Source organism: Clostridium sp. FS41, from assembly GCF_000954015.1.
Taxonomy (GTDB): domain Bacteria; phylum Bacillota; class Clostridia; order Lachnospirales; family Lachnospiraceae; genus Enterocloster; species Enterocloster citroniae.
The window spans coordinates 230,494-345,836 of record NZ_JYHN01000067.1 but is presented as its reverse complement, the minus strand read 5'-3'; the positions used below and the strand labels follow the sequence as shown (position 1 = coordinate 345,836).

Sequence of the window (115,343 nt, the reverse complement as noted above, 5' to 3'; positions counted from 1 at the left end):
ACCCATGTATTTTTCCCCGCCGTGTCCCTGTGTTCCTTTATCGCATTCTGCTATCCCACAGGAGGGCTTTCCATATGGGGGCCGGAGTGGAGCTTTACCGCGATCTGCATTGCTTTAGCCAGCTGTTTTATCCTCACCGTGTTTTACCGGTGGGTTTCAGGCCATCAGAGACTATACACCGTGGGCGTGGCGTACCATTTTAATGCTTCCATGCAGAGCCTGCTCCCCGCCGTGGCCACCATTGGGATCAGCGGCATCACGGGACTGCTCCTGTACCTGGTATTTGAGGATACCAATATTATGAACTTCGGCTCCTACCTTTTTATGCGGCTGTTTGAACATATGGGAAACAGTCTTTTTTCCATGCTCCTCTATATCCTCATATCCCATGTGCTGTGGTTTTTCGGGATTCACGGCACCAACACGCTGGAGGCGGTATCCCGCCGGCTGTTTGAATCCGAGGTGGCCGTTAACCAGGGGATGGTGGCCCAGGGGCTGGTGCCAACCCACATTTTCAGTAAGACATTTCTGGACACCTTTGTATTCCTGGGAGGAAGCGGCTGTGCTTTGTGCCTGGTACTGGCCCTGTTTCTGTCAGCCAGGAAAAAGAACAACCAGCGCCTGGCAAAGCTGTCCCTGCCCGCGGTCATCTTTAATATCAATGAACTGGTACTGTTTGGTTTCCCTATCATATTCAGCGCGGACATGATCCTGCCCTTTATCCTGACCCCCATGATGCTCTCTGTGATCAGCGGACTGGTCATGTCCCTTCATCTGGTGCCGGTGGCATCCAGGAGCGTGGAATGGACCGTACCTGTCCTGTTCAGCGGGTACATGGCCACCGGGTCTGTGAGGGGGAGCCTGCTGCAGCTGTTTAACCTTGTGGTGGGGACACTGATATACGTTCCCTTTGTACGCCACAGCGAGGTGATACAGGAGGGGGAATTCCTGGCAAAGATCAAGGACCTGGAAGCCGCCATGAGCCGGGATGAACACTCGGTCTGGGTACGGGATTTCCACTGGAAGACCTATGAGAACCGGCAGACGGCAAAGCTGCTCACATCCGACCTGCAGTATGCCCTGACAAAAGGGGAGCTGAAGCTGTTTTATCAGCCCCAGATGTACTATGATAAAACACTGTACGGGTGTGAGGCGCTGCTGCGCTGGAATTATATGGGAAATACATACATTTATCCCCCTTTGATCATTGCACTGGCTACCCAGAGCGGCTTTATCGATTCCCTGGGTCTGACCATTGTGTCCATGGCCTGCGCTGATATGAAGAAAGCGGAGCGGGAGCTTGGATACCCCATCCCCTTTTCCGTGAACATCCTGCCCCTTCAGCTGGAGGACCCCGGCTTTGCGGGGAATGTGAACCGGATCCTGAAGGAGATGGATGTGGATGGGAAATACATGACCATTGAGCTGACGGAACAGGTTGCCCTGAATCCGGGTCCCAATCTGGAAGAGCAGTTAAGGCAGCTGAAACAGTCCGGCATCCGTATCAGTATGGACGACTTCGGCATGGGACACGGCTCGCTGAATTATCTGAACTCGGCTGACTATGATGAGGTAAAGATCGATGGGTCCCTGATCAAGCGCCTTCCGGGCCATGCCCAGACCTGTGAGTTGGTGGGAAATATTGTAAATATGTCCCGCATTCTGAAGGTAAAAACAGTGGCTGAATGTGTGGAGACCGAAGACCAGGTCACGGTGCTGGAACAGCTGGGATGCGGAATCTATCAGGGGTATTATTACAGCAGGCCCATTCCCTTGGAGGACTTGATCGAATATGTGAAGCACATCTGATTCCCGGCTTTTTGGTTGACATATGTCTACCTGCATGATAATATTTAAGTAGACGTATGTATACCTTGCCGAACAGGCAAAAGACCGGAGGTGTTTGGAATGACAGGAAAGGAAAAGGTCAATCTGTCCGATGGCGAATGGAAGATCATGAACCTGCTGTGGGAGGAACCGCCCCAGACGATCATGAATCTCACCAGGGCCCTTAAGGGCGATAAAGGATGGAGTAAGAATACGGTGATCACCATGCTGAACCGCATGGAGGCAAAGGGCGCCGTGCGCCATGAGGAGGGGGAACGGGCGAAACTGTTTTATCCTGCCATTGACAGGACGGACGCGGCTTTGCAGGAAACCAGGGGATTTTTAGAGAGGGTCTATGAGGGAAGCGTGAGCTTGATGGTGGATGCCATGGCTTCCTCCAAGGCCCTTTCCAAACAGGAGATTGAGGAGCTTTACGAGATCCTCAGAAAAGCAGAGGAGGGAGCGCCATGACAGAGGTCCTGATTTCTTCTTCCGCACTGATCCTGGCTGTCTGCCTCCTGCGCTTTTTACTGCAAAACAGGATCAGCATGAAGATCCGCTATGGCCTTTGGGGACTGGCCGCCCTCCGGCTCATACTGCCCATGTTCTATCCCCTGCAGAAGCTGACGGATGTGTTCCGGTCCAGGTTCAGCGTGATGAATGCGGCCCAGACCGTGAGACAGAACATGATTGCCCAGACAGATCTTAAGTATCTGGCTGACAATGTTGCCACGGGCCATGTTTACCACTTTGATGCTGCGGACGGGGCTGTCACCCTGGCCCAAAGGGCAGCGGGCATTGACTGGCAGCTTTGGATCATGGTGGTATGGGTTGTGGGAGCGCTGGTCCTGGGGGCATGGATGACGGTTGTAAACATCCGGTTTTACAGGATGCTGGTGAGCAAAAGGAAGATATTCCATGGGAAGACACCGGGCTTTGTGACAGAACGCATCTATACTGTGGAGGGGATGGTATCCCCCTGCTATTTTGGCCTGGGAACGGATGAGGCCATCTACCTTCCCCGGTCCATTGAAGGTGATGAGGAGAAGCTGCGCCATGCCCTGGCTCATGAGACCTGCCATGCTGCCCACGGGGACCGCTTTTGGGGCATTCTCAGATGTGTCCTGCTGTGTTACTATTGGGTGAATCCGCTGGTATGGGCAGCAGCCATTTTGTCAAAGAGAGATTGTGAGCTGGCATGCGATGAGGCGGCTGTAAGGCTGTTGGGGGAAGAGGAGCGGTATGCATACGGAAGAACCCTGGTAAGCCTGATCGCCCAAAACGGTGATAGGAAAAGCCTGTTTTCAGCCGCTACTACCATGACAGGAGGGAAACACACTGTCAGGGAGAGGATCCATGTGCTGGCCAGGCATCCAAGAACCACCAGGCTCATGGCGGGCGTGGTGGTGCTGATGGTGGCAGTGCTTGGAGCATGTACATTTACTGGAAACCTGGAGGAGACATCCTCAGGTGAAAACCAGGATGCAGTGGCAGGCAGTCTTTTGGAACAGCCGGGGGATGAAGCCGCCGGCGAAAGCCGGCCCCCTGTGGACAGCGAAAGCCGTCTTTTAGAGGAGACTGCCGGGGAAATACCCCGGGTCCCTGTGGGGGAAGGCGATATGCTGGCTCTTATTAAGACGGAGCTGTGGGGGAATTACTACCAGCTGACAATGGAACGCAGGGATGCCGGGACCGGTGAAGTTCTGCCCATCTCCTATGACAACGGGGGCACGGTTCAGGTGACGGCCTATGAGGATAGGGAGGGAACAAAGCTGTCCGGGGACGGGAAACCTGACCAGGGATACGGATATGCTCAGAGCGGGACCGAAGTATTTGTCATCAGTTTCTGGAACACGGAACAGGCCGGTTCCATCCGGATATCCATTACCCAGGATGGAAAGAGCGTGGATTATCTGTTTGTGACAAAGGACAGGGAGCTGCTGAAGGCATATACATCCAGCCAGGTGATCCATGGCCCTGACGACACACAGGCATCCCTGGCATCGGCACAGCTGTATCCTAATGCGGTCTGGCTGCGTCTTTTAGGATCTGATGAGCAGGAAGCGGCGGATCTTGGCGATAATCAAAGGATCCTGCTGACCCTGGACCGGGCCGAAGATAAGGAAAACATGATTGATCCCCAGGTGCAGAGCAGGTCGGGAAGGGTGATCGATGTACTGTATTGTTTTGATGAGGATTTGTTCCCGGAAGCGGCGGTGGAGGATATTGCGGTGATGGAGGAGTCCGGGGCCCGCGGGGTTGCCACAAGGCTGGATGACAGCCAGACCTCCCTTGCCGTGTATGAAACTGCAAGAAAGTTCTGTGAGGCTTATATGGCGGGTGACAGAAAAAACGCGGCAAGGTACAGTTCTTTTCCTGAAAGGGAACTTTCAGATTCAGTTCCCATGGATGATTCAAAACCCGCGGACCTGACGATCCGCTGGGATCCGCAGCTGAAGGAGGTATACGCAGAGGCGGTATACCGGTTTTATGCAAAGGGCGAGGAGGACAGCTATACCTATCTGAACCTGGAACTGAAAAAGGCCTATGGGGAATGGAAGGTTACGTGGAAGGGCTTTGAAAAATAGGCTGGGGCCTGATGTCTATGATCACCAGTTCCGGAGGATTGTAAATGCGCGGAATATGGTTCAGGCACAGGCCGCGGCTGACGATCATGGAAGTGCTGCCCAGCTGGTATTGGCCGCCGGCAAAGGGGGGAAAGAAGCCCTGATGAGGGGCCAAAAGTCCATTGACCAGGCCCGGAATGCGTACCTGTCCTCCGTGGGCATGGCCGGATACAACAAGGTCAAAGCCGCTGTCTCTGTAGTATTTGGTCAATTCAGGCCGGTGGGACAGCAAGATGGAATAGATGTGGTCATCTGTGTGGGAACAGCAGTGCCAGAACTGTTCCTTCCAGCGTCTGTCAAGCCGTACCGCATGATGGGAATTGGTGTAGGCGTGAGGGTCATCCACCCCGCCGATCAACAGCGCCTGGTTTCCCAGGGTGAGCCGGGCAGTGGTTCCGGACAGGACAGTCACGCCATGTTCCGTGAACATTTTACACAGGGCTGGCATTTCACCGGTCCACTGTTCGTGGTTGCCTGAGACATAAAAACAGGGATATCCCGCTTTCAGGCCTTCCAGTAATAAAAGGGTCCCGTCAATGGGCACTTTGTGGTCCGCAATATCCCCGGCCATCAGGATCAGGTCGGGACACTGGCGGCGGATGGCTTCCAGCAGTATCTCCTGGCAAGGACCGTATGTTGTACTGTGAAGGTCTGTGATCAGGGCGGCCCGCAGTGGCCTGGTGATTTTATGGGTATGTTCTGTATAACTGCGGACCGTCAGTCCGCAGTAAAATGGATTCGTTATTCTGGTTCTTTTTTTCATATTAAACCCCGGATGTTAAATAGTAAAAAGGCAGGCCGCATGCATATTCAACAGTCTATGAACCGATTGGGCGGCATATGAGTGGATTATATCACGGAACGAAAAACGGGTAAAGGAAATCATTTCCTTCTGCTTCTGAAGGACCGGATTGCCTGATGCCTTCCGTGTACAGCGGCCTAAATTCCCAAAATCGAAACATAACAAATACATCCATATAGAAGAAGGTCATTGCCTGCGGGATACGCAGAATCGGGCAATGGCTTTCTTTGGCTTGTAAAATGTAAACCGGTGCTATATAATTGATACCAAACAAATCCGGATAAAATGATGAACCGGCATTGAGCCCCGGATAAAATGGTGAACCGGCATTGAGTCCCGGATGGAAAGATGACACGGCATTGACCCGTAGGCATATCCTGCCGGGGTGCCAAAGAATGTGATGGAGTGAGGATTTTGTGAATATGATTAGAAAACACATAATATTTTCCGGACGCGTGCAGGGAGTAGGCTTTCGTTACACCTCCTGTTATTTTGCCCAGTCCCTTGGCCTGACCGGCTGGGTAAAGAATCTGTGGGACGGGGATGTGGAGATGGAGGTACAGGGGGATCCAAAGTCCGTTGCCCGTCTGGTGGAACGTCTGCATGAGGGGCGGTTTATCCGGATCGAACACATGGAGACAGAGGAGATCCCCGTGATTAAAGAGGGCAGTTTCCGGGAAATATATTAGGGCGTGGATGGATTTTCGCACACGCCCCAGGATCAGAGGAGAGTTTATGTTAGGTTTAATTGTGGCTGTGAAACGGATATACGATAAATACGCAGAGGATGAGATGACTGTGTATGCGGCTCAGGTTTCATTTTTTATTATTCTGTCCGTGGTGCCGTTTATCATGCTGCTGCTGACAGCCGTCCAGATGATACCCAGCGTCAGCAATGCACAGTTTATGGAATTGATCGTGGGACTGGTGCCCGTGGATTACAAATCCCTGGCCTTCCGTGTGGTAAACGACCTGTCCCTTAAGTCGCCGGCCACCATGATCAGTGTTACCGCCATCACGGCCTTGTGGTCTGCGGGCAGGGGAATGTTCAGTGTGGCCAGGGGACTGAACCGGGTCCATGGGCATGGGGAGAAACGGTGGTATGTGGTGAACCGTCTGATCTGTTCCGGTTATACCATTGTGTTTATACTGGTATGTATTCTTTCCCTTGGCCTTCTGGTGTTCGGTAATATGATCCAGGCCTTTCTGGTAAGCCGCTTTCCTATTGTTGCGGATGTGGTCACACACATTATCAATTTCAGGGCGCTGTGGGCCCTGATGATCCTGGTGGTCTTTTTCCTGGGAATCTACACCTTTGTGCCGGATAAAAAACTGAAGTTCAGGGAACAGATTCCGGGAGCATTGTTTTCCACCGTGGGATGGATGGGTTTTTCATTTGCATTTTCCCTGTATTTTAACCATATCGGGGGAAGAAATTATTCCTATATGTACGGAAGCCTGACCGCCATCGTGCTCCTGCTTTTATGGCTGTATTTCTGTATGTGCATCCTGTTTTTCGGGGCTGAGCTTAACTATTACTGGAAGGAACTGTTTCCAGGGGACGGTATGAGTCCCAGCCGCCGCTGAAATATGTGATGAAGTCCCGGCAGATAGCTGACATGGTCCCGTGTTTTCTGCGGATCAATGTGATATGGGAGGAAAAGCCGGGGGTTGTGATGGGTTTCAAAAGCATGCCCGGGCGGGTGCACCGGGCAATAGAAGCCGGGGTAATGGCAATTCCGATGCCCGTATCAGCCCAAGAAAGGCTGGTGCGGGCATCGTCATTGACGCACAGATAGTCCTGACGGTTATGGGGCAGCATGTGGTTCAGCACATTTTCCCAGCGCCGGTATATGATCAGGGGACAGGCGGCAAGCTGTCCCAGGCTGATGCTGTCGGCATGGGGATCGGGGAAATGTTTTGCCATTCCAACTGCCATCATGGGTTCCTCGGCCAGATAGAGGCAGTCATAGGACTCCTCTGGAAAGGGAGTTCTCACAATGGCAGCTTCGATCAGCCCCGTGTTCAGCTTGTCCATCAGCTGATAGGTATTTCCCTCATAGATACAGAAATTCACTCCGGGATGCTGGGTGCGGAACGCGGTGATCCGGTTTATAATGGCTTCTGTCTCCACTGAGGATATCATTCCAAGCCTTAAGGCGCCGTGGAGCCCGCGGCCCATCTGTTCCAGCTCCTGGCGGGCGGCCCCGGTCATGTCCAGTATGCCCTGGGCCCTGTCATAGAAAAGTTTTCCCGCCTCGGTGAGGATAATGGAACGGGAGCCGCGCTGAAACAGTGTGACGCCCAGTTCCTCCTCCAGCAGTTTCATCTGGGTGCTCAGCGGGGGCTGGGATATGTGAAGGGATTTGGCAGCAGCTGAAATGCTTCCTTCATTTACAATGGTAATAAAATATTCCATTTGCTTTAGATTCATGTCACCGCCTCCTATATGAAAAAGATATATTACATATATTAAAACAATATTTTTAATATGGTTATTCCTATGATATAATACCAGACAGTGCAAAAAATGGCAATATGCAAAAAAGCAATGTATGAAACATGACAATGGCCGCAGGAACCAGGAAGATACAGCGCAGATATGCGGCAGAATGGAGTTTGAGTATGAAACGATTGTTGGGTTATATGGGGGAATATAAAAAGGAGAGTATCCTGGGTCCCCTGTTTAAGATGCTGGAGGCCAGCTTTGAGCTGTTTGTGCCTCTTGTGGTCGCCAGTATGGTGGATGTGGGGATCAAGAACCATGATAATGCCTATATTCTTAAGATGGGCGGACTCCTTCTTTTGCTGGCTCTGATTGGGCTGGCCTGTTCCCTGACCGCCCAGTATTTTGCCGCAAAAGCCGCCACCGGCATGGCCACAGCCCTGAGGAACGACCTGTTTGCCCATATAGGCGGTTTGTCCTATGGGGAGATCGATTCCGTGGGCACCTCCACCATGATCACCAGGATGACCAGCGATATCAATCAGGTACAGAACGGAGTCAATATGACCCTGCGCCTGCTGCTGCGTTCCCCCTTTGTGGTGTTTGGGGCAATGGTCATGGCTTTCACAGTAGATGTCCGGTCCGCCATGGTCTTTGTGGTGACGATCCCGGTGCTCTGCGTGGTGGTATTTGGGATCATGCTGGTGAGTATGCCCCTTTACCGGTCCGTACAAAGACAGCTGGACAAGGTACTGCTCACCACAAGGGAAAACCTGATGGGGGTCAGGGTCATCCGTGCCTTTAACCGCCAGAGAAGTGAGACTGAGAAGTTTGAGGGGGAAAATGACCAGCTGGTAAAGATGCAGGTTTTTGTGGGAAAAATATCCGCCCTATTAAATCCCGTTACCTATGTGATCATCAATGTGGCTGTGGTGGCCGTCATCTGGGTAGGAGCGCAGCAGGTGGAGGGCGGCATCATTACCCAGGGCAAGGTCATTGCCCTGGTCAATTACATGTCGCAGATCCTGGTGGAACTGATCAAGATGGCGAACCTGATCATTTTGATCTCCAAGGCAATTGCCTGTATGAACCGGGTGGATGGGATCTTCCAGGTAAAGACCAGTATCCGGGAAAAGGAAAATGCTGTGAATATGGGAAATGCCGGAACCCCCAAGGTGGAATTCAAAAACATGAGTTTTCGATACGGCAAGGCCAACGCGGAGGCCCTGTCCCATATTTCCTTTCAGGCCATGGGCGGACAGACCATAGGAGTGATCGGCGGAACCGGCGCGGGAAAGACCACGCTGGTAAACCTGATCCCCAGGTTCTATGATGCCTCAGACGGGCAGGTATTGGTGGACGGCGTGGATGTAAGGGATTACTCCCTGGCCGCACTGCGCTCAAAGATCGGCATGGTGCCCCAGCGCTCCGTTCTGTTTAAGGGAACCCTGAGGGACAATATGAAATGGGGCAGGCTGGATGCCTCTGACCAGGAGATATTCAGGGCGCTGGATGTGGCCCAGGCCAGGGAGTTTGTGGAGGAAAAGGAACAGGGGCTGGATCTGCATATTGACCAGGAGGGCAGGAACCTGTCCGGCGGACAGCGGCAGCGCCTTACCATTGCAAGGGCACTGGTCCGCGAACCTGAGATACTGATCATGGACGACAGCGCATCCGCCCTGGATTTTGCGACAGATGCCAGGCTGAGAAAGGCCATCAGGGAGGGGACAAAGGACATGACCGTGTTTATTGTATCCCAGCGTGCCACCACCATAAAACAGGCGGACCTGATCCTGGTGCTGGATGACGGGCATCTGGCTGGAATAGGAAGCCACAGGGAATTGTTGAGATCATGTGAGGTGTACAGGGAGATCTGCCTGTCACAGCTTTCAAAGGAGGAGGTGGAACGGGATGAGCAGTAAGACAAAAGCATTGGATAAAAGCAGGAGCATGGACACCCTGAAACGCATCCTTTCCTGCATTGCACAATACAAATGGGGCGTTATGCTGTCACTGTTCCTGGCACTGATAACCGTTGCCCTCACCCTGTACGTCCCCATACTCACAGGGCGGGCGGTAGACCAGATCGTGAGCACAGGCCATGTGAACTTCTCAGGGCTTACAACTATCCTGTGGAAAATCCTGGGAGCCGTAGGCCTGACCGCTGTGGCGCAGTGGATGATGAACCATATCAACAATACCATCACTTACAAGGTGGTGAAGGATATCCGAACCAGGGCCTTCAACCATTTGGAGATCCTTCCTCTCAGCTATATTGATTCCCATCCGTCAGGAGATATCATCAGCCGGATCATTGCGGACATTGACCAGTTCTCGGAAGGTCTGCTCATGGGATTTACCCAGCTGTTCACAGGCGTGCTCACCATTGTGGGAACCTTGTTATTTATGCTCTCCATTCACCCGGCCATTACCCTGGTGGTGGTCCTTCTGACCCCTATCTCCCTATTTGTGGCCAGCTTTATAGCAAAGAGGACCTTTGTTATGTTCAGGCATCAGTCCGTGACCAGGGGAGAACTTACGGCATTGACAGACGAGATGCTTGGAAATATGAAGGTGGTTCAGGCATTTGGTTATCAGAAGGAGGCCCAGCGTAAATTCGAGGAGATCAATAACCGCCTGGCCGGGTACAGCCTGCGGGCCACCTTTTTCTCCTCCATCACCAATCCGGCCACCCGGTTTGTCAACAGTACGGTGTACGCCGCAGTGGGGATCACAGGGGCGTATGCCGCGATCCGGGGATTCATGACAGTGGGGCAGCTGACCAGTTTTCTAAGTTACGCAAACCAGTATACAAAGCCGTTTAATGAGATATCCGGCGTGGTGACGGAACTTCAGAACGCTTTGGCTTCCGCTGCCCGTGTCTTTGAGCTGATCGATGAAAAAGCGATCCTGGCAGATAAGCCGGATGCAGTGGAACTGGAACAGGTGGACGGAAGGGTGGAGCTGGAGCATGTGGATTTTTCCTATACCCCTGACAGGAAGCTGATAGAGGACTTTAACCTTCTGGTAGAGCCGGGCCGGCGGGTTGCCATCGTAGGCCCCACGGGCTGCGGTAAGACCACGATCATCAATCTTTTGATGCGTTTTTATGATGTAAACAGCGGCGTCATCCGGGTGGAGGGAGAGGATATCCGGGATGTGACCAGGAAAAGCCTGAGGACCAATTACGGCATGGTGCTTCAGGAAACCTGGCTGAAATCCGGCACCATCCGTGAGAATATAGCATACGGGAGGCCGGATGCCACAGAGGATGAAGTCATCCAGGCAGCAAAGGAAGCCCACGCCCATGGATTCATCACCAGAATGCCGGAGGGATATGACACGGTCATAAGGGAGGACGGAGGAAATCTGTCCCAGGGCCAGAAACAGCTGCTCTGCATTGCCAGAGTCATGCTTTGCCTGCCGCCCATGCTGATACTGGATGAAGCCACCTCCTCCATTGATACCAGAACAGAGATCAGGGTACAGAAAGCATTTGCCAGAATGATGGAAGGGCGCACCAGCTTTATCGTAGCCCACCGCTTATCCACCATCAGGGAAGCGGACGTGATCCTGGTCATGCGTGACGGCCATATTGTGGAAAAGGGCAGGCATGAAGAACTGCTGGAGAAAAATGGTTTTTATGCAGAGATATACAACAGCCAATTTGCCCGTGCATAGCCCGATATCAGGAGCAAGGAAGCGGCCGGCCGCGGGTTTGGGCGCCGGCCTCTTGTCTTTAGCCGGTTACCGGCGCCTTAGACCTGACGGCCCCGCGGCCGTATCCGCCGCCCCATCCCCATTCCCTTCACGAACGGATACGCCATCCCCATCCCCTGCATATCCTTTTAACTCCCAATTCCAATCTTAATACAATCTTTAGCTGACAATTCACACATTTTTATGTATAATACCCTATGAAACCACTAAAAATATGAAAAAACGGAGGAATGAATTATTATGGAATCGGACCCGGAAGCGGCCAATATTATATTCCAAATCACAATCTTAGTTATCTTAACTCTTATCAATGCATTCTTTGCAGGCTCAGAGATGGCAGTTGTCTCAGTCAACAAGAACAAGATCCGCCGTCTTGCAGAGCAGGGCAACAAAAACGCAGCGCTGATCGAACGGCTGATGGAGGATTCCACAGTCTTTCTGTCCACGATCCAGGTAGCCATAACACTGGCAGGCTTTTTCTCCAGTGCATCTGCTGCAACCGGTATCGCCCAGGTACTGGCAGTGAAGATGGAAGCGTGGAACATGCCTTACAGCCAGACTCTGGCAGGCGTTGTGGTGACGCTGATCCTGGCATATTTTAACCTGGTGTTCGGCGAATTGGTGCCCAAGCGCATCGCCTTACAGAAGGCCCAGGGTTTCAGCCTTTTCTGTGTGCGCCCCATATACTACATTTCCCGAATCATGAATCCATTTATCAGACTGCTGTCCCTTTCCACCAGCGGCTTTCTTAAGTTGATCGGAATGCACAGTGAAAGCCTTGAGACCGATGTGTCTGAGGAGGAGATCAAGTCCATGCTGGAAACCGGCAGTGAGACCGGGGTGTTCAACGACATTGAGAAGGAGATGATCACATCCATCTTTTCCTTTGATGACAAGCGGGCCAAAGAAGTGATGATACCGCGCCAGGATATGGTGGCAATTGATATCAATGACCCTATGGAAGAATATATTGATGAAGTGCTGCAGTCCATGCATTCCAAGATACCTGTCTATGAAGGGGATATAGACAATATTATCGGTGTCCTTTCCATTAAAGCCCTGACCATTGAAGCCAGGAGAAAATCCTTTGACGGTCTGGATATCCGCTCCCTTCTCATGCCGCCTTGTTTTGTGCCTGAGAACCGGAGGACGGACGCCCTGTTCAGGGAAATGCAGAAGAATAAGACAAAGCTGGCGATTCTGATCGATGAATACGGCGGCGTGGCCGGTATGGTCACACTGGAGGATCTGATTGAGGAGATTGTGGGCGAGATCCACGAAGAATATGAGGAAGTGGAACCGGAGATCCTGGAGCTGGAACCGCACAGGACCTACCGGATATCAGGCAGCATTTCCCTGTTTGACCTAAAGGAGGAGATGCATCTTCACATGGACAGTTCCTGTGATACACTGTCCGGCTATCTTATGGAACAGCTGGGCTACATACCCAGCCAGGCCGAACTTCCCATCACCGTGGTTACCGGGGAGGCGGATTATGAGATAGAGGGAATGGATGAACGTGTGATCAGTTACGTGAAGATGACACTAAAGGAAGTGAAAAAAGAGGAAGAAACAGAGGAAGAATAGGAACAAAAAGCGTAGGAGGATATGAAAATGAGTTTTCTGTTAGATGGAGTCATGGCAGTTACATGGCAGCAGCTGATCATGTACGGAGTGGGGATCTGTCTGATCTGGCTGGCTGTAAAAAAGGGATATGAGCCATCCCTGCTGCTGCCCCTTGGGTTTGGTGCAATTCTTGTAAACCTTCCCTATTCAGGTGTGATCGACCAGATGGTACAGGGAAAGGTGCCCGCGGCAGGCATCATAGAATGGCTGTTTAAAACAGGAATTGAGGCATCGGAGGCAATGCCTATCCTGCTGTTTATAGGAATCGGAGCAATGATCGACTTCGGTCCGCTTTTAAGCCAGCCGGTGCTGTTTCTCTTTGGAGCCGCAGCCCAGTTTGGTATCTTTGCTGCAATCCTGATCGCCTGTATGATGGGATTTGACTTAAAGGACGCTGCATCCATTGGAATCATCGGCGCTGCAGATGGACCTACTTCCATTCTGGTGTCGCAGGTGCTGGGCTCCAGCTACATGGGTCCCATTGCAGTGGCGGCTTACTCGTACATGGCGCTGGTGCCCATTATCCAGCCCTTTGCCATCCGTCTTGTGACCACCCACAAGGAGCGCTGCATTCATATGGAGTATAATCCAAAGAGTGTGAACAAGACACTGCGTATTGCATTCCCCATTGCTGTTACCATCATTGTAGGTCTGATTTCACCCCAGTCAGTGGCTCTGGTAGGCTTTCTCATGTTCGGCAACCTGCTGAGGGAGTGCAGCGTGCTCAACAGCCTGAGTCAGGCGGCACAGAATGAGCTGGCAAACCTGATCACCCTGCTTTTGGGAATCACCATATCCTTCAGTATGCAGGCTGAGAAGTTTGTAAATGCAGCAACTCTGATGATCATGGCCCTCGGACTGGTGGCCTTTGTATTTGACACCATTGGAGGCGTGCTGTTTGCAAAGCTGGTGAACGTGTTCCTGAAGATGGCGGGCAAAAAGCCTGTAAACCCCATGATCGGCGGATGTGGGATCTCAGCATTTCCCATGTCCTCCAGAGTGGTCCAGAGAATGGCGGCTCAGGAGGAACCGGGCAATATTATCCTGATGCAGGCAGCGGGCACCAATGTATCGGGCCAGGTTGCATCGGTTATTGCAGGCGGACTTGTGATCAGTATTGTAACCCAGTATCTGTAGAACCACCGGATTTCAGGTGACTGCGACAAGGAGGAATGAAAAATGAATATGGCAAATATTGAGATTGCCCTGGAAATCATGGGGAAGGGCATGGGCGGTATCTTTGCGGCGATCATTGTCATCATGCTGGCGGTTATGGTGCTGGGAAAAGTGACAGGGAAAAAGGACAAAGAGGAATAGATAGAAGACAAAAGATAGAAGATAGAGAAGCGGAAAGCAGAAAGTAGAAAGCAGAAAAAGGGCATGAGTTCCGGCAGTTTTGCCGGGAATCATGCCCTTTTAAGCTGAAGCGACCCGCTGCAGGCGGAGAATCCTGCTCGCAGAATGCTTTATTCTATAGGACTACACATTCTAATCCTCCAACAGCGGAATGGGTGTTTCATCCTTTTCATCCAGGTGCTTCAGATAATACTTTGTGTCCTTCACGATCACATTGGATAAAAGGAGTACGGCAATGAGGTTTGGAATAGCCATCAAGGCATTCAGGGTGTCGGCAATGCTCCACACCAGCTCCAGCTGGATGATTGGCGCCGCCACCAGTACTATGGCCCAGGCCAGGCGGTAGGGGATCACGCCCCGTTTTCCCATCAGGTATTCCAGGCACCGCTCCCCGTAGTAGGACCATCCCAGAATCGTGGAGTAAGCAAAGGTGATGATACCTACGATCAGGATGGGCTGGCCGATATAAGGGATGAGACTGAATGCCGCATTGGTCAGCTCGCCGCCGGACAGGTTGGTAACGCTGATGGAATCATGGCCTATAATGCTGCTGACAAGCACCAGCCCGGTCATGAGACAGACCACCACAGTGTCCCAGAAGGTTCCGGTGGCAGATACTAGTGCCTGGCGCACCGGGTTGCGGGTCTGGGCAGCCGCTGCCACAATGGGAGCGGACCCCATACCGGATTCATTGGAGAAAAGGCCTCTGGCAATACCGTACCGGGCGGACATCATGATGCCTGAACCCACCAGACCGCCTGCAATGGACCGTACCTCAGTAAAGGCGCTGCGGAATATGACGGAAAATGTTTCCCCCAGAAATGCCCGGTTGATAAAAAGGATGATCAGGCACCCGATCACATAGAAAAAAGCCATGAAAGGCACCAGCTTTTCACATACCCGGGCAATGGACTTGACGCCCCCAAAGATGACCAGGCAGGTGATGGCACTTGTAATAAGGCCCACTGCCAGGCTTATGAGCCAGGGATATGTATCCAGCATGTTTTTCAGGCCTCCGCCGGTGATCAGTGGTTTCACATTACTGTTTACAATGCTGGAAATGGCATTGACCTGGACGCCGCACCCGATACCAAAGGAGGTAAGTGTCCCAAGGACTGCAAAGGTGATGCCCAGCCACTTCATGTTCAGCCCGCGCTCCAGGGCGTACATGGCTCCTCCCAGCATGGTGCCGTCCTTTGTGCGGACCCTGTATTTAACTGCGATCAGGGATTCGCCATATTTGGTGGCAATGCCGAATACACCGGTGAGCCAGCACCACAGGACCGCTCCCGGGCCCCCCAGGGCAATGGCTGTCCCCACTCCTATAATATTTCCCGTGCCGATGGTGGAGGCCAGGGCGGTGGTAAGTGCTGCAAACTGGCTGATATCCCCGCTGGAATCCGGATCCCTTGTCACGGAAAGCCTGATGCCTGTAAAGGTCTTCCTTTGAATGAACCCTGTACGGATCGTGAGATAGAGATGTGTTCCAAATAGAAGAGCAATCATGGGAATTCCCCAAAGGTATGCATTGACGGTCTCCACAATGGTGCTGAACAATTCCATGTTAAAATCCCCCGTTTCCTGAAACAATAATACTACTAATTTAGCACAGCAATATATAAAAAGCAAGATAATAAGGTTTTTGGATGTAAAAGGGATATGAAACAGAAAATAATATGGTAAAATTCAATAAAACCAAAAAAATAGTATATGGCCAGGCGGCTGATCGGAAAAGCAGGGTAGGTGCGTCAAAAAAAGGAGGGGGGTTGATTCGCGCTGTGATATTAGGTACAATAGGAAGGAAACCTGACTTTTTGTAAGATTTTATATGTTATGTATTGTGATCACCAGCATTGCAGATGATAGTCAGAAAGGAGAGAAAAAGACAAAAAGTTTTGCAACTTGTTTTGAATTAAAGAATAATAGTGAAATATGCACAAGTAAGAGATTGATAATTTTTGCATAAGCAACAAAAACACAATAATCTTACAAAAAGTCTTTACGGCAGACAAAAAGTATGCTAATATACAATCAGAAAAGGAAACAGAGATATGAAAGAGTTGAAAGATGAAAAAAAGTTTTTAACACAGCTAATGGACATGCTGGAGCAGCAGCTGGGTCCATATACGGAGGTGGTCCTGCATGATCTGAAAAAGGACTATGCCAATACCATAGTGGATATACGAAACGGCCATATAACCGGCCGCCAGGTAGGCGGCACGGGGAGCAACCTGGGCCTGGAAGTCCTGCAGGGCACTGTGAAGGACGGAAATCGTTTCAATTATATCACCCAGTTAAAGGACAACCGGATATTGAGATCCTCCTCGCTGTACATCAAAGATGAGGAGGAGAACCTGATCGGATGCCTTTGCGTAAATACGGATATTACGGAAAGCGTCAAGCTGGAAAGCTATCTGAAAGACATGAACCACTATGATATCAATGCAACTGACAAACAGGAAGTATTTGTAACGGAAGTAAATCAGTTATTGGAATATCTTCTTCAGGAAGGCCAGAAGCTGGTGGGTAAGCCTGCAGGCGTTATGAATAGGGAAGAAAAGCTCCAGTTCCTGAAATATCTGAACGATAAGGGAGCATTTCTCATAACAAAATCAGGAGAGCGTATACAGACATTTCTGGGAATATCCAAATACACCATGTACGCCTATCTGGATATGATCAAAAAGGAAGAAGCAGGAACAAAAACTGAATAAGTGGGCAGCTCGTTAACTGGTAGCACAATAAAATACACCGGAGTGGATTCTTTTTCAGGGATTTGAAGAAGGTGTATTTTTTGTACCCTGAATTAGGGGAAATTTATAAAAAAGATCCATACATATTAAAAATCAGGAGGAAAACATGAAAAAACTGGAGGGAAAAATTACTGTTATGACGGGAGCCGGCTGCGGATACGGGATGAGCAGCGGTTTCCCTGCTATATTTGCAAAGGAGGGCTCAAACCTTGTACTGAACCATTTTAAGCAGGACCCGGAGGGAATGAAAAAGTTTAAGGAAAGCCTGGAAGCCTGTGGGGTCAGGGTGGTGCTGGTGGAAGGAGATATTTCGGAAGAAGAGGTGGCCAAAAGGCTGATCGACACCGCAGTGGCGGAATTTGGACGTATTGATGTGCTGATCAACTGCGCCGGCATATCCAATCCCAAACTTCTCACAGAGATTACAACACAGGAGTGGAACCGCATGCTGGCAGTGGATCTCACAAGCAATTATTTTACATGCAAATATGCGGTGCCGGTTATGATCAAACAGAACTTTGGAAGGATCATCAATCTGGCATCCCAGGTAGGACAGAAGGGAAGCGTGGAGCACTGTCATTACGCTGCTGCAAAGGCAGGTGTGATCGGTTTTACCAAATCCCTTGCACGGGAAGTGGGGAAATACAATATTACGGCAAATTGTATTGCGCCTGGGCCCATAGAGACGCAGCTAATGGGTGTGGTCAGCGATGAGTGGAGAAAGAACAAGGAGGCGGAGCTGGTGCTGCCAAGGTTTGGTGAGTTGGAAGAAATCCTGCCAACCGCAGTGTTCCTGGCAGCAGAGCCGGATGGCAACCTCTATACAGGGCAGACCCTGGGGCCGAATCTGGGGGATGTAATGTATTAAACAGATGACAGGAGAATGTAAATGGGAGAGTATTTACTGGAAACACAGGGGATTTCTAAATCATTCAGTACAGTTAAGGTGTTGGAGGATATCAATCTTAAAATAAGGAAAGGGGAGATCCATGCGCTGTTAGGTGAAAACGGCGCAGGAAAATCAACCCTAATGAAGATCCTCACAGGTGTGTTGGAGGCTGACAAAGGCACGATTCTTTACAGGGGAAAGCCGTTAAAGATTGTCCATCCAAGGGAAATCCATGGGTATGGAATTGGTATTGTTTATCAGGAGTTTAATCTTCTTCCGGACCTGACGGTTGCTGAAAACATTTTCATAGGGCGTGAACCACAGATGTCCTTAAAAGGATTTATCAATGACTCTAAGTTAAATAAGGAGGCTGCCCAGCTTTTGGAAAGGCTGAACTGTTCTTCCATTTCCCCCACTCGCAAGGTGGGGACCCTAAGCGTGGCGGAACAGCAGATGGTTGAGATCGCAAAGGCCTTATCCTCCAACTGTGAACTGCTTATCATGGATGAACCCACGGCAGCGCTGACTGATTCAGAGATTGATATACTGTTTGATATTGTAAGAAAATTGAAACATGAGGGGGTTGCCATTATTTACATATCCCACAGGATGAGCGACCTGGATGCCATTGTGGACAGGGTGACGGTGCTGCGGGACGGAAAGCTGATATCGGAGCATGAATATGACAGCTCCATTAAGGATCTCCTGATCCAGGAAATGGTGGGACGTGAACTGACCCAGAAGTTCCCTCCAAGGCCGGATTACAAAAGAGGAAAGAAAACACTGGAGGTACAGGGCCTGAATATTGCAAATACCCTGTACGACATTAACTTTGATGCATACGAGGGGGAAATCCTTGGCATCGCGGGCCTGATGGGGGCTGGACGGACAGAACTTGCCAGGGCAATCTTTGGGGCCGACAAAATCGATTCAGGAGAAATCAGGATCAATGGAACTGTGAAACACATTACATCACCGTATAAGGCGATCTCTGAGGGCGTGGGATATATAACAGAGGACCGAAAAAAAGACGGACTTATGCTGGAGCAGACCCTGCGCGGCAATATATCCATTGCCAGCCTTGATAAGTTTTGTAAGGGCGGTTTTGTCAAGGATGGCCTGGTGGATGAGGCAGTGGAACAGTATATCCGCAAAATGAGAATCAAGACCAGAGGGATGGACCAGCTGGTAAAAACATTGTCAGGGGGAAACCAGCAAAAGGTGGTTGTGGCAAAATGGCTTTGCAGGGAGTCGGAGATCCTGATCCTGGACGAGCCCACAAGAGGGATCGATGTCAATGCCAAATATGAGATTTACGAGCTTATGTACCAGCTGGTTCTGCAAGGGGTGACAATCATCATGATATCCTCGGAACTTCCTGAAGTTATTGGGATGAGCGACCGGGTTCTGGTTATGTGTGAGGGAAGAATGACCGGAGAGCTGGGCAGGGAGGAACTGGAGCAGGACAGGATACTGAAGTATGCGATGGCTCATTAAATGGCTGATTCTATGGCTCATTAAATGAAAATAAAGGATTGAGGTAGGCTATATGGGTGAGAAACGTCAAAAGAAGAATATAAATACACAGATAATTTTTACAATGATGGGGCTTTTGATATTGTGTATATTTTTTTCAGTCACAACAAAAAGTTTCCTGACGCAGAGAAACCTGCTTAACATTGCCACACAGACATCAGTAGCGGTCATTGTTGCCATTGCAGAAACATACATCATTGCCAGCGGCTGTATTGACCTGTCGGTTGGCTCAGGGGTGGCTTTTTCCGGTCTTGTGGTGGCGTCTGCCATGAAAGCCGGAATACCGGTTCCCATTGCCATGATCCTGGCCCTTGGCATGGGTATGGCATTGGGCGCATTTAACGCGTTTGTCATCACCGTGCTTGGGATCGTCCCCTTTATAGCCACCTTGGGGACTAACAGCATTTTCCGCGGTATTGTCCTTGTGATCATGGACGGTGTTCCCATGTCGGGCCTGAAATCAGAGTTTACCTGGATTGGTTCGGGGAAATTATGGGGATGGCTGCCGTGGGCGGTTATATTCATGGCGGTCATCGCGGTGGTCATGGCCATCTTGCTTAAGAAAAGTAAGTTTGGCCGTTATGTGTACGCAATTGGAAGCAACGAACAGGCGGCTTATCTTTCCGGTATACCGGTAAATAAGATTAAAGTGATGAATTATGTGATCAGCGGCGCCTTGGTGGCATTTGCGGGAATGCTTCTGGCGGCAAGGGTTTCCTCGGCAGCTCCCACGGCAGGGGACCTGTACGAAACCAATGCCATCGCCGCCTCGGTTATAGGCGGGGCAACCTTATCCGGAGGAAAGGGAAGCATAGCCGGGACGATTGTAGGAGCGTTTATCATTGGCGTGCTCAGCAATGGGCTGAACCTGATCGGGCTGAATTATTTCTGGCAGCAGGTGGCCATTGGCGTGGTTATCATATCGGCAGTGTTCCTGGAAGTGGTGCGGGAGCGTTTGAAAAAGTAGGAGTTGCTGTATCAACGCAGCAAAAATATAGATGCAAAGGAGAAGGAATATGAAGAAAAGATTAGCAGTAGCATTGGCGGCAGTAATGGTAGCGGGGAGTCTGGCAGGATGTGCGGGCAGCGGCACTACAGCCGCTCCGGAAACAAAGGCAGAGACGCAGGCAAAGGCCGGGGAATCTGAGACAGAGAAAAAGGCTGAAGAAAAGACAGAAGAAAAGACAGAGGAAAAAGCAGGGGGTCAGGCAGCTGATACTGAAAAGACAATGGTGATCGGGGTGATACCAAAATCCACGCTGTTTGACTTTTACAAGATGGTACGCCAGGGGGCGGAAGATGCAGCGGCGGAGCATGGGTATACCATCAATTACCAGGGCACCAACTCTTCCACGGACACAGCCACACAGCAGAACATTGTGGAGGACATGATGATGTCAGGAATAGACGCCCTTGTCATCTCATCCATTGATGCAAAGGCCATTAACGACACCATGGCTTCCCTGGATGTACCGGTGATCACATTTGATGACGAGATGGATCCCTCCGTATGTCTCACCACTGTATCGGTGAACCATGAGGCCGCCGCTGCTGCAGGAGCTGCCTATATTGCTGAGAAGCTGCCCGAGGGAGGAAAGGTTGCCGTTGTGTCATCAGAGGCTGGTTCCGATGTAATACAGCAGAGGGACAGAGGATTTGAAAACGAGCTGAAAAAGCATGACCAGTTTGAACTGGTAGGCATCTATCACACGGAGGGCGACAGGGAGAAGGCCGCTAATATTATGCAGGATCTGTTATCAGAACACCCTGATCTGGTTGCGGTATTCTGCTGTAACGAAGGTGCATCAGCCGGTGCCAGTAAAATGTTAAAGGATGAGGGCCGCACCGATATCCTGGCAGTGGGATATGACTCTTCAGAAGAGCTGATCAATAATATATACGATGGAAGCCTGGACGCGCTGATCTCCCAAAATCCCTATGGTTTGGGCTACAATTCCGTAAAGGCGGCCATTGAGGCCATTGACGGAAAAAATGATTTCCCGGATGTGACGGAAAGTCCATACTGGCTCATCGATGCAGACAATATCCATGACTCTGAGGTGATCAAGATCCTGGATCCCCTTGGAACCCTTAATTTAAAATAATGTAGATTGCGGGGCGGAGCACTGCGGACGGAATCCATAAACTTCAGCCTGCAGTACTCCCCATCAGATGAGGAAAAGTCCATGGAACGATTGTTTCTTACAGGCGGTTCCGGTTTTATTGGAATCAATGTTATGGAATGCTTTTTAAAAGCAGGTATTCAGGTTTACAACTATGACTGCTGTAACGTGGCGGACTGTGTGGAAGCGTATTTTGGACAGCTTGGCGGTGATTACCATTTTATTCAGGGCGATATACTGGATGGGGAAAGACTGCGGCTGTCACTGGGGGAAAGCGGTGCCGACACGGTTATCCACATGGCTGTGATCACTGTGACGGAGGACAGGGAGAAAAATGACACCCGGCATATCTTTGACGTGAACTGCAAAGGCACTTTGAATATGCTGGATGCCTCTGTTGCGGCAGGCATCAGGCGCTTCCTGTATGTAAGCTCCATAGCGGCTTATGGAACCACGGCATATAAGGCAGACATCCTGACAGAGGAGATGGAGAATCTAAATCCTGAAAACCTGTATCAGATTTCTAAATTCACTTCTGAAAAACTAGCTCTCCGGTATCAGTATCTTCATCATATGGATATAACCTGTGCAAGGCTGGGGGATGTGTTTGGACCATGGGAGAGGCCTACCAGGTTCAGAGATAAAATGAGTGCTCCGTGCATCACCCTTAAGTATGCCATGGATGGAATCCAGGCGGTTTTAAAAAGGCCCAACCGAACCAGCTGGGTGTACAGCAGGGATATTGCCGGTGCGCTTTTTTGGCTGGCCGGGAGGAGCCCTGAATGGGATGTGTATAATTTGAGTTCCGGCAGTATATGGTCCATTGCGGACTGGTGCCAGGCATTATGTTCCTATTATCCGGGATTTAAGTGGAGACTGGCCGGACGGGAGGAGGAATCTAATGTGTTTTACCACGGTATCAGGGATAATGCCCCCATGTCTGTTTCAAGGCTCTGTGAATCCGGTTATACGCCGCAGTATGACATGGAAAAAGCCATGAAGGATTATATTGCATGGGCGGAAGAATACCCGCAGATGTTTGGGAAGGTTAAGTGAAAGCCATGGGATTTGACAAGATAATAGATAATGGGACTCTGGTGCTGGAGGACGGCTGTCTGAATGCATCATTGGCAATAAAGGATGGAAAGATAGCTGCCATTTTACAGGATGGCTGTGGAGCAGATGGGAAGGAGAGGATCGATGCAGGAGGGCGGTACATATTTCCGGGGGGAATTGACACCCACACCCATTTCTTTGATCCGGGGGCGGAGTACAGGGAGGACTGGGAATGCGGCACAAAGGCTGCTGCCTCAGGCGGTTATACTCTTGTGATGGAAATGCCCAACAGCAGCCCGCCTGTTATAGATAAGGACACGTTCCGTACCAAATATGAACGTGCTTCCCAGCATGCGGTGGTGGATTTTGCCCTGTGGGGCGGAGCTATCGCAGGAGGGAACAGCCATATAGGGGAGCTGTGCGGCTTAGGGTGCATTGCCTTTAAAGGATTTACCCTGGACGCAGGACCGGAATTTAAGTGGCTGGACCACCAGCAGCAAAAGGACGCCATGGATGAGGTGAAAAAGCATGGGCGGATACTGGGGTTCCACGCCGAGGATGAGAATATTATAAGTGAATTAAAGGAGCGGTTTCAGGATGGTCCATGGAACCTTCGCCTTCACGACATGGCAAGGCCCTGGTATGCGGAGATGATTGCGGTACAGAATGCGGTAATCCTGGCAAAAGCATCCGGCTGCCCTCTTCATATCTGCCATTTATCCATACCGGAGGGAGCTGAACTTATTAAGAAGGCAAAAGCGGATGGGGTGGATGTATCGGCAGAAAGCTGTGCCCACTATTTTCTTCTGAATCATGAGGATAATTTTGGCGCAGGAACCTACGGTCTGATCCAGCCGCCTTTGAGGGACAGGAAACGGATGGAACAGATGTGGGAGTATCTTCTGGATGGGACCATTGATTACCTGGGCACGGATCATGCGCCTTATACAAAGGAGGACAAGGAACCGGAGGATGGAAATGGGTGGAATGTAATGGGGGGCGCGCCCTCCATTGACATTGCCTATCCCCTTATGATATCCGAGGCAGTCATAAAACGGGGGATGAAAGCCTCCCGGCTGGCGGATCTGTGCGCGACCAATGCGGCAAAACGTTTTGGTTTGTACCCCCGCAAGGGAGCGGTCAGGGTGGGAGCAGACGCGGATCTGGCCCTGGTGGATATGGACTGCCGGTGGAATTACAGCAGGAAAAACAGCTTGTCCAAGACAAAATGCACCAGTTTTCCTTATGAGGGAAAGGAGGTTCTCTGCCGTGTGACGGAAACCCTTGTGAGGGGAAGGACTGTTTACAGGGATGGCGCTATATGGGCTGTTCCGGGCAGTGGAATATTCATTAAACCATAGAAAGGGGTAATAGAAATGCTTGGGATCAACAAGGAACGTTTATGGGAACGTCTTCAGTACGTAGGAGGGATCGGAGCAGATCCCAGAGGAGGGATCAGCCGGTTTGCATGGACACCTGCCTACAGGGAAGCGTGCGAAGTCCTTATGGGGTGGATGCGGGAAGCAGGGCTGACCGTGCGGATGGATACAGTGGGAAATATCTATGGAAAACTGGAGGGGCAGGAGGAACTTCCCCCCATTCTCACAGGCTCTCATTTTGATACAGTACCCATGGGAGGGAAATTTGACGGACTGGCAGGCGTTATGGCAGCCCTTGAGGTGCTTACCACCCTGTCCGAGAACGGGATCAAGCCAAGGCGTCCCATTGAGATGATCGCATTTGTCAACGAGGAAGCCAGCCAGTTCCTGGGAGGACATTTTGGCAGCAAGGCGATCTGCGGTATGCTTCCGGAAGATTATGCAGCCACCTCCACGGACAGGGCAACAGGGATCACTATGAGGCAGGCAATGCTGGATTTTGACATGGGACTGGAGCCGGACAATTTCCCGGGAAGCTATATTAAAGCGGGGGACTATTATGCATTTATAGAACTTCATATTGAACAGGGATGTTACCTCCTTCATGAGGACCTGCCCATGGCTGTTGTGACGGATATCGCCGGGATCAAACAGTTCTATATAACGCTACACGGTGTGTCCGCCCACGCAGGGGGTATGGCAATGGAGGACAGGCATGATGCCATGGCGGCGGCAGCGGCAATTGCATGTGAGGTGGAGCGCCTGGCCCTGGAATCAGGCTCCACCACCCGGGGAACAGTTGGTTATATAGAAGCCCTTCCCGCAGAACACAATATTGTGGCAAACCAGGCTATTGTGCCTGTGGATTTCAGGGAAAAAGAAGATGACCTGTGGCAGAAACTATATGATGACCTGATGGCATTTGTGGAAAAGCAGTGCAGGGACAGGGGACTTACCTATTCAGTCAGGAGTACGATCAACACAGAGCCTGTTCACTGCGATAAACGTCTTGTGGAATTGATCGAGCAATGCACCAGGAAGGAGGAGATACCCCATAAATATATGGTAAGCTATCCCGCCCATGATGCAATGCAGATGGGACGTCTGTATCCCATGGGAATGATCTTCCTGAGAAGCTCAAATGAAGGGGTCAGCCATTGCCCGGATGAATACACCACGCCGGAGGATATGGCTGACGGCACCGCAGTTCTGTTGAGAACCGTGGAACGTCTGGCCCAGGAGGACTTGCTTGGATAAAAACAATGAGATGAAAGGAAGACGGGAATATGGATGTAATTAAGATTTCTACAGATAAATGCCCAAAGCCGGGCGGCTGGTATTCACAGGCTTTCAGAACAGGCGATCTGATCTTTACAGCGGGGGTAACGGCTAATGATCCTGTTACCCAGGAGTTGGTAGGGCCGGGAGATATTGTGAAGCAGACAGAGCAGATTTTAAAGAACATGGACAATCTTTTGCGGGAGGCCGGCTCAGACCTGGATCACGTGATAAAGACCCTTGTATTTGTCTCCAACATAGATGACTTTGAGATATTTAATGAGACTTATAAAAAATATTTTCCCCATAATCCCCCTGCCAGGAGTACCATGCAGATCGGGAAGTTTAATCATGGCATGGTGATCGAGATAGAAGCAGTTGCAGTTGCGGCTGACTGAGAGCAGAAAAGAGTACCGGTTCAGACTGTTCCGGTATTCTTTTCTATTTCATGGATAATGTCAAGCAGATGGCTTTTTATCAAATGTGCTGCAAGCTGGGGATCATGCTGCCTTACAGCGTTAAGGATCTCCTCATGTATGGCGGCATACGTGGTGGAATATTCCAGAATCCCCTCTGCCTGCGCATTCCATTCAATGCAGCGCTGCTGATAGATCAGGAGGTTCAGAGCAGTGTACATGGCCTGGTTTTGGGAGGCTTTAGCCAGAACCAAATGAAAATCCAGTCCCGTGCCGGCCGAACTGTTTCCAAGGGAAATGGAGCGTTTGTGCTGGTTCAGTGACCACTGCAGTTCCTCCAGGTCCCCGGGACCGGCATTGAGGGCCGCCAGGCGGGCTGCCTCGTATTCAATGGCGATCCGGGCATACAGGATATCTGCCAGGGTCTTCATATCAGTGCTCTTGGTAAGGGCCATCAGGTCCCTGCTGAACTCCTGTTCAGCGGCCTGGGCGCGAAGATGGGAGGCTTTTTCCAGTCCCAGGTCTGTAAGGACCCTTCCCTTGTTGGCCACCTGTACGGTGTAACCATGACTATCCATCATCTTAAGGTTTCTTCCTATGGTCGCAGTACCCACCGTTAGTCCTGCCTGCTCAAACATTTCCTTAAAGGTCCAGGAACCGGTAGGTTCGTTTTTCTGCAAAAGGAATGTAAGAATCAGGTAATCAATTAAATCGGACTGGATGGGAAAAAGCTCCTTTAGTTCTTCCAGGGAAAGGTTCAAAGATTCATTGGGCATGAAAAAGCCTCCTTAATGTATCGTATATATCAGTTTCAATCAGAGTGCTGTTATGCTGCGGGTCTCACAAGGTTATGATACCGTGGGGCAGAAGAGCATGGGCCCCCCTCACGCCGTTGACCAGCTGTGTGATGCGCATGTCAACCGCTACACTTGCCATGGCCAGCGCTTCCTTGCTGCTAAATCCATATAGGCGCTCCATCAGACGGCACATTTCCATTAAAGCATAATAAGCAGCTTCTGTCAAATCACTGTGAAAACCAAATGTGATCCAGCCCTTGGGAGAGTTGCACACAGGGCTGGCCAGAGGTTCATCGATCAGGTCAAAGGTCAGGCTTACGCATTCCATGGGGCATTCAATAGCGGTACAGCCGGATTCTCCATCACCCTGCCTGGCATGGCCGTCTCCTGTGGAAAACAGAGCGCCTTCTGCATAGACCGGCAGGTAAAGAACACTTCCGGCTGTTATGTCCTTGCAGTCCATATTGGCTCCGTAAAGACCGGGGATGTGAGTCCTCACATAGTCATCCGTGTCAGGGGCAACAGCCATGACGCCCATGAAGGGGGAAAGAGGGACGCTGTGTCCCAGATGGCTTGTACAGGTGCCTTTCTTCCTGTCAATCTCCCATGTCAGGAAGTACTCTCCGCCCTTAAAATGAATATGCTCCAGATGGCCGGGGTCCCCGCCTCCCACACGGCTCCATCCCCATGTGCCGGTCAGGATCTGGTTAACACGAACGGAAAGAGTCATACCGGGATGGGCGCCCCGGATGTGGATGGGGCCGCAAAGGGCGTGTCCCTGGTCAAGGGGCATGGAGCGCTCCATAAAGGTCCCGCTTAAGGAGGAGGGGGAGTCCGGAGGTGAGATCCGCCAGTCCGCCTCCAGTGTGGTGAAATCCACGGTATCCCCAGGGTCGATGGTGAGTACCGGAGGAATTGTTTTTGACAGGCTTCCGTGAAGGGTGTCCCTGGCAGGTAACAGTTGATAGTGTGCCATATGGATCCCTCCCCTCCTATTCTTCAATCACGGCAAAGGCCCTGACAGGAGAGCCGCTTCCGTTCCTGAGCTTTAAGGGAATCCCGTAAAACAAGAATTCACCCTTGCCGATAAGCTGGTCCAGGTTTACCAGCCACTCATAGTGTGACAATCCCAGATCTCTGCAGGCCCGGTGGCTGGGGAACAGCTGGGTGTCCATGATGTCTGTGGACGGTCCTTCCACACCGTGCATCCTGGAACCACGGGAAGCCAGCCACGCAACTGTCTCAGGAGCGATGTCAGGATTCATACAAAGGACATCTTTTGATGGGAAATACCGTTCATGGACTCCTGTGGCAAAGAGGACGATGTGGCCCTGGATGATGACCCCGGCCTCCTTTTCAGCTTTCTCCACATCACTAACAGTGATGCTTCCCCTGGCAGGTATATGGCGCATATCCAAACACACGGCTTTGCCAAAGAAAAGGTCAAGGGGCATCTGGTCAATGGGAAGGCCCTTGGGACTCATATGGTAAAATGCATCCACATGGGTGCCGGTATGTTCAACCATGCCCAGATAATTCCAGGTGGAAGTGAAGGGATCCTCGGGGGTTCCGGTGTTAAATGATTTTGACTCTTCGTGGGATACCATAGGAACATAGATATTGCTCTGAAAGGCATCCTGTACCAGCATTTTGTTGGTGATTTCAAGGGTGAGGTCAATGATCCGCTGCATAAAAATCCTCCTTTTAGATTAGATTCGTGTACTCCGGAGCCTTCCTGGCATCTATCTTTGCGGCTGGCAAAAACATCTCACTAACCTGAATGGTGATTCCGAAAGCACACATGAAAATAAGATGAAAACACTGCTCATCTTTGATGAGTGATATTTATATTATACATCAACAGGAAAAAAGATCAAGACCTGTACCAAACCAAAAGCCGGTTCCTGAGGAGAGAGGATCCGGACAGAGCACTTTTAAACACGCTCTGAGACTGGACCGCCTTTTCAGGGAACCGGCTTATCTTATTCGTTTATAAATTATACATTAAAACGGAACAGGACCACATCCCCGTCCCTCATCACATATTCCTTGCCTTCGGAGCGGACCAGGCCTTTTTCCTTGGCAGCGTTCATGCTGCCGCAGTTCATCAGGTCATCATAGTTCACAACCTCGGCGCGGATAAAGCCCCTCTCAAAGTCGCTGTGGATCTTGCCTGCTGCCTGGGGCGCTTTGGTGCCGATCTTGATGGTCCACGCGCGGCTTTCCTGGGGACCTGCGGTCAGGTAGCTCATAAGGCCCAGGATACGGTAGCTGGCGGCAATCAGCTTCTCCAGGCCGGATTCAGTAAGGCCAAGGTCATCTAAGAACATCTTCTTCTCATCATCATCCAGTTCCGCAATCTCCTGTTCAATCTCAGCACAGATGACAAATACTTCGCATCCGTTTTCAGCGGCAAAGCCGCGGACAGACTGTACATAGGCGTTGTCAGCGCCGTCATTTGCCAGGTCGCTTTCCGCAACATTGGCAGCGAATATAACAGGCTTCCAAGTGAGCAGGTTTAAGGTGCCGATAAACTCACGCTCATCCTCATCCTCTGTGTCATAGCCCCGGGCCAGTTTGCCTTCTTCAAGATGGGCTTTCATAGCCTTTAACAGTTCCACTTCCTTGGCCAGATCCTTATTGTTGAAAGAACCCTTGGACTGCTTTGCAATGCGGCGCTCCAGGATCTCTATATCAGAAAAGATAAGTTCCAGGTTAATGGTCTCGATATCTCTCAGCGGATCAACACTTCCATCCACATGGATGACATTGGGGTCGTCAAAACAGCGGACCACGTGTACAATGGCATCCACCTCACGGATATTGGAGAGGAACTGGTTGCCCAGTCCTTCGCCTTTGGATGCGCCCTTTACAAGTCCCGCAATGTCCACGAACTCGATCACGGCAGGGGTGGTTTTTTCAGAGTTATACATTTCAGTCAGCTTGTCCAGCCTTACGTCCGGAACAGGCACTACGCCTACATTGGGGTCAATGGTGCAGAATGGGTAGTTGGCTGATTCCGCACCGGCTTTGGTCAGGGAATTAAACAGGGTGCTCTTTCCTACATTGGGGAGTCCTACAATACCTAATTTCATTTGATTACCTTCCTATTAATATGTGATATATGGTGCTGGGACATGGCGCCCCAACTTTTGCAGTATGGTGCTAAAGTCCATGTACAAGCATTCATCGCGCCCAAAGGCCATTTCCAGATCCTTTTGGCCTGTCAGGAACGTTCTGATTCTATTACAGCCTTATTATCATATCATAAAACAGGGGGAAATTAAAGCAGAAAATGTTTAACCGCAATAGGTATATAAAAATCTACAGGATGGGGAGAATAGAAAGGAAAGACATTAAGCATGGATCCATAGAAAGGAAGATATGAACATGGGAGAGACGATTGTTGTGATCGGCGCCAATCATGCCGGCACGGCGGCCATTAATACAATACTGGACCAGTTCCCGGAAAACAGGGTGATCGCATTTGACGGTAATTCCAATATCAGTTTTCTGGGATGCGGAATGGCGCTCTGGATCGGGAAGCAGATATCCGGTCCGGAGGGACTGTTTTATTCGAGCAGGGAGGCATTTGAGGAAAAGGGCGCCGTGGTCCATATGGAAACAGAGATATCCAGGATAGACTATGACAAAAAGATGGTATATGGCCGGGAAAAGGATGGAACAATCCATGAACAGCCCTATGACAAGCTGATACTGGCAACAGGTTCCCTGCCCATCCGGCCTGAACTACAGGGCATGGACCTGGAAAATGTCCAGTTTGTAAAGCTGTACCAGAATGCCCGGGATGTGATCCAAAAGCTGAAGGACCCGTCCATCAGGAGGATCGCCGTGGTGGGGGCAGGATATATCGGGGTGGAGCTGGCGGAAGCGTTTGTGAGAAACGGCAGGGAAGTGGTGCTGATCGATTGTGCGGACACATGCCTGGCCGGGTATTATGACAGTGAATTTTCCTATATAATGGGGAAGAATCTGGAAAGCCACGGAGTGGAACTGGCATTGGGGGAAACCGTAGTCAAACTGGAGGGCCGGAAAAGGGTACAGACCGTGGTAACGGATCAGGCAAGGTATCAGGCTGACATGGTGGTATTCGGCATTGGCTTTAAGCCCAATACAGGTCTGGGACAGGGGAGGCTCAAACTGTTTAAGAATGGGGCATACCTGGTGGACCGCAGGCAGGAGACCAGCATTGCGGGAGTCTATGCCATCGGCGATTGCGCCACGGTTTATAATAATGCCATCCAGGCCACGGATTACATTGCCCTGGCAACCAATGCGGTCCGTTCCGGCATCATCGCCGCCCACAATGCCTGCGGAAGAACGCTTGAATCCGTGGGAGTACAGGGGTCCAACGGGATCAGCATATGGGGGCTTCATATGCTCTGCACAGGTATCAGTCTGAAACGGGCGCAGAAGATGGGATATGCGGCAGCTTCCTCAGATTATGAGGACTGGCAGAAGGCGGAATTCATGGAAAATGGCAACAACAAGGTGAAGATCCGTATTGTGTATGATAAGGAAACCAGGATCATCCTGGGAGCGCAGATGTGTTCGGACTACGATATCTCCATGGGCATACACCTGTTTTCCATGGCTATAGAGGAACAGGTGACCATTGATAAGCTGAAGCTCTTTGACCTGTTTTTCCTTCCGCATTTTAACAAGCCCTACAATTATATCACAATGGCTGCCCTGGCCGCCCGGTAATCTCCGTCCCGTCTGCATCAATGTCGGCATCAATGCCTGTATCAATGCTGGCACAAATGCCGGAATAAATCACTCCTTGCAATTTATAGTACTTCGGGGTAAAATGGGAAAGTATATGAAACAGGAAGGAGATTGATCTATGGAAGCAGCAGGAGCAGATTTGAGTTTTGTGAATCTGGGAATAACCATACAGAACCTGCCAAACAGCATCACGGTGTTTGGCTTTCGGATCGCATTTTACGGAATTATCATAGGATTGGGAATGCTGGCCGGTATGGCCGTGGCATTTTCCGATGCCAGGCGCAGAGGGCAGGATCCCGACATTTACCTGGACTTTGCGCTGTACGGTATTATATTTTCCATCATAGGGGCCAGGGCCTATTATGTTATTTTTGACTGGGACAACTATAAGGATAACCTGCTTCAGATTTTTAACCTGCGTGGGGGCGGCCTGGCCATATATGGCGGTGTCATCGGCGCGGTCATCACCCTCACTGTGTTTACCAGGATGAGGAAGATGTCGTTTTTTTCCATGGCAGACAGCGGCGTGCTGGGGCTGATCACTGGCCAGATCATTGGAAGGTGGGGGAATTTCTTCAACTGTGAGGCATTTGGCGGCTTTACCAATAACCTGTTTGCCATGCGCATCAAAAAAAGTCTGGTGAATCCATCCATGATCTCCCAGCAGCTGATAGACAATGAGATCGTGGAAAATGGAATCGCTTATATCCAGGTGCACCCCACATTCCTGTATGAATCCGTGTGGAACCTGTGTGTCCTTGGATTCATGCTCTGGTACAGAAAACACAAGAAATTTGAAGGGGAAATGCTGTGGGTGTATTTCCTGGGATACGGTCTGGGACGTGTATGGATCGAGGGCCTTAGGACAGACCAGTTGAAGCTTCCCGGCTCGGGGCTTGCGGTTTCACAGCTCCTCTCAGCCGCGTTGGTCCTGATATCTGCGGGCATCATTGTTTATAAGCACCACGGCCTGAAAAAGGGGGAGAAAGTGGGGGGAGATTTCCCTTCTGATTAACATAAAATCTATATTTAGTGCTGAAAAAAGGGGTCATCCCATATGTAGAGGCAGTTGCGAAAAACCACGCAACTGCTTTATTTTTTTGCCTTAATTTTATAAGAAATTCGTAAAAACTTCTTGCCATTTCCCAATTTCTGTACTATGATGGACATACAAGTGGTAGAAAGTGGTGCAAAGTGGTAGAGGATGGTTGTTTTGTGGATGAAGTGGGGGTTTCGGATCCCCCGCAGCTGTCCACAGTACCGCACTGACGTACGGCAGGTGATAAGTTATGTTCATGGGTGAGTACAATCATACAGTTGATGCGAAGGGACGTCTGATCGTACCTTCCAAGTTCAGAGAGCAGTTAGGTGACGAATTCGTTGTAACGAAGGGCCTTGATAACTGCCTTTTTGTGTATGAGAATTCTGAATGGGCCGCTCTTGAAGAAAAACTTCGCACACTGCCTCTTACCAACACTGCCGGACGTAAGTTTTCACGTTTCCTTCTGGCAGGAGCTACCACCTGTGAAGTGGACAAACAGGGAAGAATTCTTCTTCCGGCGGTTTTAAGGGAATTTGCCGGAATTGAGAAGGACGCAGTACTGGTAGGTGTGGGAAGCCGTATTGAAATCTGGAGCAAGGATAAGTGGCTGGAGGCTAACACCTTTGATGATATGGAAGAGATTGCAGAACATATGGAAGGTTTGGGAATTTAATGGAGGAACAAGCATTTGTACACAAGTCCGTACTTTTATATGAGACAGTGGGAAGCCTGAATATCAAGCCCGGAGGCATTTATGTGGATGGAACGCTGGGCGGGGGAGGACATGCCTACGAGGTGTGCAAACGCCTGGGAAGCGGACGTCTCATTGGCATTGACCAGGATGCGGACGCCATAGCGGCCGCGGGAAAGCGGCTGGAACACTTTAAGGATAAAGTAACCATAGTAAGAAGCAATTATGAGAATATCAAAACAGTGCTGGAGGATCTGGAACTCAGCAAAGTGGACGGTATCTACCTGGATCTGGGAGTTTCCTCCTATCAGCTGGACAAGGCTTCCAGGGGATTTACCTACAGGGAGGATGCGCCTCTGGACATGAGGATGGATCAGAGGAATACCACCACGGCGGCTGACATTGTCAATACTTACGGAGAAATGGAACTGTACAGGATCATCCGGGACTATGGTGAGGATAATTTTGCGAAGAATATAGCAAAGCATATTGTAAGAGAGCGGGAGGAGCATCCCATTGAGACCACGGGACAGTTGGCGGAGATCATAAAGAACGCGATCCCGGCCAGAGTACGGGCCACGGGCGGACACCCGGCCAAGCGTACCTTCCAGGCCATACGGATCGAGTGCAACCATGAACTGGATGTTCTGGAGCACTCCATTGACACTATGATCGGCCTTTTAAACCCGGGAGGCCGCCTGAGTATCATTACGTTCCATTCACTGGAAGACCGGATCGTAAAGAACCGGTTCAGAACCAATGAGAACCCCTGTATCTGCCCCCATGAGTTTCCTGTCTGCGTGTGCGGCAGGAAGAGCAAAGGAAAGGTGATATCAAGGAAACCCGTATTGCCCTCAGAGAAAGAACTGGAAGAAAACAGCCGTTCAAAGAGCGCCAAGCTGCGCGTGTTTGAACGGGGATAAATACAGATGATGTAACGCCGCACAAAGGATTTTCGTACAAAGGATGACCATATCAAGACAGAAGGGAGGATAAGGTTATGACTGCAAGAACGCAGGCGTCATCAGGACGCACCAACAGACAGACAAACCGCAGGGCTGCACATACAGATCCCTATATGTACGGCACCGCGGCACCACAGCTTAAGCCGCAGGCCGCTCCACGGCCGGAGCGCAGGCCGGGGAAACCGGCAGGCAGCCAGTCCGTCCGGCACAATCACCGGATCCGCCGCAATCAGGAACGCGCATTGTATATGGATCTTCCGTATGTAATCATGCTTACCATTGCGTCAGTGTTTACCTTATACCTCTGCATCAACTACCTCCATGTACAGTCATCCATTACAGCAAGAATGCATAACATCGAGAAGATGGAGGCACAGTTAGAACAGCTTAAGGCGGAAAACGATGCCCTGGAGACCAGCATCAATACCAGCATTGACTTAAACAAGATCTATGAGATCGCCACTAAGGAGCTGGGAATGGTCTATGCCAAGAAGGACCAGGTGTTATTGTATGACAAGACAGAAAGCGAGTATGTAAGACAGTATGAAGACATCCCGGAACACTAATGGAGGCGGCCGCCCCGGTGGTAATGGAAAAGGGAACGGCCGGGAGCAGCACAATACAAAAGGAAAATACTTTTATCCAAAGTATTTGCAGGAAAAGCTGGCAATCACCGTATTGGTGATTACGCTGGCTTTATTTGCATTAATAATGGTCCTTTACAGAATCATCAGGGACAACAATGAACAGTACAACAAGATCGTACTGACCCAGCGCCAGCAGGAGTATGAAAGCCGTACCATTCCCTACCGAAGAGGGGATATTGTGGACAGGAACGGCACCTACCTGGCTACCAGCGAAAAGGTATACAACCTGATCATCGACCCCAAACAGATCATGTCCAAACCGGAGCGTTATCTGGAACCCACCATAGAGGCGCTGGTGACCAGCTTTGGCTTTGACGGCGGGGAGGTGCGGGGCCTGATCGAGGAGAGGGCGGACAGCGCCTATCTCAGATATAATAAGGGGCGCCAGCTCACCTATGACCAGAAGACTGCCTTTGAGCAGCTGGCAAAGGATATGAACAAAGCTTATTATGAGAACAAGGACGAGGTGGAGGGAAAAAAGCGGGTCAAGGGGATCTGGTTTGAAGATGAATATAAAAGGATCTATCCCTATAATTCCCTGGCCTGCAATGTGATCGGATTTACCAGCAGTGACGGCAGCGTGGGAACAGGAGGGATTGAGCAGTATTATAACAGCAGCCTTATTGGGGTGAACGGACGGGAGTACGGATACCTGGACGAGAACTCCAACCTGGAGGGCGTGGTGAAGCCGGCAGAGGGCGGCAAGACCATTGTTTCCACCATTGATGTGAATATCCAGAATATTGTACAGAAATACATCAATGAATGGCAGACCACCACGGGCAGCAAGGTTACGGCAGCCATTGTCATGAATCCCAACAACGGTGAGATCCTGGCCATGGGCACAAGCAATGTTTTTGACCTGAACAATCCCAGGGATGTAAGCGGATTTACCCAGGAGGATCTGTTTGTTCTTGGAAAAAAAGAAGCAGCCGCTGTATACAGAAGGGAAAACGAAGGGAAGACTATTACAGAGGACCAGGTGCTGGATCATTTCAGCCGGGAGGATGTGATCTCCTACGGGCAGCAGGTGGCCTGGAACCAGATCTGGAGGAATTTCTGTGTCAGTGACACATATGAGCCGGGTTCACCTTCCAAGATCTTTACAGTGGCGGCCGGCATGGAGGAGGGACTTATAAAACCCAGTGACAGCTTTGAGTGTGCCGGTATCCTCCATGTGGGAGATCATGATATCAAGTGTACGGCGTGGCGCAGGGGCGGCCACGGGTGGCTGAACGTACAGGAATCGCTGATGCAGTCCTGCAACGTGGCCATGATGCGTATGGGCGCCATTATAGGCCGGGACCGCTTTACCAAGTACCAGTCCATCTTTGGATTTGGTGACAAAACAGGGATCGACCTGCCGGGTGAGGCGGATACCAGCAGCCTTGTATACAATGCGGACAACATGCGGCCCACGGATCTGGCAACCAATGCCTTTGGCCAGAACTACAACTGCACCATGGTCCAGATGGCTGCGGCATTCTGCTCCGTGCTCAACGGCGGATCTTATTATGAACCCCATGTGGTAAAGCAGATCCTCAATGAACAGGGCTCCGTGGTGGAGAAAAAGGAACCTGTACTGGTGCGGGAAACCGTATCCCAGTCCACAGCTGATTTCCTGAAGGAGGCCATGTTCCAGACGGTTGAGACCGGTACCGGAAAGGCAGCCCAGGTCATTGGATATGATGTGGGAGGCAAGACCGGAACAGCGGAAAAACAGCCCCGTTCAGCCAAAAACTATCTGGTCAGCTTTGCGGGCTTTGCGCCCATAGAGGATCCCCAGGTGTTTGTCTATGTAGTGATCGACACCCCAAACTATCCGCCGGGTGAGCAGCAGGCCCACAGCTCCTACGCAAGCGCGGTATTTTCAAAGATCATGACGGAGACCCTTCCTTATATGAATATATTTCCCACCAAGGATCTGCCGGAAGATGAGGCCATACAGGAAAGCCTTCCTTCCTCCGAGGGGATCAATGAGGTGGAGACAAGCCTGGAGGAGGGGGAAGGCCAGGAGGAGACCCCGGCCGAGACGCAGCAGCAGTATGATACGGATGAAGTGGTTCCGGATGATGGCGGGGGAAGCGGGGTGCCGGATTCAGTTCCCCGGGATCCATCAGCCCCTGAGGGGCCTGGGACCGATACCGGACCCACAACTGAGGCCGATCCCTCCAAGGAGGAGACGGCCGATCCCCAGACCGCGGGGAGTAATCCCTGACGGCCGTACCTGGAGCAGTACCGGATACTCCTTTCCGGATAAAGATTCATAAAATGAGACCGGCCCCAATATATTATTAACAATGATGGACGCCGGAGACGCTCATGAATTCAAACCTTACAAAGCACAGAAAGAATATAGCCGTCCTTGCACTGCTCATTGCCATTGTCATGGTGAGCCTCTCGGGGCGGCTTGCTTATCTTATGCTGTTCTGTTCCGAACACTACAGCGCAATGGCGGAGGACCTGCACCAGAGGGAACGTACCATCAAGGCAGCCAGAGGCCGGATCATCGATGCCAACGGCGTGGTCATAGCAGATAACAGGACCGTGTGCACCATTTCCGTTATCTACAACCAGGTGACGGACCGGGAGCGCGTAATACAAGTGCTCTGCAGTGAACTGGGGCTGGATGAGGAGCCGGTCCGAAAACGGGTTGAGAAGCGCAGCTCCAGGGAGATCATAAAGACCAATGTGGATAAGGAACTGGGGGATAAGATCCGCTCATACCGGCTGGACGGGGTAAAAGTGGACGAAGATTACAAGCGTTATTATCCCTATGACAGCCTGGCGTCCAAGGTGCTTGGATTTACAGGAGGCGACAACCAGGGAATCATAGGGCTGGAGGTAAAATACGAAAAGTACTTAAAAGGCATGAATGGGAAAATACTTACCATGTCGGATGCCAAAGGGGTGGAGATTGAAAATGCCGCCGAGGACCGGATCGAACCCATACCGGGAAATGACCTGCACATCAGCCTGGATGTGAATATCCAGAAATATGCGGAGCAGCTGGCCTATCAGGTTCTGGAAAAAAAGAATGCCAAAAAGGTCTCCATCATAGTCATGAATCCCCAGAACGGGGAGCTGCTGGCCATGGTCAATGTGCCGGAGTTCAATCTCAACGATCCCTTTACCCTGGACCAGAATCTGCGCAGCCAGAGCCTTCAGGAGATCGCTGCCCAGAACGCCTCCCTGCCCGCGTCCAAAAAGCAGGAGCAGCTGAACCAGATGTGGAGGAATACCTGTATCAACGATACCTATGAACCGGGTTCCACCTTTAAGATCATTACGGCGGCAGCCGGATTGGAGTCCGGTGCGGTGAAGCTGACAGACCAGTTTTCCTGCCCGGGATTTAGGATCGTGGAGGACCGGAAAATACGCTGCCACAAGGTGGGCGGACACGGCTCCGAGACATTTTTACAGGGTGCCATGAACTCCTGCAATCCGGTGTTTATCGATGTGGGGCAGAGGCTGGGCGTGGATGGGTATTATAAATATTTTACCCAGTTCGGCCTTAAGGGAAAGACAGGGATCGACCTGCCCGGAGAAGCTGCCACCATTATGCACAAAAAGGAAAATATGGGACTTGTGGAACTGGCCACAGTGTCTTTCGGCCAGTCGTTCCAGATCACGCCCATCCAGCTGATCACAACAGCTGCCTCCATTGTCAATGGAGGAAACCGTGTAACGCCCCATTTTGGGGTAGCGGCAGTGAGCACGGACCAGACTTCGGTCCGCGCCTTCAAATATCCCTCCAAGGGACGCATCCTTTCTGAGGAGACCAGCGCCACCATGCGCTACGTGCTGGAACAGGTAGTGTCGGAGGGAAGCGGCAAAAAGGCAAAGCTGGAAGGCTACAAGATCGGCGGCAAGACGGCCACGTCAGAGAAGCTTCCCAGAAGCCTGAAAAAATATATTTCATCTTTTATCGGCTTTGCTCCGGCGGACGATCCGCAGGTCATGGCGCTTATTACAATCGATGAACCGGAGGGGATTTATTACGGCGGAACCATTGCCGCTCCGGTGGTTGGAGATCTGTTTAAGAATATACTTCCTTATCTGGGAATTCAGGCAACGGAGGAAGAAACTGCTGTGCACGTTTCCAATCCATAGTTGATTATTCCCGGAAAAAGACGTATACTAATTACCAAATAAGACATACATATGAGATTGAGGTGCCCTTATGATTCATGAAACCATACTAGCTATCATTATTGCATTTGCCATCAGCGCACTGCTTTGCCCCATTATCATCCCTTTTCTGCACAAGCTTAAATTTGGTCAGCAGGTAAGGGAGGACGGACCGCAGGCCCATTTGAAAAAGCAGGGAACGCCCACCATGGGCGGGCTGATCATACTTTGCAGTATTATCATTACATCCATCTTTTATATTCCCAGCTATCCCAAGATCATTCCCATCCTTTTTGTGACGGTAGGGTTCGGCATTATCGGATTCCTGGACGACTATATCAAGATCGTGATGAAGCGCTCGGAAGGCCTGAAGCCGATGCAGAAGTTAGTTGGACAATTTATTATCACAGGTATTTTTGCCTGGTATCTGTTAAACAGCGGGGAAGTGGGGACCAATATGCTCATCCCATTTACCGGCGGGTTTGACGGCGGAAAGTTCCTTTCACTGGGAATCTTTTTTATCCCGGCCCTGTTCTTTATCATGCTGGGCACGGACAACGGGGTGAATTTTACAGATGGACTGGACGGACTTTGTACCAGTGTCACCATTCTGGTTGCCACGTTTCTGACCATTGTGGCCATAGGCGAGGATATGGGAATCAGTCCCATGACAGGAGCGGTGGTGGGAAGCCTTCTGGGCTTTCTGCTCTTTAATGTGTATCCGGCAAAGGTGTTTATGGGAGATACCGGTTCCCTGGCCCTGGGCGGTTTTGTGGCTGCTTCCGCCTATATGATGCGCATGCCCCTGTTTATCCCGATCATTGGCCTGATCTACCTGGTGGAAGTGCTTTCCGTCATTATGCAGGTTACGTATTTTAAGCGTACAGGCGGAAAACGTATTTTTAAAATGGCTCCCATCCATCACCACTTTGAACTGTGCGGATGGTCAGAGACCCGGGTAGTGGCGGTATTTGCCATTGTAACCGCAATATTGTGTATGGTTGCTTATCTTGGATTATAGTCGCATGCGTACGGTGAGGAGGTTAATTGACAAATGAATCAGAGTCAGAAAGTGTTAGTTGCAGGAACTGGATTAAGCGGAATCTCAGCAGCGCGCCTTATACTGGAGCGTGGCGGGGAGGTGGTGCTTTATGACGGTAACACTGCCTTAAAGGAAGAAGACATCAAGGCAAAGCTTGATAAAGAAGCAAAGGTCAATGTTGTGCTGGGGGAGATCAAGCGCTCCGATCTTTTGGGAGTTGAACTGTGTATCATCAGCCCGGGCATTCCTCTGGACAGTCCCTTTGTGGCTGTTGTGGATGATGCCAAGATCCCCATTCTGGGCGAGATCGAGCTGGCTTACCAGTGTGCGATGGGCAAGCTGGCTGCCATAACAGGAACCAATGGAAAGACCACCACCACAGCGCTCACAGGAGAGATATTAAAGGCGCGGTATGAAGAGACCTTTGTGGTGGGGAATATCGGCGACCCGTACACTGCCAGGGTGTTGGACATGACGGAAGAATCCGTGACCGTTGCGGAAGTTTCCAGCTTCCAGCTGGAGACCATCATGGATTTCCACCCGGATGTAAGCGCAATCCTGAATATTACCCCGGATCATTTGAACCGCCATGGGACCATGGAGAATTATATACGTATCAAGGAGTGCATCACCCTGAACCAGACGGAACAGGACGCTGTGGTGCTGAATTATGACGACCCGGTCCTGAGGGGATTTGGCCAGGATCCGGAGCTTAAGCCCAGGGTCATCTGGTTCTCCAGCCGTGAGAAGCTGGCGGACGGATTCTGCATGAACGGAGATAATATTGTCCACTGCCAGAAGGGCCGTGAGACAGTGCTGGTCAATGTCCATGACATGAAGCTTCTTGGGCGGCATAATTATGAGAATGTAATGGCGGCAGCTGCCATTGGCCTGGAGATGGGAGTTTCCATGGCTGATATTGCCAGGGTGGTGGAGGGATTCCTTCCCGTGGAACACCGCATTGAATTTGTACGGGAGCGCACCGGAGTCAGGTATTACAATGATTCCAAGGGCACAAATCCCGATGCGGCCATCCAGGCCCTGCGCGCCATGCCGGGACCTACCATCCTCATTGCAGGCGGATATGATAAGAACAGCGATTATGATGACTGGGTATCTGAGTTTGAGGGCAAGGTCAAATACATTGTCCTGATCGGACAGACCAGGGATAAGATTGCCGAATGTGCCAAGAAGCACAAATTTACGGAAATCATGTATGCGGAAGATATGCAGGAAGCAGTCCAGGTGTGCGCGGTTTATGCGGATACCGGGGATTATGTGCTGCTCAGTCCCGCCTGTGCGAGCTGGGGAATGTTTAAGAATTATGAAGAGCGCGGGCGTGTCTTTAAGGAGTGCGTCATGGCGCTGTAGGAGGTAAATGCTTATGGCGGGAAAGGTGCAGACGGCCGCCCGGCCCTCGGGCCAGGCTAAACGGCCGGCTATGAACCAGGACATAAGAGAACAGCAGATGCCAAAGAAAAAAAAGAAGGTCAAACATTTTTACGACTACAGCCTTCTGTTCTGCATCATTTTCCTGACAGCTTTCGGACTTGTCATGATTTATAGTGCCAGTTCCTATTCGGCCCAGCTGAATTACAAAGGCAACGGCGCTTATTTCATGGAGCGCCAGGCAGGGATCGCGGCCGTGGGATTTGTGGCCATGATCATCATATCCAAGATGGATTACCATATATTTGCCAGGTTTTCCGTGCTGGCCTATCTCATGTCATACATACTCATGATAGCGGTCAGCTTTGTGGGCCGGGAGGTAAATGGTAAAAGGCGGTGGCTGGCAATCGGTCCCTTGAGCTTTCAGCCCACGGAGTTTGTAAAAATCGCCCTGATCGTTATGCTGGCCGCCATGATCACCACCATGGGTATAAAGATCAACAAGTGGCGCAATATGGGATATGTGGTGGCCATGACACTGCCCATCGCGGGCCTGGTTGCCATGAACAACTTAAGTTCCGGCATCATTGTGTGCGGTATTGCCTTTGTCATGCTGTTCGTGGCCTGCAAGGTGAAGTGGCCCTTTTTTACCATCGGCGCCCTGGGACTGGGTACGCTGGCATTTGCCGGGCCCATTGGAAAGTTCCTTATGACCATCAAACTGCTTCAGCCCTACCAGTTCAGGAGAATCGAGGCGTGGCTGAACCCGGAGTCCGACCCTACGGACAAGGGGTTCCAGGTGCTTCAGGGCCTTTATGCCATTGGTTCCGGCGGGCTGGTGGGACAGGGACTGGGAGAGAGCATCCAGAAGCTGGGATTTCTTCCTGAGTCCCAGAACGATATGATATTTGCCATTATCTGTGAAGAACTGGGATTGTTTGGCGCGGTGTCCATTATCCTGATATTCCTGTTTATGATATACAGGTTTATGCTCATTGCCAATAATGCACCGGATCTGTTTGGCGCCCTTTTGGTGGTGGGCGTCATGGGGCACATTGCCATTCAGGTCATCCTGAATATCGCGGTTGTAACCAATACCATACCGAACACCGGAATCACCCTGCCTTTTATCAGTTACGGGGGCACCTCGGTCCTGTTCCTTCTTATGGAGATGGGGGTCGTACTCAGCGTGTCCAATCAGATAAAATTAGAAAAATGACAAATTGGGCCTGCACAGGCGGGCACGTCCCGGCATATGCTTTAAGTAGATAGTGTTTTCTGCGGAAGGCATATATACCAGGAGGTGCCCCATTGTCTGTCATTCAGGTCTTTGGTCTTACTCCCTTAAAAGGGGAGATATCCATACAAGGTTCTAAAAATGCCGTTTTGCCCATGATGGCCGCGGCTGTGCTTCACAGAGGGATTACTGTTTTAACCAATGTCCCGGTTATCCGGGATGTGGCCTGTATGCTGGACATACTGGAATTTCTCGGCGCCAGATGCTGCCATAAGGGCGACTGTCTGGTTATTGACGCCCGGAACATCACCCAGACCAGCATACCGGAGCGGTATGTGACCGCCATGCGTTCTTCTATTGTCGTACTCAGCGCCCTGCTGGGACGCATGGGAGAGGGGTGCAGCTGTTATCCGGGGGGATGCCTGATCGGAGCCAGGCCCATCGACCTTCATCTTATGGTCCTTAAAAGCCTGGGAGCTGAGATCAGCGAGGCGGAGGGACACATTAGAGCTGCCTGCGGCAAAGGGCTTACGGGGACGGAGATCCACCTGCCTTATCCCAGCGTGGGGGCAACGGAGCAGGCCATACTGGGATCTGTTCTGGCCAGAGATGTGACCATTATACACGGAGCAGCCAGGGAGCCGGAGATCAGCCAGCTTTGCCGTTTCCTCAACAACATGGGGGCCGTTATCTGCGGAATGGGCACAGACCACCTCATGATACAGGGAGTGGAGGAACTGCACGACAGCAGCTTCCGGGTGGAAGGGGACCGGATTGTAGCCGGCACGTATGCAGCAGCAGTTGCAGCAGCCACGGGAAGCGTGATCTTAAGGGAAGTCTGTCCCACGGAGCTGGAAGTTCCCCTGGAAATGCTGAAACAGGCCGGTGTATCGGTCTGCATTGAGAAGTGCTGCAAACAGATCCGGATCGAGATGAAGCAGCGTCCGGGCTGCCTGAACATTAAGACAGGGCCTTACCCCCAATTCCCCACAGATCTTCAGTCGCCCTTTATGGCATTCCTGGCTTCCGGGGAGGGGACCAGCACCATTGAGGAGCGGGTGTTTGAGGGCAGGTTTGCCACGGTGCGTTCCCTGATCCGGATGGGGGCATCCATAAGAACTGAGGAACGCAAAGCAGTGATTGAGGGGCATTACCCTTTGAAGGGGGCGGAAGTATCTGCCTCGGATCTAAGGGGAGGGGCGGCTCTTGCAGTGGCGGCCCTGGCAGCCCAGGGAGAGACCCTGATCAGAGACTGCCATCACATTGAGCGGGGGTATGAGGATATTTGCCGCGACATGGCGGTTTTGGGGGCCGACATCAGGTGGCTGGAGCGGGAGTGAGTGATCCATCGTTCCCTTCTGCGGATCGCTGAAGGCGCTCGGTGGATTGTTTAAGGCACTCTGCGGATTGCTGAAAGCATTCTGCGATTGTTTAGGCGCTTGAAACACGCTTCGGGGAAATGAATTCATAACCAGGTGAGGTACTGCATGAGAAATTTTGGTAGGAAACATCATACGGGAGCAGGAATCGCTGTGGCAGTCATACTGCTGGCAGCCATCCTGCTTCTGTCCGTGCATATACAGAGTATTTCAGTGACGGGCAGCAACAAATACAGTGAAAAGCAGATCGAGGAATTTTTGTTTTCCGGAAGGTGGGGCAAAAATTCCGCTTATGCTTATTTTGCGGACAGGTTTAAACCCCACCGCCAGATTCCTTTTGTGGAGGACTACAAAGTGGTGTTCCACGGCCCCTTTCAAGTGGAGGTCATCATCTACGAAAAAAGCATTGTGGGATATGTATCCTATATGAGCAGCTACATGTATTTTGACAAGGACGGGATCGTGGTGGAGAGTTCCAGCAACCAGCTGGAGGGTGTTCCCTGGATCACTGGACTGGATTTTGGGCAGATCGTGCTTCACAGGGCTCTTCCCGTGGAGGATAAGAATGTGTTTGAGGAGATCCTCAACCTGACCCAGCAGCTTTCCACCTATGAGATTGCGGTGGACAGGATCAAATATGACACTCATGGACAAGCCACCCTGTTTATCGGACAGATGGAGGTGACCCTGGGAGACAACTCAGATATAGATGGGAAGATATCCACCCTCAATGATATTCTAACGGCCCAGCCCCATCTCACCGAGATCAGCGGGACCATGCGCCTGGAAAATTATTCGGAAACCAACAGCAGGGCAGGGATTACTTTTAAGAAAAAATAAGAACGCCAGGTTTTTGCAAGGAGGGAAAATGAACTTTTTAACTCAAATTTTCAACATAACATCATCCCGACACCAAAATACCTCAAAGCCAAGTATGACTGGGATCGCCCATATGAGAGCGGCTTTGCCAAAAGTGGAAAAAGAGATAAGAACATATAAGAACCCCAGCAGTATTTCACTGGATATTGACAAACATAAAAATATAGTCATAGTGATCTATTATTACCACCAGGCCGGATTTGGGATTGACATAGGTGATTTTATAGAGATGAACTACCCTTATACATTTGAGGATATTGGCAGGAACATAGTGGAATGCTTTGAGACGCGTTCCCAAAGGCCTGTTGTCACCGAAGAAGAGAGGGCCTGCCTACAGCCCTCTTTTAAGGTCATAACAAAGGGAAAGGGGTTTGTATACTGGCTTAACAGGCACGAATCCATCCATGTACATATGGGCGAAAACATCTCTATCGAGTATATGCACAGGGAGTCTTCGGGAGAAAACCGTGGTTATTCCCAACATAAAGAAGAATACAATGAGATTGAGATCAAGCTTTCCAAGGATTCCTCAGCCATGCAGATCGGTCAGGCGGTCAATCAGGTATACCGCGCTAAGAACGGTGTGGATTTGGCAGCTGTTACAAAGGGGTGAACTATTGCGCTATTATCAAAAGAATAAAGTGGCATGGGAAGATAAAGGCAAAACCATTTCACAATTTTGTTGTAATAATGGGCGTGAGTTATTCTCGCTTATTCAGCTTGGCGCAAAAGACGGAGTTGACTTTGATATTGCGGAAAATTTACAATTGGGGCAATTACATAGTTTAATGATTTAAAACAGCTTTTTGAAAAGGTTTCCTAATGCTTAAAACCGGGAGGCGTGTTACTCATCCACGATTACCCTTAGTGAACAAGGGCAAAGTGACTGCAGATTACTCTTTATGCATAAAGTAATAACTTGCGTCAAAGGTTTCACTTCCATCATACTTAGAATATTGACCGTAATGGGAAAATTTAAATCCGCATTTCAATAAAATTTTGGCGGATGCCACGTTGGCATTGGCATGGTTTGCAACAAAATCACGGACACCAAGCTCTTCGTATGCCCACTGGATCATAGCCAATGAAGCTTCGGATGTGTATCCCTTGTTCCAATAATTTTTGTTTAAATTATACCCTAATTCATAGGCGTTGCTATCTGATTGAAAACAAATTGAGCCTGAACCTATTACCTTATTTTCTTTTTTCAGGACAAAAGCAAACACATGGTTGTCCCCTTTAATTGAGGAGATCCATGTTTCTGCATCCTTAACACTTGTATATAAATTATAAGGCATATACGTATTAACAACGGGGTCGCTGACCCATTCAAATACATCATTGGCATCATTGGCAGTAAGCGGCCTTAATAACAGTCTCTCGGTTTCTATCACTTTCATATGGTATGATCCCTTCAAATAATGATCTGTGTATTTTTACATATGGAGATATTCTACCACAAATCTCTTTGTTTTTCTATGATGGCGGCAAAAATCGATGGGGTTCTCTGCATCTGCCGGATCATACCCATAGTTATATTATAATAGGAAGCGAAAGTTTGAAAGAAATGTTGTCAACTGATCCTGATTCTGGTACAATGTCCATGGGTGTTGTGGCTTCTGCTCTATTTGAGAGAGTTATAAAATGGTATTAGGCCTTCTCGCATAGCTGGCATAAAGGTGGATAAAATAAGTAGAAGTATCCTGGGAATATGCTAGAAGCTATCGAAAATACAGAACGTGCGTTTGGTGACCGCGAAAGCAGCTTGATAGCATCCGCCCAATTACAGGCAATGCTGTAAAGTACAGGAAAAGCAAGGATTTAACGGAAATGTAATTTTTATTAAAAAAGCTATTGATATTTTTTGTAAAATCAAATATAGTATTAGTTAGACCAGAAATCAATGAGAAATTGACATAGAAATAAGAAGTATGAGCATGGCTTTATGTGGTAGTAAGGGAATAAAAGGAGGATATGAATCTTGCTAGAGATTAAGATAAATGAGTCAGACAACGCTGCCAGAATCATAGTTGTAGGAGTGGGCGGTGCAGGTAATAATGCAGTAAACCGTATGATTGATGAAAACATTGCAGGGGTAGAGTTTATTGGTGTGAACACTGATAAGCAGGCCCTTCAGTTTTGTAAGGCACCCACTGCTATGCAGATTGGTGAAAAACTGACCAAGGGATTAGGCGCAGGAGCCAGACCGGATGTTGGAGAGAAGGCGGCTGAGGAAAGTTCTGAGGAGATTTCACAGGCACTGAAAGGTGCTGACATGGTATTTGTAACCTGCGGTATGGGCGGTGGTACAGGAACAGGTGCAGCCCCCGTAGTTGCCAAGATTGCAAAGGACATGGGTATCCTTACCGTAGGAGTGGTGACCAAGCCCTTCCGCTTTGAGGCCAAGACCCGTATGAGCAATGCTCTTGAAGGTATCGAGAACCTGAAAAACAGTGTCGATACCTTAATTGTGATTCCAAATGACAGGCTTTTGGAGATCGTGGACAGGCGTACCACCATGCCTGACGCTCTTAAGAAAGCAGATGAGGTTCTGCAGCAGGCAGTACAGGGTATCACGGATCTGATTAATGTTCCTGGTTTGATTAATCTGGATTTTGCTGATGTACAGACTGTTATGATCGATAAGGGAATCGCCCACATCGGTATCGGTAAGGCCAAGGGCGATGACAAGGCAATTGAGGCTGTTAAGCAGGCTGTATCCAGCCCTCTGTTAGAAACTACCATCGAAGGCGCAAGCCATGTAATCATTAATATATCCGGCGATATCAGCCTGATTGAGGCCAATGAAGCGGCCAGCTATGTTCAGGAGCTGGCTGGAGATGAAGCCAATATTATATTTGGTGCAATGTATGATGAGAATGCCCAGGATGAGGCAAGCATCACGGTCATTGCCACTGGTTTGGACGAGCACGGTGCCAATGCATCCGTGTCCAATGCCATGAAGGGATTTACAAGCAACTTTAAGGCAAAGCCAAGCGTAGCAGCAGCGGCTGTTCAGGCACCCCATGTAGCAGCGCCTGAGGCGGCGGCAACCGCATCTTCACCATACAGCAGACAGAACCAGGGTTACACCCCAAGCTTTAATCCTTCATCATCAGGAAGCCAGGGCTACAACCCGCCTAAGTATAACCCCAACCAGGGCTATAATACCGGCAGCACCCAGAATCCGGCTCCGGCTCCAAGCCAGTCCTTCAGACCTGCAGCCAACAAGGAGATGCAGATCAATATACCGGATTTCCTGAAGAACAAGAGATAATCCCACAGAGAGAATCTGATCTTAATTCAGCTATGTAACAGGGCATGCATTCATGTCCTGTTTTTCCATCTAAAAACAGCAAGCATCCATCCTGGACAGGGACGTTTTCACGTATGATCAGAGAACTCCCTGGACGGGATTTTTTTGTATCCTCCTTTTACATCCAGTGTACGCTCGGGCCCTCCCCGGCACCTATCTTTGCGGCTGATTTCCCACCGGCGGCACCCAAATTTATTCAACGTACACTCAACATCTGGTATGTCTCCCGATTTTTGTCGATAAATATTGTATCTGTGGGTCGTCATTTCGACAGCATTCGTACATATAAATAGTTATAATGGCTTTCAGAAAGTTTTTCAGGGAGGTGAGGCCGGACTGAGTGGTTTATACAGTATACATAGACGTGGTATTTGCGGTCAATACCATCATGGATGTGATGGTACTGGCCATCTTAAACAGGGTTTTATCATACAGGACTACAAAAAGGCGGCTCCTGGCCGGTGCTGTGATCGGCGGTATCTGGTCCTGTGTGGTGAGCGTGATGCCCGGTCTTCCGCCGGCGGTGGAGGTATTGGGGACGTATGTGGCAGTGAGCAGTCTTATGGCAGTGGCAGCTTACCATCTTAAGAGTGTGAGAGAAATTGTGAAATCCGTGGCAGGTATCTATCTGGTATCTGTGGTGCTTGGGGGAGCGATGCTTATGCTCTATGAGCACACAAAAGCTGGATATTATGCCTGGAGGATACTGCAGGCAGGTCAGGGTTCGGGGATACCCGTTCTGGCCTGGATTTTTATGATGACAGGGGCTGTACTGGCCTGCTATGGCTTTTCAGGGGGGATCAGGGGACTGATCCGCTCCATGGCACACAGAAAAGACCTGTGCAGGGTCATTTTGAAATACGGGGAGAGAGAAGAAGAGGTTACAGGGCTTATTGATACTGGCAACCGGCTGAGGGAGCCGGTTAGCGGTCAGCCGGTCCATGTGGCGGCTGATGGCCTTATGAGGCGGCTGTGTCCGGCTGTGAAGGGAGTGGTCTATGTCCCGTATCAGTCCGTGGGAACCAGCCATGGAATCCTTCCGGCAGTGTATATCGACCGGATGGAGGTAGAGCAGGAGGGCAGGACCTACTGCGTTGAAAAGCCTTTGGTGGCCATCACGAAACAGAGCTTATCTCCCTCAGGAGAGTATCAGATTCTGATACAAAAAACCGATGAAGGAACTTAAACAACGCACAACATACAGGAGGACATTTCCATGATCATAAAAGTATCCATACCAAACCGTTTCCAGTTAAAGACAGTGCCCAGTTTCAGGACGGTCCTGATGCCAAAGCAGGGGGAAGTCCATTACATAGGCGGCGCTGATATCCTGCCTCCGCCTCTGGAATCCGAAGAGGAAGGCCGGATGATAAGTCTTCTGGGCGGAGAGGATGACAAATACGCCCGTTCTTCCCTCATTGAACACAACCTCAGGCTGGTGGTTTACATAGCAAAGAAATTTGACAATACCAGCGTGGGAGTGGAGGACCTGATATCCATAGGGACCATTGGTCTGATCAAGGCTATCAATACCTTTAAGCCTGACAAGAACATTAAGCTGGCCACCTATGCGTCACGGTGCATTGAGAATGAGATACTGATGTATTTGCGGCGCAACAATAAAACACGTCTGGAAGTATCCATAGACGAGCCGTTAAATGTGGATTGGGATGGAAATGAACTTCTGTTGTCTGATATTCTGGGAACTGATGAGGATGTGATCTACCACGACATCGAGGACGAGATCGAAAAAAGCCTGTTAAACAATGCGATCAGCCGTCTAAACCCAAGGGAGAGAAAGATTGTGGAGCTGAGATACGGCCTTACCAATGAGGACGGGGAGGAGATGACACAAAAAGAAGTGGCGGACTTGTTAGGCATTTCACAGTCCTACATCTCCAGACTGGAAAAGAAGATCATGAAGCGTCTGAAAAAAGAAATTGTAAGATTTGAATAAGCAGAAAAAGTCAGCAGTCAGGCTGGCTTTTTTTGTTGGGATCCGGGCTTGCCTTATGGAGAAAAATGAGCTACATTGTTATTATACCATAATGTGGAAATTGCCCTGCTCTTGGCAGGTTCCATAAGGGGGGAAACAGACAGATGGAAAAGCAGGTTTGGGGAAATGAAAGAGACGCCATATTTCAGGACCAGCTGGATGAGGGGATCAGGTACAGACTGAAGGAACAGGAGATTGAAGAATTTTACAAATGGTTCAGCCGGACGGTTCTGGAGGGAAAGTCCAGAGTATTAAAGGGCATGGTTGGTTCCAACCTAAAGGAAGAAACCGTGCTTCAGACCGGGCCTGGAAGCATACATATACTGGCCGGGCTTCAGGATCTAAGGCTGCTGTACTCCGCCGTATCAAAATTGGACATGACTGAAAATTTGATCCTTTTCTTTGACCAAAAGGATTTCTGGGCAGTTCCAAAGAGGGCGCTGGGAGAGGAAAAGGAGGCCGCCGCCTGGTTTGAACAGTTAAGGTGCAGATGTGAGGAGGGAAAGCAGGCACGTATTTCCATGAGTAAGACAGAGCAGCAGCGGGAAGGGAAAAAGGGTTTCAGGTGATACGCAGATAGACATTCGATGTCCGGGTGATGCGGTGTTTGAAAGAAAGGAGAAGATCATAATGGGAAAAGGTAAAATAGCAGCAGTGATCCTGCTGGCAGCCATGATGGCATCAGCGCCGGCCAGTGCCTATGGCTTTGAGATGAAAGGCGAGTACTACGAGATCAGCTGTCAGGAGGCGGGCGCCTTTATGTTTGACGGCACCACGGTAAAGGCGGGTACTACGGGACAGCTGGTACTGTCCAAACTGGAGAGCAGCTGGGCTTCAGAGAGTTCCATCAGGACCACGGACATAGGCGTTATAACGGCAAAGGTGGTAACCGGGGACAGCGGACTGAATGTGATCGAGTATACGGCCAAAGCCCCCGGCAAGGCACAGCTGATTGTGGTGGTGGAGAGCGGCGCTGCTGTAAACATGGGCACGTTCTATGTAACTGCTGCACAAGACGGAGACATGGCTGCAGCGGGATGGGTACAGGAGAATGGACAGTGGAAATATAAGATGGGCGATGGCACATACAAAAACAATGGCTGGCTGGCGGACCAGGGGAAATGGTACTATCTGGGACAGGACGGTGTGATGTATGCCGGCCGGTGGATCCAAGAGGGGGAATGGTGGTATTATCTGGGTGCGGACGGCGCCATGATGACGGACACGGTGACACCGGACGGTTACAGGGTGAACGCATCCGGAGTCTGGGAGCAGTGAGCGCTGAAGGATCACATCAGTGAGGGAAAACAATATATGACCCGTAGAAGGAAATAAAAATCAATACACCTGGCAGATGGGGGTGCTGTCAACAGTCAACCCCGTCTGTCAGGTGTATATTACGATCAGATATCATATAGGTGTTACATTGTGCAGATCACTTCATCTGTACCATATTATCTTTGATCTTAAAGCTTCCGAAACTTCGGATAAAACTGGAAATACGGCTGAAGCCATATTGTTTTACATCAAAGGATGGGAAAATTTTCTTCAGCTCATCATGGACAATGCTCAGGTTGTCCACATGGCCGTTGTTCTCCCTGATCATGCGTGCAATGGCCTTTTCCACCTCTGCCTTGGAAATGCTGGCGCTTTTTTCCTGTACAAAAAATCCGCCGTGAAGCTTGACCACCTGGAAGTCGTTGTTGTCCAGGCTTTCCAGAAAGGTGGAAAGCTTGGAATATCCGTAGTTCCTTACATCAAAGTCAGAAAACCGCTTGGTGAGAAAGTTGCCCACCCGGGCCAGGATGATCGGCTGGTTCTGGCTGTTGTTCTCAATAAGAAGCTTGGTGATGGCTTTCTGGATCTCGTCAATGCTGGTAATGGTTTTCTGGTTTTCAATCACGGTGGCTTCCGGCGCATCATCGGAGGATATGATCTCCAGCAGCTTAAAGGTGTCGCAGGCAGCCCGGAAGGGCTTGGGGGTTTTCTGCTCCCCAATCCCCATGACGAACATCCCGGCCTCCCTAAGCCTCTGGGCCAGCTTGGTAAAGTCAGAGTCGCTGGATACAAGGCAGAAGCCGTCCACATTGCCGGAGTACAGGATGTCCATGGCGTCTATGATCATGGCTGAATCCGTGGCATTCTTTCCCGTGGTGTAGCTGTACTGCTGGATGGGGTTTACAGACCAGTCTAGCAGCACGTTCTTCCAACTGCGCTTTTCATTGTCAGTCCAGTCGCCGTAGATACGTTTGTAGGTGGCGATCCCCTGGTCGTTTACTTCATCCAGGATATACTTGATATACTTAGGCGAAACATTGTCCGCGTCAATTAATACTGCAAATCTTCTTTCACTCTGTTCCATAGATATGTTCACTTTCTGTCCGGTTATGTTTTAAGAATAGGATGGAATTTCTTAACATATTAAGTGTAACACATCATGGGAGGGGCTTCAAGAAAAAGTGTACGACAAGAATGCACATTTTCATCTTTCACTCCGATTGTGACGTTGCCTGTTAAATAGATGAGGAATAACAAATCAACTTAAATAGGTCTTCATGCTCTTTAAGGCGTTCTTTTCCAGACGGCTTACCTGAGCTTGGCTGATATGGATCTCCTCAGCCACCTCGGTTTGGGTCTTGCCCTCAAAGAACCGCATGTCTATAATGTGGCGTTCCCTTTCCGGCAGGCGCTTCATGGCCTCCACCAGGGACAGATCCTCCACCCAGTTTTCCTCCAGATTCTTTTTATCGCTGATCTGGTCCATAACGTAAAGAGGGTCGCCTCCGTCCGTGTATACGGGCTCATAAAGGCTGACCGGTGTCTGTATGGCATCCAGGGCATAGGTGATATCTTCCTTGGATACCCCTATTTCCTGGGCGATCTCCATCAGGGTGGGTTCCTTGGCATTTGTCCTTGTAAGCTGTTCCCTTGCGTACAATGCCTTATATGCCGTATCCCTGAGAGAGCGGCTTACGCGGATGGAATTGTTGTCCCTCAGGTATCTGCGGACCTCTCCCAGGATCATGGGAACCGCATAGGTAGAGAATTTTACATTCTGTGTTATATCGAAATTGTCAATGGCTTTGATGAGTCCGATACAGCCGATCTGGAACAGGTCGTCAATGTTTTCCTGACTGTTGGAAAACCTTTGAATTACACTCAATACCAGGCGCAGGTTCCCTTTGATATACTGCTCCCTGGCATCTTTATCTCCATTCAGTATCCTTTGAAATAACTCCTCTTTTTCTTCATTGCTCAGTAAAGGCAGTTTGGCGGTATTGACTCCGCAAATCTCAACTTTGTAGCCCGACATAATCCTTACCTCCGTTATAATGCCATCCACCCTGACATAAAAAAATGGCAGGGCTGTACTGGATGAATCTGCTATAACGAAATGATGTACTGATTCGGAGGGTTTTATACGATTTAGGGGCAGAAAAAGATTTCCATTTTTTGCACATGAGGAGAGGAAAATCTGGAATTTTGTTTAAAATCAGGCACTTTCAGGGGGTTTATCTTTTCGTGGGATGATGGAAAGGATATTATTAACCTTAAAACTACTGTTAAAAAAGCGATACAAAAGAAAAACCAATAAAAAAACAAGAAACCAAAGCCGCCGTGTCCGCTGGTTGATTCACCAGCAGGCGCGGCGGCATTTTCTGTCTCATCATTCTGTTCTATCATTCCATATCCATCATCCATCCCCATTTCCCGCCGCACTTTTTTCGGCAGCAAAGGGAGCTTTTCGGCAGCAGAGAGATCTAAGCGATTTCCGAGGTGAACTGCTTTGGCTCGCTGCCCTTGGAGACCAGATAAACCTTGATGCAGTCAGGTGTGGAATTCATGGCATAGCGCGCCATGTCTTCGGGAGGGACCACCATACCATCGCAGGCCCATTTGACATACATATTGGACGCTCCGTGGGCATTAAAGGCCAGCGCGTAAAGGCACTCATCTGTGAGTACATGTTCACCGAAACGGTTGGAAATGTAATCTTTATAATAATTATATGTCTGATTGTAGATGGATTCCAGAAGGCAGTTCTGGCCTTCCAGATGGCAGGCCTGAGTAAAAAAAGGCTGGTTCAGCTTGGCTTTTTCATAGATACTCAGAAGATAGGCGTAAAAGCCGCTTGCTTCAATGATCCTTTTTTCACCCCGCAGTGTCCTGTGAAAAATCCAAAATATCAAATCATTTTTATCCAGAAAGTGATTATAAAATGTCTGCCGCCCTGTGCCCACACGTTTCACAATATCGGTGACCGTTACCTTGCTCAATGGTTTTTCATTGCTTAGTTCAATTATTGCATCAGCAAACAGCTTCTTTACGTCAATGGCCATAAAAATCCCCTCTGTGTGTATTATTTCTTTTCTCCAAAGAGTCAGATTAATGATTCGGAATCTGTTGTGAAATTCAAGAAAGGTAAAACAGAATAATAGGTTTTAGGATACTCTCTTCCACCATAATAATCTATATTTGGAAAAAGTCAATATGTGCGTTCTTACATTTTTCCTCTTGGATTCTCTGCCGCGGGGAGGGGGCCTAAACGATAATAAATTCACAATTACTATGAAAGCAGCCGGAAAAGAGCTATTTGCCGTTGAATTTTCAGCACTGATACACATGTAATAATTTGTCCATATTTAGACAAAAATAGTCAATAGTCCATATTTGTACGGTATTTACTGATTATAAATTCAAATATGAATATTTTTGGGATATAATTCAATTAATAAAAAATTAACAAACAGAAACACACAGCATATTGTCTGTAAAATGTTGAATTGTTTAACTATTTTTGTGCAAAACAGGAGGGGTACAATGGGGAAGTTAGCAGTTGAAATTGACAAAGAACAGGCGGAAAAATACCGGAAGCAGGGGCTTTGGGGTGATGCTACCTTGATGGACTACTGGCTGCTGTCAGTGAGATCTTATCCTGACAAGGCCATGGTTGCAGATGACCAGGGCTCGTCATATACATACAGGGAATTGGACCAGGCATCCGACCGGCTGGCAGCTTACTTAAAGACAGAATGTAAACTGGAGGAAGGGGACATTGTTTCCGTCCAGCTGCCCAACTGGACGGAGTTTACCCTGATCCTCATTGCCTGCCTGAAGGCAGGAGTTGTGGTCAATCCGCTGCTTACCGGTTTCAGGGAGAGCGAACTGATCCACCGGTTGTCAAAATGTTCTTCCAAACTGATCTTTGTTCCGGGTGAGTTTAGAAATTACGATCATGTGGAACTGGCACAGAAGGTGGCTGAAAGTGTTCCCAGTCTGAAAAAGATTGTGATCGTGGACAAGCATGCTCCTTACGGCAAAGAGGAGGGAAAATGGGACCATCTCTCAGACATCCTGGAAAGGGATGCACTGCCCGCAGCGTATTGCCGGGGCGAGGCCGATGACGTGGCAATTGTTCTGTTCACATCCGGTACAGAGAGCGTTGGAAAAGGCGTGATGCTGACCCACAATAATCTTATAGCCAATATGAAGGGCTATATATCCATGACGGATCTGCACAGCTTTGACTCCATGATCATGCCGGTTCCCCTGTCCCATGCCACCGGATTGATGTACGGCGTCATCGTCCCCTTTATAACCGGAATGACCAGCGTGCTCCTGGAACGGTATACCGTGGACCGGTGCCTGGATATGATCCAGCAGGAAAAGTGCACGGTGATCGAGGGGCCTACTGTAATTGCATATGATGTCATGCGCCGGATCGAGGAACGGCCTGACGTGGATATCTCTTCCCTCCGGTTCTTTTACTGCGGAGGAGCGCCCATCCCACGTACCCTGGTAGAGAAAGCATTAAAAAAGGGGATCAAGGTGCTGGGGGTTTACGGATCCACGGAGAGCGCCCCGCACTGTATTGTCTCCCCCTATTTCCCCACTGAAAAAGTGCTGACAACAGACGGCCTGCCCGTACCGGGCACCGAGATTAAGGTGGTGGATGAACGGGGCAATCAGGTAGGACCCTGGGTGGAGGGTGAGGAACTGTCCAAAGGTCCCGGTGTGTTTATGGGATACATTGATGAGCCGGAGATGACAAGTGCTGCCATTGATGAGGAAGGATGGTACCACAGCGGGGATCTCTGCATCATGGATGATGATGGATTTATACGTATTACAGGCAGGAAAAAGAACATTATCATCCGGGGCGGGGAGAATATCAGCAGCGTGGAGATAGAAGGTATCCTGATGCTGCATGAAAATATCATTGAGGCGGCCGTGGTATCCTATCCTGATGACCGTATGGGGGAAAAGGCCTGCGCGTACCTGGTGTTAAAGGATAAGGATAAACCAATGGACCTGGCGCAGATACAGGCCCATATGGAAAAGAACGGGACCGCAAAATATAAATGGCCGGAGCGGCTGGAATTCATAGACAGCCTGCCCAGGACGGAAACGGGAAAGGTACAGAAATTTAAGCTAAGGGAAGACGTCAGACGGAAGATAAAATGCGAGGCAAAACATATGGAGGTCAAATGATTCCGGAAAGACAAAATTATACAACGGCCTGTATGACCAGCCGCCGCCCGCCCATGCACAGCAGTCATCCGGTATTTTACCGGTGTGAAAGCTGCGGCAGCGTAAGCATAGAGTATGGAGGATGTCCGCTCACTGGATCCAAGTGCGGGTGCAATGGAACGCGCCTGCGCCTGGAGACGCCTGGTCCGGATGAGGAGGACAGGACCCATATTCTCTCCTATGTGTTTTTTGGAGGGGCGCAGCATAACGCGGTCCGGATCTCGGTTGGAGGCGGAAGCCATCCAATGACAGAGGAGCATCGGATCGAGTGGATTTATTTACTTACCTACGAAGGAGGGCAGATGAAATTTTTGGATACATCTTTAAAGGCTCAGGCTGTATTTGCCATGGCCGGAAACGATGCTTATTCATACTGTGATCGCAGTATTTGCCGTATGGGACGTGAACATTGTCAGTTCCAGTGCAAGAGAGGCTGGGAAGTCTATGCATACTGCAGCCTTCATGGCTTAAGACATCTTGTACTGTGACCGTGTGATTCCAAGAAGATAAGGAGAGTGAAAAGACATGAAGAAACTGTATACCCCAGCCATGATCGGAGCTCTGCAGCTTAAAAACAGGATGGTAATGGCGCCTATGGTGGATGGGTATAGTGAAGGGGGAATGCCTACAGCGCGCAGCCTGGAATATTTCCGGGTCCGCGCAGCAGGAGGGATCGGCCTTGTGATCGTAGGCAATATCCATGTGGATCCCACCCACAGGCATGTTATGCCCGGGTTTAATCTGTATGAGGACTGTTTTACAGAAAAACTCCGTCCGCTGGTACAGGTGATCCATGATGGGGGAGCCAAAACCTTTGCCCAGCTGATCCACCAGGGAAGGTATGCGAAATCCAGGGATTATATAGACGGGGTGCAGGCAGTGGCGCCATCAGCTGTTTTTACGCGGATGACCGGGGAGACCCCGAGGGAACTTTCAGTAGATGAGATCCTGGACCTGGAACAGGCATTTGCCCGGGCAGCCGGACGGGCGGTGGAGGCCGGTTTTGACGGGATAGAGATATGTACTAATTCGGGATATTTGTTTGGACAGTTCCTATCCCCCCTGACCAACCTGCGCACGGATCAGTATGGCGGTTCCCTGGAAAACAGGGCTTTGTTCCTGGTGGAAACCATTGGGGCTGTGCGCGGGCAGGTGGGAAAGGATATTCCGGTCACGGTACGCATGGGCGGGAGTGATTTTGTCCCGGGAAGCAATACCAACAAGGAGGCGTGCCGGATCGCCGCTATGCTGGAACAGGCAGGCGCGGATGGGATCAGTGTCACCGGAGGATGGCATGAGAGCGGTGTGCCCCAGGTAACCATGGACCTGCCCCACGGTGTATTCAGCTATCTGGGGAGGAACATACGCCGGTCGGTTTCAATTCCGGTGATGATGGGCAACCGCATGAATGCCCGGACAGCGGAGGAACTGGTGGAGCGGGGGGATGTGGACTTCGCCGTGTTTGGCCGGCCTCTGCTGGCGGACCCTGAGCTTCCCCGCAAGGCATCGGAGGGAAGGGTGGAGGACATCAGGCCCTGTGTGGGATGCAACCAGGGATGTCTGGACCATTCCATGAGCGGAAAGAGTATTGAATGTCTCTGCAATGCCGAGTGCGGCAGGGAAAGTCTGCTCAGGGATGAAAACGGCCTCCTGCCCACTGAAAAAAAGACGGACCATCCAAAGAAGATCCTGGTAATCGGCGCCGGTGTGGCCGGAATGGAATTCTCCAGGGTGGCCTCTCTGAGAGGACACAGGGTTGTCATATGGGAAGAAGGACCGTGCTGTGGAGGCCAGCTGCGGCTGGCGGCCGTTCCCCCTGCCCGCCATGATTTTGATTACCTGGCGGATTATCTGCAGTCTGCCTGTATAAAGGCGGGGGTACGGTTCTGTTTTAACACCAGGGCGGATGCGCAGTCAGTATTTCGCGCAGTGAAGGAACAAGGATTTGACCATGTTGTGACAGCTACCGGAGCACGTCCTGTAAGGCCGGGAGTTCCGTCTGAAGAAGGCGCTCACATTGTGCAGGCCTGGGATGTGCTTAAGAAACATGCAGATACAGGCTCGGATGTGGTGGTCGTGGGCGGCGGCGCGGTGGGGATTGAGACAGCCATCCTGCTGGGGGAGGAAGGGACATTGACCCCTGAAGCCCTCCGGTTCCTTACCCTGTACAAGGCAGAGCCCCAGGAAGCGCTGTATGAGATGCTTAACAGCGGCAGCAAAAAGGTCACTGTTGTGGAAATGCTTGATAAGGCGGGAAGGGATATTGGCAAGACGACCCGCTGGATTATGATGGACCGGCTGAGAAAGCTGGGGGTCAGGATCTGCACAGGCACCCGTCTCACGGAGATAAAAAGGGACAGAGTAGTGGTGGAAGGGCCTGATGGAGCAGAGGAGATCCCTGCTGATACGGTGGTCCTTGCCATTGGGTCAAAAGCGGACCGTGGCCTGTATGAGGAGATAGAGAAAGAGTTTCATGAGGTTTCCTTGATCGGTGATGCCTGCACGCCCGGAAAGGCCATGGACGCCCTCAGGGAGGCATACGATCTGGGGATATCCATGAATTGAATCTGATAAAAAAAGGAAAGCATAAATATGACAGAAAATGTTTTTTCCGGTTTGACAATACTTGACCATACCCGATACCTGCTGGGCGGTTATGCGACTCAGGTTTTTGCAGACCTGGGTGCGGATGTGATCAAAATTGAAGAAATATCAAGGGGTGATCTGTGCCGTAGCGATGATCCAAAGATCAATGGTGTCAGCCACTATTTTTCAGCGCTGAACCGCAATAAAAAGAGCCTGTCCCTGAACCTGAAGAGCAAAGCAGGCAGGGAAGCATACTTCCGTCTTTTGGAGCGGGCGGATGTGGTGATTGAAAACTTCCGTCCCGGAGTCATGGAACGTCTGGGAATTGACTACAGCCATGAGAAGGAGATCAGGCCCGATATCATACACTGTTCCCTGACCGGCTTTGGGCAGGATGATCCCAGAAGCCTGATGGCATTTCACGATATCAATTTCCAGGCCCTCAGCGGTTATCTCTCCCTGAACGGAGGAAAGACCAGCCCGATCCATCTGGTGGATCTGTCCACGGCCATGGTTGCGGTCCAGAGTATTATGGCGGCGCTTTTACAGAGAAATGGGACAGGTAAGGGGGCGTTCTGCGACATCCGTATGTTTGATTCGTTTGTCTGGTGGAATTCCATACTGGATGCCAGGTACCAGTTTTCAGGCAGCCGGCTGACCGCGGATACGCTGGACTTCCCGGTCCTGGCTTACAACGTGTACGAGACAGCGGACAGCGGAAAGATATCCGTGGGTATGCTGGAGGACAAATTCTGGGATACCTTCCTTTCCCTGAACGGTCTGGAAGAATTAAAGCCATTTAAGCTAAGCCATCCCGGGGAGGCCAGAGAAGCCTTTGATACAATGGAGCAGCTGTTTAAAAGCCGGACAACGCAGGAATGGAAGAAATGGCTGGAGGACAAGGACATATGCGCCATGTGGGTCATGGATAAGACGGATGCCGTCAATTACATATTGGAACAGGATACGGGACTGATGGAATACTGCGATTTCCCATGTACGGGTGAAACACTTCAGACACGGATACCGCAGCTTATAAGTTCCATTCCCGTATCCCTGAAACATGCGGCGCCCGCCCCCAAACTGGGGGAGCACAATGCTGCGATCTTAAAAGAACTGGGATACTCGGACGAGGAAATATTAAACATGTCTGAAACAGGAGCCTGCGGAACCATTGGAGTTATGGGGCCGGGGCCGGAACCACTGGAGGAGGAGTCTCTGGCTGCGGAGCCGCTGGATCCGCCTGGTGTTTCCGGCAGAAGAACGGGATTAACAAATTTGTAAGAATAATCAAACAAAAATAGGAGGAATAAAAGAATGTTAAACGACCAGAGGATCAGTGAGAAAGAACTGTACGAACTGAGGATGAAGATCCGCCATGTAGTTGAAAACGATATGGAAGCCCTTTCCGCGGAAATGGAAAAAAGTAATGTTTATCCGCCGGAGATGTGGGAGATCGGTAAGAAAAACGATATGTTCCGCCTTTCCCTTCCCACCCAGTACGGCGGCATGGGCTTGTGCCTGGAGCAGTACTTTACAGTGTTGGAGGAGATCGGAAGGGGCAACCAGGCGATCCGCATGTTTTTCCATGTAGCAAACGGACTGAGCTGGGAGATCATGGCGGAGCACGGCACAGAGGAAATGAAGAATGAGTACCTTCCCAAAATGGGGACCGGTGATTTCTTTGTGGCCTTTGCCCTCACCGAGCCTGACTGCGGTTCCGGCGTTGACATCCGCAGCACAGCCGTAAAGAGAGGGGACAAATGGGTCCTGAACGGGCGCAAGACCCTGATATCCTTTACAGATATCTGCGATGCGTACTATATCATCGCTGTTTCAGATGAAGGAAAACGTAAAAAGGGCGGCCATACGGCGTTCTATGTTCCGGCTGACACAAAGGGCCTGAGAGTAGAGAACATGCCTCATATGATGGGCTGCAGGGGCACAGGACATGGGGATGTGATTATGGAAGACATGGAGATACCGGATGAGTACCGTCTGGGAGCGGAAGGGGAAGGACTCACCGTATTCCTTCATGCCCTGGCCGTATCCCGTGCATCCATTGGCGTCTGCCTGCTGGGACTTTCACAGCGTATGCTGGAACTGGCCATTGCCAGGGCAAAGGACAGGGTCACCTTTGGAAAAGCGCTGATCCAGCGCCAGGCCGTGCAGCAGATGCTGGCAGATATGGCCACGCAGGTCCATGCACTGCGGCTGCTGGTACGGGACTGCGCCCAGAAAGCGGACAGGGGTGAGGATATAGAAATGATCTCATCCATGATGAAGCTTCACGGAATTGATACGGTCCGCACCGTGTCGGACGGCTGTCTGGAAATCTTCGGCGGGATCGGATACTTTGAGGACAATCCTTACGGGCCGGTGGAACGCCTGTACCGGGATGCCCGCGCCATGTGGTTTGAGGAAGGCCCCCGCACGGTTCAGCGCCTTACTCTGGTCCGCAAAGTAATCGATGCGGACGGGGAGATAAGGACATCCAATTACTGCTGATTGTAAGATGACAAAGAGAGGTATTCCGACTATGAAACCATTAGAAGGCATTAAAGTTATTGAACTGGCAGAATATGTGGCTGTTCCCGGAGCACCGCGGCTGCTGGCTGACTGGGGCGCAACCGTGTATAAGATCGAGCGGCCCCAGGGGGATCCCAGCAGACATTTAGGGCCGTCATTTAAGATGATCGATTTTATGAAGGAAGATTATAATCACTGCGTGGATATGATGGTGGGCGGAAACCGGCAATATATCTGCCTGGATCTGAAAAAGCCGGAGGGAATGGAGGCGCTGCATAAACTGCTGGAAACAGCGGATGTGTTTGCCACCAGCTGGCGCCAGAAGGCCCTGGATAAACTGCATCTGGATTACGAATCACTGAAGGAAAAATACCCCGGGCTGATCTACGCCCAGGTTACAGGATACGGCGACCGCGGTCCGGAAAAAGATAATCCGGGCTATGACACCATTTGTTATGCGGCCAGGGGCGGTTGGTTCCGCTCCCTGCCCCAGGAGGGAGACGCCCCCATGAACTGGCCCAACGCCCTGGGGGATCTTCCCACTTCAGTGGCCCTTGCGGCAGGCATCTGCGGGGCATTGGTGAAAAAGGCAAAAACAGGGCTGGGGGACCGTGTATTTATCAGCCTGTACCACACCGCCCTGTATTTCCTGACAGTGGGGATCGTGACCAGTACATATGACAATCATTATCCCAGCTCCAGAAAGAACCCGCCCAGCCCTCTCAACAACACATATCCCACCAGGGACGGCGGATGGATCTATTTGTGCATGCCGGTTTATGACGCTGAATTCAACAAATGTATGGATCTGATCGAGAGGCCCGACCTGATCGGCTCCCCCGTGTACAGCAGCTATAACAAGGTGCTGGCAGAAGGGCGTGTCACGGAAGTGGTCAACCTCATTGAAGAAGGCTTTATGAAAAAGGATGCGGATGAGTGGGTACGGATTTTTAAGGAAAAAGATACGCCTGCCGGAAAATGTTTTACCGTGGATGACATACTGTCAGATCCTCAGGCATGGGAGAATGATTTCCTCAGAAAGATCCACTATGACAACGGGGTGGATGGTATTGTCACAGACACGCCTGTGCGTTTCCAGAGTATGGGACTTCCGCCCCTGGAACAGTCCAAACCCATCGGTTATCACACTGAGGAGATCCTCAGCCAGTACGGTTATACCCAGGAACAGCTGGATGAGATGAAAAGAAGCGGGGCTATCGTAGTGAAACACCATAACTGTGAATGATCTAATTTGAACTTGTGAGGTGAAGGAATATGGCAATGATTTATACGGAAGATCAGCTGTCTATCAGGGATTTGATTCGTGACTTTATGGCAAAGAGAGTGAAACCCTATCTGAGGGAACTGGATGATAAGGGAGAGTTTCCTCAGGATATTTACAGGGAAGCGTTTGAAATGGGGCTTCACTGTCTGCAGATACCGGAAGAGTTCGGCGGCGCCGGACTTGATTATGTGACCATGGCAGTGGCTCTGGAAGAAATGGGAAGATGTGATCCCGGCTTTGCCATCACCATGCTCAGCACATCCATGACCCTTAAGTGTATCCTGCTGGGGGGCAATGATGAGCAGAAACAGAGGGCGGCCGATATCTTAATACCAGGCGCCCATGGAAGCTTCAGCATGACGGAGCCAAATGCAGGTTCTGACACACTGAGCCTGCGCACCACGGCCCGCAGGGACGGGGATGATTACATACTCAATGGTACTAAATGCTTTGCCACCAACGGCGCATACAGTGATCTGTACGTGATTATCGCCACTGTGGACAGGTCTCTTGGCTCCAAGGGGACGGTGGCCTTTATGGTAGAGGGCGGTACACCGGGACTCAGCGTAGGCAAGCATGAAAACAAGATGGGACTCCGCCTTTCCAATACCTGTGACCTGTTCCTGGAGGACGTCAGGGTACCGGCTGCCAATATGCTGGGCTCAGTGGGCGATGGTATCAGGATCGCTTTGGGCGGCCTGGATACAGGGCGTATCTATAACGCTGCAGTGGCAGTGGGCATTGCCCAGAACGCACTGGAAGAAAGCGTGGCCTATGCAAAGACCAGGGAGCAGTTTGGAAAGCCCATCATAGAAAACCAGGCGATCCAGATGATGCTGGCAGATATGCAGATCGGTACCGAGGCAGGGCGGCAGCTGGTATTTGGCGCAATGCGCCTGCTGGACTCCGGTGTCAAGAGAGTCAGCATGGAGGCCTCCTGTGCAAAGACCTTCTGCAGTGACAATGCGGTGAAGGTCACCACAGATGCGGTGCAGATTTTTGGCGGCTATGGCTACAGCAAGGAATATCCCGTGGAGAAAATGATGCGTGATTCCAAGATATTCCAGATATTTGAGGGGACGAATCAGATCCAGCGCCTGGTGGTATCCAGGGAATTGGCAAAACTTTATTGAGATTTTACCAAGAGATGATAATGGTACTTAAGTGATAAAGTGAGGAGGATTTTGGTATGGCTATGAAGAGACCGTATGGCGGGGAGCAGCCGTATATAAAAATGGGGATGTTTAAGGTGCGTATTCCGTTTATCCATTGTAATCCCACATTTCCTGAGGCAATTCAGGGCATGTGTAACGGCGTATTGTGTTTTGGCGCAATATCCACGATCATGCTTTGTACAGGGGTGAGTGAGGAAGCTGCCTATGGGGCTGCATTTATCAGCACATTCCTTTATATTATCAATTCCCTGGCAGGAGATCCCACGGTGTGCGGGTGGATCATGCCCGCAGTGCCCCTTGTAATTGCGTTTTGCCAGGGATATCCGGCAGAACTTCAGGTCCAGGCCATGGCAGCACTGCAGCTGATGCTGGCGGCAATCTTCCTGTTCTTAGGCGGAACAGGGCTTGCTAAAAAGGTAATTGCCTTTGTCCCGCCCAGCATCAAAGGCGGCATTGTCCTGGGTGCGGCCATTGCTTCGATCTTTGGTGAATACAAGTCAGGCGGCCGTGTGGGAACCTATCCCATCACGATCATGGTATCCACGGTTGCAATGATCTTTTTGCTGTACAGCCCTGTTTTTAAGGGCTGGGTTAAAAAGGGGAATCCTGTGGCAAAGATGCTGGCAAGCTTTGGACTTGTACCGGCAGTTATCCTGGCAATGATCCTGGCTGCTCTCACCGGTGAGAGCCCCATGGAATTTTCCATCTTTCCTATTTTGACGATTCCGAATTTTGCAATCATGTTTAAAGAACTGTCACCGTTTTCCGTAGGATTTCCAAGTCCCGCCATATTGATTTCCGCCATTCCCACGGCATTTGCCATTTATATTGTTGCATTTGGCGACACCCTGGTGCTGAAGGAAATCGTCAGGGACGGAACCAAGTCAAGAGAAGATGAATACTGTGAGCTGAATGTAAACCGTGTAAGCATTACAGCAGGGTTGAGAAACCTGGTTCTGGGCCTGATCTGCCCCTTTGGGCCACTTGCATCCCCTTTGGGAGCGGCGTTCACCATCTCCATGCTTCAGGGGTATGAGGACCGCGGAGAGAAAGGATTCTACAGTGTGCACGGCGGCGCCATGTCGGGAAACTATATGCCGTTTATCACAATGATCTTTACACCGATCGTAAGCCTGGTGCGCCCCATTGCACCGATCTGTATGAGCCTTTGCCTGGTGTCCCAGGGATTTACCTGCACGGCCAGCGGTATCGGGCTGTGCCGGGACAAGTCGGACCTGGCCATTGCAGGAGCCATTGCGGCTGTCATGGTCGCCAGAGGCGCCGCTTGGGGATTTGCGGTAGGTATTGTATGCTACATATTTATTGCTTCCAGGGATAAGCGAAAGGATGATCTGTCATATAACAGGTCTGTGATCGCAGCGGAGGACGAGGAGGAGCGCAGAGCACAGGAATTAAGGGAAAAAGGTGCGGCAGCGTAAATCTGTTATAAAGATGAGGGATGAATTATGAATATATTAGTATGTATCAAACAGGTGCCGGATACAACGGAAATAAAAATAGACCCGGTGACCAATACATTGATCAGGGACGGCGTTCCCAGCATTGTCAATCCGTTTGACGGATACGCGCTGGAAGCAGCTGCACGCATCAAGGATGCCAACCCGGATACAAAGATAGTGGTGGTGTCCATGGGCCCCAATCAGGCAACGAATGCGTTAAAGGAATGCCTCGCCATTGCAGCGGACAAGGCATATCTGGTTTCAGACCGGGCCTTTGGGGGATCGGATACACTGGCTACCAGCTATATTCTGTCACACACCATCAGGAAGATCGAGGAGACAGAGGGAAAATTTGACGCTATTTTCTGCGGCAAGCAGGCGATTGACGGGGATACGGCCCAGGTGGGGCCTGAGATCGCGGAGCATCTTGGTCTGCCCCAGGTGACCTATGCTCTGGAGGCGGAGGCGGAGGGAAACACCTTCCGGGTTTTGAAAGAAGGGCCGGACTACAATATGATGATCGGCATTACCATGCCGTGTCTGATCACATTTACCAAGCCTGGTTTTGACCCGCGTTACCCTTCCATTAAGAGGAAGATGGCGGCCAACCGCGCAGTGATCCCTGTTCTCACTGCCGCGGATCTGCCGGATATTGACCTTACACGGGCAGGGCTTAAAGGTTCGCCTACCAAGGTGAAGAAATCCTTCTGCCCGGAACGCAAAAAAGGCGGAGTCATCATTAAGGAGGACAGTGACCAGGCATCGGCAGCCAAGCTGGTTCAGATGCTTAGCGCTGCCTGCCTGATATAAGGAGGAGGGGATACCGCAGATGGACGCAAAGACAAAGGATTTATGGGTATTGATTGAGACAAAGGAAGACGGGACTCCGAGAAAAGTGGGGCTGGAACTGCTGAACCCGGGCCGCAGACTGGCTGATAAGCAGGAGGGAAAGCTGGTGGCCGTGGTGATCGGCTGCCGGACAGAGGCTTCGGTTCAGGCAGCGGGAGAATACGGAGCGGACGAGATCATTGTTGTGGATTCCGAGGAGTTTAAGGAGTACTCCACGGACGCTTATACGGCTGCCCTTACATTTCTCATAGAGAAATATGGACCCACCACCATGCTCATCGGTGCAACGCCCACGGGCCGTGACCTGGGCCCCAGGCTTTCCTGCCGCTTAAAGACCGGGCTGACCGCGGACTGCACCAGTCTGGATGTGGATGCGGAGACCGGCAACATGGCCTGGACACGTCCTGCATTTGGAGGAAACCTGATGGCAACCATTCTATGTCCGGACTGCCGGCCGCAGCTGGGTACGGTCCGCCCCGGGGTTTTTAAAAAGCCGGAAGCAGGGATTTCCAGGGCCGGGATCATAAAAGAGGTGTATTCTTTCCCCAAAGAAAAGATCCGGACCACTGTCCTTGAGATCATCCGGGAGGCGGCCAGCGAGGTGGTAGACCTGGAAGGGGCTGAGATCATTGTATCAGGGGGCCGCGGACTGGGCGGACCGGACGGGTTTAAGCTTATGCGTACTCTCGCGGATGTGCTGGGCGCAACCGTGGGCGCTTCCAGGGCGGCAGTGGATGCGGGCTGGATCAGCCACTCCCATCAGGTGGGACAGACCGGCAAGACCGTTGCCCCAAAGATTTACATTGCCTGCGGCATTTCCGGCGCCATCCAGCACATGGCGGGCATGAGCGGGGCTGACTGCATTATCGCCATCAACAAGGATCCGGAAGCTCCCATATTCGGCATCGCAGACTACGGCATTGTGGGAAACCTGTTCGAGGTAGTGCCCGTGATAACGGAGGAGATCAAAAAAGCCAGAGCGTAATATGGGTACATGGCGGCTCATATATTGTAAAAAAAGATATGAGGTTTCCATGCAGACCATAACAAAGTACACAGTGACAGAGCAGATGGAATATCAGGGCACGCCTGTGGTAAACTGCCGGATCTATTATCCCGGGTTTACCAGCACCTGCAGCCGGGAGGCGGCGGCATCCATCAGCGGATTCTACCGATCCATGGCGGAGGAGAAAAGGAGGCACTGTCAAGACAGCCTGTATCCCCAGGCGGTAACGGATTACCAGTACGGCAAAAGCAATGGGTATCCCTTTTTTTCCTATGAGTTTATCATGGGGTATCAGGTGACCTACAACCATGACTGTATTGTCAGCCTGTATTTGGACCAGTATGAATTCACGGGAGGAGCTCACGGAATGACGGTGCGTACATCCCAGACCTGGGATTTTGAAACAGGCAGGCAGCTGCGTCTGGGGGACTTCTTTATGGACGATCCCGGATATGTGGAAGCGATCCAAAACTGGATCGAATACGAGATCGCCCAGCGGCTGAAGGCTGATCCATCCACCTATTTTGACAATTACCCTGAATTGCTGCGAAGTACCTTCCAGGCGGAGAACTTCTATCTCACGCCCCAAGGGATCGTGCTTTACTACCAGCACTATGATATCGCTCCCTATTCCAGCGGGCTTCCCCAATTTCTTCTGCCTTTTGGGGAAATGGAGCAAAAGGCGGCTGACGGGACAGAGGATCATTAAATTCGGTCAGCCAAATAGAAATATGGGTGAAACAGAAATATAAACAAAACAGAAATATATACAAAACGGAAATATGAGCGATAGAGAAAACAGCGCCGGGATGGGGATCCGGGCGCTGTTTTGGATGCAGTTTTAAATTTGGCGAGAACCGCCTAAAATCTCTTTTACATACAGAGGGAGATGGGACAGGGGACTGCGGCTCACCGCTCCTGTAATGTGTTTTTCCGATATAAGATCAATAATCCCTTGAGCAAAAGGGCATCGTCCACAATGATCTTATGGCGGCAGAGCGGGGTGATGAATTTGGCCAGTCCGCCGGTGGCGATCACTGTGGGCTCTTCTCCAAGTTCCGCTTCCATGCGGTCCAAAATGCCATCGATCATATCCACATTGCCGTACACGATCCCGGATCTCATACAGTCAATGGTATTCTTGCCAATGACGTGGCCGGGGACCTCCAGGCTGATATAGGGCAGCTGCGCTGTCTTGCTGCTCAGGGAATTTAAGGATACCTTAAGTCCGGGAAGGATGACTCCTCCGATGTAATTTCCCTTCTTGTCCACGGTGCACAGAGTGGTGGCGGTACCCATATCGATGACGATAAGAGGCAGGGGATGTTCATGGCTGGCGGCCACGGCATCTACGATCTGGTCGCTTCCCACTGTCTTTGGGTTGTCCATGATAATATTCATGCCGGTCTTCATGCCGGAGCCCACAAGAAGGGGAAGGATCCCGGTCACTTTTTCCACAGCGCTTAAAATAGTGGAATTAAGGGGAGGGACCACGGAGGAGAGAATGGCTCCCTCAATGGTGGAAATATCGATCTGGTGCATTTCCAAAATGTTCTTAAAACTCACAGCGTATTCTGTATCGGTCCGTCCCTGATCCGTGGTGACCCGCTCGATAAAATATGTTTTTTCTTCGTCTATGCCGCCGATCACGGTGTTTGTATTGCCCATATCAATGGCTAAAATCATTGGGGGGAACTCCTTTCCATTGGAAAAAATATGTGATATACTTTATCATGGATTGTAACATAGAAAAACGGGAAAGACAACCAGAGGATCGCATGGAGGATGATATGTTAAAAGGAAAGACCGTTCTTCTTGGAGTGACAGGAAGTATAGCAGCTTATAAGATTGCCGGCCTGGCAAGCATGCTGGTAAAGCAGGGGGTAAAGGTGCATGTGCTCATGACAGAGAATGCCACTAATTTCATCAACCCCATTACATTTGAAAGTCTCACAGGGAACAAATGCCTGGTGGACACATTTGACCGCAACTTTGAGTTCAGCGTGGAGCACGTGGCCCTGGCAAAACAGGCGGACGTGGTGATGGTGGCCCCGGCTTCCGCCAATGTCATTGGCAAGATCGCCCACGGCATTGCGGACGATATGCTGACTACCACGATCATGGCGTGCAGGTGCAGAAAGATCATAGCCCCTGCCATGAATACCAATATGTATGAGAACCCTATTCTCCAGGATAACCTGGAGATCTGCCGCGGGTATGGGATGGAGGTTATCGACCCGGCCTGCGGTTATCTGGCCTGCGGGGATATCGGGGCCGGAAAGATGCCGGAGCCGGAGGTGTTATATCAATATATCCTGCGGGAGGCAGGCTATCCAAAGGACCTGGCAGGGAAGAAGATCCTTGTGACAGCCGGTCCCACCAGGGAGGCCATGGATCCGGTGCGCTACATTACCAACCATTCCACCGGCAAGATGGGATATGCCATTGCCCGGGTTGCGGCGTACCGCGGTGCCCAGGTCACCCTGGTAAGCGGTCCCGTGGACATGGCGCCGCCCCTGTTTGCAGATGTGGTGGCAGTGGAGAGCGCCAGACAGATGTTTGAGGCGGTCACTTCACGCAGCCGGGAACAGGATATTATTATCAAGGCAGCTGCAGTGGCTGATTACAGGCCGGCCTCGGTGGGAACTGAGAAAATAAAGAAAAAGGACAGCGATCTTTCCATTGCCCTGGAGCGCACGGACGATATCCTTGGCTGGCTGGGCAGCCACCGCAGGGAAGGGCAGTTTTTGTGCGGATTTTCCATGGAAACCCAGAATATGCTGGAAAACTCAAGGGCAAAGCTTAAGAAAAAGCATATTGACATGATCGTTGCCAATAACCTGAAGGTGGAGGGCGCGGGATTCGGCACGGATACCAATGTGGTCACGATCATCACAGAGAAGATGGAAAAGGAGCTTCCCATGATGTCCAAGGAGGAAGTGGCGGATTCCCTTCTCAGTGAGATCTGCGGCTGAAGCGTATTGCCATGGGATGTGAGAGGATAAGCCTTGACTTATGGTCATATTCATAATAAAATAAAAAATTAGACTTAAAAAGTGCATTGGAACAAATACTAAAAAATGGAGGACAAAAACTTGTCAAAGATAGATGACCAGTTGGCAGAAGAGATTAAAAAGCGGAGGACATTTGCAATCATATCCCATCCCGATGCAGGTAAGACCACATTGACTGAGAAGTTCCTGCTTTACGGGGGCGCCATCAACCTGGCCGGAACCGTAAAGGGCCGTAAGGCAGCCAAGCACGCGGTGTCTGACTGGATGGAGATTGAGAAGGAGAGAGGTATCTCCGTTACTTCGTCAGCCATGCAGTTTAATTATGAAGGATTCTGTATCAATATCCTGGATACACCGGGACACCAGGACTTCTCCGAGGATACCTACCGTACCCTGATGGCGGCTGACTCGGCCGTCATGGTGATCGATGGCTCCAAAGGTGTGGAGGCACAGACCATTAAGCTGTTTAAGGTATGCGTTATGCGCCATATCCCCATCTTTACCTTTATCAACAAATTTGACCGTGAGGCCAGGGATCCCTACGAGCTGATGGACGAGATTGAAAATGTGCTGGGCATCCGCACCTGTCCCGTGAACTGGCCCATAGGATGCGGGAAGAGCTTTAAAGGGGTTTACGACCGCTTTACGAAAAAGATAACCACCTTTACCGCTGCCATGGGCGGGGCAAAGGAAGTGGAGAGCCAGGAATATGATTTGGATGAGGCTGATCTGGACAGTATCATCGGGCACGACTATCACCAGCAGCTTACTGACGATATCGAGCTTTTGGACGGGGCCAGCGATGAACTGGACATGGACCGGGTGCAGCGGGGAAACCTGTCGCCTGTGTTCTTTGGTTCAGCTTTGACGAATTTCGGTGTGGAGACATTCCTGGAGCATTTCCTTAAGATGACCACCACGCCTCTTTCAAGAAAGACGCTGGACGGGGAGATCGACCCCTTCCGCCCGGATTTTTCCGCTTTTGTGTTTAAGATCCAGGCCAACATGAACAAGGCCCACAGGGACAGGATTGCTTTCATGCGCATCTGTTCCGGTAAATTTGAGGCCGGCATGGAGGTGAACCATGTGCAGGGGGGGAAGAAGATCCGTCTGACCCAGCCCCAGCAGCTTATGGCCCAGGACCGTAAGATCGTGGAGGAGGCGTATGCGGGGGATATCATTGGCGTGTTTGATCCCGGTATCTTTTCCATCGGGGATACACTGTGCGTCTCCAATGAAAAGTTTGAGTTTGAGGGGATCCCCACCTTTGCGCCCGAGCACTTTGCCAGGGTGCGCCAGGTGGATACCATGAAGCGCAAGCAGTTTATTAAGGGGGTGAACCAGATCGCCCAGGAGGGCGCTATCCAGATCTTCCAGGAATTTAATTCCGGGATGGAGGAGATCATTGTGGGGGTGGTTGGCGTGCTGCAGTTTGAAGTGCTGACATACCGCCTCCAGAATGAGTATAATGTGGAGGTTATTCTGGAGAAACTTCCCTTTGAGCATATCCGCTGGGTGGAGAATCCGGAGGAGGTGGATGTGGCCCGGATCCAGGGAACATCCGATATGAAGCGAATCAAGGATCTTAAGGACAATCCGCTGCTTTTGTTCATTAACAGCTGGAGCGTGGGAATGGTCCTGGACCGCAACCCCAACCTGAGGCTCAGTGAATTTGGCAAGGCATAATGAAACAGGGAAATGTAAGGAGGTAATGACATGAGTAAAATTGATGTTGTAAGGGCAGCCATGGTGGAGGCCATGAAGGCAAAGGACAAGGCAAGGAAGGATTCCCTTTCCATGCTGTTATCCGCCCTTAAGAACGCACAGATAGATAAGAGGGAGCCTTTGACCGAGGCGGAGGAAGACGCGATCGTGAAAAAGGAGATCAAGCAGACCCAGGAGACCTATGACCTGGCTCCGGCCGACCGTGAGGATATCCGCCGGGATGCCGCCGCAAGGCTTGCTGTGTACAGGGAATTTGCGCCGGAGGACATGAGTGTGGAGCAGATCAAAGAAGTCATAGCTTCCGTTCTGGAGGAACTGGGGCTGGCATCCCCCACAGCAAAGGATAAAGGGGCCATCATGAAGGTGCTGATGCCAAGGGTAAAGGGCAAGGCCGATGGAAAAGTGGTAAATGAGACATTGGCATCCATGTTGAATTAGAGAAAAGGAGTTCTTAAAATGGATTATAGAAAAGAGATTGAAGGATTTATTGACAGCCACAGGGAAGATATGATAGAGGATATCTGCAGGCTCTGCAGGATCAACAGCGAGAAGATGCCTTATACGGAAGGAAAACCTTACGGTGAGGGAACCTTTGAGGCCCTCCAGGCAGCCCTTTCCATGGCTGAGGGCTATGGATTTTCCATTACCAATTATGATAATTACGTGGGAACCGCTGATCTCAATGACAAGGAAAGCCAGCTGGATATTCTGGCCCATCTGGATGTAGTGCCTGCCGGCGAGGGATGGACAGAGACATCGGCCTATGAGCCGGTTGTTAAGGACGGAAAGCTGTTTGGACGCGGCACTGCGGATGATAAGGGCCCGGCAGTGGCAGCCCTCTATGCCATGAGGGCGGTGAAGGAGCTGGGAATCCCCCTGAATAAGAACGTCCGCCTGATCCTGGGAACGGATGAGGAGTGCGGAAGCTCTGATATAGCCTATTACTATGACAAGGAAAAAGAAGCTCCCATGACATTTTCACCAGATGCGGAATTTCCTGTGATCAACATTGAAAAAGGGCGCCTGGAGGGACATTTCCATGCTGAGTTTAAGGCTTCCGAGGCAGTGCCCAGACTTGTGAAGGTGGAGGCCGGCATCAAGGCCAACGTAGTGCCGGGCAAGGCCAAGGCAACGGTGGAGGGAATCGATCTGGCAACCCTGGAGACACTGGCGGAGGAGATGAAGGCGGAGACAGGTATTTCCTTTGGCTTTGAAGGCAGCTTCCCTGTATTCCGTATCACTGCCCAGGGAGAGGGCGCCCATGCCTCCACTCCCCAGGAGGGAAAGAATGCCCTCACCGGACTTCTGTTATACCTGACGCGTCTGCCCCTGGCAGAATGCGGGCAGATGGACGCTGTCAAAGCGCTTGTGGAGCTGTTTCCTCACGGAGACACCTGCGGAAAGGCTGCCGGGATCGCCATGGAGGATGAACTGTCCGGAGCCCTTACCCTCGCGTTCAGTATGCTGACTGTTTCATCAGACAGTCTGGAAGGCATATTTGACAGCCGCTGCCCCATCTGCTCCAATGAGGATAATGTACTCAGGACAGTGAAGAAAAACATGGCAGACAAGGGCGTGACACTGGAGAATGAGACCATGGTGCCTCCTCACCATGTGGATGGAAACTCCCGCTTTGTAAAAACGCTGCTGGCCTGCTACGAGGAGTACACAGGACTTCAGGGAAGCTGTGAATCCACTGGCGGCGGTACCTATGTTCATCACCTGAAGAACGGCGTTGCCTTTGGAGCGGCCCTTCCGGATACGGATAACAGGATGCACGGCGCGGATGAATTCGCGGTGGTGGATGAGCTGGTGGTCAGCGCCAAGATATTTGCTCAGGCAATCGTGGAGCTGTGCCGCTGACCTGGTATCAGATGATAAAATAGGGAACCCCTGTCCTGCCGGAGGCGGCAGGACAGGGGGCCGGGATCGGCAGGCAGAGGTCCCGGGATCGGACAATGCAGCGGTTTAACGGCAGATTGTTATGCCGGATTGTTATGCCAGTAAGCTGGCATGGGAGGAAGGGTATGAAAAGGATCAGGATTATGGCGGCCGTTTTGGCAATTGCCATGGCTGCGGCCGCGTCTTCAGGATGCGGTGCGGACAGCAAAGATGGCGGAGACCGGACCACGGCCCAGCCTGCAAAACAGCAGGAGCCATCGGAGGAAACCACAACAGGATCTGCACAGGATGCAGAGCAGGATGAGGGGAAAGACGACAGCGCTAAAGCGTCCGGGGAAACATACAGGAAGATTCCTGATCCGGTTGTCAAGGACGGGGATAAGATCCTCTTTGTGGGAAACAGCCATACATATACCAATGATCTTCCGGGTATGTTCTTTGAGATGGCGCAGGCCGGGGGGCATGGGGTGGATGTGTATGACCTGACGGAGGGGTCCTATACGCTCCAGCGCTTTTCAGACCCGGAAGATGAACTGGGCGAGATCCTTACTGATGCGCTGCAAAGTGAACCATGGGATTTTGTGGTCCTTCAGGAGAACACCAATGCGGCTGTTGCTTTCAATGCAAAAAAGGATATGTACCCCTATGCGCGGAAACTGGACGAGATGATCAAGGCCGCAGGAGGCCAGACCGCATTTCTCATGACCTGGGCACCGGAGGAAGGCGCAGGTGCCTTTTCCAGGGAAATGGTGCAGGGACAGCTGGCAGCCGGATACAGGACCATTGCAGAGGAGCTGGACGCGCTGCTGATCCCCGGAGGGGAAGTATTTGCCAAAGCCTTGGAGCAGGATGAGGAACTGCAGCTCTGGGGGGAGGATGGTCAGCATCCTTCCGTGGAGGGGACGTATCTGGCAGCATGTACGGCCTATGCTTTGTTATTCCAGGAGACGCCTGTGGGAAATCCATATCTGGCCGATCTGGATCAGGACAAGGCTCAGGAACTTCAGGGCATGGCACAGGCATTTATACTGGATCAGGATTAGATCAGAACCGGATGAGGATCAGAGCAGGATCAGATCAGGATCATATCAGAGCAGGATCAGACTGCAAAAAAGTCTTGACAAATACCATTGGGTGATGTATCTTCTTAACTAAGACAATTCCTAGTTGATCTATAGAGAATAAATACAGGAGGATCTTATGAATCAGTTCAAAGCCATGCAGATGAATATGGATATGATGAACGGCATGTACATGATGATGTGCTGTGTATCCGCATGGGCAAAAAACTGAATGTAAGTACCAACTGTATGGATTGTGATGAATTTAGATTGAGTTGCTTTGGGAGAGAATCTTTCAGGCCGCAAGTCCTTGCAGGACGTGCGGCCCTTTTTATATCATAGAAAATTCCTCTGAAAATCCCTATGATACAAATAACGCTCCGCGGGGATTGCGCTGCGGCGGAAGGGAAGATGTTGCTGAAGCGACCCGCCGCAGGCGGAGAATCCCGCGGGCAGGATTCTTTGTTTTATTCAGGGGCTCCGGCAAAATCATATCATGGGGATCGCCCGGCGCCCGACCCAACTTGCCAAGGCGGATTAAATACTGGAATAACAGAAGAAAGGAACAAAAGCCATGGAAGATAACAAAGAAAATGCCATCATACGTCTGGAGGGACTGGGAAAACAGTTTCAGACGTCCGGCGGCCCGGTGACAGCGCTGGAGGATATTAATCTGGAGATCCGCAGCGGAGAGGTTTTTGGTATTATCGGATTGTCAGGGGCAGGCAAAAGCACCCTGGTGCGCTGCATTAATTATCTTGAGGTGCCCACTTCAGGCAAGGTGATCTTTGAGGGAAAGAACCTGTCGGCCATGAAGGACAGGGAGAAGCGGCTGGCCAGGCGGTCCATGGGAATGATATTCCAGCAGTTTAACCTCCTGGCGCAGAGGAATGTGCTCCAGAATGTGTGCTTCCCCCTGGAAATTGCCGGGACAGCCAAAGGTGAGGCGAAAAAACGGGCGGAGGAACTGCTGCGCCTGGTGGGCCTTGAGGACAGGATGAAGGCGTATCCGGCCCAGCTGTCCGGCGGGCAGAAGCAGAGGGTGGCTATTGCAAGGGCCATGGCCACCAATCCAAAGGTACTTCTCTGTGATGAGGCCACCAGCGCCCTGGACCCCAATACCACCAAGTCCATACTGGAACTTCTGAAGAAGATAAACAAGGAGATGGGGATCACCGTCATTGTGATCACCCATGAGATGGCTGTTATCGAAGCGATCTGTGACAGGGTGGCTATTATTGATCACAGCCATATTGCAGAGGTGGGAAAGGTGTCTGAAATTTTTTCGGGTCCCAAATCTGATATCGGCCGTCAGCTGATCCTGGGGGATGTGACAGCCCAGAGGACCAGCTTTGGAACCTCCAGGCAGATCCGTATCATATTTGACGGAAGGGAGTCCTCGGAGCCTGTGATCGCGAACATGGTGCTGGCCTGTAAGGTGCCGGTGAATATCATGCACGCGGACACAAGGGATATCGAGGGCAAGGCCATGGGGCAGATGATCATCCAGCTGCCTGAGGACGATACGGATGCGGGCAGGATATGCAATTATTTAAAGACAGCCAATGTGGCGTTTGAGGAGGTGCGGTGAGATGCAGTTTGATTCAACAACCATGCAGATGCTTATAAAAGGGATCGGGGAAACACTTTATATGGTGTTCCTGTCCTCCGCTCTTTCCTATGTGATCGGCATTCCGCTGGGAATTGCCCTGGTGGTTACGGACAAGGACGGCATCAGGCCGGTTCCCCTGTTTAATAAAGTCCTGGGACTGGTGATCAATGTACTCAGATCCATTCCCTTTATTATCCTGCTGATCATGGTGATCCCTATTACGAGAATGATTGTGGGCAAGATCATTGGCTGCAATGCCACGGTGGTGCCTCTTGTCATTGCCGCGGCCCCTTACATCGGCCGTATGGTGGAATCCTCCTTAAAGGAAGTGGATGCCGGAGTTATAGAGGCGGCCAAATCCATGGGGGCTTCCACCTGGCAGATCATCGTGAAGGTGCTGCTGCCTGAGGCAAAGCCCTCCCTGCTGGTAGGGGCAGCCATTTCCGTCACAACGATCCTGGGCTATTCCGCCATGGCCGGTTTTACAGGCGGAGGCGGTTTGGGCGACATTGCGATCCGTTACGGTTACCACCGCTATCAGACAGATATGATGATGGTTACCGTAGTGCTTCTGATCATTATTGTACAGCTGATCCAGGAAGTGTTCATGAGAATGTCCAGAAGGGGCGATAAGAGGGTCCGCTGATCGAGAGCCTGTTTGATCAGGACGGCAACCGGCGGAACCGGTAAGACGTAACCGGTAAGACGGAGCCAATGAGGCAGCACCGGTAAAGCGGAACAGATAAAACAGAAACGATAAATCTCCCGGGGCTTTCCTGATGTGATAAGGATATCGCAAAAAGAGGAGGGCTCCGGCTGATGATAAAACAGCCCGTCATGGGTAAAAAATAAGGGGTAAACCCTGAAACGAGGAGGAAAACATTATGAAGAAGAGAGTATTAGGAGCAGCTATTCTGGCCGCAGCTCTGGCCGCAGGAGCACTGACAGCCTGCTCAGGCAGCGGGAAGGAGACAACCGCAGATACCACAGCAGCCCCAACCACGGCAGAGGATACCACTGCGGCAGGTGCTGAGGCAGAAACCACAGCCGCTGAAACTGAGGCAGCAGAAACCACGGCCGCCGGAGAAATGAAGAAGATTATTGTAGGCGCAAGCCCGGCTCCCCATGCTGAGATCTTAAACGCTGCCAAGGAAGTCCTGGCATCAAAGGGCTATGAGCTGGACATTGTGGAGTACACAGACTATGTGCTGCCAAATAACGCCCTGGATTCAGGAGATCTGGATGCCAACTATTTCCAGCATAAGCCATATCTGGATTCCTTTAATGAGCAGAACGGCACCAAACTGGTAAGTGCAGGAGCCATCCACTATGAGCCTTTTGGGATCTATGCAGGAAAGACCAGCTCCCTGGATGAGTTAAAGGATAAAGCAACCGTTCTGGTTCCCAATGATGTGAGCAATGAGGCAAGGGCTTTGCTGCTTCTGGAAGCACAGGGACTGATCAAGTTAAAAGAAGGCGTGGGTCTGGAAGCCACCAGAAACGACATTGTTGAGAATCCCAAGAATCTGGATATCGTAGAGCTGGAAGCCGCACAGCTTCCACGTTCCCTTCCTGACTGCGACATTGCGGTCATCAACGGAAACTATGCCATTGAGGCAGGACTTAAGGTGAGCGATGCCCTTGCGGCAGAGGACTCCGAATCCCTGGCAGCAACCACCTATGGAAACATTGTGGCTGTAAGGGAAGGCGATGAGACTACAGACGCTACCAAGGCGCTGGTAGAGGCACTGACCAGCCCGGAGGTAAAGCAATTTATGGAAGAAAAATATGAGGGTGCCGTAGTTCCCCTGTTCTAAAGGAACAGATAAAAGAGAAGACAATTACAAGACGCAGTCCGCCGGGGCAGGTTTCCGGCGGATTGTATTTTTTTGTAAGTTATGGTATACTTTTCACGTATGCTTTGACCGAAGGACACATGCCAGAGAAAGGGGACAATACATGGACAACGAACATGATCATGCCAATTATGCAGGGGAAGGCGGCCCCGGCTTGAATAGAACAGATAACGGGAACAACTCAGAGGAACCGGTTGGAGCGTCCAGGCAGCCGGAATGCCCGGCAGAACCCCAGGACAGTTCCTGGAGCCAGGCACCCGCCTCATCTTCAGTAACAGATACATGGATCCAGCCAGGGGCAGCGGACCAGCATGACGCGTGGAACCATGGAGGGGATGCCGATTCCTACGGGACTGATTCCGGCAGCCGCCAAGAAGGGCGCTGCCAGCCGGGTGCCCTGGACCAGGGAACCCATAATATGGGAACCCAGAAGGGGAGCAGCCGGAATATAAGCGGCCCAAACCCCATCAGCCAGAATCCCAACAGCCAGAATCCCAACAGCCAGAACCCCAACAGCCAGAACGGGACCGGACCGAATCAGGGAGAACCGGTCTATAAGACAGCGCCTCCATCCTATTCAGGACAGCAGGAGCCGGTGCATCAGGGCGCGGGGCGGCACCAGGACCCAGGCCAGGTGCAGGATCCAGGTCAGCTGCAGGTTCCGGATCAGCGGGGGCCGGTATGTCAGCAGGGACCAGGATATCAGCAGGGGTATCAGGGGGATGGGCAGAATCAGTACCAGACCCAATATCAGACCCAATATCAGACCCAGTACCGGAAACCCGCTGAGGATAAGAACGGCATGGCCATCACTTCACTGGTCATGGGAATCCTGGCCCTGGTCACATGCTGCTGCAACTGGATTGCCATAGTGTTTGGAATTCTCGGAATCATATTTGCCATTATGTCAAAGGGGGAGAATGGGCTGAGCGCACAGGCAAAGGCTGGACTGATCCTTTCTATTGTGGGCGTTGTTATAAACATCATCATGCTTATTCTTGTCATTGCAATGCAGGTGATCGGCCTGGTCCCGGAGTTGTTACCGTAGTTTTTGGAGTGCTGTTTTTCCCTGTCCAATTTAAATTTCCGGATAGGGAAAGGCAGTGACAAAGTCTAAATGGGTTCAGGGCTGCATATATAAGTAGTAAGAAGCAGCCGGAGGTTACGACTACGCGGATCTATGATTTAAAGCAAAAGGAAGTAATCAATGTAAAGACCTGCAAACGCCTGGGGTTTGTGGGGGATGTGGATTTTGATATGGAGACAGGGTGCCTGCTGGCTCTGATCGTGCCCGGCCCGGGCTGTATCTGCGGTTTTCTTGGAAGGGAAAAGGAGTATATCATTCCCTTCTGTGACATCTGCCAGGTGGGCAATGACATTATTCTGGTGGATATAAAAGAAAAAGAAGTGACGGAGAACATAAAATGCTGATCAGGACACACGGCTTTGCGTCTGACAAAAAATTATAATCCAAACGGAGGAGTGGCCGGCAGGGTATACCCTGCCGGCCGGTTTGTGAGAAAAAGTTGTATGAAAAGCATTAGCTTTTTTACATTTTTTACAATACAGGAAAAATGTGATGATTCTATGTGCTGTTTGTGAAAAAAATGTGAAATCCCCCCCGGCTAATCCGTGATCCATCGCGGCGCTGACATCAAAACCATCCGGGTAGAGGATTCGCAACTGCTCAGCCCGTGAGCCCTCTGTGCATGGTCTCCAGAATCATCTTTAACTCCGTCACATCAATCTGTCCCGGAGCGGAGGCGTCCCCCACGGAGCCAAAGGTCAGACAGGATCCGAATATTTCCCCGCTTAACCGGCTGACCAGCCCGGTGCCCTTCATGGACATGGAGATAACAGGGCAGGAGAGGGTGCGAAAAGCTTGTTCTGTGGCTGATAAAAGCGTGAGCACATCCGCCGGGGAGTTTGGCATGACTGCGATCTTTGCAATGTCCGCGCCAAGGGCTTCCATGTGTTTCAGGCGGTTTAAGATCTCCTCTTTATCCGGTGTGGCGCTGAAGTCATGGCTGGACAGGATGACCCTGATCCCGTTTCGGTGGGCCAGATCCGTCAATTCCCGGACGATCCCATCTCCTGTAAACAGCTCCACATCCACTATGTCGATGAACCCCGAACCAATGGCCCGGCGCAGCAGCTCGCAGTAGGCGTCCGCGGAGGCGGGCAGATTACCTCCCTCCTTATGGGTGCGGAAGGTAAAGAGAAGGGGAATGCCCTTAAGGGCATCTGTGAGGCCGGGAAGGGCCTCCAGGGAGGTGTCGGGGCTTAGGATCCCCTCATACCAGTCAGCCCTCCACTCTGCCACATCAATGGGAAGGGAAGGAAAGCGCGCGGCTTCCTTAATAAGGACCTCATAGCCGGTGGCGACCAGGGGAGCGCATATTTTTGGGATCCCTTCCCCGAAAACAATATTTTTAACCTTGAGAGTATTCATGTGGAATCAGCCTTTCTGTACATTTGGTTTATTTATGGGTCTTATTATAAGGCGGGACATGGGATTCGTCCAGACACTTGCGAAAATAAATACAAAGTCCTTGCGATTCAAACCTTATTCGGTTAAAATATATGAAGCACTTAAGCCGTGAATGAAGGAAAGGACGTATAAAAAGATGAAATGCCCATATTGCAATGAACAGGATACAAAGGTCATTGATTCCAGGCCTGCGGATGACAACAGTTCCATCCGCAGGCGCCGACAGTGTGAGAGCTGCGGAAAGCGGTTCACAACCTATGAGAAGCTGGAGACCATGCCGCTTATGGTGATCAAGAAGGACGATTCCAGGGAGACATATGACCGCTCCAAGATTGAGGCCGGAATCATCCATTCCTGCCATAAGCGCCCTGTATCAACACAGCAGATCAACACTGTGATCGATGAGATCGAGAACCAGATTTTTAACATGGAGGAAAAGGAGGTCCCCACCTCTGTCATCGGTGAACTGGTGATGGAGAAGCTGAAGATGCTGGATGAGGTGGCCTATGTGAGGTTTGCTTCCGTGTACAGGGAGTTTAAGGATGTGAACACGTTTATTGATGAGATTGGAAAGCTGCTTAAGAAATAAGCGGGATGAAAGAAAGGATCAATGTAAATTATGCTGGAAATGTTTTACCCCAGGCGGTACGAGGTATCGGCCTATGTGATTCCCTATGACCACTATCACGCCAATGGGATCCGGGGCGTCATATTTGATATCGACAACACCCTGGCAAACCATGATGCACCGGCGGATGACCAGGCCGTGGAGTTGTTTGAACACCTTCATCAGATCGGCATGAACACATGCCTGCTGTCCAATAATAAGGAACCCAGGGTCAAACACTTTGCGGACAAGGTGGGATCAGCTTATATACACAAGGCAGGGAAACCAAAGCGGGATGGCTATGAGCGGGCCATGGAGCGGATGGGCACGGATCGGGAGACGACTATCTTTGTGGGGGACCAGCTTTTTACAGATGTATACGGCGCCAACAGGGCCGGTATCTACAGTATTTTGGTAAAACCCATGAATCCGAAGGAGGAGATACAGATCGTCCTGAAGCGGTATCTGGAAAAACCGGTACTGTATTTTTATAAAAGACAATGCCGCAGGAAGGCATGAGAAGAAGGATTAGGGAGCGAGACAGCAAAATGGACGGAAAGACAAGAGTGTGCGGACTCATAGCCAACCCGGTGGAGCATTCCATGTCACCGCTGATGCATAACTTTTATGCCCGGCGGACAGGGGTGAACCTGGCCTATGTGCCCTTTAAAGTGGAAAATGAGCAGGTGGGGGACGCGGTAAAAGGTGCCTTTGCCCTGAATATCCTGGGAATGAACGTGACCGTGCCCCATAAACAAAGGGTCATGGAATTCCTGACAGACATAGATGGGGACGCCAAAGCCATTGGTGCGGTCAACACACTGGTGCGGACGGAACATGGCTATAAGGGATATAATACGGATGCCGCCGGCCTGACCCGCGCCCTTTTGGGGGCCGGGATCCATGTGGGCGGGGAGAGGTGTATCCTGATAGGCGCAGGAGGCGCGGCCAAGGCAGCCGCCTATGTGCTGGCCAAAGAGGGAGCAGCATCCATTTACATCATGAACCGCAATCTGGACAGGGCCCAGGAGCTGGCTGAGTACATCAACCGGCTTGTGGGACGGAACCTTGCGTCCGCTCTGCCCCTGGATGGTTATGAATCCATTCCCCAGGAAAAGGGCGGATATCTGGCGATCCAGTCCACCAGCGTGGGTATGCATCCCCATGTGGAGGATGTGATCGTAGAGGACAGGTACTTTTATGAGCTGATCCATACAGGCGTGGATATCGTGTACACACCGGCCAGGACCAGGTTTATGGAACTGGTGGAGGGGGCAGGCGGAAAGGCTGTCAACGGACTGGACATGCTGCTGTACCAGGGTATTATTGCCTATGAACTTTGGAATCCCCAGGTCAGGGTGGATGAGGAGACTATCTCCATGGCAAGGCAGCTGATCCAGGACCATCTGTCCATGTCACAGGCAAAGCATAACCTGATCCTGATTGGGTTTATGGGAGCCGGAAAGACCAGTGTGGGCGACTGCTATGCCAGGGAGTACGGCCTTCCTATCATTGATACGGACCAGAGGATCGAGGCAGCGGCCGGTATGGCCATTTCCAAGATCTTTGCCACCCGGGGGGAGGAGGCTTTCCGCAGGCTTGAGACAGGCGTGCTGGAGGAATTGCTGGCCCATACGGACCACTCCATCATCTCTGTGGGAGGCGGGCTTCCTTTGCGGGAGGAGAACAGGATCCTTCTTAAAAAACTGGGCTGCGTGGTGTATCTGGATGTTTCTCCGGAGACTGTGATGGACAGGATTGGAAGGGATGTATCCGACAGGCCCATGCTTCAGGGCGGGGATGTGGAATCAAGGATCCGCGGCCTGCTGGCAATGCGCCGCCCGGTCTATCTGGAAGCATCCCATGTGATCGTGGATGTAAACGGACGCAGCGTGGAGGAAATTGTGGAAGAGATACATTGCAGGGCCGGAATTTAACTGTATTTTGGAGAAATTTGCACTGCCGGGAAAAAAAGCCTTGAAAATGCTGTCTACATAGTATAGAATATAAAAGATTAAAGTCTTACCTGGCGCTTTCGCGGCGCCGTGAACGAACTCAAGGAGGAATATCTTTATGATATCAGCAGGTGATTTTAGAAATGGCGTTACACTGGAAATTGATGGACAGGTTGTTCAGATCATGGAATTCCAGCATGTTAAGCCTGGCAAGGGCGCTGCCTTCGTGCGTACCAAACTTAGAAACGTAATTAACGGAGGCGTTGTAGAGCGCACTTTCCGTCCGACTGAAAAATTCCCACAGGCCAGGATTGACAGAGTAGATATGCAGTACCTTTACGCTGACGGCGACCTGTTTAACTTCATGAACCAGGAAACATATGATCAGGTTGCCCTGAATCATGATATTATCGGCGATGCCCTGAAGTTTGTTAAGGAGAACGAAGTATGTAAGGTTTGTTCTTACAACGGTAATGTGTTCTCTGTGGAGCCTCCCCTGTTTGTAGAGCTGGAGATCACTGAGACAGAGCCGGGCTTTAAGGGTGACACGGCTCAGGGAGCCAACAAGCCTGCAACCGTAGAAACCGGTGCTACCGTATATGTACCTTTATTCGTGGAGATCGGCGACAAGATTAAGATTGATACAAGGACCGGCGAGTATCTTTCACGTGTATAATGATCTGTAAAAAAGAGCTTATGAATTGCTCCGGCGTCAGCCGGGGCACTTTTAGCTTTCCCGGAAGGAATTGTTATAGCAAAGGAGAACGCATACTGTGAAGAAAATTCTGGATATGATGGAGCAGGAGCTGAAGCAGGCATTTGCAGCCTGCGGGTATGAGGAGAAATTCGCCAAGGTCGTATTATCCAACCGCCCGGACCTGTGCGAGTACCAGTGTAACGGAGCCATGGCAGCTGCCAAGGCATATAAGAAGAAACCCATCGACATAGCTTCGGCTGTGGTGGAAAAGCTGACCGGAGAGGGCGGCCATCCTGTATTCAAGGAGGCGGTGGCTGTTATGCCCGGCTTTATCAATCTGAAGCTGTCGGAGCAGTTCCTGTCCGGCTATGTGAATGGAATGGCTGCCGGTGATAAACTGGGGCTGGAAGCGCCGGAACGCCCTGAGACCGTAATGGTGGATTACGGAGGGGCCAATGTGGCAAAGCCGCTTCATGTGGGCCATCTGAGGGCTGCCATTATCGGTGAGAGCATCAAACGCATGGGACGGTTCCTGGGCCATAAGATGATCGGTGATGTGCATCTGGGAGACTGGGGGCTGCAGATGGGGCTGATCATTGAGGAATTGAGGGACAGAAAACCGGAGCTGGTGTATTTTGACCAGACATACACAGGGGAATTCCCCTCCCAGGCTCCCTTTACCATCAGTGAATTGGAAGAGATTTATCCTGCGGCCAGCGCAAAGTCCAAGGAGGATGAGGCGTTTAAGGAAAGAGCCCATGAGGCGACCTTAAAGCTTCAGAAGGGATATCCGCCCTATAGGGCTATCTGGCAGCATATCATGGCTGTTTCAGTGGAGGACCTTAAAAAGAATTACTCCAACCTGAATGTGGAGTTTGACCTGTGGAAGGGCGAAAGTGATGCCGAGCCTTATATCGGGGATATGATCCAAATGCTCATTGACAAGGGACTGGCCTATGAGAGCCAGGGGGCCCTGGTGGTGGATGTGGCTGAGGAGAGCGATTCCAAGGAGATCCCCCCCTGTCTGATCCGCAAGTCGGACGGAGCATCCCTGTACGCCACCTCAGACCTGGCTACCATTGTGGAACGGGAGCAGGATTTCCATCCGGACCGGTATATCTATGTGGTGGATAAGCGTCAGGGCATGCACTTTGAGCAGGTATTCAGGGTGGCAAAGAAAGCCGGGATCGTGGCTCAGGATACGCCCATGATATTCCTTGGATTTGGCACCATGAACGGCAAGGATGGAAAGCCGTTTAAGACACGGGAAGGCGGAGTCATGCGCCTGGAGAAGCTGATCGATGAGATCGATGACGCTGTGTATGCCAGGATCATGGAGAACAGGACCGTGTCCCGGGAGGAAGCCAGGACGACCTCTAAGATCGTGGGTCTGGCTGCCTTAAAGTATGGGGATCTGTCCAACCAGGCGGGCAAGGATTATGTGTTTGATACGGAGCGGTTTACTTCCTTTGAGGGGAATACAGGACCTTATATTCTGTACACCATTGTACGTATCAAGTCCATTCTTTCCAAGTACAGGGACAATGGCGGCTCAGTCAGTGAGCAAGCGCTGGAAAAGCATATTCTTCCTCCGTGCGGAGAGTCGGAAAAGGCCCTGATGCTTATGCTGTCCAAATACAACGAGGTGCTGGAAAACAGCTTTGCAGAGACAGCGCCCCACAAAATCTGTCAGTACATCTACGAGCTGGCAAATGCGTTTAACAGCTTTTATCACGATACCAAGATCCTGTCAGAGGAGGATGAGGCCAGGAAGGACAGCTATATCGGCCTGATCACCCTCACCAAACGGGTACTGGAAACCTGCATCGGACTGCTGGGAATTGAGGCGCCGGACCGTATGTAGATGACCGCCGAAAGGGAGCATCAGTCCAATGAAGATTATCAGGATGAACGCCAGCAGCTTCTGGAAAGGAGAGGCTGGTGTAAAAGGCCTGGTGGAAGACCAGGGCAAGACATATAACGTAACTTTATATCTGGGGAGTGGCCGTGTGAAGGATTACTCTTGCTCCTGTGCAAAGGGCAATTCTTATAAGGGCATGTGTGCCCATGGGGAGGCCCTTTTTGCATATTATAGGCAGCAGAAGGAGGAGGGTTCAAAGCCTCCTGTCCACACCTCCAACCAGGCGCATACCATGATCCGTGAGTACACCAACCGGGAAGTGGCGCAGATCCTGGCAGAGGATGAGGTGGGCCGCGTAAGGCTGGTACCCGTTCTTGTGATAAGCGCAAGGGATATCCGTCTGGAATTTAAGGCCGGCATCACCCGGTTTTATGCCCTTCGGGATTTAAGCGCTTTCAGGGAAGCGGTGGAGAACGGCACGTACGTGGAGTATGGAAAGGATTTGGGATTCCACCACCAGAAATCCGCCTTTGAAAAGGAGAGCCAAAGCCTTTTGTCCCTTCTCCTGGGAGTGACGGAGAACCAGAAGGCGGTCCGTGATATCGGCCTGAGCCGTATGAACAGGGACCGCTTTTTTTCCATGGTCATGGGGCAGGAACTGGAAGTACAGATCCCGGGCGGGATCAAGGTGAAGATGGATGTGCTGGACGCGGACCCGGTCATGGCCCTTAAAGTATCAAAATACGGGAGGGACGGCCTGAAGGTGGAGTTTCAGGGGGTGGCGGACGGAAGGGACCAAAGGCCATGCCGTATGATCGCATGTCTGAAAGGCGAGCGTCATCTTTATGTGGTGTCAGGGCATGGGATATACTGCTGCAGCGAGGCGTTTACCACCAGTATGGAACCGTTTCTGGAACAGATTGAGAAGGAAGGGGAGAGGAGCGTTCTCATCGGGAATAAGGATATCCCTCTTTTCTATGAACGGGTGATCAGGAATATAAGCCCTTACAGCCGTCTTCTGCTGGAGGATGTGGATTTTAACGACTATGAGCCTGAACCGCTGAGGGCCGCCTTCCGTTTTGACACCGGGGAACATGGTGAACTTCTCCTGGAACCCAGCCTGTCTTATGGGGAGTATACCTTCCATCCTCTGGAGGACGAGAACCTGCCCAAGACCATATGCAGGGACGTGCCCGGAGAGTGCAGGGTCAGCCGTCTGATCCAGAAGTATTTTAAATATAAGGATCCGGAAGGCATGAAGCTGGTGATCAGGGATGACGAGGATGCGGTTTACCGGCTTCTGGAATCAGGTATGGAAGAGTTCCGCCTGATGGGGGAGGTTTACATCTCCGAAAGCCTGAGGGAGTGGAAGATACTTCCTTCCCCCAAGGTGAGTGTGGGCGTGGGCGTGTCCTCCGGGTGGCTGGAGCTGTCCGTGGACATGGGAGACTTAAAGGGCGAGGAATTATCCAGGATCCTGGCGGCCTACAGCCAGAAGAAGAAATACTACAGGCTTAAAAGCGGCCAGTTCCTGAGGCTGGGGGACGGCGGTCTTTTTACAGTCAGCCAGATGGCAGCGGACCTGGGGCTCAGCAAAAAGGAGCTGCAAAAGGGAACCTTCAGGCTGCCCGCATACAGGGCCCTGTACCTGGACCATCTGCTAAAGGAAAGTCCCGGGGTTGCCTATTACCGTGACCAGCTGTTAAAAGCCATGGTCAGGGGGATCAAGTCCGTGGAGGACAGCGACTACCCGGTGCCCAAAGCCCAGCGCGGGGTCCTCAGGGAGTATCAGCGGGTTGGATATTGCTGGCTTAAGACATTGGACAGCTATGGCTTTGGCGGGATCCTGGCGGATGACATGGGCCTGGGCAAAACCCTTCAGATCATCACCCTTTTGGAGGACGCATACGAAGGGGGAGAGCAGCAGCCCTCCCTGATCGTGTGCCCGGCTTCCCTGGTCTATAACTGGGAGCATGAGATCGGCAAATTCGCGCCGGAGCTTAAGGTCCTTTCCATTGTGGGAAACGGGCCTGAAAGGGAGGAGAAGCTTAAGGCGGTCATCCGGTCCCAGGACCGCTTCAATGTCCTTGTCACTTCCTACGATCTTTTAAAGCGGGATATGGCCTGTTATCAGGAGATACGGTTCAGGTACCAGGTCATAGATGAAGCGCAGTATATAAAGAACGCCGCCACCCAAAGTGCCAAGGCGGTAAAGTCCATTGATGTAAAGACCCGCTTTGCGCTGACAGGGACTCCGGTGGAGAACCGTCTCAGCGAACTCTGGAGCATTTTTGACTACCTGATGCCGGGATTCCTTTTTGGAAGCCAGTATTTTAAGAAAGAGTATGAAACCCCTATTGTAAAGGAGAGGGATGAGGATGCCCTGCTGCGGCTCAGACGCATCATCGGCCCGTTCGTGTTAAGAAGGGTAAAGCGGGATGTGCTTAAGGAACTGCCGGAAAAACTGGAGCAGGTAGTGTACTCAAACTTTGAGGACGAGCAGAAAAAGCTGTACACTGCCAATGCGGTGCAGCTGAAGGAAAAACTGGAGTCAGGGGGATTTGCCCAGGCCGGGGAGGGCAAACTCCAGATACTGGCCGAACTCATGCGCCTGCGTCAGATCTGCTGCGATCCCAGGCTGTGTTATGAGAACTACAGAAACGGATCGGCCAAGCTTGAGACATGTATGGATCTCATACGCAGAGGTGTTTCCGGGGAGCATAAGATCCTTTTGTTCTCACAGTTCACCTCCATGCTGGAACTGGTCGAGGCACGGCTTTTAAAAGAAGACATCAAGTGCCATAAACTGACCGGCTCCACCTCCAAGGAGGACCGCATCCGCATGGTAGGAGAGTTCCAGCGGGATGATGTGCCCGTGTTCCTGATCAGCCTGAAGGCTGGCGGCACGGGGCTTAACCTGACAGCGGCCGACATTGTGATCCACTATGACCCCTGGTGGAATGTGGCGGCCCAGAACCAGGCCACGGACAGGACCCACAGGATCGGCCAGGAAAAACAGGTTACGGTCTATAAACTGATTACCAGAAATACCATAGAAGAGAACATCTTAAAACTTCAGGAATCCAAACAGTACCTGGCCGATCAGATCGTCACAGAGGGAACGGTGAGTTTTGGAAGCCTGACAAGGGAAGATATTCTGAACATAGTGACCCAGGAGGTAGAAGAATGAAAGTATTAATGTTAAACGGAAGCCCTCATGAAAAGGGATGTACCTACACTGCATTGACGGAAGCGGCCAAAGAGCTGAACAAAGCCGGGATTGAGACGGAGATCCTGCACGTGGGCGGGGATGATGTACGCGGCTGCATGGGATGCGGGGCCTGCGTTAAGCTGGGCAGATGCATTTACAACAACGACAAGGTCAATGAGGCGGTGGAGAAGCTGAAGGGATCCGATGGCCTGGTGGTGGGCTCGCCGGTCCATTACGCATCCGCGGGCGGTGCCATCACTTCATTCTTAGACAGGTTCTTTTATTCAGGCAGCGCTTACGCTGTGCATAAGCCCGGGGCAGCGGTTGCCTCCGCCCGCCGGGCAGGCACCACGGCCACCCTGGACCAGCTGAATAAATATTTCATGATCTCCCAGATGCCGGTGGTATCCTCCCAGTATTGGAACATGGTGCACGGAAGCTGCCCGGAGGATGTGAAAAAGGACGAGGAGGGGATGCAGATCATGCGTGTCCTGGGCCGTAACATGGCCTGGCTGCTCCAGTCCATAGAGGCAGGTAAAAAGGCGGGGATATCATGTCCCCAGCCGGAGACTGAGAAAAAGAGAACGAATTTTATACGGTAAAACCATAGGGATCCCGGCGTCTGCTTCAAGGCGCCGGGATTTTTGCGAAAAAGGCCCTTGATTTTTATTCTCCGCAGAGTTATACTATGCAAATAATTAGCTAACTAATGATAAACCAGCTAATAGTAAACCAGCTAATAGTAAACCAGCTAATAGTAAACCGGTTAATGATAAACCGGCTAATAGCAAATCGGCGGATGATCGGCCAGGTAACCACCTGACGGAGGAGGAAGGAAGATGGAAAGACCAACATACAGGGAGCCCTTTGATTCACCGGAGCACCGGCTCATTGAAAAGTATATACGGGTGACCAGGCTGCACCGGAGCATGGTGGAACACCAGCTGGAGGGAACCGGTGTCTACCGCAGCCAGCATCAGATACTGATGTACGTGTCGAGGAATCCCAATGTATCCCAGAAGGAGCTGGCCGGAATGTACGGAGTATCCGGCGCCACCATAGCGGTTTCCCTTAAGAAGCTGGAAAGAGGAGGCTATATCAGCCGCCTGGTGGACCAGAATGACAACCGGTGTAACCAGATATGCATCACTGAAAAGGGAAAACGGGTGGTGGAGGACAGCGTTTCCATTTTCCGGCGCATGGAACTTTCCATGTTTGAGGGATTTTCCGAGAATGACAGGAAGGTGCTGGGGGAACTGCTGGACCGGATCTATGAGAATTTACAGCATATACCAGATGAAAGAGAGGACAATTAAGTGAAGCGGTATAAAAAATATATGCGGCCCTATCTCAGCGCTTTTATCATAGGGCCTCTTCTGATGCTGACAGAAGTATTTGGCGAGATCATGCTGCCAAAACTCATGTCAATGATCATCAACCACGGCGTGGCTGACAGGAATCTCCCGTATATCCTGTCCATGGGGGCCGTGATGGTACTCACCACCTTTGTGATGGCCGCGGGAGGGATCGGAGGGGCTTACTTTTCAGCCAAGGCATCCATCTGCTTTACAAGTGACCTGAGGGATGACCTGTTTGCAAAGGTACAGGAATTTTCCTTTAAGAACATAGACAGCTATTCCACAGGTTCCCTTGTCACCAGGCTGACCAATGACATACAGCAGATACAGAACGTGGTCATGATGGGCCTGCGTCTCATGCTCAGGGCCCCCGGAATGTTTGTGGGCGCCCTGATTATGGCGTTTATCATGAATGCAAGGCTGGCCGTGGTCATCCTGGTGGTGATCCCCCTCCTTACACTGACCATAGCGCTGATCCTCAGGACTGCATTTCCAAGGTTCACCGTTATGCAGAAGAAACTGGACCGGTTAAATTCCGGCATCCAGGAAGCCCTGACCAATGTGCGCGTGATCAAATCCTTTGTGCGGGAGGATTTTGAATATAACAAATTTAAGGAAATGAACCAGGACCTGAAGGAGAGCAGCTTAAGCGCCATGAAGATCGTGATCGCCACCATGCCCGTGATGATGCTGGCCATGAACATCACAACCCTGGCAGTGGTGTGGTACGGGGGCAATATCATCATTGCGGGAGACATGCCGGTGGGGGACCTGACTGCCTTTACCACGTATATTGTGCAGATCCTCATGTCCCTCATGATGCTGTCCATGGTCTTTTTACAGAGTTCCAGGGCCATGGCATCGGTTAAGCGTGTAAGCGAGGTGATGGACACCAGGATCGACCTGACAGATGAGCAGGCTTCCAGAAAGGACCTGGTGGTCGCAGAGGGACGGGTGGAATTCAGACATGTGGACTTCAGCTATTCGGACAATGAGAAGGAGCTGGTGCTGGAGGATGTAAGCTTTACCGTTGAACCGGGTCAGACCCTTGGGATCATCGGGTCCACGGGCAGCGGAAAGACCACCCTGGTCCAGATGATACCCCGCCTCTATGACGCCACCAGGGGACAAGTGCTGGTGGACGGCGTGGATGTAAGGGAGTATTCCCTGCGGAACCTCAGGGAGGGCGTGGGCATGGTCCTTCAGAAGAATGTCCTGTTCTCCGGCACCATTGAGGAGAATCTGCGCTGGGGCAGTGAGGACGCCACCAGGGAGGAGATCAGGGCCATGGCCCAAAGCGCCCAGGCCGATGGATTTGTCACATCCTTTACCCATGGATATGACACGGATATGGGACAGGGAGGCGTCAATGTCTCAGGCGGGCAGAAACAGCGCCTGTGCATTGCAAGGGCGCTGTTAAAGCGGCCTAGGATCCTAATACTGGATGACAGCACCAGTGCCGTGGACACGGCCACAGAGGCTAAGATCAGGGAATGTTTCCGGACCACCCTTAAGGATACCACAAAGATCATCATTGCACAGCGCATTGGCTCCGTGGAGGAATCCGACCTGATCCTGGTGTTGGATGACGGGCGGATCATTGGCCAGGGTAGCCATAAGGACCTGCTGGAACACTGCGAAGCTTACCAGGAGATCTACTATTCCCAGAGAGACCGGGAAAAGACACAGGAGGTGAGCGCATCATGAATCAACAGCATAAAATCGAAAGCCTGAAACGGCGCTATGGGCGCACTCCCTCCTCCGGTCCGGCAAAGGGGCCTATGGGGGGCCACGGGCCAGGAGCCAGGATGGCGGCCGTGGGCAAGGGAATGCCAAAGAACAGCCGGCAGACCATCAGGCGTCTGATGCATTATCTGAATGAGGACAAGGCCAAGATGACCCTTGCTTTTGCCTGTGTCATTGTAAATACCGTGGCCACCCTGGCGGGCTCCTATATGTTGAGGCCCATCATCAATACATTTATCGCACCGCCTGACGGAAGCCCGGGGAATGCCGCAGGGCTTGCAAAGGCGCTGGTCATGCTGGCGCTGGTATTCATAGTGGGCGTGATCGCCAACTATGCCCAGGCAAAGGTTATGCTGACCGTGGCCCAGAACGCACTGCAGAAGATCCGCAATGAACTGTTTGGGAACATGCAGAGACTGCCGGTGCGCTTTTACGACACCAATTCCAACGGCGACCTTATGAGCCGTTTCACCAATGATGTGGACACCATAGGGCAGATGCTGAGCAGCACGCTGGTGCAGCTGTTCTCCGGTGCGCTGAGCATCATAGGAACCCTGGCCCTGATGCTGTACACCAATTTGATCCTGACCGCTGTCACCGTGCTTATGATACCTATTATGATGAAGGCAGGAGGAGCGGTGGCAGGAAGGAGCCAGAAGTATTTTACCGTCCAGCAGGCATCCCTGGGAGCTGTGAACGGATATATAGAGGAGACGGTTACAGGGCAGAAGGTGGTCAAGGTATTCTGCCATGAGGATGCGGCTAAAGAGGAATTTAAAATACTGAACCAGGACCTGAGGAACAACCAGATCCGGGCCCAGTTTTTCGGGGGCATCATGGGGCCGGTCATGGGAAACTTAAGCCAGATCAATTATTCCCTGACAGCCTGTATCGGCGGCCTGCTGTGTGTGCTCAGAGGATTTGATGTGGGAGGCCTTACCGTGTTCCTGAACTTTTCACGTCAGTTCTCCAGGCCTATCAACGAGATTTCCATGCAGGTGAGCAATGTATTCTCCGCCCTTGCGGGAGCGGAACGTGTCTTTGCCGTGATGGATGAGGAGCCGGAACCGGCAGATGACCAGGATGCGGTGACCCTGCATCCAATGGTAGGCCACGTGATCCTGGACCATGTCACATTCGGATACGACCCGGATAAGACCATATTAAAGGATATAAGCCTGTACGCCAAACCGGGCCAGAAGATCGCCTTTGTGGGGTCCACGGGAGCGGGGAAGACCACCATAACCAATCTTCTGAACCGCTTCTACGATATACAGTCAGGCGTCATCACCATTGACGGGGTGGACATACGCCGCATGAACCGGGACGGCCTGAGACAGAATATCGCTATGGTGCTTCAGGATACCCATCTGTTTACAGGCACGGTGATGGAAAATATCCGGTACGGAAGGCTGGACGCAACGGATGATGAGGTGATACAGGCGGCCAGGACCGCCTCGGCCCACTCCTTTATCATGCGCCTTCCCCATGGATATGATACCATGCTGGAGGGGGACGGAGCCAACTTAAGCCAGGGGCAGAGACAGCTCCTTAATATTGCGAGGGCAGCCATTTCCAAAGCTCCGGTGCTGATCCTGGACGAGGCCACCAGCTCCGTGGATACCAGGACTGAGAAACACATTGAACACGGCATGGACCGGCTCATGGCGGACCGCACCACGTTTGTCATAGCCCACCGTCTTTCCACGGTCAGGAACGCCAATGCCATCATGGTCCTGGAACAGGGGGAGATTATTGAAAGAGGAGATCATGAGGAACTTCTGGCTCTCAAAGGAAGATACTACGAATTGTATACGGGTATGAAAGAACTGGATTAATTGCCACGAAATTAACATATAAATTAAAAAAATAACGATTAAATTCTGTATTGTATACAATGTATATTTATGCTATACTAAACTGGTGTATTCGGGAGGGGACCAGGCAGCTTCTCCCGTATGCCGGTTTTTTGCTGGCTGCACTGTGCCGCCGGGCGGCACTAGGAAATATTATGAAAGAAAGAGGGAGAGAATCCATGGGTTTGGCGACTTTTATAGGCGGCATCCATCCGTATGAGGGAAAAGAGCTGTCAGAGAACAAACCGGTACAGGTTCTGATGCCAAAGGGCGACCTGGTGTATCCTATGTCACAGCATATCGGTGCACCTGCGAAACCGCTTGTGGCAAAGGGCGACCATGTACTGGCAGGCCAGAAGATTGGAGAAGCGGGAGGTTTTATTTCAGCCAATGTAATTGCTTCTGTATCAGGAACGGTGAAAGCCATTGAGCCGAGGCGTATGGCGAACGGAGCAATGGTACCCTCCATTGTGGTGGAAAACGATGGGGAATATAAAACGGTTGAAGGAGTAGGGGAAGACAGGGACCCTTCGGCCCTTTCCAAAGAAGAGATCCGAAGCATTGTGAAGGAGGCAGGTATCGTAGGCCTTGGAGGAGCCGGTTTCCCAACGCATGTGAAACTGACCCCAAAGGACGAGAATGCCATTGAGTACATACTTGTAAACGGCGCTGAGTGCGAGCCTTACCTTACAAGCGATTACCGCATGATGCTTGAGGAGCCGGAAAAGATCGTAGGAGGCTTAAAGGTCATCCTGCAGCTGTTTGACAATGCAAAGGGCGTGATCGGCATTGAGAACAACAAACCGGAGGCCATTAAAAAGCTGACGGAGATGGTAAAGGACGAGCCGCGCATTACCGTATGTCCATTGCAGACAAAGTATCCCCAGGGCGGTGAGCGTTCCCTGATCTACGCGGTCACAGGAAGAAAGGTCAATTCCTCCATGCTGCCTGCCGATGCGGGATGTATTGTGGATAATATTGATACCGTGATCGCAATTTATATGGCAGTGTGCAAATGCACGCCGCTGATGCGCAAGATCATTACCGTGACCGGCGATGCGGTAGCTGATCCCAGGAACTTTAATGTGAAGCTGGGAACCAACTATCAGGAGCTGTTAGAGGCGGCCGGCGGTTTTAAGACTGAGCCGGAGAAGATCATTTCCGGCGGCCCTATGATGGGACAGGCAATGTTTGGCCTGGATATACCGGTGAGCAAGACTTCATCCGCACTGACCTGTTTTACAAAGGACCAGGTGGCAGAGATGGAGCCTTCAGCATGCATCCGCTGCGGTAAATGCGTCAGCGTATGTCCCAGCCATATCATACCTGTGATGATGATGCAGGCAGCCCTGCGCGATGACTGTGAAACGTTTGAAAAATTAAACGGTATGGAGTGTATGGAGTGCGGAAGCTGTACGTATATTTGTCCGGCCAAGCGTCCGCTTACACAGGCATTTAAGGAAATGCGCAAGACGGTTGCGGCAAACCGCAGGAAGAAAGGGTAGGAGGGGACATAGGAAATGAGTAAATTATTAAATGTATCATCATCCCCGCATGTGAGAAGCCATGAGACCACCCACAGCATCATGCTGGATGTGGCCATCGCCATGTTGCCTGCATCTGCGTTTGGTGTGTATCATTTCGGCTTACATGCATTGTTGGTATTGATTGTAACGGTTGCGGCCTGTATGCTCAGCGAGTACGTATATGAAAAGCTGATGCACAAGCCATGCACCTTAAGCGACTGCAGCGCCCTTGTAACAGGAATGATCCTGGCGCTGAACATGCCGCCGGAGATTCCGGTATGGATCCCGGCCCTGGGCGGTATCTTTGCAATTATTGTGGTAAAGCAGCTGTATGGCGGCCTTGGACAGAACTTCATGAACCCGGCGCTGGCAGCAAGATGTTTCCTGCTGATCTCTTTTGCAGGAAAGATGACCAATTTCAGCTACAGCGGTTTTGACGGTATTTCCGGAGCAACCCCTCTGGCAGTGCTTAAGAGCGGCGGTGAGGTGGATATCCCTGCCATGTTCATTGGTAACATTCCGGGAACCATCGGCGAGGTATCTGTGATCGCCCTGCTGGTAGGAGCTGCCTATCTGCTGTTTAAGAAGGTGATCTCCATCCGCATTCCGGGAACCTACATACTTACGGTTGTTGTTTTCGCAGCGCTGTTTGGCGGTCATGGATTTGATGTGAACTATATCCTGGCCCACCTGTGCGGCGGCGGACTTATCTTTGGTGCATTTTTCATGGCCACTGACTATGTGACCAGCCCCATTACGCCAAAGGGACAGATTGTATTCGGCATCCTCCTGGGCGTTCTGACCGGACTGTTCCGTATCTTCGGCGGTTCCGCAGAGGGCGTGTCCTATGCGATCATCATCAGCAATATCCTGGTTCCGCTGATTGAAAAGGTGACCCTTCCCAAGGCATTTGGAAAGGAGGGCAAGTAATTATGAGTAAAGCAGGATTTATGAAAGACGCGGTGATCCTCTTTGTTATAACCCTGGTGTCAGGCTGTCTTCTGGGCGGAGTGTACCAGGTGACAAAAGAGCCCATTGCCCAGGCAACCATTGCCGCCAACAACAAGGCATACAAGGCAGTGTTTAACGAGGCTGAGACCTTTGAGTCAGATGATGCCCTTACGGCCGCCATTGAGGGCTGCAATGCAGACCTGGCCGGTATGGATTTCGGAGGCGTGGCAGTGGAGAACGTGTTAAAGGCAGTGGACGGCAGCGGCAATGAACTTGGCTATGTCATCACCTCCCTTTCCAATGACAGCTACGGCGGTGCTGTAAAGCTGTCTGTGGGTCTTAAGGAGGACGGCACCATCACAGGGATCGAATTCCTGGAGATCAACGATACGCCAGGCCTGGGCCTTAAGGCAAAGGAACCCGCATTCAAGGACCAGTTTACAGGCAAGAATGCGCAATCCTTAAGTGTAACAAAGTCAGGTAATGCAGATGACACCCAGATCAATGCGATCAGCGGCGCTACCATTACCTCAAGCGCAACAACCAACGCGGTCAATGCAGCATTATACTATCTGCACAACTGCGTGAACGAATAGGAGGTGGGATAATGAATAACTGTTCAGAGCGTTTATATAACGGTATTGTGAAAGAAAACCCTACCTTCGTCCTGATGCTTGGTATGTGTCCGACCCTGGCCGTAACCACATCAGCTATCAACGGCCTTGGTATGGGACTTTCCACAACCGTGGTTTTACTGTTTTCCAACATGATCATTGCAGCCCTTCGTAAGATCATTCCGGACCGTGTGCGTATTCCCGCATACATTGTGATCGTGGCTTCATTGGTTACCATTGTACAGCTGCTGCTTCAGGCATATGTGCCCAGCCTTTACTCCGCGCTGGGTATCTACATTCCCCTGATCGTGGTTAACTGTATCATCCTTGGCCGCGCTGAGTCCTATGCATCCAAGAACGGACCGCTGGTATCCACCTTTGACGGTATCGGCATGGGCCTGGGCTTTACCATTGCCCTTACCTGTATCGGCATAGTCCGTGAGATCTTAGGTTCCGGCGCAATATTCGGAAACGTGGTCATTCCTGAGGATTACCACATTGCCATCTTTGTACTGGCCCCCGGCGCATTCTTTGTGCTGGCGATCCTGACCGCCCTTCAGAACAAGTTCAAAGCGCCTTCTGCCACCAATGGATCGGTTCCAAAATCCAGGCTGGCATGCGGCGGCAACTGTATGGAGTGTTCCGGTTCCTCCTGTATGTCCAACCACGAAGTGCTTGAGACCAGGAAGCGCCAGGCGGAGGAAAAGGCACTGGCGGCAAAGAAGGAAGCGTTAGCAAAGAAGGAAGCAGAGTTAAAAGCAGCTACTTCCAAAAAAGAAAATTAGGAGGGTGGATAGATGAAAGAATTATTATTAATTGCCATTGGTTCCGCTCTGGTTAATAACGTTGTTTTGAGCCAGTTTTTAGGACTTTGTCCATTCCTCGGTGTTTCAAAAAAGGTGGAAACCTCAGCCGGTATGGGTGCAGCAGTTATTTTCGTTATTACCATTGCATCCGCTGTGACCAGCCTGGTGTATACAGGTATCCTTGTAAACCTGCACCTGGAATATCTCCAGACCATTGTCTTTATCCTGGTAATTGCAGCACTGGTTCAGTTTGTGGAGATGTTTTTAAAGAAATCCATGCCGTCCCTGTATGAGGCGCTGGGCGTATACCTGCCTCTGATCACCACCAACTGTGCGGTTCTGGGCGTGGCTCTTACTAATGTGCAGAAGTCCTATAACTTTGTACAGAGCGTTGTAAACGGTGTGGGTATCTCCGTTGGTTTTACCATTGCTATTGTCATGTTAGCTGGTGTCCGCGAGAAGATTGAGCATAATGACGTACCATATTCATTCCAGGGGTCACCTATTGTTCTGATTACCTCAGGTCTTATGGCAATCGCATTTTTCGGATTTTCCGGATTAATTTAGAAGGAGGAGAAGGAAAATGGTAACAGGTATTATTATAGCGGCAGCAGTGGTAGGTATCCTTGGTATCCTGATCGGTATCTTCCTGGGAGTTGCCAGTGAGAAGTTTAAGGTAGAAGTAGATGAGAAAGAAATCCTGGTCCGCAACGAACTGCCCGGCAACAACTGCGGCGGCTGTGGTTACGCAGGATGTGATGCACTGGCCAAAGCCATTGCGGCAGGTCAGGCAGATGTGGGCGCATGTCCGGTGGGCGGTGCTTCGGCAGCAGAGAAGATCGGAGCCATCATGGGCGTTGCCGGAGGAACTGCTGAGAAAAAGGTGGCCTTTGTCAAATGTAAGGGTACATGTGACAAGACAAAGGTTCAGTATAACTATTACGGCGTGGATGACTGCAAGAAGGTATCTGTGGTGCCTGGAGCAGGCGAAAAGGCATGTACATACGGATGTATGGGCTACGGCTCCTGTGTGAAGGCATGTGCCTTTGACGCCATCCATGTGGTGGACGGTGTTGCAGTGGTTGACAAGGAGAAATGTGTTGCCTGCGGCAAGTGCGTATCCTCCTGTCCCAACAACTTGATCGAGCTGGTTCCTTATAAATCAGAGCATCTGGTACAGTGCAGTTCCCATGCCAAGGGCAAGGACGTAAAGGCAGTCTGCGAATCAGGATGTATCGGCTGTACCCTTTGTACAAAACAGTGCGAGTTTGACGCCATCCATATGGAGAATAACCTGGCAGTGATCGATTATGAGAAATGCACCAACTGCGGCAAGTGTGCAGAGAAGTGTCCGGTCAAGGTGATCCTGTAGGATTGTGTAAGGCATGAGAAAGAAAATCCTGTGAATATCAGGGAAGGCTGTTTCCTTTTGCGGCAGAGTGCTGCGGGGGAGGCAGCCTTTCTTTTGTGTCCCCACTGGAAATTGTAAATGAAGTTTAAAAGAAAAGTGAACATTTCCATGGGGCGCCGTGATAAAATGAAAGCAGAATAACAGGAGTTTACTTTTGACGGAGGGATGAATATGATCACCATATTTAACAGGGCAAGCGTATACATTGGAAGGGATATGAAGGAGTTTGCCAGAGTGCGCCAGACGCTGGCACAGGAGCAGATCGGCTATACTTATAAGGTGAAGAATCAGATGGGACAGTGGACTGGCTCAGGGACGCTCAGGGGCCGGACGGGAAGCCTGGGACAGGACAGCAGCCTGCAGTATGAGTATGAGGTGTTTGTCCGCAGCAAAGACAGGGATAAGGCCATGTATCTGCTGCGAAAGAACTGAGGTCTGAAGCAGGAGAAAAACAGAAGGAAAATAATCATATAATATACATCAGGCCCGGATAAGGCAGCTGTCTTATCCGGGCCTGATACGTTTATATACCGGTGTACCTTAGTGGCTTTTTTTCCGCTTTTTGAATGCAGGCGAGTCAAAGGACTGGTCATCGGGCAATACCTTTTTGCTGGTGGATTCCACCAGGTCGTTGTAACAGGAAAATACATGTTCCAGATGATCGGCGGAAAGCTTGGGTGAAAGGACGGATACTACGGGGACAACCACAAGTCCGGCCACCATGGCCACGGCCCCTGCATTGATGGGGGAGGCAATATAGTGGAGGAACATGTTGGATACGGTGATGCCCACCCCGGTGATAAAACTTGCCCATACAGCGGCAGTGGTGACCCCTTTCCAGTAAAGCCCATAGAGGAAGGGAGCCAGGAAAGCGCCAGCCAGGGCGCCCCAGGAGATCCCCATAAGCTGTGCGATAAAATCAGGGGGATCCAGGGCCAGCACAACGCTGATGAGAATGAACACCACGATCAGGGACTGCATCAGGAACAGCTGGGTCTTATCCTTCATGTTCTTTACCAGGTTTCCCTTGATAAAGTCCAGGGTAAGGGTGGAACTGGAGGTCAGCACCAGGGAGGACAGGGTGGACATGGAAGCGGACAGCACCAGCATGACCACGATCCCGATCAATACATCCGGCAGACCGGAGAGCATGGCCGGGATGATGGTATCAAAGGCCACGGTTCCATTTCCATTATAGATGGCAGGGCTGTCAAAGAGACGTCCAAAGCCGCCCAGAAAGTAGCTGCCCCCTGAGATGACAATGGCAAATATAGTGGAGATCACAGTTCCAGTGGCAATGGCCTTCTCGCTGCGTATGGTATAAAATTTGTGGATCATCTGGGGAAGTCCCCAGGTGCCCAGAGAGGTTAGGATAACCACTCCCAGAAGGTTGATGGGGTCCGGTCCGAAAAAGGAGGCATACGCGCCGGGCTGCCCCATGGTTAGGGGGACCTCGCTGGGAATCTGAGCCAATTTGCCTACCGCGGCAGTGAAACCGCCCTGTCCGCTCAGCACACTTAAGATAACGGCAATGATCCCGGCCAGCATAATGATGCCCTGGATAAAATCATTGATGGCAGTTGCCATATAACCGCCCAGAATTACATATACGGCGGTGAGGAGGGCCATACCCAGCACACAGACACTGTAGGGAATGTCAAATGCCATCCCAAAGAGCCTTGACAGCCCGTTATAAACAGATGCCGTATAGGGGATCAGGAAAATGAAAATAATCACCGATGCCACGATCTTAAGCCCCTTGCTGTCAAAACGGCTTCCGAAAAATTCCGGCATGGTGGCGGAAGACAAATGCTTGCTCATAACCCTGGTACGCCTGCCAAGGATGACCCAGGCCAAAAGGCTTCCGATCAGGGCATTGCCGATTCCGATCCACGTGGATGCAAGGCCGTATTTCCAGCCGAACTGCCCGGCATAGCCTATGAATACAACCGCGGAAAAGTAAGAAGTGCCGTAGGCAAATGCAGTGAGCCAGGGGCCTACACCTCTGCCGCCCAGGACGAAATCATTGACGTTGGTGGCATGGCGTCTGGAATAGAAGCCCACTCCGATCATGATGGAAAAAAAGATGACCAGCATCAACAGTTTAATTGTCATTGTTAAACCCTCCATGAATACTTTAATAATTAAAACTTCTGAACTTTAATGTATCAGAGCAGAGGCGGAAAGTCAAAGGATATTTATGCGTTTTGGATTCTTTGGTTGAATTGCACATAGGAAAGTAAGATGAAATATATGGAAGAGGCCGTTTTTTGATGAAAGTGGGGAATGAACGCCAAATATCGACAAAAAACGTTAAGCGTGCCAATTGAGAACAAATGTAAATAATAGTTGATTTAAGTAAAAAATACTTTACATAAAATAAATTACAAAAAAAGGAAATCAAAAGGCATGAATAAAATTTAATAATAATGTAACATAAATGTAAAAAATTTGAGGTAAAATTTAACAATATAGGAGCAAAAATAACGGGAAAACTATACCATATCCATAAAAATAATTACAAATATTTCAAATATAATAAAAAATGTAACAAACATGTTAAAAGTCCATTGACTGCAAAAGTCAAATCCCATATAATTAGCCGTACATCCCAGAAAAACATGCACAAAGTGGGGGATACCCACTGCAACAAAAACGAGAATTGGATACCCGCAGACAGAATGGGGTCCAGGAAAGAGGAGTATGTATGCTTACATTACATTCATTCCTTCAATCGGTTGTTCTCTTTGTTAAATCACTTACCGTGAAGGTGACAAAGCAGATGTACCGTTCCTCATCTGTTCTTCTGACAGGGATGATGGTGGTTGCCATCATTGCATTTTCCGCCAACGGGTTTGGCGGCGGGGGCAAGAATGCCCTGGCTGCGCCCATTGCTGAGGAAAGTCAGGAGGAGGATACACAGACAGAGGAAGCAGAAGGAAGCGGTCTGGTTACGGAAGCAAAAATACAATTCGGGCTATTAAACACAGACAGCGAAGGCCAACATCTGGCCGGTGCGCTGCTGGAAGCAAATGTCCGTGAAAAGCAGAGACAGCAGGCAGCTGCACAGACCCAGATAGAGACACTTCAGAAACAGATATTAAAAGAAAGACAGGAAGAGGAAGCAAGAAAAAAGGCAGAAGAGGAGCGCAGGGCAGCCAGAAGAATCCGTTATACGGATGAGGATTACCAAGTCCTTTTGCGCATTGTCCAGGCCGAGGCAGGCATCTGTGATGAGAGAGGCAAGATCCTGGTAGCAGATGTGATCATTAACCGTGTATTATCCAAGGAGTTTCCTGACAGTATAAAAGCAGTTGTGTACGAGCCATCCCAGTTTCAGCCCGTGGCCAACGGCAGGATCAATTCTGTTAAGGTGACAGCGGAGACCATAGCATGTGTGGAGCGTGCTCTGGACGGAGAGGATTACTCGGGCGGAGCCCTTTATTTTATGAACCGGAGAGGTTCCGGAGGAGCGGCTGCCTGGTTTGACAGGCACCTTACTTACCTTTTTGCCCATGACGGCCATGAGTTTTTCCGTTAAAGAATATAAGGGCTTAAAAAAGGATTGAGTTTCCCATAGCTTTAGGTGTATACTTGTATTGGAAAATATTAACACAAAGGAGAATGGGATATGATTTTTGATGAAAAGAAAAACCTGGATTTTTACAGAAACTTGGGAGTGGAAGGCAGATATGCCAAAGCGGTGGATTTTCTGCAGAATACGGATCTGGACGCGCTTGAACCAGGTAAGTATGAGATTGACGGCAAGAACGTGTATGCCAATGTTGTAGCTTACACCACCATTCCCTGGGATGAGGCAAAGTATGAAGCCCATGAGCACTATACTGATATCCAGTATGTGATCGAGGGAAGCGAGGTCATGACCTATGCGCCTGTTCACGAGATGACAGTAAAGACACCTTATAATCCAGACAAGGATGTGGTATTCTTTGAGAATACAACTCCGGGACTTCGGATCGTGACAAAAGCAGACCAGTACCTGATCTTTCAACCATGGGATGCCCATAAGCCAAAGGCAGCTGACCAGGAGCCGGCGCCCATTAAAAAGGTGATCGTAAAAATTAAAGAGGATTGATCCGTTAGGCGGATCTGGTTTTGCCCGGCAGTGTATGCCGGGTATTTTTTATGCCAAGGCCCTGCTTTTATTATAAGGAAGTTAAAAAGTGGATGACACATAGGATAAAGTATTGTATAATATCGTTATACTTTAAAAAGAATAACGATTTACCCTGGTGGCGGTTACACGCCTGGCCCTGCGGGGAACCGGGATACGGATTGCGGCCGATTGGTCTGAGGCGGAGAACGTACAGGGAATCATGGCCGGGGGAGCGTGTAAAGGGGAATGAGAAAAGATAAAAAGGGGAAAATGAAATTCCGCATATTGGTGCTGGTCCTGATCATGCTGCTGACCGGCTTGTTTTTTGCTTCTTTCCTGGTGGGTACTTATCCCATTCCTGTGGGAACGGTTTGGGATGTGCTCTGGTCCGGGATAACTGAGTTCACGCCTTATTGGGATCCGGCCGTGGAAAAAGTCATTTTCCAGGTCAGGATCCCCAGAATACTGCTTGGAATCCTGGTGGGCGGCGGTCTGGCTGTTTCCGGAGCATCCTATCAGACCTTGTTTAAGAACCCTATGGTATCCCCGGATATCTTGGGGGTGTCGGCAGGAGCAGGGTTCGGTGCCGCCCTGGCAATGCTGGGAAGCGGCTCCTGGGCCCAGATCCAGCTGAGCGCCCTGGTCTTTGGTCTGGCAGCCGTGGCAGCCGCTTATTTGATCGGCTCTGTTTACGGGAAAGCTGAGGTTACTACCCTGGTTCTGGCCGGAGTCATTGTATCCAGCCTGTTCCAGGCGCTTTTATCCGTGGTTAAAACATACGCGGATACGGACAGCCAGCTTCCATCCATTACCTTCTGGCTTATGGGCAGTTTGGGAAAGGGGGACATGGAGGATGTGGGAATCCTCCTGCCCGTGACCGGAGTCTGTCTCCTCATCCTGTTTCTGTACCGGAACCAGATCGATGTGCTGGCAACCGGGGAGGAAGAGGCTGCGGCCTTGGGAGTGAATGTGAAGCTGGTGAGTTTTCTTGTGATCGTCACCTCCACCATGATGACCGTGGTGTCGGTGAGCATCTGCGGAATGATCGGATGGGTAGGACTGGTGGTGCCGCATATCACCCGCCTGTTTACGGGGGCCAGATATTCCAGGCTGATCGCGGTGTCATTTCTCATCGGCGGTTTCTTTCTGCTGCTCATGGACGATATCATACGGGGGGCTAACAGCGTGGAACTGCCCCTTGGGGTATTGACTGCCCTGGTAGGAACTCCGGTTTTTGCATTTCTTCTGGTCCGTTCCAGAAAGGGGGCTTCCCAATGCTGACAGTGGAGCACCTGAGATTTTCCTACAAACACGGAGACTTGGTATTAAAGGATGTGAGTTTTGACCTGGATTTTGGGGATTGCCTGTGCCTTCTGGGCCCCAATGGCACGGGTAAGACAACCTTGTTAAAATGTCTTCTGAACCATCAGAAACCTGATGGGGGACGGATTCTTCTGGATGGCAGGGATATCTGCTGTATGACATCCAGGGAAAGGGCTGCCAGGCTGGCCTATGTGTCTCAGTCCACAGGACTGTCATTTCCCTATTCTGTGGAGGAGGTGGTGCTGATGGGACGTGTGGCACATATGCGTCTGGGTGCATCCATATCAAAGAAGGACCGGAGCATTGCTTATGAGGTCATGGACCGTATGGGGATCATGGATATGAAACATAAGAATTTTCAGATCCTCAGCGGAGGGGAGCGTCAGATGGTGCTGATTGCCAGAGCATTGACCCAACAGGCCAATTATCTGATCCTGGACGAGCCCACAGCAGCCCTGGATTACAGCAATCAGGTGAAAATATTGGATATGATCCGGAATTTGTCAGGAGGGGGATACGGGATCCTTATGACCTCCCACTTTCCGGATCACGCATTCCTGGCCTGCAACAAAGCGGTCCTTATGAGGGATGGGGGAGTGATGGCATTTGGAACACCGGATCAGGTTGTAACCAGTGATAATTTAACGGAACTTTACCGCGTACCGGTTGTTGTAACCGAAGCCGCGTTAGAGAATAAAGGGGAACAGGCCATACAAAGGGTCTGTGTACCGGTGATCAAAAGGAGAGGAAATAATGAGACGTAATATGAGAAAAGGCAGATCTGGGATTATGGCGGTGATCCTGTCGGCAGCATTGGGAGCGGGGATGATGACAGGCTGTGGAAACACAGGCCGGAATACGGCCGAGACCCCGGCTGTAACCGCAGCCGGAACCACAGCCGGGACCGCGGCCGGAACTACAACCGGGACCGCAGCCGGAACTACAACCGGGACCGCAGCCGAGAATACAGCCGGGGCAGCAAAGCAGGAAGGGAAAGCCACCCATGATGTCACTGACATGGCCGGCAGGACCGTGACACTGCCCACGGAGATAGACAGCATCGCAACCTTTGGATCCATCGGAGTCATCAATGCATTTGTAGAGCTTATGGGAAGCGGGGAGAAGATCTGCAACGACATGACGGCCAGTTTTACCAAATCTGATAAATGGGCCATGCAGTATGAGTTTGCGCCTCAGATAAAGGGTGCGCCGGTGCTTCAGAACGCGGACGGGGAAATACAGATGGAAAAGGTGCTGGCCCTGAACCCGGATCTGTGCCTGGTAATGTCCAAGGACCTGATTGAACCGTTGGAATCCAACGGCCTGAACGTGATCTATTTTGAGTGGAAGCAGACCAATGATGTAAAGACAGCTGTTACCTTGATGGGGGAAGTGCTGGATAAGAAGGAGCTGGCCCAGGATTACCTGTCCTATTTTGACCAGATGGTGGAGGAAGCCGGCGAAAAGGCAGCTTCCCTCAAGGATGGGGATAAGAAGACAGTCTTGTACGGAAATATTGACAAGCTGACCCAGCCCCATGTGATCGCAGAGTGGTGGATCGAGGCAGCAGGGGGGATCAGTGTTACAAAAGACAGCTGGAATAATGAAAATGGAAGCTGCACCTACACCCAGGAAGATGTGCTTAAATGGAATCCGGATGTGATGATCGTCACGGACCCGTCCATGAAAGCAGTTCTGATGGAGGATTCTCTGTACTCTGATATTAACGGGGTGAAGAACGGTGCGATCTACAGCATTCCCACCGTGGCCCATGTGTGGGGGAACCGAACCGTGGAACAGCCGCTGACCGTATTCTGGACCATGAATAAGCTTTATCCTGAAGTGGTGGGCACTGATGAATTAAAGGAGAAAATCTCATATTTTTACAGCCATTTCTTCCAATATGAAGTCAGTGAGGAGCAGCTGGATGCAATCATAGGAGGCGTGTCATGAGATGCTATGAATCCGCCATACTGAGGGAATCCGTGGAGCTGGTCAGGCAGCATTTGGGAAGAGAGCTGGAGGATATGACCGTTGAACGGGCGGTGTTCGGGCTGTTCTTTTCAGGGGTTAAGCTGTCCACCGGGCAGGGAGGACTATGCTTTACACCGGTAAAGGAAATGCCTCAGGCAGTCTGCTGTCCCAGTTCAGCCAAAGCCATGCCCTTGTCCGGACGTCTGAAAGGGCGTCCGGTGAAGGAATATTTAGATGATATATTCGGGGACAATATACTGCGGCGCACCCTTGGCATTGCTGCTCTCAATGCTCTCAGCATGGCTGTGTGGGAGCGGGAAGTGCCTGCCGGATATGAGATCCTGGCCGGAGTGGATGCATTTGACCAGCTGGAGGTGGAGAACTATCCAAAAACAGTGGTGGTGGGAGCACTGGTGCCCATGCTTAAAAAGCTGATGGCGGCCAATGCCTGTTTTCATGTGCTGGAACAGGATCCGCGAACCTTAAAAGAGCGGGAGCTGCCTTACTATGCACCGGCTGACCAGGCCGGCGTTTATGTGCCGGAGGCAGATCTTATGGTGATCACGGGAGTGACCATTCTTAACGACACGCTTCCCGGCCTTTTGGATATGGCAAAACCAGGGGCCCAGATTCTGGTGACAGGCCCCACGGCCAGTATGCTTCCCGATGCCTTCTTTTCCAGGGGGGTTACCATGCTGGGCGGTATCCATGTGACAAAAGCGGATGAACTGCTGGATATCATCAGCGAAGGCGGCTCGGGATATCATTTTTTTGGAAAATATGCGGACAGGACCGTAATAGTGAAAAAAGGGGGAAATGCCTGATGCGGGATACATATGGTACAGAACCTGTCCGGGATGAGATGTTCTCTATCCTGGAGACTTATATTCCATGGAAGGGGAGGACGGAGCAGGTTCAGATATGGGACGGGGATGGCCGGATTGTGGCAGAGGACCTGAGGGCGGGATATTCCCTGCCCAATCGTCCAACCAGTGCCTTTGACGGCATTGCGGTCAGGTTCTCGGATTTTACCTCCGGGATTCCGGAAACATCCGCCTGGAAGGGAGGAACGGATTATGTGTTTAGCAACACAGGAGTGGCCATACCGGATGCGTTTGATACGGTCATAGCCATAGAGGATGTGGTGATGGAGGCCGGTGGTGCCCTTCACCTTTTATCCTGTCCGCAAACATGGGGGGAGTACGTGACTCCTGTGGGCAGTCAGATAAAGAAAGGGGAGATCCTGGCCCATAAAGGGGAAATGCTCCATCCCGCGCTGCTGGGAGTCCTGGCAGGGGCCGGATACCGGAGTGTTCCTGTTTACGTGCGCCCAAGGGTACTGTTCCTGCCCACGGGAGATGAGCTGGTGCCCTTTGGCGGGGGAGTCCCAACAGGCAGCAATACGGAGTCAAACAGTGTGATGCTGTGGGCCATGATACGGCGTTTTGGCGGACAGCCGTCCGTGTCGCGTATTTTGGAGGATGACCCGGACGTGATTAAAGACGCCCTTCTTTGTGGCATCCGCCAGGCGGATCTGGTGATCATCGGCGCCGGTTCATCCAAGGGAAGCAAGGACTTTACCATGGATGTGCTGGATTCCATTGGAACTGTGATCGTTCGCGAATTGGGGGTTGCTCCGGGAAAACACTGCAGCCTTACCATGGTGGAGGGAGTGCCTGTTATGGGGATACCGGGGCCGCCAGGAGGCGCGCAGCTCATAAGCGAATACTATATCAAAGCAGCCATAGAGCTGCTTGTGACAGGGAAAATCCGCCCGGTCCCATGGGTCAGCGCCGTATTGGACGGGGACATTCCCTCCCGTCCCATTGATTTCATGCAGGGGATGGAGTTATCCGTGCATAAGGGGATATTCCATGGGGTTCCCTGGCCTGTATCCGGCAGGACAAGGGCTGAGTGCAGAAATGATCTCAAAGCCATCTGCTATTGTCCAAAGGGAAGAAAGTTTACAAAGGGAGAGACAGTCAAGGTGGAGCTTCCATTGGCGGAAATCCCGGTCCGGTGGCAGCAGGTGTGACATGATGGCGGAAATCCCGGTCCAGCGGCAGCAGGTGTGACATGATGGCGGAAATCCCGGTCCAGCGGCAGCAGCCCGGCCCGGTGATATCCGTTGGTATCATAAGGTGAATTCAGGGGTTGTTCCGATGTGTTCTATGGCGTATACTGGTAGAAAGAACATATGACTTTTATAAGCGGGGGCAACCATATGCAGCTTACCTATTTACACATACGCAACTTTAAATCCATCCGCGACCTGGAGATCCGTGATATTGACAGGGCGCTGATTTTGGTAGGTAAAAATAATACAGGAAAGACCTCTGTGCTGGACGCGGTATGCGCTGTGTGCGGATGCTATCAGATCCAGGAACAGGACTTTAATGAGAAAAGGCAGGCGATTCGCATTGATGCTGCCTTTTCCATAGAGGAGGGGGATCTGGAGCAGTTTCACCGGAGAGGCGTTGTGAGCCAGTACCGGCGTTATGATGTGTGGAAGCGGGTGTTTGGGGAGCGGCTCCCCTCCTTCCGGGACGGTGAGCTGTGCTTTACCTTTCATGTGAACCTGGACGGCCGGGTGCGGTATGAAGATCTTTACCGCAAGAATAACCCCTATATCCCCATGGTCCTGCCCCATATTTACCGGATCACCGCGGAACGGGAATTAAACCAGCTGCAGAATGACCTTTTGATGTTCCAGGAGGATGAGGAGTTAAGGCGGCTCCGTTCAGGGACCTGTATCTTTGAAGGAGCCAAGAAATGCAACCACTGCTTCCAGTGTATTGGCCTGATTAACAAGAAAAAGCCGGAGGAGCTCACTGCATTTGAGACGGCACGTTTGCTGGAGTATAAGATCTACCAGCTGAACCTCAGCGAGTTTTCCAGAAAGGTCAATGAAAATTTTTACAAGAACGGCGGTTATGAGGAGATCCAGTATACGTTGAACTGCGACACGGACCAGCTGTTTTCCGTTGAGGTGACGGCCCACAACCTTCAGAGGGGCAGTGTAAAGCCGGTGGAACTGATGGGAAAGGGGATGAGGAGCATCTATATGCTGTCCCTGCTGGAAACCTATATCAGCGAGCAGAGCCGCATTCCCAGCATCATTGTGGTGGAGGACCCGGAGATATTCCTCCATCCCCAGCTTCAGAAGACCTGCAGCGAGATTCTGTACCGGCTTTCAAAGAAAAACCAGGTCATTTTTAAGACCCACAGTCCTGACCTGCTTTTTAATTTCAGCATCCGCCAGATCCGCCAGGTGGTGCTGGATGAGGAGCGGTATTCCGTTGTCAGGAAAAAGGCAGATTTGGGAGAAATCCTGGATGACCTGGGGTATGGTGCCAGCGATCTGCTAAATGTAAGCTTTGTGTTCATTGTGGAGGGGAAACAGGATAAGAGCCGCCTGCCCCTGCTTTTGGAAAAGTATTATTCCGAGATAAATGACTCAGAGGGCAAATTTTCCAGGATATCCATCATTACCACCAACAGCTGTACCAATATAAAGACGTATGCCAACCTGAAATATATGAATCAGGTGTATCTTGGGGATCAGTTTCTGATGATCCGGGACGGGGACGGTAAGGACCCGGAGGAACTGGCATCCCAGCTGTGCAGGTATTATGATGAGCGCAGCCTGGAGGATGTGGACCGTCTCCCCAAGGTGACAAGGCGCAATGTGCTCATATTAAAATATTATTCCTTTGAGAACTATTTTTTAAACCCATCCATTATGGCAAAGCTGGGGATCGTGGAGAGTGAGGAGGCATTTTATAAAACCCTGTATGACAAGTGGCGTGAATATCTTTACCGGATACGAAGCGGACAGCAGTTAAAGGAGATCATGGGGCGGGATTTTACATCTTGCCAGGATATGAGGGAACATATGGAAGAGATCAAGACCTATATGAGAGGCCATAATCTCTATGATATATTCTATGGGCCCTTCAGGGAGCGTGAGCAGGAGATTCTCAAGGCATACATAGACATGGCGCCCAGTGAAGAGTTTAAAGATATACTGGAGGCTATTGACAGGTTCGTATATTTTGACAGCCGTAAAAAGGAAGATGCAATTGCCGATAAATGATTGCCAGCAAAATGGGCCGACAGGAAAATCCTGCCGGCCCTATGATCATTTTATGCCTTGCATTTTTTTATGTATACAGGTGAAACCGTACTATACGCCAAGCCGTACTGATGCGCCAGACTGTACTGATGCGCCAGGCTGTACTGATACGTCAAGCCGAATATGCATCCTCCGCAGATGGGGACTCCGCGTTCTTTCCCTTGCCCATCACACAGGTATAGACAAAGGTTCCCAGGCAGACAGCGGCAAAAAGGATGCCCACCGGATAAGCAATGGCGGTGGAGAGCTGGAAGCCTTCCTTGGCCATCAGGATATAGGTACAGGACACGGCCGACATAAAGGTTGCAGGAAGGGCCGTAAGCCAGTAGAAGCGTTTCCTGCGGAATAAATACACGCTTGCGGACCAGAGGGCGATCATGGCCAGTGTCTGGTTGCTCCAGGAGAAATATCTCCACACTACCTGTACATCAAACTGGGTCAGGACAGCACCTACGCCCAACAGAGGGATGGTGAGCATGAGACGGTTTTTAACAGGCTTCTGGTCCATCTTAAACCAGTCAGCCAGTGTAAGCCTTGCGCTCCTGTATGCCGTGTCGGCGGAGGAGATGGGGCAGGCGATTACGCCGATCATGGCGATCACTGCGCCCACAGGCCCTAAAAGCTTAAAGCAGATCTCATAGACAACCGCAGACTGTCCGTTTCCAAGTGCATTCAACAATCCGCCTGTGCCATCGTAAAAAGCAACTCCTGCCGCTGCCCAGATCAGGGCGATAATGCCTTCAGCGACCATGGCGCCGTAGAATACCCGGCGTCCGTCTTTTTCATTGGTAAGACAGCGCGCCATGAGGGGAGACTGGGTTGCATGGAAACCGGAGATGGCGCCGCAGGCAACGGATATGAACATGGTCGGCCAGATGGGGGTGCCGGAAGGATGCAGGTTGGTCAGGGAGATCTCAGGTATATGGTATCCGCCCAACAGGATGGCGCCTCCTACTCCAAGTGCCATAACAATAAGACAGATTCCGAAAATAGGGTAAATCTTTCCGATCACCTTGTCTATGGGGACAAATGTGGCAATAAAGTAATAAACCAAGACAACAACCAGCCAGAATTTGGCGTCCAGGACCTGAGGGGTCAGCATGGCCAGAAGATTGGCCGGGCCTGTGGAGAAGCTGACGCCTACCAACACCAGGAGTACCACGGAAAACACGCGCATAACCTGTTTCATGGCATCGCCCAGATAAGTTCCCGTGAGCTCGGATACGCTGGCTCCCTTGTGACGCATGGACATCATTCCCACCATGTAGTCATGGACACCGCCGCCCAACAGGGTACCAAAGGTGATCCAGAGAAATACGCTGGGTCCCCAGCATGCGCCTGCCAGGGCGCCGAAGATGGGACCAAGGCCCGCGATGTTGAGAAGCTGGATCAGGAAAATACGGGGAGTGCCCATGGGGACGTAATCACTGCCGTCCGTCATGGTAAGTGCCGGTGGTTTGCGGTCGTCAGGACCAAATACTTTTTCAGCCACCTTGCTGTACACCATGAAACCGCCGATTAAAAGTGCCAGACATACAAAGAAACTAATCATAAACCTACCTCCTGTTTGATAAATCGTTCATTTGTCATGTCTTAATTGTACTGAAATATATACAAAAGAAAACACTTTTTGCATGAACTGCAGTACTAAGTGCACAAACGACACCTATAAATGAATGAACGGAAGCTGTGAATGCACAAACGGAAGGTTTATCCTCAACGGTATCTTAGATCCCCAATGCCTGTCTGAGGCTTTTCACCTTTTCCCTTCCCACGGGCAGGATATCTTTTTCATATCCCATCATCTTAACGGCCAGACTATTGTTGGCCCATGGAAACATTTCCGTGATGTGGCTGAGATTGACAAGATAGCTCTTGTGGATGCGGTAAAATCCGCAGGAGGCCAGCCTTTTCTCATATTCCCCCAGCAGCTGGTTCTCTGTGTAATCCCCGTCCGTGGTGTGTATGACACAGCTGCGTCCGGCGGTCTCAATGTATACGATCTTATGTATATCCAGCAGCACAATGGTCCGGTTTACATTGACGGCCAGCCGGCCAACCGGCAGGGAGCCGGATGGACTGTTTATATCTTCCCCGGCAGGACATGAGTGCTTTAGATCCAGTTGGCACTTTTCCAGGACCCTGCGGACACGGTCCGGGTCAAAGGGCTTTAGGATGTAGTTGTTCACGCCCAGTTCAAAGGCCTTGACCGCATACTGGGAGTAGGCGGTGGCAAATACGATCTGGGCGTCCGGAAGTATGCGCCTGGCGGCAGCGGCCAGGGTGGTCCCTTCCATATCATTGAGATTGATGTCCACAAAGAGCAGATCAAAGGACTGGGCGCTTATAAGTTCAAGGGCCCCGGCCCCGCTGTCCGCCTCCTCGATCCGGCTGTCCGGCAGAACGGACAGGATCTGATGGACCAGTTCTTTTCTTGACGGCCGTTCGTCATCGATCACAGCTATTTTCATATGTAAAAATTCCCCCTTGTCTTGTGGTTTGTCCAAAACCGCGCAAAGCTCTTACGAATACAGCGGTTCCTGGTCCGGTTCCGGCTGCATGGGAACCCTGAACCATACTCTGGAGCCGTCCTGGGATGATTCGATCTTCAGACCATTGTCCTCACCGTATATGCTTTTCAGGCGCCGGTGCACATTTTTCAGGCCCACACTGCCTTTCCCCTCATTGCTGTAGAGTTGTTTGACGGCTTCCATGGGAAAGCCGGGACCTTTGTCGGTCACGGCGATCTCCACGGAATTGCCCGCCCCATGGGCGCTGATGGAAACGCTTCTTTGCCCCCTTTTGTCCGCTCCGTACCGGACCGCATTTTCCACAAGGGGCTGGAGGATGAAGGAGGGAACCATGCAGTTGATGTCCTCCTCCACATCCATGGTGACCTGTAATTTCTCCTCAAACCGGGCCTTCTCCAGCTCCAGATAGCTGGAGACATGGTAGAGCTCTGTGTGAAGGCTCAGCATATACTGGTCGTTTTCCAGTGTCTGCCTGTAATAGGAGGAGAGGGTGCGTATCAGTTCCCTGGCCCGCTCCGGATTTTCCCGGCACACATAGGAGATGGTATTAAGGGCATTGTAAAGGAAATGCGGGTTGACCTGGGACTGCAGTGCCTTAAACTCAGCCTTGCGCCGCAGCTGCTTCTGGTAATCCAGGTCGGAGAGCTCCAGCTGAGTGGAAAAAAGCCTGGCCAGCTCCGAGGCGAAATTCAGGTTGGACTGGGAGGTATGCCAGTGTTTTCTCACCACCATGGTCAGGCTGCCGATGGGTTTATCCATCTCGATCAGGGGCGCGGCCACGATAATGTGGTTTTTCAGGATGTGATACAGGGGGTCCGGTTTTTCCGCATAGGAAAATGTAGTGGGCTTTTTATTGTGGATGGAGTCCAGTATGGGTTTTAATATGGCATCCCCTTTTAGATCATTGTACCGGGCATCCCCCTTCATGGCCAGGATCCTCTGGGTATCTGTGATCATGACAGCAGCACAGGCGGTGGAGTTGTAGATGATCTCAGCCGTGGCTTCCATGTCCCTTGCGCTGTAAAGACCCTTTCTCAGATGGGGAAGGCTCTGTTCCACGATTCCCAGAGCCAGGCGCATCTTTTCAGCAAACTGGCTGTCCTCCTCCATAAATACCATGTTAAAGGTTGCAATAAAAACAACCATTCCCAGGGCGTTCATGATGATCATGGGAAATGCGATCAGCCGGACCAGTTCCAGGGCGGCAGGAAAGGGCTTGGAAATAAGGAGGATGATGAGCATCTGTCCCACCTCGGCCAGGGCCGTGATCAGGAACACGCCTGTGCTGTCTATCTTTCCTGCCTTAAAACGTCTGGAAAAAACGGATCCGATCAGTCCTTCCACAAATGTGGATACGGCGCAGGATACGGCTGTAAATCCGCCGATATCAAAAAGATAGCGGTGCAGCCCTCCGATGATGGCGGCGCCCATGCCCACATAGGGGCCGCCTAGGAGCCCGGCTGCCAGCACACCGATGACCCTTGTGTT

Annotated in this window: 103 protein-coding genes (2 of these 103 only partly in view); 84 read left to right on the top strand and 19 right to left on the bottom strand. The window is 51.1% G+C overall.

Features of this window, described 5'->3' with window-relative positions:
* From CLFS41_RS21305 to CLFS41_RS21295, 3 genes are all read left to right on the top strand, one after another.
* Positions 1–1,809: the 3' portion of an EAL domain-containing protein gene (locus CLFS41_RS21305; protein WP_045093391.1), read on the top strand. The gene continues 279 nt to the left of window position 1, outside the view; only the last 1,809 of its 2,088 coding nucleotides appear in the window; its start codon lies off the left edge, out of view; the stop codon is at positions 1,807–1,809.
* A gap of 99 nt (positions 1,810–1,908) precedes the next feature.
* A complete protein-coding gene (locus tag CLFS41_RS21300) occupies positions 1,909–2,298 on the top strand; it encodes a BlaI/MecI/CopY family transcriptional regulator (RefSeq protein WP_045093390.1) in 390 nt (129 codons plus the stop codon).
* Positions 2,295–4,415 carry a M56 family metallopeptidase gene (locus CLFS41_RS21295; RefSeq protein WP_045093389.1) on the top strand — a complete coding sequence of 707 codons (2,121 nt, stop codon included), beginning with the start codon at positions 2,295–2,297 and terminating at the stop codon, positions 4,413–4,415. The genes CLFS41_RS21300 and CLFS41_RS21295 overlap by 4 nt, the downstream gene beginning before the upstream one ends.
* Here CLFS41_RS21295 and CLFS41_RS21290 read toward each other — a convergent pair.
* Together CLFS41_RS21290 and CLFS41_RS29880 are read right to left on the bottom strand one after the other, a co-directional pair.
* Positions 4,390–5,217 (bottom strand): metallophosphoesterase, encoded by an 828-nt coding sequence (locus CLFS41_RS21290; protein WP_007863586.1) that lies wholly within the window; start codon positions 5,215–5,217, stop codon positions 4,390–4,392. The two genes, CLFS41_RS21295 and CLFS41_RS21290, sit on opposite strands and share 26 nt — an antisense overlap.
* 91 nt (positions 5,218–5,308) lie before the next feature.
* Complete coding sequence (locus CLFS41_RS29880; protein WP_152649060.1) at positions 5,309–5,695, bottom strand: hypothetical protein; 387 nt, start codon at positions 5,693–5,695, stop codon at positions 5,309–5,311.
* Here CLFS41_RS29880 and CLFS41_RS21285 point away from each other — a divergent pair.
* Positions 5,679–5,945 (top strand): acylphosphatase, encoded by a 267-nt coding sequence (locus CLFS41_RS21285; RefSeq protein WP_007863589.1) that lies wholly within the window; start codon positions 5,679–5,681, stop codon positions 5,943–5,945. The two genes, CLFS41_RS29880 and CLFS41_RS21285, sit on opposite strands and share 17 nt — an antisense overlap.
* A gap of 46 nt (positions 5,946–5,991) precedes the next feature.
* Entirely contained in the window at positions 5,992–6,843 is an 852-nt protein-coding gene (locus CLFS41_RS21280) for a YihY/virulence factor BrkB family protein (RefSeq protein ID WP_007863590.1), read from the top strand.
* On the opposite strand, the gene CLFS41_RS21275 is transcribed toward CLFS41_RS21280, so the two are convergent.
* Positions 6,785–7,690, bottom strand: a complete 906-nt coding sequence (locus tag CLFS41_RS21275; RefSeq protein WP_007863592.1) for a LysR family transcriptional regulator — start codon at positions 7,688–7,690, stop codon at positions 6,785–6,787. The genes CLFS41_RS21280 and CLFS41_RS21275 overlap by 59 nt on opposite strands.
* Before the next feature lie 191 nt (positions 7,691–7,881).
* Here CLFS41_RS21275 and CLFS41_RS21270 point away from each other — a divergent pair, with 191 nt between their 5' ends.
* From CLFS41_RS21270 to CLFS41_RS30485, 5 genes are all read left to right on the top strand, one after another.
* On the top strand, positions 7,882–9,624 hold the full coding sequence (locus tag CLFS41_RS21270) for an ABC transporter ATP-binding protein (protein WP_045093449.1): 1,743 nt from the start codon (positions 7,882–7,884) through the stop codon (positions 9,622–9,624).
* On the top strand, positions 9,614–11,383 hold the full coding sequence (locus CLFS41_RS21265) for an ABC transporter ATP-binding protein (RefSeq protein WP_045093388.1): 1,770 nt from the start codon (positions 9,614–9,616) through the stop codon (positions 11,381–11,383). The genes CLFS41_RS21270 and CLFS41_RS21265 overlap by 11 nt, the downstream gene beginning before the upstream one ends.
* Before the next feature lie 279 nt (positions 11,384–11,662).
* Positions 11,663–13,009, top strand: coding sequence for a hemolysin family protein (locus CLFS41_RS21260; protein WP_007863598.1), 1,347 nt, complete (start codon positions 11,663–11,665; stop codon positions 13,007–13,009).
* A gap of 27 nt (positions 13,010–13,036) precedes the next feature.
* Positions 13,037–14,185, top strand: a complete 1,149-nt coding sequence (locus CLFS41_RS21255) for a sodium ion-translocating decarboxylase subunit beta (protein ID WP_007863600.1) — start codon at positions 13,037–13,039, stop codon at positions 14,183–14,185.
* Between the two features lie 42 nt (positions 14,186–14,227).
* The gene (locus CLFS41_RS30485) at positions 14,228–14,365 is read left to right on the top strand and encodes an OadG-related small transporter subunit (protein ID WP_007863603.1); all 138 of its coding nucleotides are present in this window, start codon (positions 14,228–14,230) and stop codon (positions 14,363–14,365) included.
* Between the two features lie 171 nt (positions 14,366–14,536).
* Here the strand turns inward: CLFS41_RS30485 and CLFS41_RS21250 are convergent, their stop codons facing one another.
* Positions 14,537–15,967, bottom strand: a complete 1,431-nt coding sequence (locus CLFS41_RS21250; RefSeq protein WP_045093387.1) for an alanine/glycine:cation symporter family protein — start codon at positions 15,965–15,967, stop codon at positions 14,537–14,539.
* Positions 15,968–16,455: 488 nt separating this feature from the next.
* Between CLFS41_RS21250 and CLFS41_RS21245 the strand changes: the two genes are divergently transcribed.
* The 9 genes from CLFS41_RS21245 to CLFS41_RS21205 all read left to right on the top strand — a co-directional run bounded on the left by CLFS41_RS21245 (position 16,456) and on the right by CLFS41_RS21205 (position 25,816).
* Complete coding sequence (locus CLFS41_RS21245) at positions 16,456–17,118, top strand: helix-turn-helix transcriptional regulator (protein WP_045093386.1); 663 nt, start codon at positions 16,456–16,458, stop codon at positions 17,116–17,118.
* Positions 17,119–17,263: 145 nt separating this feature from the next.
* Entirely contained in the window at positions 17,264–18,025 is a 762-nt protein-coding gene (locus CLFS41_RS21240; RefSeq protein WP_045093385.1) for an SDR family oxidoreductase, read from the top strand.
* 21 nt (positions 18,026–18,046) lie between these two features.
* Entirely contained in the window at positions 18,047–19,543 is a 1,497-nt protein-coding gene (locus CLFS41_RS21235; protein WP_045093384.1) for a sugar ABC transporter ATP-binding protein, read from the top strand.
* Positions 19,544–19,595: 52 nt separating this feature from the next.
* Positions 19,596–20,549: an ABC transporter permease gene (locus tag CLFS41_RS21230; RefSeq protein WP_007863610.1), complete on the top strand. Its 954-nt coding sequence runs from the start codon at positions 19,596–19,598 to the stop codon at positions 20,547–20,549.
* 49 nt (positions 20,550–20,598) lie between these two features.
* Positions 20,599–21,687, top strand: a complete 1,089-nt coding sequence (locus tag CLFS41_RS21225; protein WP_045093383.1) for a sugar ABC transporter substrate-binding protein — start codon at positions 20,599–20,601, stop codon at positions 21,685–21,687.
* Positions 21,688–21,768: 81 nt separating this feature from the next.
* Positions 21,769–22,761, top strand: coding sequence for an NAD(P)-dependent oxidoreductase (locus CLFS41_RS21220; protein WP_007863614.1), 993 nt, complete (start codon positions 21,769–21,771; stop codon positions 22,759–22,761).
* A gap of 5 nt (positions 22,762–22,766) precedes the next feature.
* Positions 22,767–24,122: an allantoinase AllB gene (gene allB / locus CLFS41_RS21215; protein WP_045093448.1), complete on the top strand. Its 1,356-nt coding sequence runs from the start codon at positions 22,767–22,769 to the stop codon at positions 24,120–24,122.
* A 15-nt stretch (positions 24,123–24,137) separates the two neighbouring features.
* On the top strand, positions 24,138–25,397 hold the full coding sequence (locus CLFS41_RS21210; protein ID WP_045093382.1) for a Zn-dependent hydrolase: 1,260 nt from the start codon (positions 24,138–24,140) through the stop codon (positions 25,395–25,397).
* Between the two features lie 29 nt (positions 25,398–25,426).
* On the top strand, positions 25,427–25,816 hold the full coding sequence (locus CLFS41_RS21205) for a Rid family detoxifying hydrolase (RefSeq protein WP_007863620.1): 390 nt from the start codon (positions 25,427–25,429) through the stop codon (positions 25,814–25,816).
* A gap of 20 nt (positions 25,817–25,836) precedes the next feature.
* Here CLFS41_RS21205 and CLFS41_RS21200 read toward each other — a convergent pair whose 3' ends face one another.
* The 4 genes from CLFS41_RS21200 to ychF form a co-directional block, all read right to left on the bottom strand.
* Positions 25,837–26,610: an FCD domain-containing protein gene (locus tag CLFS41_RS21200; protein WP_045093381.1), complete on the bottom strand. Its 774-nt coding sequence runs from the start codon at positions 26,608–26,610 to the stop codon at positions 25,837–25,839.
* Positions 26,611–26,674: 64 nt separating this feature from the next.
* On the bottom strand, positions 26,675–27,607 hold the full coding sequence (locus tag CLFS41_RS21195; RefSeq protein ID WP_007863630.1) for an acetamidase/formamidase family protein: 933 nt from the start codon (positions 27,605–27,607) through the stop codon (positions 26,675–26,677).
* 16 nt (positions 27,608–27,623) lie between these two features.
* Positions 27,624–28,322: a cyclase family protein gene (locus CLFS41_RS21190; RefSeq protein WP_045093380.1), complete on the bottom strand. Its 699-nt coding sequence runs from the start codon at positions 28,320–28,322 to the stop codon at positions 27,624–27,626.
* Positions 28,323–28,628: 306 nt separating this feature from the next.
* The gene (ychF, locus tag CLFS41_RS21185; RefSeq protein WP_045093379.1) at positions 28,629–29,726 is read right to left on the bottom strand and encodes a redox-regulated ATPase YchF; all 1,098 of its coding nucleotides are present in this window, start codon (positions 29,724–29,726) and stop codon (positions 28,629–28,631) included.
* Between the two features lie 295 nt (positions 29,727–30,021).
* On the opposite strand from ychF, the gene CLFS41_RS21180 reads away from it, so the two are divergent.
* The 14 genes from CLFS41_RS21180 (at position 30,022) to CLFS41_RS29565 (ending at position 45,579) form a co-directional block, all read left to right on the top strand.
* A complete protein-coding gene (locus CLFS41_RS21180) occupies positions 30,022–31,359 on the top strand; it encodes an FAD-dependent oxidoreductase (protein ID WP_045093378.1) in 1,338 nt (445 codons plus the stop codon).
* A gap of 139 nt (positions 31,360–31,498) precedes the next feature.
* Complete coding sequence (gene lgt / locus CLFS41_RS21175) at positions 31,499–32,395, top strand: prolipoprotein diacylglyceryl transferase (protein WP_007863636.1); 897 nt, start codon at positions 31,499–31,501, stop codon at positions 32,393–32,395.
* A gap of 274 nt (positions 32,396–32,669) precedes the next feature.
* Complete coding sequence (mraZ, locus tag CLFS41_RS21170) at positions 32,670–33,095, top strand: division/cell wall cluster transcriptional repressor MraZ (protein ID WP_007863637.1); 426 nt, start codon at positions 32,670–32,672, stop codon at positions 33,093–33,095.
* On the top strand, positions 33,095–34,036 hold the full coding sequence (rsmH, locus tag CLFS41_RS21165; RefSeq protein WP_007863638.1) for a 16S rRNA (cytosine(1402)-N(4))-methyltransferase RsmH: 942 nt from the start codon (positions 33,095–33,097) through the stop codon (positions 34,034–34,036). Before mraZ ends, rsmH begins: the two co-directional genes overlap by 1 nt.
* Positions 34,037–34,113: 77 nt before the next feature.
* Positions 34,114–34,644 carry a septum formation initiator family protein gene (locus CLFS41_RS21160; protein WP_045093377.1) on the top strand — a complete coding sequence of 177 codons (531 nt, stop codon included), beginning with the start codon at positions 34,114–34,116 and terminating at the stop codon, positions 34,642–34,644.
* Positions 34,622–36,943, top strand: a complete 2,322-nt coding sequence (locus CLFS41_RS21155) for a penicillin-binding transpeptidase domain-containing protein (protein ID WP_007863640.1) — start codon at positions 34,622–34,624, stop codon at positions 36,941–36,943. Before CLFS41_RS21160 ends, CLFS41_RS21155 begins: the two co-directional genes overlap by 23 nt.
* Positions 36,944–37,047: 104 nt before the next feature.
* Positions 37,048–38,838 (top strand): penicillin-binding transpeptidase domain-containing protein, encoded by a 1,791-nt coding sequence (locus CLFS41_RS21150; RefSeq protein ID WP_045093376.1) that lies wholly within the window; start codon positions 37,048–37,050, stop codon positions 38,836–38,838.
* A gap of 70 nt (positions 38,839–38,908) precedes the next feature.
* Positions 38,909–39,877, top strand: coding sequence for a phospho-N-acetylmuramoyl-pentapeptide-transferase (gene mraY, locus CLFS41_RS21145; RefSeq protein WP_007863642.1), 969 nt, complete (start codon positions 38,909–38,911; stop codon positions 39,875–39,877).
* Positions 39,878–39,910: 33 nt separating this feature from the next.
* The gene (gene murD / locus CLFS41_RS21140) at positions 39,911–41,269 is read left to right on the top strand and encodes a UDP-N-acetylmuramoyl-L-alanine--D-glutamate ligase (RefSeq protein WP_007863643.1); all 1,359 of its coding nucleotides are present in this window, start codon (positions 39,911–39,913) and stop codon (positions 41,267–41,269) included.
* Between the two features lie 97 nt (positions 41,270–41,366).
* Entirely contained in the window at positions 41,367–42,506 is a 1,140-nt protein-coding gene (locus CLFS41_RS21135) for an FtsW/RodA/SpoVE family cell cycle protein (protein WP_347468733.1), read from the top strand.
* Between the two features lie 92 nt (positions 42,507–42,598).
* A complete protein-coding gene (gene murA, locus CLFS41_RS21130; protein ID WP_045093375.1) occupies positions 42,599–43,864 on the top strand; it encodes a UDP-N-acetylglucosamine 1-carboxyvinyltransferase in 1,266 nt (421 codons plus the stop codon).
* Positions 43,865–44,011: 147 nt separating this feature from the next.
* Positions 44,012–44,743, top strand: a complete 732-nt coding sequence (locus CLFS41_RS21125; protein WP_045093374.1) for a hypothetical protein — start codon at positions 44,012–44,014, stop codon at positions 44,741–44,743.
* Positions 44,744–44,867: 124 nt separating this feature from the next.
* On the top strand, positions 44,868–45,395 hold the full coding sequence (locus CLFS41_RS21120) for a hypothetical protein (protein WP_045093373.1): 528 nt from the start codon (positions 44,868–44,870) through the stop codon (positions 45,393–45,395).
* A 4-nt stretch (positions 45,396–45,399) separates the two neighbouring features.
* Positions 45,400–45,579 (top strand): hypothetical protein, encoded by a 180-nt coding sequence (locus CLFS41_RS29565; RefSeq protein ID WP_242856899.1) that lies wholly within the window; start codon positions 45,400–45,402, stop codon positions 45,577–45,579.
* A 96-nt stretch (positions 45,580–45,675) separates the two neighbouring features.
* Here the strand turns inward: CLFS41_RS29565 and CLFS41_RS21115 are convergent, their stop codons facing one another.
* Complete coding sequence (locus CLFS41_RS21115) at positions 45,676–46,182, bottom strand: GNAT family N-acetyltransferase (protein ID WP_045093372.1); 507 nt, start codon at positions 46,180–46,182, stop codon at positions 45,676–45,678.
* Between the two features lie 581 nt (positions 46,183–46,763).
* Here CLFS41_RS21115 and ftsZ point away from each other — a divergent pair.
* From ftsZ to CLFS41_RS21090, 5 genes are all read left to right on the top strand, one after another.
* Positions 46,764–48,059: a cell division protein FtsZ gene (gene ftsZ, locus CLFS41_RS21110; RefSeq protein ID WP_045093371.1), complete on the top strand. Its 1,296-nt coding sequence runs from the start codon at positions 46,764–46,766 to the stop codon at positions 48,057–48,059.
* 379 nt (positions 48,060–48,438) lie between these two features.
* Positions 48,439–49,284, top strand: a complete 846-nt coding sequence (locus CLFS41_RS21105; RefSeq protein ID WP_045093370.1) for a sigma-E processing peptidase SpoIIGA — start codon at positions 48,439–48,441, stop codon at positions 49,282–49,284.
* 30 nt (positions 49,285–49,314) lie between these two features.
* Positions 49,315–50,055, top strand: coding sequence for an RNA polymerase sporulation sigma factor SigE (gene sigE / locus CLFS41_RS21100; protein WP_007863651.1), 741 nt, complete (start codon positions 49,315–49,317; stop codon positions 50,053–50,055).
* 143 nt (positions 50,056–50,198) lie between these two features.
* Positions 50,199–50,663 carry a YcxB family protein gene (locus CLFS41_RS21095; RefSeq protein ID WP_045093369.1) on the top strand — a complete coding sequence of 155 codons (465 nt, stop codon included), beginning with the start codon at positions 50,199–50,201 and terminating at the stop codon, positions 50,661–50,663.
* 61 nt (positions 50,664–50,724) lie between these two features.
* Positions 50,725–51,372, top strand: coding sequence for a hypothetical protein (locus tag CLFS41_RS21090; RefSeq protein WP_007863654.1), 648 nt, complete (start codon positions 50,725–50,727; stop codon positions 51,370–51,372).
* A 157-nt stretch (positions 51,373–51,529) separates the two neighbouring features.
* Here the strand turns inward: CLFS41_RS21090 and CLFS41_RS21085 are convergent, their stop codons facing one another.
* The 4 genes from CLFS41_RS21085 to CLFS41_RS29125 form a co-directional block, all read right to left on the bottom strand.
* On the bottom strand, positions 51,530–52,456 hold the full coding sequence (locus tag CLFS41_RS21085; protein ID WP_040416587.1) for an NYN domain-containing protein: 927 nt from the start codon (positions 52,454–52,456) through the stop codon (positions 51,530–51,532).
* 174 nt (positions 52,457–52,630) lie between these two features.
* Positions 52,631–53,407 carry an RNA polymerase sporulation sigma factor SigG gene (gene sigG / locus CLFS41_RS21080; protein WP_007863656.1) on the bottom strand — a complete coding sequence of 259 codons (777 nt, stop codon included), beginning with the start codon at positions 53,405–53,407 and terminating at the stop codon, positions 52,631–52,633.
* Positions 53,408–53,520: 113 nt separating this feature from the next.
* Positions 53,521–53,796: a hypothetical protein gene (locus CLFS41_RS21075; RefSeq protein ID WP_045093368.1), complete on the bottom strand. Its 276-nt coding sequence runs from the start codon at positions 53,794–53,796 to the stop codon at positions 53,521–53,523.
* Positions 53,797–53,855: 59 nt separating this feature from the next.
* Positions 53,856–54,434, bottom strand: a complete 579-nt coding sequence (locus tag CLFS41_RS29125; RefSeq protein ID WP_007863657.1) for a TetR/AcrR family transcriptional regulator C-terminal domain-containing protein — start codon at positions 54,432–54,434, stop codon at positions 53,856–53,858.
* Positions 54,435–54,915: 481 nt separating this feature from the next.
* On the opposite strand from CLFS41_RS29125, the gene CLFS41_RS21065 reads away from it, so the two are divergent.
* Genes CLFS41_RS21065 through CLFS41_RS21015 form a run of 11 tightly spaced genes read left to right on the top strand, consistent with a single transcriptional unit; the run spans position 54,916 to position 68,224 of the window.
* Positions 54,916–56,586 carry an AMP-binding protein gene (locus CLFS41_RS21065; RefSeq protein ID WP_045093367.1) on the top strand — a complete coding sequence of 557 codons (1,671 nt, stop codon included), beginning with the start codon at positions 54,916–54,918 and terminating at the stop codon, positions 56,584–56,586.
* A complete protein-coding gene (locus tag CLFS41_RS29560) occupies positions 56,583–57,113 on the top strand; it encodes a desulfoferrodoxin family protein (RefSeq protein WP_007863659.1) in 531 nt (176 codons plus the stop codon). Before CLFS41_RS21065 ends, CLFS41_RS29560 begins: the two co-directional genes overlap by 4 nt.
* A gap of 37 nt (positions 57,114–57,150) precedes the next feature.
* Positions 57,151–59,190 (top strand): FAD-dependent oxidoreductase, encoded by a 2,040-nt coding sequence (locus tag CLFS41_RS21055; protein WP_045093366.1) that lies wholly within the window; start codon positions 57,151–57,153, stop codon positions 59,188–59,190.
* 27 nt (positions 59,191–59,217) lie between these two features.
* Positions 59,218–60,495 (top strand): CaiB/BaiF CoA-transferase family protein, encoded by a 1,278-nt coding sequence (locus tag CLFS41_RS21050; RefSeq protein ID WP_045093365.1) that lies wholly within the window; start codon positions 59,218–59,220, stop codon positions 60,493–60,495.
* 33 nt (positions 60,496–60,528) lie between these two features.
* On the top strand, positions 60,529–61,719 hold the full coding sequence (locus tag CLFS41_RS21045; RefSeq protein ID WP_045093364.1) for an acyl-CoA dehydrogenase family protein: 1,191 nt from the start codon (positions 60,529–60,531) through the stop codon (positions 61,717–61,719).
* Between the two features lie 31 nt (positions 61,720–61,750).
* On the top strand, positions 61,751–62,986 hold the full coding sequence (locus CLFS41_RS21040; protein ID WP_045093363.1) for a CaiB/BaiF CoA-transferase family protein: 1,236 nt from the start codon (positions 61,751–61,753) through the stop codon (positions 62,984–62,986).
* A gap of 29 nt (positions 62,987–63,015) precedes the next feature.
* Positions 63,016–64,158 carry an acyl-CoA dehydrogenase family protein gene (locus CLFS41_RS21035; RefSeq protein WP_045093362.1) on the top strand — a complete coding sequence of 381 codons (1,143 nt, stop codon included), beginning with the start codon at positions 63,016–63,018 and terminating at the stop codon, positions 64,156–64,158.
* Between the two features lie 56 nt (positions 64,159–64,214).
* Positions 64,215–65,639, top strand: a complete 1,425-nt coding sequence (locus tag CLFS41_RS21030) for a hypothetical protein (protein ID WP_007863673.1) — start codon at positions 64,215–64,217, stop codon at positions 65,637–65,639.
* 27 nt (positions 65,640–65,666) lie between these two features.
* Positions 65,667–66,470 carry an electron transfer flavoprotein subunit beta/FixA family protein gene (locus CLFS41_RS21025; RefSeq protein ID WP_045093361.1) on the top strand — a complete coding sequence of 268 codons (804 nt, stop codon included), beginning with the start codon at positions 65,667–65,669 and terminating at the stop codon, positions 66,468–66,470.
* Positions 66,471–66,489: 19 nt separating this feature from the next.
* Positions 66,490–67,494, top strand: a complete 1,005-nt coding sequence (locus tag CLFS41_RS21020; protein WP_045093360.1) for an electron transfer flavoprotein subunit alpha/FixB family protein — start codon at positions 66,490–66,492, stop codon at positions 67,492–67,494.
* Positions 67,495–67,543: 49 nt separating this feature from the next.
* Positions 67,544–68,224, top strand: a complete 681-nt coding sequence (locus tag CLFS41_RS21015) for a DUF3298 and DUF4163 domain-containing protein (protein ID WP_007863679.1) — start codon at positions 67,544–67,546, stop codon at positions 68,222–68,224.
* Between the two features lie 200 nt (positions 68,225–68,424).
* On the opposite strand, the gene CLFS41_RS21010 is transcribed toward CLFS41_RS21015, so the two are convergent.
* Entirely contained in the window at positions 68,425–69,201 is a 777-nt protein-coding gene (locus CLFS41_RS21010; RefSeq protein ID WP_007863681.1) for a type III pantothenate kinase, read from the bottom strand.
* Positions 69,202–69,305: 104 nt separating this feature from the next.
* On the opposite strand from CLFS41_RS21010, the gene coaBC reads away from it, so the two are divergent.
* The 10 genes from coaBC (at position 69,306) to CLFS41_RS20960 (ending at position 80,116) form a co-directional block, all read left to right on the top strand.
* The gene (gene coaBC, locus CLFS41_RS21005; protein ID WP_007863686.1) at positions 69,306–70,490 is read left to right on the top strand and encodes a bifunctional phosphopantothenoylcysteine decarboxylase/phosphopantothenate--cysteine ligase CoaBC; all 1,185 of its coding nucleotides are present in this window, start codon (positions 69,306–69,308) and stop codon (positions 70,488–70,490) included.
* A 120-nt stretch (positions 70,491–70,610) separates the two neighbouring features.
* Positions 70,611–72,215, top strand: coding sequence for a peptide chain release factor 3 (locus tag CLFS41_RS21000; RefSeq protein WP_007863688.1), 1,605 nt, complete (start codon positions 70,611–70,613; stop codon positions 72,213–72,215).
* A gap of 30 nt (positions 72,216–72,245) precedes the next feature.
* Entirely contained in the window at positions 72,246–72,692 is a 447-nt protein-coding gene (locus tag CLFS41_RS20995; protein WP_007863690.1) for a GatB/YqeY domain-containing protein, read from the top strand.
* Positions 72,693–72,710: 18 nt separating this feature from the next.
* Positions 72,711–74,117 (top strand): dipeptidase PepV, encoded by a 1,407-nt coding sequence (pepV, locus tag CLFS41_RS20990; protein WP_007863691.1) that lies wholly within the window; start codon positions 72,711–72,713, stop codon positions 74,115–74,117.
* A gap of 164 nt (positions 74,118–74,281) precedes the next feature.
* Positions 74,282–75,199, top strand: coding sequence for a DUF4886 domain-containing protein (locus CLFS41_RS20985; protein ID WP_007863693.1), 918 nt, complete (start codon positions 74,282–74,284; stop codon positions 75,197–75,199).
* Positions 75,200–75,791: 592 nt separating this feature from the next.
* Positions 75,792–76,808 (top strand): ATP-binding cassette domain-containing protein, encoded by a 1,017-nt coding sequence (locus CLFS41_RS20980; RefSeq protein WP_007863697.1) that lies wholly within the window; start codon positions 75,792–75,794, stop codon positions 76,806–76,808.
* 1 nt (position 76,809) lies between these two features.
* Positions 76,810–77,475 (top strand): methionine ABC transporter permease, encoded by a 666-nt coding sequence (locus CLFS41_RS20975; RefSeq protein WP_007863699.1) that lies wholly within the window; start codon positions 76,810–76,812, stop codon positions 77,473–77,475.
* 238 nt (positions 77,476–77,713) lie between these two features.
* Positions 77,714–78,646, top strand: a complete 933-nt coding sequence (locus tag CLFS41_RS20970) for a MetQ/NlpA family ABC transporter substrate-binding protein (RefSeq protein ID WP_045093359.1) — start codon at positions 77,714–77,716, stop codon at positions 78,644–78,646.
* 142 nt (positions 78,647–78,788) lie between these two features.
* The gene (locus CLFS41_RS20965) at positions 78,789–79,733 is read left to right on the top strand and encodes a hypothetical protein (RefSeq protein WP_045093358.1); all 945 of its coding nucleotides are present in this window, start codon (positions 78,789–78,791) and stop codon (positions 79,731–79,733) included.
* Between the two features lie 89 nt (positions 79,734–79,822).
* On the top strand, positions 79,823–80,116 hold the full coding sequence (locus tag CLFS41_RS20960; protein ID WP_045093357.1) for a YlmC/YmxH family sporulation protein: 294 nt from the start codon (positions 79,823–79,825) through the stop codon (positions 80,114–80,116).
* Positions 80,117–80,372: 256 nt separating this feature from the next.
* Here the strand turns inward: CLFS41_RS20960 and aroD are convergent, their stop codons facing one another.
* Positions 80,373–81,137 carry a type I 3-dehydroquinate dehydratase gene (aroD, locus tag CLFS41_RS20955; protein WP_045093356.1) on the bottom strand — a complete coding sequence of 255 codons (765 nt, stop codon included), beginning with the start codon at positions 81,135–81,137 and terminating at the stop codon, positions 80,373–80,375.
* 175 nt (positions 81,138–81,312) lie between these two features.
* Between aroD and nrdR the strand changes: the two genes are divergently transcribed.
* From nrdR to CLFS41_RS20870, 17 genes are all read left to right on the top strand, one after another.
* Positions 81,313–81,765 (top strand): transcriptional regulator NrdR, encoded by a 453-nt coding sequence (gene nrdR, locus CLFS41_RS20950; RefSeq protein ID WP_007863704.1) that lies wholly within the window; start codon positions 81,313–81,315, stop codon positions 81,763–81,765.
* A 30-nt stretch (positions 81,766–81,795) separates the two neighbouring features.
* Positions 81,796–82,302, top strand: coding sequence for a YqeG family HAD IIIA-type phosphatase (locus CLFS41_RS20945; RefSeq protein ID WP_007863705.1), 507 nt, complete (start codon positions 81,796–81,798; stop codon positions 82,300–82,302).
* A complete protein-coding gene (aroE, locus tag CLFS41_RS20940; protein ID WP_330393565.1) occupies positions 82,299–83,720 on the top strand; it encodes a shikimate dehydrogenase in 1,422 nt (473 codons plus the stop codon). The genes CLFS41_RS20945 and aroE overlap by 4 nt, the downstream gene beginning before the upstream one ends.
* 136 nt (positions 83,721–83,856) lie before the next feature.
* The gene (gene efp, locus CLFS41_RS20935) at positions 83,857–84,414 is read left to right on the top strand and encodes an elongation factor P (RefSeq protein ID WP_007863707.1); all 558 of its coding nucleotides are present in this window, start codon (positions 83,857–83,859) and stop codon (positions 84,412–84,414) included.
* Positions 84,415–84,511: 97 nt separating this feature from the next.
* Positions 84,512–86,299 carry an arginine--tRNA ligase gene (argS, locus tag CLFS41_RS20930; protein ID WP_007863708.1) on the top strand — a complete coding sequence of 596 codons (1,788 nt, stop codon included), beginning with the start codon at positions 84,512–84,514 and terminating at the stop codon, positions 86,297–86,299.
* A 28-nt stretch (positions 86,300–86,327) separates the two neighbouring features.
* Entirely contained in the window at positions 86,328–89,486 is a 3,159-nt protein-coding gene (locus tag CLFS41_RS20925) for a DEAD/DEAH box helicase (protein ID WP_045093354.1), read from the top strand.
* Positions 89,483–90,109, top strand: a complete 627-nt coding sequence (locus tag CLFS41_RS20920) for a flavodoxin family protein (protein WP_045093353.1) — start codon at positions 89,483–89,485, stop codon at positions 90,107–90,109. The genes CLFS41_RS20925 and CLFS41_RS20920 overlap by 4 nt, the downstream gene beginning before the upstream one ends.
* Positions 90,110–90,346: 237 nt before the next feature.
* Entirely contained in the window at positions 90,347–90,823 is a 477-nt protein-coding gene (locus CLFS41_RS20915; protein WP_007863713.1) for a MarR family winged helix-turn-helix transcriptional regulator, read from the top strand.
* Entirely contained in the window at positions 90,824–92,572 is a 1,749-nt protein-coding gene (locus CLFS41_RS20910; RefSeq protein ID WP_007863715.1) for an ABC transporter ATP-binding protein, read from the top strand.
* Positions 92,569–94,449, top strand: coding sequence for an ABC transporter ATP-binding protein (locus tag CLFS41_RS20905; RefSeq protein ID WP_045093352.1), 1,881 nt, complete (start codon positions 92,569–92,571; stop codon positions 94,447–94,449). Before CLFS41_RS20910 ends, CLFS41_RS20905 begins: the two co-directional genes overlap by 4 nt.
* A 197-nt stretch (positions 94,450–94,646) precedes the next feature.
* Positions 94,647–95,972 carry an electron transport complex subunit RsxC gene (gene rsxC / locus CLFS41_RS20900; protein WP_007863717.1) on the top strand — a complete coding sequence of 442 codons (1,326 nt, stop codon included), beginning with the start codon at positions 94,647–94,649 and terminating at the stop codon, positions 95,970–95,972.
* A gap of 15 nt (positions 95,973–95,987) precedes the next feature.
* Positions 95,988–96,923 (top strand): RnfABCDGE type electron transport complex subunit D, encoded by a 936-nt coding sequence (locus CLFS41_RS20895; RefSeq protein ID WP_007863718.1) that lies wholly within the window; start codon positions 95,988–95,990, stop codon positions 96,921–96,923.
* A gap of 2 nt (positions 96,924–96,925) precedes the next feature.
* Positions 96,926–97,540: an RnfABCDGE type electron transport complex subunit G gene (locus CLFS41_RS20890; protein WP_007863719.1), complete on the top strand. Its 615-nt coding sequence runs from the start codon at positions 96,926–96,928 to the stop codon at positions 97,538–97,540.
* A gap of 11 nt (positions 97,541–97,551) precedes the next feature.
* Positions 97,552–98,343 (top strand): electron transport complex subunit E, encoded by a 792-nt coding sequence (locus tag CLFS41_RS20885; protein ID WP_007863720.1) that lies wholly within the window; start codon positions 97,552–97,554, stop codon positions 98,341–98,343.
* 12 nt (positions 98,344–98,355) lie between these two features.
* The gene (rsxA, locus tag CLFS41_RS20880) at positions 98,356–98,931 is read left to right on the top strand and encodes an electron transport complex subunit RsxA (RefSeq protein WP_007863721.1); all 576 of its coding nucleotides are present in this window, start codon (positions 98,356–98,358) and stop codon (positions 98,929–98,931) included.
* Positions 98,932–98,947: 16 nt separating this feature from the next.
* A complete protein-coding gene (locus CLFS41_RS20875; RefSeq protein WP_007863723.1) occupies positions 98,948–99,736 on the top strand; it encodes an RnfABCDGE type electron transport complex subunit B in 789 nt (262 codons plus the stop codon).
* A gap of 210 nt (positions 99,737–99,946) precedes the next feature.
* Positions 99,947–100,207, top strand: coding sequence for a hypothetical protein (locus CLFS41_RS20870; protein WP_007863725.1), 261 nt, complete (start codon positions 99,947–99,949; stop codon positions 100,205–100,207).
* Between the two features lie 108 nt (positions 100,208–100,315).
* Here CLFS41_RS20870 and CLFS41_RS20865 read toward each other — a convergent pair whose 3' ends face one another.
* Entirely contained in the window at positions 100,316–101,890 is a 1,575-nt protein-coding gene (locus tag CLFS41_RS20865; RefSeq protein ID WP_007863727.1) for a sodium:solute symporter, read from the bottom strand.
* A 592-nt stretch (positions 101,891–102,482) separates the two neighbouring features.
* Between CLFS41_RS20865 and CLFS41_RS20860 the strand changes: the two genes are divergently transcribed.
* The 8 genes from CLFS41_RS20860 to CLFS41_RS20825 all read left to right on the top strand — a co-directional run bounded on the left by CLFS41_RS20860 (position 102,483) and on the right by CLFS41_RS20825 (position 111,285).
* A complete protein-coding gene (locus CLFS41_RS20860) occupies positions 102,483–103,316 on the top strand; it encodes a cell wall hydrolase (protein ID WP_007863728.1) in 834 nt (277 codons plus the stop codon).
* Positions 103,317–103,406: 90 nt separating this feature from the next.
* Positions 103,407–103,871 (top strand): YhcH/YjgK/YiaL family protein, encoded by a 465-nt coding sequence (locus tag CLFS41_RS20855; RefSeq protein WP_045093351.1) that lies wholly within the window; start codon positions 103,407–103,409, stop codon positions 103,869–103,871.
* Positions 103,872–104,138: 267 nt separating this feature from the next.
* Positions 104,139–105,173 (top strand): iron ABC transporter permease, encoded by a 1,035-nt coding sequence (locus tag CLFS41_RS20850; RefSeq protein ID WP_045093350.1) that lies wholly within the window; start codon positions 104,139–104,141, stop codon positions 105,171–105,173.
* Entirely contained in the window at positions 105,167–105,979 is an 813-nt protein-coding gene (locus CLFS41_RS20845) for an ABC transporter ATP-binding protein (RefSeq protein WP_007863734.1), read from the top strand. Before CLFS41_RS20850 ends, CLFS41_RS20845 begins: the two co-directional genes overlap by 7 nt.
* A complete protein-coding gene (locus CLFS41_RS20840; protein ID WP_007863736.1) occupies positions 105,969–107,168 on the top strand; it encodes an ABC transporter substrate-binding protein in 1,200 nt (399 codons plus the stop codon). Before CLFS41_RS20845 ends, CLFS41_RS20840 begins: the two co-directional genes overlap by 11 nt.
* On the top strand, positions 107,165–108,013 hold the full coding sequence (locus CLFS41_RS20835; RefSeq protein ID WP_007863737.1) for a DUF364 domain-containing protein: 849 nt from the start codon (positions 107,165–107,167) through the stop codon (positions 108,011–108,013). Before CLFS41_RS20840 ends, CLFS41_RS20835 begins: the two co-directional genes overlap by 4 nt.
* The gene (locus tag CLFS41_RS20830) at positions 108,013–109,224 is read left to right on the top strand and encodes a molybdopterin molybdotransferase MoeA (protein ID WP_052665826.1); all 1,212 of its coding nucleotides are present in this window, start codon (positions 108,013–108,015) and stop codon (positions 109,222–109,224) included. The genes CLFS41_RS20835 and CLFS41_RS20830 overlap by 1 nt, the downstream gene beginning before the upstream one ends.
* A 189-nt stretch (positions 109,225–109,413) precedes the next feature.
* Complete coding sequence (locus tag CLFS41_RS20825; protein ID WP_045093349.1) at positions 109,414–111,285, top strand: AAA family ATPase; 1,872 nt, start codon at positions 109,414–109,416, stop codon at positions 111,283–111,285.
* Positions 111,286–111,436: 151 nt separating this feature from the next.
* Here the strand turns inward: CLFS41_RS20825 and CLFS41_RS20820 are convergent, their stop codons facing one another.
* The 3 genes from CLFS41_RS20820 to CLFS41_RS20810 all read right to left on the bottom strand — a co-directional run.
* Positions 111,437–112,876, bottom strand: coding sequence for a carbon starvation CstA family protein (locus CLFS41_RS20820; RefSeq protein WP_045093348.1), 1,440 nt, complete (start codon positions 112,874–112,876; stop codon positions 111,437–111,439).
* Between the two features lie 175 nt (positions 112,877–113,051).
* Positions 113,052–113,795: a LytTR family DNA-binding domain-containing protein gene (locus CLFS41_RS20815; RefSeq protein WP_007863747.1), complete on the bottom strand. Its 744-nt coding sequence runs from the start codon at positions 113,793–113,795 to the stop codon at positions 113,052–113,054.
* A 51-nt stretch (positions 113,796–113,846) separates the two neighbouring features.
* Positions 113,847–115,343 carry the 3' portion of a LytS/YhcK type 5TM receptor domain-containing protein gene (locus CLFS41_RS20810; RefSeq protein WP_045093347.1) on the bottom strand. The gene runs 207 nt beyond the window's last position, so 1,497 of the gene's 1,704 nt are visible here — the last part of the coding sequence; the start codon falls outside the window, past its right edge — the gene reads right to left on this strand; it ends in the stop codon at positions 113,847–113,849.

Coding starts and splice junctions, on each gene's coding strand:
- CLFS41_RS20920 (WP_045093353.1), top strand. CDS start 89,483: ATGAAAGTATTAATGTTAAACGGAAGCCCTCATGAAAAGGGATGTACC.
- CLFS41_RS20895 (WP_007863718.1), top strand. CDS start 95,988: ATGAGTAAATTATTAAATGTATCATCATCCCCGCATGTGAGAAGCCAT.
- CLFS41_RS21180 (WP_045093378.1), top strand. CDS start 30,022: ATGGGAGAGACGATTGTTGTGATCGGCGCCAATCATGCCGGCACGGCG.
- CLFS41_RS20860 (WP_007863728.1), top strand. CDS start 102,483: ATGCTTACATTACATTCATTCCTTCAATCGGTTGTTCTCTTTGTTAAA.
- CLFS41_RS21065 (WP_045093367.1), top strand. CDS start 54,916: ATGGGGAAGTTAGCAGTTGAAATTGACAAAGAACAGGCGGAAAAATAC.
- CLFS41_RS20845 (WP_007863734.1), top strand. CDS start 105,167: ATGCTGACAGTGGAGCACCTGAGATTTTCCTACAAACACGGAGACTTG.
- sigE (WP_007863651.1), top strand. CDS start 49,315: ATGATCATAAAAGTATCCATACCAAACCGTTTCCAGTTAAAGACAGTG.
- CLFS41_RS20855 (WP_045093351.1), top strand. CDS start 103,407: ATGATTTTTGATGAAAAGAAAAACCTGGATTTTTACAGAAACTTGGGA.
- CLFS41_RS21225 (WP_045093383.1), top strand. CDS start 20,599: ATGAAGAAAAGATTAGCAGTAGCATTGGCGGCAGTAATGGTAGCGGGG.
- CLFS41_RS21015 (WP_007863679.1), top strand. CDS start 67,544: ATGCAGACCATAACAAAGTACACAGTGACAGAGCAGATGGAATATCAG.
- CLFS41_RS20885 (WP_007863720.1), top strand. CDS start 97,552: ATGAATAACTGTTCAGAGCGTTTATATAACGGTATTGTGAAAGAAAAC.
- sigG (WP_007863656.1), bottom strand. CDS start 53,407: ATGTCGGGCTACAAAGTTGAGATTTGCGGAGTCAATACCGCCAAACTG.
- CLFS41_RS21200 (WP_045093381.1), bottom strand. CDS start 26,610: ATGCCCAATGAATCTTTGAACCTTTCCCTGGAAGAACTAAAGGAGCTT.
- CLFS41_RS20945 (WP_007863705.1), top strand. CDS start 81,796: ATGCTGGAAATGTTTTACCCCAGGCGGTACGAGGTATCGGCCTATGTG.
- CLFS41_RS21295 (WP_045093389.1), top strand. CDS start 2,295: ATGACAGAGGTCCTGATTTCTTCTTCCGCACTGATCCTGGCTGTCTGC.
- CLFS41_RS21125 (WP_045093374.1), top strand. CDS start 44,012: ATGAGAAATTTTGGTAGGAAACATCATACGGGAGCAGGAATCGCTGTG.
- CLFS41_RS20905 (WP_045093352.1), top strand. CDS start 92,569: ATGAATCAACAGCATAAAATCGAAAGCCTGAAACGGCGCTATGGGCGC.
- CLFS41_RS20980 (WP_007863697.1), top strand. CDS start 75,792: ATGGAAGATAACAAAGAAAATGCCATCATACGTCTGGAGGGACTGGGA.
- CLFS41_RS20835 (WP_007863737.1), top strand. CDS start 107,165: ATGAGATGCTATGAATCCGCCATACTGAGGGAATCCGTGGAGCTGGTC.
- CLFS41_RS21085 (WP_040416587.1), bottom strand. CDS start 52,456: ATGGAACAGAGTGAAAGAAGATTTGCAGTATTAATTGACGCGGACAAT.
- coaBC (WP_007863686.1), top strand. CDS start 69,306: ATGTTAAAAGGAAAGACCGTTCTTCTTGGAGTGACAGGAAGTATAGCA.
- efp (WP_007863707.1), top strand. CDS start 83,857: ATGATATCAGCAGGTGATTTTAGAAATGGCGTTACACTGGAAATTGAT.
- CLFS41_RS20915 (WP_007863713.1), top strand. CDS start 90,347: ATGGAAAGACCAACATACAGGGAGCCCTTTGATTCACCGGAGCACCGG.
- CLFS41_RS20820 (WP_045093348.1), bottom strand. CDS start 112,876: ATGATTAGTTTCTTTGTATGTCTGGCACTTTTAATCGGCGGTTTCATG.
- CLFS41_RS20985 (WP_007863693.1), top strand. CDS start 74,282: ATGAAAAGGATCAGGATTATGGCGGCCGTTTTGGCAATTGCCATGGCT.
- CLFS41_RS21220 (WP_007863614.1), top strand. CDS start 21,769: ATGGAACGATTGTTTCTTACAGGCGGTTCCGGTTTTATTGGAATCAAT.
- CLFS41_RS20825 (WP_045093349.1), top strand. CDS start 109,414: ATGCAGCTTACCTATTTACACATACGCAACTTTAAATCCATCCGCGAC.
- CLFS41_RS21210 (WP_045093382.1), top strand. CDS start 24,138: ATGCTTGGGATCAACAAGGAACGTTTATGGGAACGTCTTCAGTACGTA.
- CLFS41_RS20870 (WP_007863725.1), top strand. CDS start 99,947: ATGATCACCATATTTAACAGGGCAAGCGTATACATTGGAAGGGATATG.
- CLFS41_RS21030 (WP_007863673.1), top strand. CDS start 64,215: ATGGCTATGAAGAGACCGTATGGCGGGGAGCAGCCGTATATAAAAATG.
- CLFS41_RS21135 (WP_347468733.1), top strand. CDS start 41,367: ATGCCAAAGAAAAAAAAGAAGGTCAAACATTTTTACGACTACAGCCTT.
- CLFS41_RS20830 (WP_052665826.1), top strand. CDS start 108,013: ATGCGGGATACATATGGTACAGAACCTGTCCGGGATGAGATGTTCTCT.
- mraZ (WP_007863637.1), top strand. CDS start 32,670: ATGTTCATGGGTGAGTACAATCATACAGTTGATGCGAAGGGACGTCTG.
- CLFS41_RS20975 (WP_007863699.1), top strand. CDS start 76,810: ATGCAGTTTGATTCAACAACCATGCAGATGCTTATAAAAGGGATCGGG.
- CLFS41_RS21095 (WP_045093369.1), top strand. CDS start 50,199: ATGGAAAAGCAGGTTTGGGGAAATGAAAGAGACGCCATATTTCAGGAC.
- CLFS41_RS21195 (WP_007863630.1), bottom strand. CDS start 27,607: ATGGCACACTATCAACTGTTACCTGCCAGGGACACCCTTCACGGAAGC.
- CLFS41_RS20865 (WP_007863727.1), bottom strand. CDS start 101,890: ATGACAATTAAACTGTTGATGCTGGTCATCTTTTTTTCCATCATGATC.
- CLFS41_RS21280 (WP_007863590.1), top strand. CDS start 5,992: ATGTTAGGTTTAATTGTGGCTGTGAAACGGATATACGATAAATACGCA.
- CLFS41_RS21275 (WP_007863592.1), bottom strand. CDS start 7,690: ATGAATCTAAAGCAAATGGAATATTTTATTACCATTGTAAATGAAGGA.
- CLFS41_RS30485 (WP_007863603.1), top strand. CDS start 14,228: ATGAATATGGCAAATATTGAGATTGCCCTGGAAATCATGGGGAAGGGC.
- aroD (WP_045093356.1), bottom strand. CDS start 81,137: ATGAATACTCTCAAGGTTAAAAATATTGTTTTCGGGGAAGGGATCCCA.
- CLFS41_RS21300 (WP_045093390.1), top strand. CDS start 1,909: ATGACAGGAAAGGAAAAGGTCAATCTGTCCGATGGCGAATGGAAGATC.
- CLFS41_RS20850 (WP_045093350.1), top strand. CDS start 104,139: ATGAGAAAAGATAAAAAGGGGAAAATGAAATTCCGCATATTGGTGCTG.
- CLFS41_RS21265 (WP_045093388.1), top strand. CDS start 9,614: ATGAGCAGTAAGACAAAAGCATTGGATAAAAGCAGGAGCATGGACACC.
- CLFS41_RS21150 (WP_045093376.1), top strand. CDS start 37,048: ATGAATTCAAACCTTACAAAGCACAGAAAGAATATAGCCGTCCTTGCA.
- CLFS41_RS21155 (WP_007863640.1), top strand. CDS start 34,622: ATGAAGACATCCCGGAACACTAATGGAGGCGGCCGCCCCGGTGGTAAT.
- CLFS41_RS21285 (WP_007863589.1), top strand. CDS start 5,679: ATGATTAGAAAACACATAATATTTTCCGGACGCGTGCAGGGAGTAGGC.
- CLFS41_RS20970 (WP_045093359.1), top strand. CDS start 77,714: ATGAAGAAGAGAGTATTAGGAGCAGCTATTCTGGCCGCAGCTCTGGCC.
- CLFS41_RS21020 (WP_045093360.1), top strand. CDS start 66,490: ATGGACGCAAAGACAAAGGATTTATGGGTATTGATTGAGACAAAGGAA.
- CLFS41_RS20890 (WP_007863719.1), top strand. CDS start 96,926: ATGAGTAAAGCAGGATTTATGAAAGACGCGGTGATCCTCTTTGTTATA.
- CLFS41_RS21025 (WP_045093361.1), top strand. CDS start 65,667: ATGAATATATTAGTATGTATCAAACAGGTGCCGGATACAACGGAAATA.
- CLFS41_RS21055 (WP_045093366.1), top strand. CDS start 57,151: ATGAAGAAACTGTATACCCCAGCCATGATCGGAGCTCTGCAGCTTAAA.
- CLFS41_RS20965 (WP_045093358.1), top strand. CDS start 78,789: ATGGACAACGAACATGATCATGCCAATTATGCAGGGGAAGGCGGCCCC.
- ychF (WP_045093379.1), bottom strand. CDS start 29,726: ATGAAATTAGGTATTGTAGGACTCCCCAATGTAGGAAAGAGCACCCTG.
- mraY (WP_007863642.1), top strand. CDS start 38,909: ATGATTCATGAAACCATACTAGCTATCATTATTGCATTTGCCATCAGC.
- CLFS41_RS20840 (WP_007863736.1), top strand. CDS start 105,969: ATGAGACGTAATATGAGAAAAGGCAGATCTGGGATTATGGCGGTGATC.
- rsxA (WP_007863721.1), top strand. CDS start 98,356: ATGAAAGAATTATTATTAATTGCCATTGGTTCCGCTCTGGTTAATAAC.
- CLFS41_RS21230 (WP_007863610.1), top strand. CDS start 19,596: ATGGGTGAGAAACGTCAAAAGAAGAATATAAATACACAGATAATTTTT.
- nrdR (WP_007863704.1), top strand. CDS start 81,313: ATGAAATGCCCATATTGCAATGAACAGGATACAAAGGTCATTGATTCC.
- CLFS41_RS21235 (WP_045093384.1), top strand. CDS start 18,047: ATGGGAGAGTATTTACTGGAAACACAGGGGATTTCTAAATCATTCAGT.
- CLFS41_RS21250 (WP_045093387.1), bottom strand. CDS start 15,967: ATGGAATTGTTCAGCACCATTGTGGAGACCGTCAATGCATACCTTTGG.
- CLFS41_RS21255 (WP_007863600.1), top strand. CDS start 13,037: ATGAGTTTTCTGTTAGATGGAGTCATGGCAGTTACATGGCAGCAGCTG.
- CLFS41_RS21040 (WP_045093363.1), top strand. CDS start 61,751: ATGAAACCATTAGAAGGCATTAAAGTTATTGAACTGGCAGAATATGTG.
- CLFS41_RS21245 (WP_045093386.1), top strand. CDS start 16,456: ATGAAAGAGTTGAAAGATGAAAAAAAGTTTTTAACACAGCTAATGGAC.
- CLFS41_RS20995 (WP_007863690.1), top strand. CDS start 72,246: ATGAGTAAAATTGATGTTGTAAGGGCAGCCATGGTGGAGGCCATGAAG.
- allB (WP_045093448.1), top strand. CDS start 22,767: ATGGGATTTGACAAGATAATAGATAATGGGACTCTGGTGCTGGAGGAC.
- CLFS41_RS21160 (WP_045093377.1), top strand. CDS start 34,114: ATGACTGCAAGAACGCAGGCGTCATCAGGACGCACCAACAGACAGACA.
- murD (WP_007863643.1), top strand. CDS start 39,911: ATGAATCAGAGTCAGAAAGTGTTAGTTGCAGGAACTGGATTAAGCGGA.
- CLFS41_RS21050 (WP_045093365.1), top strand. CDS start 59,218: ATGACAGAAAATGTTTTTTCCGGTTTGACAATACTTGACCATACCCGA.
- lgt (WP_007863636.1), top strand. CDS start 31,499: ATGGAAGCAGCAGGAGCAGATTTGAGTTTTGTGAATCTGGGAATAACC.
- CLFS41_RS21290 (WP_007863586.1), bottom strand. CDS start 5,217: ATGAAAAAAAGAACCAGAATAACGAATCCATTTTACTGCGGACTGACG.
- CLFS41_RS21190 (WP_045093380.1), bottom strand. CDS start 28,322: ATGCAGCGGATCATTGACCTCACCCTTGAAATCACCAACAAAATGCTG.
- CLFS41_RS21075 (WP_045093368.1), bottom strand. CDS start 53,796: ATGGATGATGGATATGGAATGATAGAACAGAATGATGAGACAGAAAAT.
- CLFS41_RS21115 (WP_045093372.1), bottom strand. CDS start 46,182: ATGAAAGTGATAGAAACCGAGAGACTGTTATTAAGGCCGCTTACTGCC.
- CLFS41_RS20925 (WP_045093354.1), top strand. CDS start 86,328: ATGAAGATTATCAGGATGAACGCCAGCAGCTTCTGGAAAGGAGAGGCT.
- pepV (WP_007863691.1), top strand. CDS start 72,711: ATGGATTATAGAAAAGAGATTGAAGGATTTATTGACAGCCACAGGGAA.
- CLFS41_RS21270 (WP_045093449.1), top strand. CDS start 7,882: ATGAAACGATTGTTGGGTTATATGGGGGAATATAAAAAGGAGAGTATC.
- CLFS41_RS29560 (WP_007863659.1), top strand. CDS start 56,583: ATGATTCCGGAAAGACAAAATTATACAACGGCCTGTATGACCAGCCGC.
- CLFS41_RS21260 (WP_007863598.1), top strand. CDS start 11,663: ATGGAATCGGACCCGGAAGCGGCCAATATTATATTCCAAATCACAATC.
- CLFS41_RS21240 (WP_045093385.1), top strand. CDS start 17,264: ATGAAAAAACTGGAGGGAAAAATTACTGTTATGACGGGAGCCGGCTGC.
- CLFS41_RS21045 (WP_045093364.1), top strand. CDS start 60,529: ATGTTAAACGACCAGAGGATCAGTGAGAAAGAACTGTACGAACTGAGG.
- CLFS41_RS29880 (WP_152649060.1), bottom strand. CDS start 5,695: ATGTGTTTTCTAATCATATTCACAAAATCCTCACTCCATCACATTCTT.
- aroE (WP_330393565.1), top strand. CDS start 82,299: ATGAGAAGAAGGATTAGGGAGCGAGACAGCAAAATGGACGGAAAGACA.
- CLFS41_RS29125 (WP_007863657.1), bottom strand. CDS start 54,434: ATGGCCATTGACGTAAAGAAGCTGTTTGCTGATGCAATAATTGAACTA.
- CLFS41_RS21010 (WP_007863681.1), bottom strand. CDS start 69,201: ATGATTTTAGCCATTGATATGGGCAATACAAACACCGTGATCGGCGGC.
- CLFS41_RS20815 (WP_007863747.1), bottom strand. CDS start 113,795: ATGAAAATAGCTGTGATCGATGACGAACGGCCGTCAAGAAAAGAACTG.
- CLFS41_RS20875 (WP_007863723.1), top strand. CDS start 98,948: ATGGTAACAGGTATTATTATAGCGGCAGCAGTGGTAGGTATCCTTGGT.
- CLFS41_RS21035 (WP_045093362.1), top strand. CDS start 63,016: ATGGCAATGATTTATACGGAAGATCAGCTGTCTATCAGGGATTTGATT.
- CLFS41_RS21090 (WP_007863654.1), top strand. CDS start 50,725: ATGGGAAAAGGTAAAATAGCAGCAGTGATCCTGCTGGCAGCCATGATG.
- rsmH (WP_007863638.1), top strand. CDS start 33,095: ATGGAGGAACAAGCATTTGTACACAAGTCCGTACTTTTATATGAGACA.
- CLFS41_RS21205 (WP_007863620.1), top strand. CDS start 25,427: ATGGATGTAATTAAGATTTCTACAGATAAATGCCCAAAGCCGGGCGGC.
- rsxC (WP_007863717.1), top strand. CDS start 94,647: ATGGGTTTGGCGACTTTTATAGGCGGCATCCATCCGTATGAGGGAAAA.